Here is a 99669-nt window from a genome sequence, read left to right as displayed (position 1 = left end):
AGTGCTCCCGCTGCCACTCTTGAGCGGCAAGAGCGTCCGACTCATTCGATGCCTGGGTTCTACCGGAGCGCGGACGGAGCAACAGGCACATACACAGAGTGCTGCAAGCGCATGTCACATGCACACCACTACCCATATGAAGAGACGAGCCCACTGAAGCGGCCCGAAGATCCCCAACAGGCTTATACGGCCCCGCCCCGATAATCTTGCTCTTATGGCACTTATCACCTTACTGGACGCCCAACTCGCATTTGGGCATGTTGCATTGCTGGACCACGCTGGCTTTTCTCTGGAGACTGCGGAACGTGTCGGCCTGATCGGCCGCAATGGCGCAGGCAAATCCTCGCTTCTCAAAATTCTTGGCGGCCTGGCAAAACCAGACGACGGCTCGCTCCAGGTACAGCAAGGAGTGAGGATTGCATTTGTGGCCCAGGAACCTTCCCTGGACGCTGCCGCCACCATCTTCAAGGCGGCATCCGAAGGATTGCAGAGGGTCATCGCTATCCGCGACCAGTACCTGTCGGGGGCGGAAGGACTGGATCTGGATGCATTGCAGTCGGAGATTGAAGCGTACGACGCCTGGAACTGGGAGCAGCGGGTGGAGGAAACCCTGCAGCGGCTGCACCTCGATCCTGACGCGGTGGTCGGCACGCTGTCGGGCGGAACCAAAAAACGCGTGGCCTTGGCACAGGCGTTGGTGGCACGCCCAGACGTACTGTTACTGGATGAGCCGACCAACCATCTGGATCTTGATTCGATTGAATGGCTGGAGGACCTTCTGCTCGACTTTCCCGGCAGCGTTATCACCATCACCCATGATCGATCGTTCCTGGACCGGGTCGCCACGCGCATTGTGGAACTCGACCGAGGCCAGCTCCGGTCTTACCCCGGAAACTTCGCGCAGTACCAGATACAGAAAGAAGAACAGCTGGCGCAGGAGGCTGTCATCTCGGCCAAGGCCGACAAGCTTTTGGCACAGGAAGAGGTCTGGATACGCCGTGGCGTCGAAGCACGCCGTACCCGCAGCCAGAGCCGCATCAGCCGCCTGGAGCATTTGCGTGCGCGCCGCGAAGCACGTCGTGAGGTGGTCGGCAGCGTTCGCATGGATGTGGCAACAGGTGGTTCCAATGGCTACCAGGGCAAGATCGTCGCTGAACTGACCGGGGTGGGCAAATCGTTCGGCGACAAGACCATTGTTCGCAACTTCACGGGGACCATCCTGCGCGGCGACAAGGTGGGACTGATTGGCCCCAACGGTGCAGGCAAGACCACGCTCCTCAAGATGATCCTTGGCGAGCTCGCGCCTGACGAGGGCTCCATCCGCCAGGGAGCCAACCTGCAAGTTGCGTATTTCGACCAGATGCGCCACGCGGTCAATCTGGATGCCACGCTGGAAGACTTCATCAGCCCGGGCAGCGAATGGATCGAGATTGGCAACCAGCGCAAACACGTGAAAAGCTATCTGAGCGATTTCCTGTTCTCTCCGGCCCGCGCGCACTCTCCGGTTCGCTCGCTATCGGGTGGGGAACGTAACCGCTTGCTGTTGGCGCGGCTGTTCGCGCGTCCTGCCAACGTCCTGGTGCTGGATGAGCCCACCAACGATCTGGACATCGACACGCTGGATCTCTTGGAAGAGTTGCTGGAGAACTATGAAGGTACGGTCTTCCTCGTCAGCCACGACCGAACCTTTCTCGACAACGTCGTCACCAGCACCATCGCGTTTGAAGGCGATGGACTGTGGCGAGAGTACGAAGGCGGCGTGCAGGACTGGCTGCTGCAATCCAAGCGCAGTAGGGCTCTCAACGCTTCAGCACCCGCCACCAAAAAGGTTGATGCGGAAAGTTTGAGCCAAAATGCCGATCAGCGCTTATCCAACAAGCCCGAACAGCTATCAAAAAAGAAGCTTAGCTACAAAGAGCAGCGCGAACTGGATCAGCTCCCGGCGCAGATCGCCAGCCTGGAATCCGAACAGCAGGCGCTCCAAGAGGCGCTGGCAGATGGGACCCTCTACAGCACCGATCCGGCGCGGGCAGCAGTCATGACCGCGAGGGCGGGCACGATCGAAGACGAGTTGATGGCGGCACTGGAGCGCTGGACAGCCCTGTCCGCATAGCGTTAACCGGCCGGGGAACATAGCGCGGCCCGCAGGAAACCATCCAGCCTGCAGCGCTCAAGGGCCGCGTTATTCCATCAGATGCGGTGGTGCAGCCGATCAGTAGCGCCGCGCAGACGGGTGATTAGCGCAGGCGCGATCTGCCCCAGCGGCAGAACCTCATCAGCAGCGCCATGGGCGATGGCCTCACGCGGCATGCCAAAGACAATACAGGTCGCCTCATCCTGCACATAGTTGTAGCTGCCGGCGTCCTTCATTTCGCGCATCGCAGCCGCTCCATCGTTACCCATTCCAGTGAGCATGATGCCGAAGGCATTGCGTCCAACCACTGCGGCGGCAGATTTGAACAGCACTTCCACCGAGGGCTTGTGACGATTCACGGGCGGACCATCATCCACCACCGCCACATAGTTGGCACCACTGCGTGCTACATGGAACTGGGTGCCACCCGGCGCGATGTAGGCATGGCCAGGCAAGATGCGCTCGCCATTGACCGCTTCTTTGACCGTAATCTGGCACAAACCATTCAAGCGGGCAGCAAAGCTGGTGGTGAACCCTGGAGGCATGTGCTGGGTAATGACAATCGCGGGCGAATCCGCCGGCATTTGCACCAGCACCTCCTTGATAGCCTCCGTGCCCCCTGTGGAAGCACCAATACAGATCAGCTTTTCGGTGGAGAGACGACCGAGGAGAGCCGAGGCTGGGGGCGCAACAGCAGCCCCGACGCCGCCCCCTGCTGGCGCAGCGTCACGCACGGGTGCACGGCGGACCTGGGCGACCGCAGCCACACGGATCTTGTCCACGATCTGCGCAGCGAGATCATTGAGGCCACTGGCCAGCCCCACCCGGGGCTTGGCCACAAAATCGACGGCACCCAGTTCGAGCGCCTTCATAGTCACCTCGGCGCCCCGCTCCGTCAGCGTGGAAATCATCACCACTGGCATCGGGCGCAAGCGCATCAGACGCCCCAGAAAATCGATGCCATCCATCCGGGGCATCTCAACATCCAGTGTGATGACATCAGGATTGAGCTCACGGATCATCTCGCGTGCCACCAAGGGATCATTGGCCGTGCCAATGCACTCCATGTCCCGCTGCCGGTTGATGATCTCGGACAGCAGACTACGGACCAGCGCCGAATCGTCCACCACGATCACCCGGATTTTCCTGCTCATTAACTCACGCCTTCCTCAAAACAGATCGACAGAACCGCCCGAGGTAGTCTTTGCCACAGTAGCTGCATTGCCACGCACTTCCTGGGCCACCAGGGTTTCGGGATGTGCGTGTGCCAATCGCTTGACCATGGCCTTCCCCGTGATGGGGAAGAAAACCACCTTGCGCGGATAAATATCCAATACATCCTCGGAGACGATGGGAATCCGCTCCGTGTGCAGGTAGTTCAAAACAAAATTGGTGTTGCGCTCACCGACGTTCATGGTCGTGAAGTTGTGCATGACCTGCGCCCCGCCAAATATCTTGGCCTGCATGGTCTCGCGCCGGGCGCCCAGCTTGAGCATCTCGTTGATCAGCAATTCCATCGCGTATGAACCATAGCGGCCCGACGCATCCGCCACGTCACCATCGGGCAGCATGAAATGGTTCATCCCTCCCACATGCGCGCGGCTGTCCCACAAGCAGGCGGCAATACACGACCCCAACACGGTCATGATGATCATGTTCTCGTCGCCGACGAAATACTCACCAGGAAGCACCTTCACAGCGTTGTGCTGGAAATGATGGTCCAGGTAGAAAAAGGATGCCTCCCCAGGCTTGCGGCTGCGCGCTTTGAGATCTTGCAGCGATGATTCCCTTGCAGGACCTGCCCCCGCAGAGTAGATGTCCGCACTCAACGGCGCAATGCGAGGGGCACGGCGCCGCTCGGACGCACCAGAAGAGGCGGCGGCCGGAGAAAGAGAGGATCCTGATGGAATATTGGTCATGGGCTAGGTGCGAGGCAACATGGCAGGTCAGCGACGCTCGTACACGGTCTTGCCACGCAGCGTAAACAGGTCTCTGGACTCGCTAAAGTTTTCGGCATGCCCCACGAACAGCATGCCCCCGGGTTTCAGGACCCGGTGAATCCTTTCCAGCACGCGTCGCTGCGTGGCGGCGTCAAAGTAGATCATCACATTGCGGCAAAAGACCACATCGAAGGGCTCTTTGAACGGCCAGTCGTCCCGGATGAGGTTCACGCTCATAAAGTCAATCGCGCGGCGCAACTCCGGCTTGGCCCGCACCATCCCCAGGTTGCCACCCTTTCCCCGCAGAAAAAACTTTTGCAGGCGCTCCGGGCTCAGCCCCTTGAGACTGTCAAGGCGGTACACCCCTTGCGCCGCCGTCGCCAGCACGCGGGAATCAATGTCACTGGCAGTCAGCTTGAAAGAAGCGTTGGCTCCCAGCGCCTCGAATGCGGTCATGACAATGGAATAAGGCTCTTCTCCGGTGGATGCCGCGTTGCACCAAACCTTCCAGCTGGCAGACGGCTTGCTCCGCAGGTGCGAAGCAAAAATCTCAAAGTGGTGCTGCTCGCGGAAGAACGCAGTGAGGTTGGTGGTCAGGGCATTGATGAACTCCTGCCACTCCGGCCCGTCGTGCGTCTCCAGCCATCCCAGATAGTCGTGAAAGCTGCTGTGGCCCGTGTCCCGCAAGCGGCGTGAAAGGCGGCTATACACCATGGCGTGCTTGCCATCGTGCAAGCTGATCCCGGCCCGTTGATAGATCAAGGCCTGCACCCGCGCAAAATCTGCATTGGTCCAGACGAATTCACGCCCTTGAGCCAGCGGCCCCGACGGCGCTGCAGCAGCGGCAAACGCTGGATCCGCCCTGCCAACGGGAGGCCGGGCTGTTGAAGAGGCACTGGTGGGTTGGGCCATATTGATCATCCGACGGGAAATCCTGTTCGCTCCTAGAGATCTGCAAGCCACACCTGAAATCTGGCAGGTGCCAGGTCCACCACGTTGGTGACGGAGGAGTCCTACTCGTTGGCCGTCACCAGCCCCATGTCTACGCCGGACATGAGTTTCTCGATGTCCAGCAAAATCAGCATCCGCTCCCCCACCGACCCCAGCCCCAGGATGCAGCTGTTGTCGATGGCGCTTTCGATATCAGGCGCCGAACGGATGCTCTCAGGTGTCAACTCCATCACATCGCTGACGGAGTCCACCACGATTCCGACCACCCGGTTGCGAAGGTTCAGAATGATGACCACCGTGAAGCTGTTGTAGTCGGCCTGCGCGCAGTTGAACTTGAGCCGCATGTCAACGATGGGCACGATGGTGCCGCGCAAATTGACGACACCCTTGATGAAGTTAGGGGCGTTCGCAATCCGTGTAGGTGGCTCATAGCCACGTATCTCCTGCACCTTCAGGATGTCGATACCGTACTCTTCCTGGTCGAGACGGAAAGTCAGATATTCACGGGTGCCCGTTGGCACCGCCTCTGCTGTTTTACCCATCACACTCATGGTGCTTCTCCTTTCGTGACAGCGCCGTGCCCCTGGGAACGGCCGCTTGAATCTAGTGGCGCGCCCTGCGCACCAAGCCGCCTGTGTCCAGAATGAGTGCGACCGTGCCGTCACCCAAGATGGTGGCCCCCGATACGTTTGGAACCTTGCGGTAGTTCGACTCCAGGTTCTTGACCACCACCTGGTGTTGGCCCAGCAACTCATCGACCAACAGCGCCACACGGCTGCCATCCGCCTCGACCACCACCATGATGTTGCTGGATTTGTTGGGATCGAAACGTGGCACCTGGAAAATTTTCTCCAGCGCAATCACCGGCATGTATTCATCGCGCACTTTCACCAGTTGCGAACCCTGGGCCACGGTGCTTACATCGTCTGCATTGACCTGGAAGGACTCCACCACCGAAGACAGCGGAAGAATGTAGACCTCATCACTCACCCCCACGGACATGCCATCCATGATGGCCAGCGTCAGCGGCAGGCGTACAGAAACCTTCATCCCGTAGCCTTCAGCGGAATCTATTTCGACCGAACCATTGAGTGCAGCGATGTTGCGCTTGACCACATCCATTCCCACTCCACGCCCGGACACATCCGTCACCTCGTCAGCCGTGGAGAAGCCGGGCGCGAAGATCAATTGCCAGACCTCCGCGTCGCTCATCTGCTCGGACACTTCAATGCCACGCTCTTGGGCCTTGCTGAGAATCTTTTCGCGCGAGAGCCCACGGCCATCGTCGCGTACCTCAATCACGATCGAGCCGCCTTGGTGAGAGGCAGACAACGTGATGGTCCCATGCTCGGATTTGCCTTTGGCCAATCGGTCTGCGGGCATCTCAATACCGTGGTCGCAACTGTTGCGCACCAAGTGAGTCAGCGGATCGGTGATCTTTTCCACCAGCCCCTTGTCCAGTTCGGTGGCTTCGCCCAGCGTCACCAGTTCCACCTTCTTGCCCAGCTTGTTGGCCAGGTCCCGGAGCATGCGGGGGAAACGGCTGAAGACAATGGACATCGGAATCATGCGGATCGACATGACCGACTCCTGAAGATCGCGGGTATTGCGATCCAGGTCAGCCAGCCCTGCCAGCAACTGCTGGTACGCACCAGCATCCAGGCCCCGGCTGTTTTGCGCCAGCATCGCCTGGGTGATCACCAGCTCGCCCACCAGATTGATGAGCTGGTCGACCTTTTTCACATCGACCCGAATGGTCGTGGACTCCATCTGCGCCTGCATGGCAACCTTGGGCTCGCTGGCCTTGGGGGCTGCAGCAACCTTCACAGCTTGGGCTGGGGCCTGCGCTGCGTGAGGTGCATCCGCACGTGGGGCACCAGGCGCTTCGCTGAAGAAACCGTAGGCCTCACCCCCAGCGGCGCCAGCAGCAAGGACCGTTTCTTCATCCTCGTCAGCGGCAACGCCCGACGCTGGCGCCGCAGCGTCACGGATCAGCACCTGTTGCTTGGCCACATGAAAGGCAAACAGGTCGAGCAGATCGTCGTTGGTGGAGGTGGTTTCCACCGCGAAACTCCGCGTATTGGCCTGTGGACTTTCTATGTCACGGATCGCCCCGAGGCCCGGGATATCCCGAAAAAGCTCCTTGATGGCATCCGCCTGCTCCAGTCGATCCAAGGGACCAATCTGAATCTCCAGGGTCCGAGCCTGTCCGACCACCGCCGGTGTCACTACCTTCGGTGCTGGCGCTGGTGCTGCAGCCTGTGGAGCTGGAGTTGGAGCAGGTGCGGCTGGCGGCGGGGGCGGAGCGACAGCAGGGGCATCCCCGGGGACCAGCCCTGCAGCAAGTTCACTAATGCGACGCACCAGTGAGGTGGTGGAAACAGCTTCGCCCTGCCCACCTGCTTGGTGGCGGGCCAGCAGGCTCCGTGAGGCGTCGGCAGATTCGAGGAGCACATCCACCATCTGCGGAATCGGCTGGAGCTCGTGGCGGCGCAAGCGGTCCAGGAGAGACTCCATCTGGTGGGTCAACTCCGCAACATCCGAGAATCCAAAAGTGGCTGAACCACCCTTGATGGAATGGGCGCACCGGAAGATGCCATTGAGTTCTTCGTCATTGGCGCTACTCAAATCCAGATCCAGAAGCATCTGCTCCATCTGGTCCAGGTTTTCGCCTGCTTCCTCGAAAAAGATCTGATAGAACTGGCTCAGGTCGAAGTCAGCACCTGCACCCGATCCTTCTTGGTAAGTTTCCGCCATCATGGGCTCCTGTGTACTTGGTGATCCCGGACAACCCGACTCAGCGGATCACTTTCTGGATAACTTCAATCAGGCGATTGGGATCGAAGGGCTTGACCAACCAGCCGGTCGCGCCAGCTGTACGTCCCGCCTGCTTCATCTGATCACTGGACTCGGTGGTGAGGATCAGAATGGGAATGGTCTTGAACTTAGGGTTCTCACGCAGTTTCCGAGTGAGCCCGATCCCGTCAAGCCGGGGCATGTTCTGGTCAGCGAGCACAAGATCAATATTGTGGCTCTCGGCCTTTTCCAGGGCATCCTGCCCATCCACCGCCTCCACGACGTGATAGCCGGCACCCGTCAGAGTGAACGACACCATTTTCCGCATGGACGGTGAATCATCTACGGCAAGGATCGATTGCATGTAAGGCTCCAACTGACTTAAATATATAGGTTAACCAGTGATGTAAAGATCAGAACAGGTCCACCGAACCGGCATCCATCTCGCTCTGCGTGACAGGGTTAGGCCGGTCGGGCGCCATCTCCGCAAAGGGCGCCGCTTCTTCGCCATCTTCATTGCCCATGGCTTCGGAAGCCAAACGAAACGCGCATCCTTGAAGCACCTTGGTCGTGTGCCATATCAGCTGGGACGCCATATCCTGGAACTGCAACTCAGTCACTGCACTGCGCAGCGCAGCGCGGGCAGCTACCAGCTCCGGGGAATCTGCAACGGCAGCATCCGTCAGCACCGCGTTTGCCTCCCCAAAGCGTTCCAGCAGGTTATCGGTAGCATGGTTGAGCAGTCCTTCCAGGCGATGCAGGTCATGCATAACGACCAGCAACGAATCCTGCAGTTCTGCCGCCACCATGACGGGAACCTGGACAGCAGGTCCTCCAGACGTTGTTAGCGTAGATTGCATCGTTTCTCCATCGCGGCACGCAGCAGCAAAGCACGCAAAAACACAGAACTACGACACCCGCACAGTGGCCCCAAGCCCGTGTGCACCGTGGTGTCAGCGCCCATTGGACGCTGACGCTGAAACCATCCCAATCGGACAAACACCCTTGCTTGTTCCAATTTGTATCCTATGATAGCGCTCCTATGGTCACCATAGCATCAGACCAGACCCTCAACATCCTGCATCTTGAAGATTCACTGGCAGATCATGAGTTGACCGCATTGACCCTGCGGCGCTCCGGTCTCCACTGCCACCTCCATCGGGTGGATTCGCTCTCCGAATTCCAGCGGCTCACAGATATCCAGCCGTTCGACATCATCTTGGCAGATTACCGGCTGCCCGGCTTCACGGCATTGGACGCGTGGGCACATGTGGTGCAAAAGCCGCAACACCCCCCCTTTATCCTTCTGTCGGGAGCCATCGGCGAGGCAGCAGCTGTAGATGCGATCCGCCTGGGCATTGCCGATTACCTGCTTAAAGACGACCTTCAGCGGCTGCCGCATGTCATTGCACGCGCCCTGGAGGTTCATGAAGCCCGTCAGGCACGCGAACTGGCTGTCTCGCAACTGGAAGCCTCGGAGCGCCGACTGGCTGACCTGACGGAACATCTGCAAACCTCGATCGAGCAGGAACGTGCGTCCATTGCCCGCGAGATCCATGACGATATCGGCGGCGCACTGACCGCCGTCAGGTTCGATGTGGCATGGATCGGACGCCATAGCACCAATACGGAGATGCAAGAGCATGCAGCCTCAGCGGCAGAGATGCTGCAGCATGCCATTGGAGCAAGCCAACGCATCATGATGAACCTGCGCCCCCCGATTCTTGAACAGGGACTGGTGGCAGCGGTGCAATGGCTTGCCGCCGGATTTGAGCGTCGCTCGGGCATTCCCGCCCGGGTTATCAGCAGCAGCGAATCTATCCGGGCCACCGCAGATATTCAGCTGGTTGCCTATCGCACAGCGCAGGAGGCGCTGACCAACATCTCCAAACACGCACATCCCCGCACAGTGCACATTGACCTCTCCGACAAAGAGGATGTCCTGACATTGGAAGTGACTGACGATGGGCAAGGCATTGACCCCTGCATGCTCGAAAAACCAAAAGCCTTTGGGCTCAAAGGCCTGCATGAGCGTGCCCGTACCGTGGGGGGATGGCTGGACATCAGCAGTCGGCCCGGCCAGGGCACGTCGGTGATCCTGTCCATACCGCTAACATCGCACCCAACACCACCAGCTCCAGGAGATGCGCAGTGATTCATGTGGTCCTGTGCGATGACCACGCCGTCTTGCGGCGTGGAATACGCGACACGCTGGCCGACGCGCCCGACATCCAGGTAACTGGCGAGGCCGGAGGATATTCCGAGTTGCGCGAGGTCTTGCGCTCCGCCGCCTGCGACGTATTGCTGCTGGACTTGAATATGCCGGGCCGCAGCGGCTTGGAGGTGCTCACCAGCTTGCGCGAAACCCATTCCGCCATCAAGGTGCTGGTGGTCTCGATGTATCCAGAAGATCAGTACGCCCTGCGCTGCCTGAAAGCTGGCGCGCAAGGATATGCCAACAAGGCAGGGGACCCGGTCGAGCTGATTGCGGCCGTGCGGACCGTCATGCAGGGACGCAAGTACCTCACGGCAGAAGTGGCGCAGATGCTCGCGGACAGCCTGGCACAGCCTACGCCGGAAGCGCCACACACGGCCTTGTCGGAGCGGGAGCTGCAAACGCTGGTCAAAATCGCGTCCGGACGCAGGCTGTCGGACATTGCAGAAGAGCTGATGCTGAGTCCAAAGACAGTGAGTGTCTACCGTTCACGGGTGCTGGAAAAGCTCAAGCTGTCCAACAATGCGGAGCTTACCGTCTACGCCATCCGAAACCAGCTGGTCTGAACCTGTCCCCAGCGCCACTTATGTCTACCGCTGAGCAGCAAACAGATCGACTGCCTGCTGCATGAGCGCGAGCACGGGTTGCTCCAGTAGCGGCAGTGTGGCCACAATACCCAGCATGCCTACAGTCAACGTCACGGGGAAGCCGACCGCATAGATATTCATTTGCGGTGCCACGCGGGAAATGATGCCAAGCGTCAAATTGACAAACAGCAACAGCGCAATCATCGGCAGAGCAATCCAGAGCGCGCTGGCGAACAGCGACGAGCCCAGTTCATAAAGGCGCATCTGCCCGAGCGCCTGCAAAAAATTTCCATCGACAGGAAAGCGGTCAAAGCTTTTCACCACGGCCATCAGGATCAGCAAGTGGCCATTGATGACCACAAACAGCAGCATGGCCATATGCCCAAAAAACCGCGCAACGGCGCTGATCTGCGCATTGGACGACGGGTCAAAGAACGACGCGAAATTCAAGCCCATCTGCAAACCGATGATTTCACCCGCCAGTTCCACGGCCGCAAACACCAGCCTGACAGAGAAACCGATCGCAAGACCCACGGCCACCTGCTGAGCAACAGCACCAAACGCCTCACGACCATTGACGCTGATGACCGGCTGATCACCCAGCACACCCTGCGCGCACAGTGCCACCAGAAACGCCAGTCCAATTTTGATGCGCATGGGGACTGTGCGCATGGAGAACACCGGCGCGACCGAGAACACGGCCAGCACGCGCAAAAAGGGCCACAGAATGGGCGAAAGCCAAGCCATCAGCTGAGCCTCGGTGAAAGTGATCACACGATCCTCAACGGGCTTCGAAGCGGGCGTCTGGAGGACCCGGCTTCAGGAAAAAACCCATAGCTCGCCCTCTCACCGGGCTAGCCAATCATCGAAGGAATCGATTCGATGGTCCGGCGGATAAAGTCCGCCAGGGTGCTGAGCATCCAGGGGCCTGCAATGGCAAAAACCACCATCGCGGCAATCAGCTTGGGAACAAACGCAAGCGTCGCTTCGTGGATCTGGGTTACGGCCTGAAAGATGCTCACGAGCAATCCTACCGCCATGACGACCCCGAGCACGGGCATCGAAATCATCAGAAGCAATGTCAGCGCGTCACGCCCGATGGTCAGCACCATTTGTGAAGTCATTGGCAGCTCCTTCAGGGTACAAAACTGGCAGCCAGCGAGCCGATTAGCAGGTTCCAGCCGTCCGCAAGCACAAACAGCATGAGCTTGAACGGCAGTGCCACCAGCACCGGAGACAACATCATCATGCCCAAAGACATGAGGATGCTCGACACCACCATGTCGATCACCAGAAACGGAATGAAGATCATGAACCCGATCTGAAACGCCGATTTCAGCTCACTGGTGACAAATGCAGGCACAAGCACCCTGAGGGGTGCAGTTTCTGCGGTCACACTGGAATCCAGTCGCGCCAAGCGGGAAAACAGGGCAAAGTCAGACTGCCGGGTCTGCTTGAGCATGAAACTGCGCATTGGCGCTTCGGCCTTTTCCAGAGCCTGTTCAAAACTGATGGTGTTATTGGTGTAAGGCACATATGCATCCTGGTACACACGGTCCAGGGTAGGCCCCATGACAAAAAAAGTGAGAAACAGCGACAGCCCGATGATGACCTGGTTGGGCGGCGCGGACTGGGTGCCCAGCGCCTGGCGCAACAGCGACAAAACAATCACGATCCGGGTAAAGCCCGTCATCATGAGCAGCACCGCTGGCAAGAAGGACAGCGCCGTGAAGAACAACAGCGTCTGAATAGGCACCGAGTAGCTGTTGCCAGACGGACCGCTCCCCACCACCAGCGGCAGGGACCCGGCAGACGCCTGCGCGAAGGCCAGATCATGCCCCATGAGCCCCACAGAAGCGACCGCTCCCAGCAGCGCCACGCGACGGGTGAGCGATACATCAGCCATTGGCGGTGCTTCCTGGGGCATTCACGGCGGACGCGACTGCCTGCGCGAAAGAAGGCTCCGCTCTGGGTGCCGAATGGGGGGCGGCTGACGGACCAGCAGGGAACACATGCAGACAGCTCACTTGCTGAGCGGTAACGCCCAGCACCAGCCAGGTTCGCGCATGCTCGGGCCCGACCTCCACCGTCACCACGCGCTGATGGGGGCCGACAGCCACTGCAGACAGTACCCGCGACGCGGCTCCCACACCAGCGCTACCCGCCGCCTGCCGCTGCTGCAACCGGCGGACAAGCCAGGGCAGTAAGGCCATGGCGCCCACAAAAAGGACGACCACGAGCAGCGTCTGGGTCATGCTGCCACTATCCACGACTGACCCGCCGCAAGCGCTCGGAAGGCGTCACCACGTCCGTGAGGCGAATACCAAACTTGTCATTCACAACCACCACCTCGCCCTGGGCAATGAGATAGCCATTGACCAGAACGTCCATCGGCTCACCCGCGAGGGCATCGAGCTCCACGACCGAGCCTTGCGCGAGCTGAAGGATGTACTTGATGGGTACCTTGGTGCGCCCAAGCTCCACCGATAACTGGACGGGTATGTCCAGCACCATGTTGATGTCGTTGACCGTGCCATCGCCACCACCGGAGAAAGGGCGTACAGGCTCACCAGACAACGGGCCACCTTGCTCCCCGTCGCCAGGCTTGTCGTCGGTGCGCTTTTGCTCTTCAAGCGCCTCGGCCCAACCCGCAAACGGGTCGTCCGCGCCAGCATCCTTGTTATCTTCTTCAGTTGACATCTTTTTCTCCCAGCCAGCTCATGTCGGCATTGCGCAGGCATTCTTCGATACGAATGGCGTACTTGGAATTGTGCGTTCCGTACTGGCACTCAAAAATGGGGACCCCACCAATCGATGCGCGAATGCGGGGTTCTCGGTCCAGCTCGATGAAATCGCCAGGCTTCATGGCCAGCAACTGCTCCACGGTGGCGTCGGCGCGTGCCAATTCGGCCACCAGGGTCACTTCGGCTGCCTGGATTTCCCGGGTCAGCACGCGGACCCAGCGGCGATCCACTTCAATGGAGTCGCCCTGGGTGGACGAATACAACACGTCACGGATCGGCTCCAGCGTCGCGTAGGGCATGCAGATGTGGATGGCGCCCGAAAGGTCCCCGATTTCCAGCTGAAACGCCGTGGATACGACGATTTCGCTGGGGGTGGCAATGTTGGCAAACTGCGGCTGCATCTCAGACCGCTGGTACTCCAGCTCCAGCGGGTAAATGCCCTGCCAGGCCTTTTTGTATTCAGCACAGATCACGTCCACCAGGCGGTTGATGACCCGTTGCTCCGTGGGCGAAAAATCCCGACCTTCAATCCGTGTCTGGAACTTGCCCACGCCGCCGTACAGCGTGTCGATGATGCCGAAAACCAGCGAGGGCTCGCACACGATCAGTCCGCTGCCGCGCAGCGGACGGATGGCCACAATGTTGAAGTTCGTGGGTACCGCCAGCTCGCGCAGAAAGGCGCTGTAACGCTGCACGGATACCGTGCCCACCGAAATTTCAGGACTGCGGCGGATGAAATTGAAGAGCCCGATGCGGAAGTTGCGTGCAAACCGCTCGTTGACGATTTCCATCGTCGGCATACGCCCGCGGACGATGCGCTCCTGGCTGGAAATGTCGTAGTTGCGTACGGAGCCCGCCTCCGCGACCTCCTCGACCGACTTCTGGCTCTCACCAGTAACCCCTTCAAGAAGGGCATCAACTTCTTCCTGGGAAAGAAATGAATCACTCATGACTGGTCCTCGCCCGGGTCATTGGATGATGAAGCTGGAAAAAAGCACACGGTGCACCGGGTTGCGCTCTGTGCGCCGACGCGAAGGCCGGTCCTCCGCATCCTCTTCCTTGTCGGCCGCCGCAGCGCGTGCACGCTCCGTAGGAACCGTGTAACCCAGGGGGCGGGAGACTTCCCGCAGGATGTCTGCAGCCAGCTTTTCCTTGCCTTCCCGCTGCAGCAGTTCAGTGGAAGTCCGCTGGGAAACCAGCATCAGGATGCCGCTGCGTATGGAGGGCAAATACAGCTTCACCTGCTCTGCTGTCTTGGCATCTTCCAACTCCAGGGTGATACCAATCTGGGCAAACCGGTCACCGCCAGGGTCTGCCAGGTTCACCACCATGTTCTCCATGGGCAGGAACGTGGGGGCCACCTTGGGGGCCTCCTTGCGGACTGGTGCAGCCCCATCTTCTTCGTCGGCATGGGAGCGGCTGGAAATGAACCAAGCCGCCGCGCCGCCACCAATCACCAGCACCGCCACCACAACGCCGATGATGATGATGATGAGCATCTTCTTGCTTTTGGCCGGGGCCGCTGCGGGAGTATTGGCTGACACGTTGCGGATTCCTTGCGGTGGGAGACGGGCCGGGCCCGCGCAATCCATGGGCGAGCAAAACCGGATGGCCCATTATTGGGCGGGGCTGCAACCAATAATAGCCAGAATAAAAGCCCAAAACCATGGCATTCACTGCGCTATGGACTCTGCACGCAAGCACCGGAACGGCGTTCGGTCGCGCTGCAGCGGCAAGACCTGATGGAATGCAGGAGTAGCCACCGCTGCAAAGCAACCTATCAGAAATGCTCTGGGGTAGGGAGTAACACGGTACTCGCGTACCGCCAGCAGCAGCGTAAAGACGCCGCGCGAGCGAGTTCCTGACCGGGGGGGTGACGCGGGCGGCAGGCGGGTAGCCCCGTCTGCCCGCCGGGCTCACACAAAGACGTCTACTGCGCGATCCGGGGCGCCACCGCGCAGCAGTGAAGCCGTGCCAGTGGGCGCTGCAGCGACCACCTTCGCCTGGCGAGCGCCATCGCGCTGGCCCTGCCGCTCAGCCCCACCCGCATCGTCACGCTGCCCCGCCGAGGTGCCAACCGACATACCCGACAGCACGAGGCCCTCACTGCGCAACAGCTCACTCAATTGCGCCATGCTGCGGTCCAGCAGCTCACGGGTCTGCGGCTGGTCGCTGCGGAACGTCACGTGGGCCTCATTGCCCGACAGTGACACCGACACCTCTACCGGCTGCCCGTCGCGGTTGAGCGTCAGTTCCGCATTCTGTGTTTTCTGGTTGACCCAATAAGCCACCTGCTCGGCGACCTGCTCCTCAACACCTGCCTGTGCGGGGTCGGCAAACACCGTTGCCCCATCCAGGGAGCCCGGCTCCACCGGCGCAGAACCGCTGCCGCTATCCAACCAAGCCCCGGCGCTGGAACGCCCCTCGCCAGAGCGGCCTCCAGCGTCCGCACCCTCCCCACCTCGCGCGGACGCTACCGGAGACAGCAACCCCTCTGCAACGGAGGCGACCACAGCGCCACCCGCCGGGTCCACCATGCCCCCAGGACTGCGATCCGATGCGCCAGCAACTGGCATCCCCACCATTCGCTCGCTGGCCATCTGCACCGCAGCCAGGGCCACGCCTTGATGGCCCGGCAACTGCTGCGCAGCGCCTCCTCCGAGGGAGCGACCTGTAGACATTTCCACTGCATCTGCCTTCTGGGCCAAGGCACTTTGCATGCGGGAGAAAATCCGACCCTGCGCCATCCCGCCGACCGGCGGGAGCCCTTCCTGCAAGTCTGCCGAAGTGTCGAGCCTGGCTGTTTCAGCCACGATGCCTTGCGAAAGACCGTCCGTTCCAGGAAGGATTCCCGCCAGGGACGCCAGCCCCCCTTGGGCGCTACCACCCTGCGCTTCCAGCCCCAATACCGCTCCGGTCTGCGCTCCGGCACTCAAAATGCTGCCGCCCTGCCCGCGCTCTGCCGCAGCAGCATCAACCCGCCCATTGGCGCCGGGCACCAGCAAACCCTGCCAGGCAGCCATGGCGGAGGCCTCCATGGCTGCCTTTGCAGCGTCCGACAAAGCCACATCGGAAGGAGCGGCACCCGAGGCCGCCAGATCCAGCGGAGCGCCATCGCCTCCGCCCATCGCCCCATCGCCCAAAGCTGCCAGCAGCGCCAGAAAGCCGCCAGCGCCCGGTTCGTTAGCGTCCGGGGTCTGCGCTGTGGAGCGGTGCCGAGCGGCATGGGCGGACTGGGTGCCCTGGGGAGAAGAAATTTTGGTGGGTTCCATGGTCAATACTCCCGGCCCTCAGAGCCCTGAATCGCACTGCGGTACTGCAACGCAGCCCGCTCATCGGTTTGTTTCTGATCTCTTCGCATTTCGGCCAACTCCAGGTCGTGGCGCCGCTTTTCCATGACCTTGCGCAGGCTTGCCAGACGCAATTCCGCCTCCAGCAAGGCGCGCCTGGCGGCCTCCACCCGATGGGCGTGATCTCCCACCACACCATTCTGGACACCCGCCGCGTGGCCCAGGCGGTCCATGAACTGGTAGTGGTGGTACATCACCTCGGGCTTCATCGTGGTATCGGCCTTCATGCCCCAACGCGCCTGGGTCTCTCGGGCGTAATCTTCCAGCTGGTCGAGCTGGGCACGCGCCGCCTGCTGCGCAGCCAACATGTCCTGCAGCGCCTGGCGCGCGTCGTCCCGCTTGCGGGAGGCGACTTCCACAGCGACGGCGAGCGAGTTCAGGCTGGACATGGCTGACTACCCCAGGTGTTCAATGGTCCAACACCGCTGCCATGCCCGCCACGCTCTGGTCCATCGAGGCGGCCTCGAACATGTCCTGCTGCAAGAAGGCGGCCATCTGCGGCTGCAGGCGAATGGCTTCGTCCAGGGCGGGGTCGGAGCCGCTCATGTACGCACCGACCTGCACCAGATCCCGGCTCTTCTGGTAGCGCGAATACACCGCCCGAAAGCGTCGCGCCAGATCAAAATGCCCGCGCGACACCACGTTGTGCATCACGCGGGATGCAGACTGCTCAATGTCGATGGCGGGGAAATGCCCCGTCTCGGCCAAAGCCCGCGACAGCACGATGTGCCCATCCAGAATCGCACGCGCCGCGTCAGCGATCGGGTCTTGCTGGTCATCGCCCTCAGACAGCACCGTGTAGAAAGCCGTGATCGAGCCAACCCCGTGCAGCCCATTGCCACTGCGCTCCACCAGTTGCGGTAGCTTGGCAAAGCAGGAGGGCGGATAGCCCTTGGTGGCGGGAGGCTCACCGATGGCCAGCGCAATTTCGCGCTGCGCCATGGCATAGCGGGTGAGCGAATCCATGAGCAGCAGCACATGCTTTCCCTTGTCCCGAAAGTGCTCGGCAACCGCCGTGGCATATGCAGCCCCCTGCATGCGCAAGAGCGGCGGCGCATCAGCAGGCGCCGCCACCACCACCGATCGCGCACGGCCATCCTCACCCAAAATGTCTTCCACGAATTCCTTGACCTCGCGCCCCCGCTCGCCAATAAGCCCCACCACGATCACATCTGCCTGTGTGTAGCGGGCCATCATGCCCAGCAAGACGCTTTTGCCCACCCCTGAACCGGCAAACAAACCCAGGCGCTGCCCACGCCCCACGGTAAGCAGGGCATTGATGGCGCGCACGCCCGTGTCCAGCGATTCGCGCACAGGGTCCCGGTCCATGGCATTGATCTGGCGGCGCCCCATGGGCTCAGACACGACGTCCTGCACGGGCCCGCCATGGTCCAGCGGCAGTCCCTGCGCATCCACCACCCGGCCCAGCAGGCCTTCGCCCATCGGCAAGCGCAGTACACCCGCACGCTGGATGGCCCGCGCGGGCTCGCCGAGACGGGGGATGGGGATGTAGGGCGCAGCGGGCACCACACTGGCACCACTGGAGAGTCCGTGGATATCTCCCGCAGGCATCAGAAAAGCGCGGTCCGCAGAAAAACCCACCACTTCTGCCAGCACGGGGGCATGCCCCGGCATCTGGACCATGCACTGCGAGCCCACGGGCACGCGGATGCCCACAGCCTCCAGCACCAGGCCCGTCAGCCGGGTCAGCGTGCCGCGCGTCTCCAGCGGCGCGCCTTCAGCGACGCGCGCACGCGCGTCGTCCATCAGGCGTGTCCAGGCAGAAGGAGATTCAACGGCCATCACTGCCCTCTTCTTCCTCTTGCCATGGCGACTGGAGCCCCAGTGCGGCAATGGCCCGCTGCCAGCGTTTGTCAAGGCTGCCGTCCACCGCCGTACCGGCTGATTCCACCAGGCAGCCGCCCGGCGGCACCGCAGCATCCGCCATCCACTGCACACCGGGGGCATCGATTTCTTCGCGCAGAGGCTGGGCCATCGCCTCCATATCTGCAGGGTTCAGGCGGACCATGGCAGGTCGCCCCTCGGTCACCAGCATGCCTACCGCCTCCCTCACCACGGGCTGCAAGGCGTTGGGGTTGACGGACAGTTCCTGGCGCACCACCTGGCGCGCAATGTCACAGGCCAGCTCCAGCAGTTGCTGGGCCATCTGCTGCTGCATGTCGATCAGGCTTGCATCGAGGGTCTGCACCACGCTCTGCAGCCGCTGCGCCGTTTCATGCCCTTGCTGGGCAATGTATTCGTCCATGCGCCGCTGCCATTCCAGCGCCGTTTGGGCCTGCCCCTGGGCAAAGCCCTCAGCGTAGGCGTCATCACATGCCTGCTGAATCATTGCCTGCTGCGCAGCCTCATCAATTTCAGCCGGAATCTCCGCCACAGGCTCGGGCTCCACTGGTTCAACCAAGTCGGAGCCGTCCACCGCTCCAAACTTCCACTGCGTGAAATCGCCCACTTCCTCGCTGGGAATGAAGCGCGAATAAGAGCGCTGGCTAGACGAAGGCATCATCACCGCCAGATCCAATCACGATTTGACCCTCGTCGGACAAACGACGCACGGTCTTCAGGATTTCCTTCTGCTGAGCCTCGACCTCGGACAACCGCATCGGGCCGCGCGATTCAAGGTCTTCGCGCAATGCCTCGGAGGCACGCGAGGACATGTTCGACAAGAACTTCTCGCGCAGCTCGGGCACTGCTCCTTTGAGTGCCACGATGAGCGTTTCGGACGCCACCTCCTTGAGCACAGTCTGGATCGCCTTGTCGTCGAGCTTGAGCACGTCTTCGAACACGAACATCTTGTCCATGATCTTCTGGGCCAGATCGGGGTCGTAACCCCGGATGGATTCGAGCACCACGGCATCCATGTTGCCGCCCAGCAGGTTGATGATCTCGGCCGCAGCCTTGACGCCGCCCAGCGAGCTCTTTCGGATCTTGTCGCCACCCGCCAGCACCTTGAACAGCACCTCGTTCAGGTCCTTGAGCGCCGTCGGCTGGATACCTTCCAGCGTGGCCACGCGCAGCAAAATTTCACTTCGCTGACGGTCAGTGAGGTGCATCAGGATGCCCGACGCCTGGTCGCTGTCCAGGTGCACCAGGATGGCTGCAACGATTTGGGGATGTTCGTTGCGCAGCAGTTCAGCCACCGACAGTGGGTCCATCCACTTGAGGCTCTCGATGCCCGACACGTCGCCACCCTGCAGGATGCGGTCGATGAGCAGGCCCGCCTTGTCGTCGCCCAGCGCGCGGCGCAGCACGGCGCGCACGTAATTACCGGTGTCGGACACCAGCAGGCTCTGCGCAGCAGCGGCGCCGGAGAACTTGTTGATGACCTCGTCCACTTTCTCGCGCGATACCGAGCGCATGCGCGCAATGGTTTCGCCAAGTTTTTGCACTTCCTTGGGCGAGAAGTGCTTGAACACTTCGGCAGCCTCTTCCTCGCCGAGGGACATCAGCATGATGGCGGCGTCGTTGAGTCCTTGGTCGTCCATGGTCGTCGTCCGTGGTATCGGTAATTAGACCGGCTCGCCGTTCAGCCAGGTCTTCAGGATATTGGCCACAGCCACCGGGTTCTCCTTGGCCAACACGCGCGCCTCTTCCAGACGCAATTGCTCCGGCGTGGCAGGAAGCACCTCGTTTTTCTTGGCGGGCGCAGGCAGCGCCGGGCGTTCGGGCGTTTCCGACTCCACGGCATCCAGCTGGCCACCGGCCACCGGGATGGCACGGGGCTTGGCCGCCGCGCCAGTACCCTTGAGGGCCGGACGCACCAGGCCCATCAGCACCAGGGCCGCAAACAGCACCGCACCCACCGGCCAGGCAAACGATTTGGCCAGATCGATCACTTCAGGCTGCTTCCACAGCGGAATGTCGCTGGTTGGCGTCGCAGTCACCTGGAATGGTGTGTTCATGAGATTGACGGAGTCGCCGCGATCCCGGTTGAAGCCAATGGTCTCGCGCACCAGCGCCGTCATCTGCTCCAGTTGCTCGGGTGTGAGCGCCTTCGACACGGTCTTGCCCTTGTCTTCCGTGGACTGGTAGTTGACCACCACCGCTGCGCTCACCCGCTTGAGGGCACCACTGCCGCCGCGCGTGACGCGCACCGTTTTGTCAACCTCGTAATTGGTGATGGATTCGCGCTTGCTGCCGACAGCTTGGGCGCCCTGAGCCTGCTGGCCGGCGGCGGTGGGCGGCGGGTTGGCGCCATTGATGGGCGCGGCAGACGGTGCAGGGGGCTGGTTGGTCGTGGCGCCCGGCACGCCCGTGGGCAGCGGATTGCCTTGGGGGCCTGTGCTTTCCACCACCTGCTGGCTGCGGATGGCGCTGGCATCGGTGGCCAGGTTGGGCCGGTGCTGCTCGGAGGTGGATTCGGTCTGGGTGAAATCCACCTCGGCAGTCACCTGCGCCTTGACGTTGTCGCGGCCCACCACGGGCTCCAGGATGTCCAGGATGCGGCGGGTGTACTGCTGTTCGATCTGCTGCACATACAGCAGTTGCTGCGCATCCACACCGTTTCCAGCGGCGGTATCGGGCGACTGGGACAGCAGTTTGCCTGTATCGTCCAGCACGCTCACGGCGGACGGAGACAGCTCTGGCACGCTGGAAGCCACCAGGTGCACGATGCCCGCCAACTGCGCACGGTCCAGAATACGGCCCGGGTGCAGGCTCACCAGCACCGACGCCGAAGGCTTTTGCTGCTCCCTGAAAAATCCGTTCTGGTTGGGAAGCGCCAGATGCACCCGCGCACCTTGCACCGACGACAGCGCCTGGATGGAGCGCGTGAGTTCGCCCTCCAGGCCCCGCTGAAAGTTCAGGCGCTCCTGGAACTGGGTCATCCCAAATTTGCTGGATTCCATCAGTTCGAAACCCGCCACCGAACCCTTGGGCAGGCCCTGGGTGGCCAGGCGCAGGCGCACGTCGTGCACGCGGTCTGCAGGGATCAAGATGGCACCACCGCCATCGGCGTGCTTGTATGGCACATTCATCTGCGACAACTGGGCCACGATGGCACCGCCATCTTTGTCGTTCAGATTGGCAAACAGCACGCGGTAGTCAGGCTGGCGCCCCAGCACGATGGCCGCAATGGCCACCGCCACCAGCAGCGCCGCACCCGCACCCAGCCGCATGCGCTGCGCCCTGTCGAGGGCAGACAGCCGCTGCAGCCAGTTCGGGCTGGCAGGGGGGGTGAGAGGAATTTCAGCAACTGCAGACATCTTGCTTTCCAGTAGGGTGGCCCGGCAAGGACCAAAGCGTGGGGTCGATTATTCGGTCACGCCTCCAAAATGTTCGCTGGATAAGCCGCGCGTTTGGCCATCAATTCAGAGCGATGGGTCCCGGCGCGATGGCTAGGATACGCAGCATACCGCCATTCCCACGGATACAGCCATGGACCTTCGCATCTCAAGCTCTACCGCCCCGCTCACGGGCGCTGGCGTGGCGCGCCGTGCTGCAGCGCCGCAAAACGACGCCAATGACGTGGGTTTCTCGGGGGCGCTCAAAGGCGCACTGCAGTCGGTCAGCGCCGCACAAAACCGCTCTTCGAACCTGCAGACCGAGGTGCAGATGGAAAACCCTTCTGTCAGCCTCGAAGAAACCATGGTGGCGATCCAGAAGGCCCAGATCGGCTTTCAAGCCACGCTGCATGTGCGCAACCGGATGGTGCAAGCCTATACCGACATCATGAACATGCAGGTGTGATAGAGACGCCCCCCTGAGGCGCTGCGCGCCTTCCCCCAGCTCTCGCAACGCTGGGCGTTTCGGGCAGGGAGACGATGCCCTCGCTGCGGGGCGGCCCTTGCAGGGCATCCCTCGCGTGGGGCGCGCCGGTATCGGGCGGTAGGGGCCCTTCTTTCACTCCTATTTTTGTAGCATTTTGCGCTTTGTAGGCAAGCGCTATGGGCACTTTTTATCCCCAAAGACACGCCACGCTCTTGGTACCGGGGGCTGAGTGACGCATCGCTGGCCGTGGCGAGCTGGGTGCCAAGCGCCAGGAACCAGATGCTCTCAATTTAATAGCTGTTTGCGCTTGATAGACAAGCGGCATAGCCCTATTCGCCCATGAAAAAGCCGACCTCGTGGGGTCGGCTTTGTCCTGAAGTTCGGCGCACGCCTCAGTGCATCATCTGCGGCTGGCCTTCGAACAGGTGTTCAAACTGCGCCAGCCAGGGCTCAGCGAGGCAGCGAATCTGGGCATCGTTGCGCAGGATGCGCTGCATGATGCGGGTCTTCTCACGTTTGTGCTCAGGCAGCAGTTCGTGCTCTTGCGACTTGAAGCGCAACTGCTCGATCAGCACGGCGCAGGCGCCTTCATAGCGCACCACCCCATCCCAGTCCTTGAGCTTGGCGGCCTCCAGCATCTTGGCGCTGCTGTCTTCAATCGCCTTGTAATAGTCAATCAACATGTGTGACATGGTTATGCCTCCACCAGCACAGGCTGGCCAGTGGCGGCGGGCGCATCGGACGAAGCCGCGGTGCCGGTTTTCTTGATTTCGTTCCAGCCTTGGGCCACGGGCTCGATCAGGCGCATGACTTCTTGCATGATGGCGTCGTCGTTGCGGGCGTTGGCCAAGATCAGGCGGCGCATGCAGTAGTCGTACAGCGCACCCAGGTTTTCGGCCAGTTCGCCCCCATCGACCTTGTCGAGCGAGGTGCTCAGGCCCTCCTCCAGTATGCGCACGGCCTTGGAGATGGCATTGACTTTGGCCAGCACATCACCACGTGCCAGGGCGCCACGTGCCGTGGCGATGGCATTGAGGACACCTTCATACAGCAGGCTGACCAGCTGGTGCTGGTCCATCGTGTGCATGCTGGTTTCCACATTGATACGCTGGTAAGCGTTGGCTGCACGGGGGCTGTAGGCGCTGAACATGCTGACAATCCTTCCGAGGTATTACTTAAGTTATCGGCATGTGCCAGAAAAACTGAAGCCCCTGATTAACCAGTCGATTTGTTCCAGGCAGTGACCTGCTGTGAGATATACGCATTCAGGCCATTGAGGCTGCTCAGCTGGGTATCGAGTGCGTTATACCGCTGTGTGATGCGCTTTTCAAATGCCTCGACCTTCTCATTCACCCGCGTCTGGTCCTGGCTGTTGCGCTTGAGGCTCAGCTGCAAGGTGGCATCCTTGGATTTGAAGAAACCATCGTTGGAGAGCAGGTTGGTGGTCAACGCCTTCAGCTGGACGGCAATGCCATCGGCGGAGCCGCCACCGGTATTGCGGAACAGGTTTTTCACGTCGTCCGGGTTCTCGGACAGCGCCTTGGTGAGCTTGGAGGAATCAACCGCCAGGTCTCCGCCCAGCTGCTGGGTAATGCCAATGTCCGCCAACCGCTGGAAAGCACCACCCCCAGTAGTGACCGACTGGATGGCATTGCGCAGGGAGTTTTGCAGCGCTACGGCCGTCGAGTCGCCTTGCAGCAACCCTGCCGACTTGGTAGCGGCGTCGTACTTGGTGGCGTCCTGCAGCAACTGGTTGATGGCGTTGTAGGCCTTCACGAATCCATCAATGTTGGACTGGATCGCGGAGTTGTCCTTGCTCACGGTGATATCAATGGGAGCCGTCGTCACTTGCTCGGCCTTGAAGGTCACGCCCGAAATCGTAGAGGCAAACGTATTGGTGGCTGAAGACACCGCGATCCCGTTGACCGTGGCCTTGGCATCGGCGGCCGCCTGCGTGACCGTGGCACCGTTGACGAGGCGGGACAAGCCTGTGGCGTCGGTGTTGCCCGCGCTCTGGGGGTCGGTGTCGCCGTCCTCCATCACACTCAGGCGAAACCCGAACTCCTCGCCGGTGCTCTTGCTGCGCAGCAGCAAGCGCTCGCCCGACGCATCACTGAGTACCGACGCCGTTACCCCTGCATTGGCACCATTGATCTTGCTGGCCACGTCCGACAGCTTGTCGCTCGCACTGATAGTAATGTCTACGGGCTGACCGCTGCCAGGTGTGAACGACGCGGGCGCAACACTCCACTTACCCAATTCGAGGCGCAGCGTACCGGATCCGAGCGCTCCGCCCACGGGCAGCAAAGCGGCGGACGCAGTGGCCTGCGCCTTGGCAAGGCTCTGGACCTCGACACTGAACGTGGTGGGAAGCGTGCCCCCTACGGCGGTGGCGGAAACAAATTTGGAGTCGGACGACGTGGTAGCCACTCCATTCCAACCAGTCACGCTGGTGAGCTTGCCCGCTGCATCCTGCAGCGTGGACACCAGCGACTTGATCTGTCCAAAGGCAGAAATCTTGGTATTGACCGTGGCCGCTTGTAATTTCAGCGTGTCCAGGGGCCTCTTTTCCAGGGTGACCAGCTGGGAAATGATGCTCTTGACATCAAGTCCGTTCGTGCCGACGCCTGGGGATGAAATGGTTGCCATACAAACCTCCTGAACTGGTCCAACGGAAATTATGGCGCCGAACGGCGATCAAGAACGTCCGTAAACACGCCAGGAAACCCGTCTTATCCAGCGGTCCTGGCACCCGCCTTCCAAAAAGCCAAAGGGCGGCGACAGAAATCTGCCGCCGCCTGGGGTCCACCAGGGCGCTGCAACGCCCTGGCTGCCATGCCCGCCGCTTAACGCAGCAGGGCCAACACACCTTGGGGCAGCTGGTTGGCCTGGGCCACCATCGCCGTACCGGCCTGTTGCAGGATCTGGGCACGCGACAGGTTGGCCGTTTCTGCGGCGAAGTCGGCATCCAGAATACGCGAACGCGAGGAAGAAAGGTTTTCCGACGTCACTTGCAGGTTGCTGATCGACGTTTCAAAGCGCGATTGCAGAGCACCGAGCTTGGCACGCTCACCGTTGATGAAGGCCAGTGCAGAGTCCACCGTCTTCAGGGCGTTGGTGGCGTTGCTGAACGTGGTCACATCCAGGTTGGCCACGGTTTGCAGGGCAGAGCCACCGTTATCCAGCTGGTTGCTGGCCGAGGTCACAGCGAAGGACTTTTCCGAGTCCAGTGTGATGTAGCCGCCCGTGTTCACGTTCTCCACGTTGGCATCGGCAGCCAAGGTGCGAGCAGTGCCGTTGCTGGCACCTGCGGCGTCGTAGCCGGTCACCGTCACTGCAGCAGCATTGGCGTTGGTCGTATCGCCCACCACAATGTTGTTGCCAGTGGCATTGGTCAAAACGATCTGGCTACCATCAGAGCTCAGCGAGGCGTTGATGCCAGTCTTGGCGGCTTGGTCGTTGATGGCGGACACAGCTGCCGACAGGCGATCGGTACCTGTGGCCGAGGTCAGCGTGAACGACACGGTGCGTGGCGCGCCCACATTGTCGCCTTCCAGCGTCAGCGAATAGGAACCCGCTGCAGCCATGCCGCCCAGACGCACTTCCGTGCGGGCCGTGGCCGTCACACCGGTGTCGGCTTTCAGTGCGTTGATCTGGTCGGCCGTGGCCTTGGCGGTGGCGCTCACAGCCACCGTCAGCGTGCCGGTGCCCAGGTAGCCGCTGATGGCCACGGAACCGGTGGTCACACCGTTGGTGCCTGCGGTGGCCTGGGTGGCCGAGGCGCCGATACCCGAGCCATTGGAAGCCACGTTCTGGTTGTTGCCATACACGCTGGTGCGCAGGTTGCCCGTGGCAGCCACGATGGTCTGGTTGGCGTTGGCACCCACTTGGAACTGTTGCGTACCGAAGCTGCCGTCCAGCAGCTTGGAGCCGTTGAATTCCGTAGTTTGCGAGATACGGTCCAGCTCCGACACCAGCTGGCCGACTTCCTGTTGCAGGGCCTGGCGGTCGCCAGCGCTGTTGGAAGCGTTGGCCGACTGCACAGCCAGCTCACGCACACGTTGCAGGATGTCGCCCGAAGCCTTCAGCGCGCCTTCAGCGGTCTGCGCCAGGGAAATACCGTCGTTCGCATTGCGAACTGCTTGGTTCAGACCCCGGATCTGGCTGGTGAAGCGCTCGGAAATCGCCAGGCCGGCGGCGTCGTCCTTGGCGCTATTGATACGCAAGCCGGACGAGAGGCGCTGGATGGACGTGTTCAGCGAAGTCTGGCTCATGCCCAGATTGCGCTGAGCGGTCAGCGAGCTGATGTTGGTATTGATGGTGGAAGCCATTGCAAATCTCCAGAAAAGAACTGACTGAATATGGCGTTGCCGCCAGCCGGGGCGCCAGCACCGCGCTGGCCTCCTGGGTTCCCAGCGCTGCAGGCCATCTGGTGAACGGCGGGCCGCTTACGGACCGTTGCAATTGTTTTCGGGTCGCCGCCGGAAAACTTGAGGGGCAAACGCACAAGTTGTACGACTTTTTTGCCGCTTATCTCCTAAACGCCCAAAAGCAGCGTCTCCACAATTCATCCATCGTTCCCCCATTGACAGCCGGACGGGTGCGCTTGAACCGGCAAACAGATCCGTCTAGCGACGTTAAGGAGTTTCGCCATGGCAGCAACCATCAATACCAACATCAGCTCGCTGACCGCCCAGCGCAACCTGGGCACCAGCCAGATGTCGCTGAATACAGCCATCCAGCGCCTGTCGTCCGGCTTGCGTATCAACAGCGCCAAGGACGACGCCGCCGGCCTAGCGATTTCCGAGCGCTTCACCAGCCAGATCCGCGGCCTGAACCAGGCTGTTCGCAATGCGAACGACGGGATTTCTCTGGCGCAGGTGGCTGAAGGTGCAATGGGGTCGGCTGGCAACATTTTGCAGCGGGTCCGTGAACTGGCGGTGCAGTCGGCCAACGCCTCCAACAGCGCTGGCGACCGCCAGGCCCTGCAGCAGGAAGTCGGCCAATTGGTAGCTGAACTGGACCGGATTTCGCAAACCACCGAATTCAACGGCCAGAAGTTGCTGGACGGCACCTTTGGTACGCAGCAATTCCAAGTGGGTGCAAACGCCAACCAGACCATCGTGGCGGCCACAGCCAACCTGCGTACCAGCGTGTACGGCAACAACCAGAACGTCGCCTCCAACGGCTCGGGCATTGGCGCATCGGCCACCCAAGCCACCGCAGGCACCAACGGTGTGACCACCGGCTCGGTAGCCGTCAGCGGCTACCTGGGCACCGGCACCCTGACGGTGGCTGCAAGTGCTACCGCCAAAGCCACCGCCGACCAGATCAATGCCCTACAGGCCACCACTGGCGTGACCGCCACAGCCCGCACCGAAGTGCACCTGGGTGGCATGGCGGCGGCCGGGTCCTATTCGTTGACGCTGGAAGGTGACAACATCGGCAGTCCCCGCACCATTTCATTCACGCTGGTTGCAGGCACGGGGACCGACCGCCTCTCCCCTGCCGTGTCGGCCATCAATGAACAAGCGGCCAAGACCGGCATCAATGCCTCGCTCAACTCCGACGGCACGCAGATCATTCTGACCAACGCCACCGGCAACAACATCGTGATCGGCGACACGGTGAACGCCAACGCGGGTGCGGTGACCGTCACCGGCTATGACGCGGCAGGTGCCAGCAACGGCGCGACCCGGACGCTGGCCGCCGACGCGAACGTGGAATTCATCAACACCGGCGGTTACATCACGCTGGACTCCGAAAAGTCCTTCGCAGTGACCTCGGCCAGCAACCAGCTGGACAACGGGGGCTCCTCGCTGCACACCGTGGCCAACCTGGACGTGACCACCTTCACCAACGCCACCGACGCGCTCAAGACCGTAGATTCGGCCCTGGCCTTCATCAACGGTGAACGTGCCAAGCTCGGCGCCCTGCAATCGCGCTTCGAAACCAGCATCTCCAGCTTGCAGATCACGTCTGAGAACCTGTCCGCATCGCGTTCGCGCATCCAGGACGCAGACTTCGCGGCCGAAACAGCCAACCTGTCGCGTGCCCAGATCCTGCAACAGGCCGGTACGGCGATGGTGGCCCAGGCCAACCAGATCCCGCAGGGCGTGCTGTCTCTGCTCAAGTAACCTGACCAAACCACACGCTGCGCAGTGAAACAGCAACACCAAAGGGGCCCATCGGGCCCCTTTGTACATGGCACACTGCCTGCACATCCCGCTCCTTTGCTCGTAGATCGGCGCCACCGTGCACACCAAACACACCGACCAGGACGCGTCCCGCCTGCAGGCCGCACTTGCTGCCTCCGACTGGCCCCTTCTCACCCGCTTGTGCCGCCAGGTCCTGCGCAAGAACAGTCGCCACCTCAGCGCGCATCGGCTGCTGGGCTTCTCACTGAACAAGCAGCGCGAGTTCGATGCCGCCCTCAAGGCTTACCGACAGGCCTATGTGTACTGGCCTGAAGACGCCGAGCTACTCGTCAACTATGCCAACGTGCTCATTGAGCAAGCACGCAATATCGACGCCCTGCCCCTGCTGGAAAAAGTGTGCGAACTGCGCCCCCAGCAGGCCATTGGCTGGATCAAGCTGGCCGAATGCTGCTACCTGCTGACGCAACACGACAAAGGTTTTGACGCCAGCCAGAGGGCCGCCGCCCTGGCCGAGACACTGCACGACCGCGTCGCCGCACTCATGCAAAGCGCCATCCACCGGCGCGAGCTGGGCCAGGTGCGCGAGGCTGTCAAGGACTGCGAGACAGCCATCGCCCTGCGCTACAACGACCCTGGCAACTACACCAACAAGCTGTTGTTCATGCTGGCCGATCCCCAGGTGGACGCCGCGCAGCTGTCGGCGGCCGCACGGCAGTACGGCGCTGTGTTCGAGCCGCCGCTGCGCCCAGAGTGGCCCGATTTCCAGGAGCATCGGGGCTCGCCATGGCGACGCCTGAAGATCGGCTTCCTCTCCCCCGACTTCCGGGTGCACTCGGTGATGTACTTTGTGGAGGGTCTGCTGGCGCAACTGGATCGACGGCAGTTTGAGGTTTTCGCTTTCTATCTGTTCCCGCGGGACGATCACGTCACCGAGCGCGTCCAGCGCCATGCCGACCATTTTGTGCCCTTGGCCGGTTTCAGCCCGCAGCAGCAGGCCGAGGCCATTCGCGCGCAGGGCATCGACATCCTGATCGACCTGGCGGGCCACACCGGCAACAACGGCCTGCTGACGCTGGCCCATAAGGCGGCCCCGGTGCAAGTGTCATGGCTGGGGTTCCCGGCCACCACCGGGCTTACGGCCGTGGACTACAAGTTCACCGACGAGATCACCGACCCGCCCGGTGCAGAGGCGCAGTACACCGAGCAGCTCTACCGCTTGCCCACGCTGTTTGCCTGCTACCGCCCCATGAGCCGCAACCCGCTGTGGCGCTACCAGCCGCGCTACCAGGTGCGCCCGGCGCCCGCGCTCGCCAACGGCTTCATCACCTTTGGCTCGTGCAACAACTTGGGCAAGCTCACCGACGACGTGCTGGCCCTGTGGGGCCAGGTACTGGCTGCGGTGCCGGGTTCGCGCCTGCTCATAGAGGGCAAGAACCTGGACCGGCCGGACTTTGCCAACGCCTACCGCCAACGCTGCGAGCGCCTGGGCCTGCCGCCGGCGCAGGTAGACCTGGTGGCGCAGCGCACCGACAACCAGTACCTCACCTACCACCGCATCGACATTGCGCTCGACCCCTTCCCGCTCACGGGCGGCACCACCACCTTCGACGTGTTGTGGATGGGCCTGCCCATCGTGTCGATGGTGGGCGAAAGCTTCAAGAGCCGCATGGGCGTGGGCCTGCTGGCCTACCTGGGCCGCACCGAATGGCTGGCCGAGACGCCCGAGGACTATGTGCGCATCGCCGCCGGCCTGGCGGCCGACGCGCAGGCGCTGAACACCCTGCGGCAAGGGCTGCGCGCCGAGGTGGAGGCCTCCGCCCTGATGCGCGAGGACATCTTCAACCACCACTTTGCCGAGGGCCTGCGTGTGATGTGGCTGCAGTGGCTGGCCCGCGCTGAACACCCGGAAGACCCCGACGCCCAGGCCCAGGCGATCCAGGACTGGCTGCCCCAGCTGCCCGAGGCCTGGACCCAGCCACCCGTTCCCGGCGTGGGCCTGAAGCCCGGCCAGCGCGTGAGTCTGCACGAGGCCCATCAGCGCCTGCAGGACCTGGTGGACAAGGCCAAGGCCGCCCCGCCCCCCACACCCGCCACCGGCACCGACGCCAGCGAGGGCCCGGCCCTCAAGGACCGCCACTGGATCGTCGTGACCGAGCTGGCCGAAACCGTGCTCAGCGCCGTTCCCAACGACCCTGTGGCCCTGGCCTGCCTGGCCGAGGTAGAACATGCCCATGGCCACACCGAATTTGCCGTGACCTATTTGCGGCATGCCACGCAGGCAATGGGCCTGGGTTCCGGTTCCGCAGCCTGAAGCGCTCGGAGCCTGGACACAGGGATTGCCCCGTTCAGGCAAATGCTTCAAATTTCATAGCTACTAGCGCTTATCCCAAAAGCGCTAGCCGGTGTTTTTAATCAGATTTTCATTCCAAGGGGCGCGCCATCACCCCTTGCGGCGCAGAAACCCGTGCGGCGCCACCGTAACCTGCAGGCGCTGCTCCATCTCGGCGTCGATCTCGAACTCGGCGTGCCCGGCCAGCCACTGGTGCACCGCCGTCTTGGGGTTGTTGCCCACGTCCCAGGGGCGGTCGGTAAAAAACTTGGGCGGCATGTCTTCCACAAAGGTGTCGAACACCACGCAGTAGCTGCCGGGGGTGACCAGCGGCGCGTAGGCGTTGAGTTCACCCAGCACATGGTCGTGCGTGTGCATGGAGTCGAGGCACACCAGAACGCGCTGGTAGCCCTGGGCAAACTCGTGCACCTGCTGCACCACCTCGGGCGCAACGGCAGATCCCTGGATCATCGCGATGCGGCTGGCCATGGGGTGGGATTCGATGGCGGCACGGTTGTGGGCGCGGATGTCGATGTCCACGCCCAGCACCTTGCGGCGCGAGGCGCGCGGGTCCATCGTGGTGCCCGCCTCGATGGCGTCGCTCATGTCCAGCAGCGCCAGCAGCGAGGCGCTGAGCACCAGTGAGCCACCGTGCGCGATGCCGGTCTCGATGATGAGGTCCGGCCGCACGCGCCACACCAGCTCCTGCATCGCCACCATGTCCTGCGGGTACTGGATGATGGGCCGGCCCATCCAGTCGAAGTTGTAGACGTACTGCCGCTGCATCGAAGCCTGCAGCCAGTCGCGTGACAGGGTCTGGAACGCGGTGTCCTGGGCATAGCGGGCGAGGCGGTCGCGGCGCTCCTGGGCAAATTGGTCAACGGGGTTCATGGCGGGGTTACTCCAACAGGATCGGTCACAACGGAAGCGTCGTTCAGCAAAAGGTCATCGGCCAGCACGGCGCGGGGTGCCACACCCCATTCACCCCGCAGGCGTTGCACGTTGATAGGGGGAAACGCCTGCAGCGGGGCCTGGGCATCCACCTCCACGGTGCAGCCCGTGCGCGCCTGCAACCAGGCCAGCCACTGGGCGTGCAGGGTCTGTCGGCCGCTGGCCACGTTGTAGGTGGCAGCGCGGCCCGCCAGCGCAATGCGCGGCAGCCATTCCAGCAGGTCGTCCACATGCACATAGTCCTTGGCGGACTGCGGATCGGAGCGCAGCACGATGTGGCCCGCCCGCGCCTGGCCCACCAGGTCGGCCACCAGGTTGCCGGAGGCCGCGTCCATGCCCGGCCCGACCACGTTGGACAGGCGCGCCACGCGCACCCCGGGGCGCCCGCAGGCATGGCACAGCGATTCGCCGGTGAGCTTGGTCAGGTTGTACAGGTATGACGGGTCACCCGGCAGCACGGACAGCGGGGCGTCCTCGTGCGTGGAGGCCGCCCCCATGTAGACGCGGGTGGATGACAGGTAAAGCAGCGAATCGAACTGCGCGCGCCGCAGCACCTCGGCCAGCAGGCCCACATGGGCGTCCACCGTGTCGAACGGGCGCGCGCGAAAGTCGGCGGTGAGCCCCACGCAATAGATCAGATGGCCCAGCGGCCGGGTGAACACCTCGGCATCGCCGCGCAAAGGCGCCCACACCGTGTGGCCCTGGGCCTGCAGATGCGCCACCAGGCGGCTGCCGATGTAGCCCGTGGCGCCCAGCACGGTGAAGGCGGAAGGGGGCAGGCCCGTCACCGGCGCTCCCCCACGGCCGCCAGCGGCTGGCCCGCATACACGGTGTACGCCAGCAGCTCACCGCGCACGATGGAGCCCGCGCCCACCACGCAGCCGCGCCGCAGCACGGCGCCGTCGAGCAGCACGCAGTTGGCGCCGATCCATACGTCGTCCTCGATCACGATGCCGCCCTTGCTGGGCAGAAAACCCTGCTCGCGGATCAAGCGGCTGCGGTCGGCATAGGCATGGTTGACCGGCGCAAAGGTGCAGTTGGCGGCAATCGCCACGTAATTTCCAATGTGGATGCCGTTGCCGGTGTAGAGCACGCAGCCCGCGTTGATGACCACATGTTCGCCCACCACCAGGTCGCCGCTGCCGCCCGCAGGCTTGACCTTGACGAAGCTGTCGATCACCGAATGTGCGCCCACCACGATGCGCGTGCCGCGCACCGAGTCTTCGATGTCGGCCAAGTGCGAAACCTTGGCGGTGGGGTGCAGCTCGATCACCTAGAACACCTCCAGGCGCGGCACGGCCACCACCATCTGCGCGCCCCAGCTGCGCGTGTAGTCCAGCTGGTCGGCCACCTCGCTGCGCAGGTTCCAGGGCAGGATCAGGATGCGCTGCGGCTTGTGGGCGCGCAGGTGCGCCTCGCTAACCACGGGGATGTGGCTGCCCGGCAGGTACTGGCCCTGCTTGGCGGGGTTCTTGTCCACGGCATAAGGCAGCAGATCGGGCCGCACACCCGCAAAATTGAGCAGGGTGTTGCCCTTGGCGGCCGCGCCGTAGGCGCCCACGGTGATGCCGTCGGCCTGGCATTGCAGCAAAAACGTGAGCAGCTCGCGCTTAACCCTTATGGCCTGGGCCTGGAAGTCGCTGTAAAAACCGGCACCCAGCATGCCCGCCGCTGTCTCGTTGGCCAGCAGTTGCTGCACGCGGGCGGCGCCTTCGGTCGTGGCCTGAGGGTGGCCGGGAGCGTCGGCGCGGGCGGCAAACACCCGCAGGCTGCCGCCGTGCGTGGGCAGCTCTTGCACGTCGATCACCACCAGGCCGTTGGCCGCAAAAATGCGCTGCACCGCCGTGAGCGACAAATACGAGTAATGCTCGTGGTACGCCGTGTCAAACTGGCACCCCTCCACCATGCGCAGCAGGTGCGGAAACTCGAAGGTGGCCACGCCATGGGGCTTGAGCAGGCGCGTGAAGCCGCCCACAAAGTCGTTGATGTCGGGCACATGGGCCAGCACGTTGTTGGCGGCGATCAGGTCGGCCTGGCGGCCGGCGGCAGCCAGCTCATCGGCCAGCGCCACGCCGAAGAAGCGCTCGACCACCTCGATGCCCTTGGCACGTGCTGCGGCTGCGGTGCTGGCCGTGGGCTCCACGCCGTAGCAGGGGATGCCGGCCGCCTGCACGTACTGCAGCAGGTAGCCGTCGTTGGAAGCGACCTCGACCACGCGGCTGGCGGCGGTGAGGCCCAGGCGCTCACGCATCGCCTCGACATAGGCCTGGGCATGGGCCAGCCACGACGAGGAGAACGAACTGAAATACGCGTAGTCGTCGGTGAACAGCGCCTCGCGCCCGGCGTGGTCTTCGGTCTGCACCAGCCAGCAGGTTTCGCACACCAAGAGGCGCAGGGGGAACCAGGTTTCGGGCGCGCGCAACGCGGCCTCGCTCAGGTAGGCATTGGACGGGGGCGCGCTGCCCAGGTCCAGGAACGGCAGTCGCAGCGGGTTGCCGCAGTGTCGGCACTTCACAGGCGCACTCCTTCGAATTCTTCGGTCATCCAGGGCTGGCCTGCGTCGCGGGGCGACATTTGCCCCACCGGCAGGGGCCAAGCCACGGCCAGGCGCGGGTCCAGCGGGTGCAGCCCCGCTTCGGCGGCAGGCGCATAGGCCGCAGAGTGGCAATACAGCAGCTCGGCATGGTCGGTCAGCGCCTGGAAGCCGTGGGCAAAACCGGGCGGCATCAGCAGCGCGTTGCCGTTGTCTGCGGATAAATGCTCGGCATGCCACTGCAAAAAGGTGGGCGAGCCCTGGCGCAGGTCCACGGCCACATCCCAGACCTCGCCACGCAGGCAGGTCACCAATTTCATCTCGGCGTGCGGCGGCTTTTGGTAGTGCATGCCACGCACGGAGCCTTGGAGGGCTGTGTAGCTCTGGTTGATCTGGGCGATGGGCGCCGTCCAGCCCGCGCCCGCTAATTCCTCGGCGCAGAACAGGCGCGCAAAAAAGCCGCGCTCGTCCACCAGCGGCTGGCGCTGAACACGGAAAAGCCCAGCCAGCGGCAGTGGCGCCAGGGCCAGTCGGCTCATGGGCGCGCCTCCCAGGCGTCGATGTCGGCCAGGCACAGCGCGCGAGCGTCGGCGCCACCGTGTTGCTGGCGGTACCAGTTCATGGTGCGGGCCACAGCGGTATTCAGCGACCAGTGCGGGGCCACGCCCAGCACCTGGCGGGCATGGGCGGTTTCGAGCGCGAGCCAGCCGGCTTCGTGCGGACCTTCGCTCTCGTTTTCATAGCTAGTAGCGCTTGCTGGATAGGCGGTGGAGGCCAATTCAATGACATTTTTGACCGTGGCCGCCTCGTGGGGCAGCGGGCCAAAGTTGTAGGCACCGGCCAAGGCGGGAGATTCCCACAGGCGCTGGGCCAGACGCAGGTAGGCGGCCAGCGGCTCCAGCACATGCTGCCAGGGGCGCGTGGCCTGGGGGCGGCGGATGTGCAAGGTTGCGCCCTTTTCCCAGGCGCGCACGGCGTCGGGCAGCAGGCGGTCTTGGGCCCAGTCGCCGCCGCCAATCACGTTGCCCGCGCGCGCGGTGGCCACGGCGATGCCCTGTGCGGCCAGGAAAGAATCGCGGTAGCTGGCGGTGACCAGCTCGGTGGCGGCCTTGCTGGCGCTATAGGGGTCGTGCCCGCCCAGGGGGTCGTCCTCGCGGTAGGGGTAGGCCCATTCGCGGTTGCGGTAGACCTTGTCGGTGGTGACCACCACGGCCACGCGCACGCCAGCCAGGCCGCGCAGGGCATCGAGCAGATGTGCCGTGCCCATGACGTTGGTGGAAAAGGTGTCGAGCGGCGCCGCGTAGCCGGGCCGCACCAGCGCCTGCGCAGCCAGGTGCAGCACGACCTCGGGCCGGGCGGCGCGCACGCGCATGGCCAGGGCCTGGGGGCTGCGGATGTCGCAGAAATGGCTCTCCATGGCCTGGCTCGTCTGCCCCAGCTGGGCCAGGGTGAAGAGATTGGGCTCAGTGGCGGGCGGCAGCGCCACGCCGGTCACCTGCGCGCCCAGGCGCTGCAGCCACAGGGCCAGCCAGGCACCTTTGAAGCCGGTGTGGCCGGTGATCAACACGCGTTTGCCGCGCCAGAAGTCGGGATCAGGGCGCATCGGGGTTACCAGCACTTCCAGGGTGCGCGGCCCGATTGCCACAGGTCTTCGAGCAGGTTCTTCTCGCGCAGCGTGTCCATCGGCTGCCAAAAGCCCGTGTGTTCAAAGGCGCGCAGCTGGCCGCTGGTGGCCAGGCGGGCCATGGGTTCCAGCTCCCAGCTGGTGGCGTCGCCGTCGATGTAGTCGATGACCTCGGGCTGCAGCACAAAAAAGCCGCCGTTGATCCAGCCGCCGTCGCCACGCGGTTTTTCCTCGAACCCGGCCACGGTCTCGCCGTCACGCACCAGCGCGCCGTAGCGCCCCGGGGGCTGCACGGCCGTCACCGTGGCTTGGCGGCCATGGGCGCGGTGGAAGGCAAACTGCGCGGTCATGTCCAGGTCGGCCACGCCGTCGCCATAGGTAAAGCAGAAGGGCTCGCCTTCGGGCAGGTATTCCTGCACCCTGCGCAGGCGCCCGCCCGTCATGGTGCTTTCGCCGGTGTCCACCAGCGTCACGCGCCAAGGCTCGGCGTGGCGGTGGTGAACTTCCATGCGGTTGTTGGCCATGTCAAAGGTCACGTCCGACATGTGCAGGAAGTAGTTGGCGAAATACTCTTTGATCACGTAGCCCCGGTAACCCAGGCAGATGATGAAATCGTTGACGCCATGGGCGGCGTACATCTTCATGATGTGCCAAAGGATGGGCCGCCCACCGATCTCGATCATGGGCTTGGGACGCAGGTGCGACTCTTCCGAGATGCGGGTTCCCAGCCCCCCCGCGAGCAGTACGGCTTTCATGCCCGCAGCATAGTGCAGCCCCTGCGCCGCCAAAAGGCCCTGTCACTGTGGAAATACGGGCCAAATGCAGGGATTGACACCGCGCGCAGATGGAGATGGGTGCAAACAATTGGAATATCGCTATATTTTATATAGCAACAAACCTTCTACCACCAAGCGACATAGGCATTTTTTCACATAATCCGCGCCCCAGGACAACCGTCAAAACTCCGGCAAAAGAGGCAAAGGTGTGGCGCTGGCGCCATTTCCCGAAGAAGGCCTGTGTTGATGGCGCTCTTGAGTGCATTCCACACTCATCAATCCGATACATTTACAGTAACCTTCGGTAAGCCGCGTTGCCAGCGGCTCCGCCCGCCCACTTGTTTAGCCCCGGCTGCCGCCCAACACGTCTACAGCATGTTCGTCATCATTGGTTACGTTGTCTGCCTAGGCTGCATCTTCGGCGTGTACATCGTGCACGGGGGGAACATCAGTGTGATCCTGAAGGCCCTCCCCTTCGAGATCGTCACCATTCTGGGCGGCGCACTGGGCGCCTTCGTGGTGAACAACCAACCCAAGGTGATCAAGGCCACCCTGGCGGCCATTCCGATGGCACTCAAGGGCTCCAAGTACACCAAGGCCCGTTACATGGAGCTGATGGCCATGCTCTATGACATCCTGCAAAAGGCCCGCAAGGAAGGGCTGATGGCCATCGAAAAGGATGTGGAAGCGCCCCACGAGTCCGAGATCTTCAAGAAGTACCCCACCGTGGGCAGCGACCACCATGTGATCGAGTTCACCACCGACTACCTGCGCATGATGGTGTCGGGCAACCTCAACTCCCACGAGATCGAAGCGCTGATGGACAGCGAGATCGACACCCACCACCAGGAAGCCCACGCCCCCGTGGCCGCGCTGGCCCGCCTGGCCGGTGCCCTGCCTGCCTTCGGGATCGTGGCCGCCGTGCTGGGCGTGGTGAACACCATGGGCTCGGTGGGCCAGCCGCCCTCGGTGCTGGGCGGCATGATCGGCTCGGCGCTGGTGGGCACGTTCCTCGGGATCTTGCTGGCTTATGGCGTGGTGGAGCCCCTGGGCGGCCTCGTCGAGCAAAAGACGGAGGATGCTGCCAAGGAATTGCAGTGCATCAAGTCCACCCTGCTGGCCAGCATGCAGGGCTACAACCCCGCCACGGCCATCGAATTTGGTCGCAAGGTGCTTTTCTCCAGCGTCCGCCCCAGCTTTACCGAGCTGGAGGGGCATGTGAAAGGCAAGAAGTAGCGACGTCCGCGCCGCGAAACCCCAAACGCCATGGCAGAAAAAAAACTCCAGCCCATCATCATCAAGCGCATCAAGAAAGGCGGCCATGCGGTGCATGGTGGCGCCTGGAAGATCGCTTATGCCGACTTCGTGACGGCGATGATGGCGTTCTTCCTGCTGATGTGGCTGCTGGGCTCCACGGCCAAGGGCGAACTGCAGGGGATCGCCGCGTATTTCGCGTCGCCGCTCAAGGTGGCAATGACTGGCGGCGACGGCGCGGGCAACAGCTCCAGTGTGATTCCGGGCGGGGGCAACGATCTCTCGAAGGTGCACGGACAAGTGCGTCGCTCTGACGTGGAAGAGGCCAAGCAGCGCCGCATGAGCATTGATGCCGCCCGCGCCGAGCGCGCCAAGCAGGACCTGGACCGCATCAAGGCCCTGGAGGCCAAGATCGACGCGCTCATCACTGAAAACCCGCGCCTGAACGAATACAAGTCGCAGATCCGCATCGACATCACCCCCGACGGCCTGCAGATCCAGATCATTGACGACCAGAACCGCCCCATGTTCGACAGCGGCAGCGCGTTGGTGAAACCCTACATGCGCGACATCCTGCGCGAGATCGGGGCGGCGCTGGGCGGGGTGGAAAACCGCATCAGCCTGGCCGGGCACACCGACGCCGTGCCTTACGGAAACAGCGACCGGGGCTACAGCAACTGGGAGCTGTCGGCCGACCGCGCCAATGCCTCACGCCGCGAGCTTGTGTCGGCCGGCATGCCAGACGCTAAACTGGGACGTGTGGTGGGCTTGGCGGCCAGCGATCTGCTGGAGCCAAACAACCCGCGCGCACCCGCCAACCGGCGCATCACCATCACGGTGCTGACCCGCGAGGCCGAAGAACGACTCATGGGCAAAGGGATTCCCGAAATCACTTCCACAGAACTGCTGAATGAAAAGCGGGAAAATCCCCCCCCAAGCAGGTAACAGTTACGACTTGTCACCAAACCTGCCACCCATGACAATGCCCACAGTAATTCTCGACCGAAAGGGTCCCAAGTGACCACAGCCCTTCGTTTTTTGATCGTTGACGACTTCTCCACCATGCGGCGCATCGTGCGCAATCTGCTCAAGGAAAGCGGCTTTGCCGATGCCGACGAGGCCGAAGATGGCGTGGCCGCCCTGAACAAGCTGCGCAACAGCAAGTTCGACTTCGTGGTGACGGACATCAACATGCCCAACATGAACGGCTTTCAGCTGCTGGCTGAAATCAAGAAGGACGACAAGCTCAAGCACTTGCCCGTCCTCATGGTCACAGCCGAAGCCCGCAAGGAAGACATCGTGGCAGCCGCCCAGGGTGGCGCAGCGGGTTACATCGTCAAACCCTTCACCAAGGCCACGCTGGAAGAAAAAGTGACCTTGATCCTGAAAAAGATGGGGCTATGACACCATGGACGACACACCGGACAACAGCCAGCCGCCTGCCGATGTACACCACAAGATTGGCCAGCTGACGCGCCAGCTGCACGATTCGCTCAACGAACTGGGCTATGCCGACAAGCTGCGCGGCTCCATGGGCGAACTGCCCGACGCGCAAAGCCGCCTGTCCTACATCGCGCGGTTGACGGGTGAAGCGGCCGAGAAGGTGCTCAACCGCGTCGAACAGGCCAAAGCCCAGCATGACTACATCGCGGCCGAGACGCGCCGGGTCGTCAACTCGCTGGTGGCCGACCCGGTGGCGGCCGTGGCCAAGGGCGAGATCTTCAACTTCCTGACCGATGTGGAGCGCGTGACCAAGGAAGCCGACACGCACCTCACCGAAATCATGATGGCGCAGGACTTTCACGACCTCACGGGGCAGGTGATTGCCCGCGTGGTGAACCTGGCGGCCACCATTGAAGACCAGCTGGTCCAGCTGTTGATTCAAACAGCCCCACCCAACGCGCAGGTGCCCGCCGAACCGCCCCGCACTCAGCACCTGCAGGGCCCCGTGGTGGACCCCGAGCACACCCCCGACGTGGTCACCGACCAGTCCCAGGTGGACGACCTGCTGGCCAGCCTCGGGTTCTGAGCCCGTCCGGGGCTTTTTGCGGTCAAAATGGCTGCTAGCGCTTATCCACAAAGCGCTAGCAGCTATCTTTTTTAGCATTCCATCCCGGCCTCACCCACCCTTTTTCGGGTGAGGCCACGCAGGCAAGGCCCCTTCGGCCCGCATGGAAAAGAGGGGGCTGCAGCCCCCTTATCCAGCTTTAGATTTCCGGGCTGCTCACGACAATGGCATGACACCAGCCGTCATGCCACCATGGAATCCAGCCAAGAAAAAAGCCTACCCGCGTCAGAGCGCAAGCTGCAGAAAACGCGCGAAGACGGCCAGGGAGCACGCTCGCGCGATCTCTCCCACCTGGCGATTCTGGGTGCCGGGGCCGCCTGCCTGCTGGTGCTGGCGCCCCAGCTGATGGACCACATGCAGCTGGCCATGAGCCAGCAACTGGCGTTTGACGCCGCCACCGTCATGGCGCCAGGCACCATGCTCAAGCGCCTGCAGGACATGGTGGTGGTGGGCCTGGTGGCCAGTGCAGTGTTTGCCATCCTCACCAGCGCCGCCGCCCTGATCAGCGCCATTGGCGCTGGCGGCTGGATCCTGAGCCTCAAGCCCATCACGCCCCAGTTCAACCGGCTCAACCCGATCTCGGGCCTGGCCAACCTGTTCTCCAAGCAGCAGATGGCCAACGTGGCCAAGATGGTGCTGATGACCGCGATCCTGAGCTATGTGGCCTGGAAGTTCATGGGCAACAGCATCGACACCGTGGCCATGCTGGTGCTGCAGCCCTCCCCCATGGCCATTCGCCAGCTGGCTGATTGGCTGACTTCGGGCATGAGCCTGCTGCTGCTGGTCGTATTCCTGGCCGCGCTAGTGGACGTGCCGCTGCAGGCCTACTTCTTCAAGTCGCGCCTGAAGATGTCGCACGAGGAAGTCAAGCAAGAGCACAAGGAATCCGACGGCAACCCCCACACCAAGGGCCGCATCCGCCAGAAGCAGCGCGAGATTGCCGACCGCGCCAGCGTGGGCGCAGTTCCCAAGGCCGACTTCGTGGTGATGAACCCCACCCACTATGCGGTGGCACTCAAGTACGACGAAAAGACCATGAGTGCCCCCCAAGTGATATCGCGCGGCACCGACCTCATCGCGCTCAAGATCCGCGACGTGGCCAAGGCGCACGACGTGCCCGTGCTGCAGTCGCCCATGCTGGCCCGGGCGTTGTATGCGCATGCCGAACTGGACCAGGCCATTCCCGCCACGCTCTACACCGCCGTGGCCCAGGTGCTGGCCTATGTCTACCGCCTCAAGGCCGCCCTGCGTGGCGAAGGCCGCATGCCCGACAGCCTGGTGGAGCCCTTCGTTCCGCCTGAACTTGATCCGCTGAACCGCACTCCCGTGCAAGGCGCCGCCGTATGAACACCTCCGTAACGTCTCTTCGACAATGGGCGGGCACCAATGCAAGCGCCCTGCAGGGCCTGTCGGCACCACTGCTGGTGGTGGCGATCCTGGCGCTCATGGTGTTGCCCATCCCGCCCTGGCTGCTCGACGCGTTTTTCACGCTCAACATCGCCGTGGCCCTGATGGTGATGATGGTGGCGGCCTACATGCTGCGGCCGCTCGATTTCGCAGCCTTTCCCTCGGTGCTGCTGCTGACCACCCTGATGCGCCTGTCGCTGAACGTGGCCTCCACGCGCGTGGTGCTGCTCGAAGGCCACACCGGCCCCGGCGCCGCCGGTGCGGTGATCGAGGCCTTCGGCCACTTCTTGATCGGCGGCAACTTCGCCGTCGGCCTGATCGTGTTCGCCATCCTGGTGGTGATCAACTTTGTGGTGATCACCAAGGGCGCCGAGCGCATTGCCGAAGTGTCGGCACGCTTTACCCTGGACGCCATGCCCGGCAAGCAGATGGCCGTGGACGCCGACCTGAATGCCGGACTGATCGACGAAAAGGAAGCCAAGCGCCGCCGCGCCGAAGTGGCGGAAGAAGCCAACTTCTTTGGCTCCATGGACGGTGCCTCCAAGTTCGTGCGCGGCGATGCGGTCGCCGGCATCCTGATTTTGCTCATCAACATCATCGGTGGCTTTGCCATCGGGGTTTTGCAGCACGACCTCTCGGCCAAGCAGGCGGCTGATAGCTACATCCTGCTGGCCATTGGTGATGCGCTGGTGGCACAGATTCCCGGGCTGCTGATCTCGGTGGCTGCGGCCATGGTGATCTCGCGCGTGGGCAAGGACCACGACATGGGCCGCCAGATCGTGCAGCAGCTCTTCATGTCGCCCCGCGTGCTGGGCGTGACCGCCGGCATCCTGCTGCTGCTGGGCGTGATCCCCGGCATGCCCCACATGGTGTTCCTGACCATGGGCGGCCTCTTGGGCTACGCCGCCTGGGTGCTGTACGAACGCCAGAAAGTGCCGCCCGAAGTCGAAGCACCGCCCGCCCCGGTCAGCGATGGCGAAGCCACCTGGGACGACCTGCAACCCATAGACCTGCTGGGCCTGGAGCTGGGCTACCGCCTGATCAGCCTGGTGGACAAGAGCCGCCAGGGCGACCTGCTCACCCGCATCAAGGGCGTGCGCCGCAAGTTTGCGCAAGAAGTGGGCTTCTTGCCGCCCGCCGTGCATGTGCGCGACAACCTCGAACTCAAGCCCAGCGGCTACCGCATCACGCTGCGTGGCGTGGTGGTGGGCGAAGGCGAAGCCTTCCCCGGCATGTTCCTGGCCATCAACCCCGGCGGTATCACCACGCCCCTGATCGGCACGCCCACCACCGACCCCGCTTTTGGCCTGCCAGCCCACTGGATCGACGAACGGCAGAAGGAAGCCGCACAAATGGCGGGTTTTACCGTCGTTGATTCCGAAACCGTGATGGCCACCCATTTGTCACACTTGATGCAAGTGCAAGCCGCCAAGCTTCTGAGTCGCACAGAAACCCAGCAACTGGTGGAGCACGTGGCCAAGCTGGCCCCCAAGCTCATCGAAGAAGTGGTCCCCAAAATGGTCTCCATCGCAACGTTCCAGAAGGTCCTCCAGCTGCTGCTGGAAGAGTCTGTGCACATCCGCGATATCCGGACCATCATCGAAACGCTGGCCGAGCACGCTGGTGGCATCACAGACCCGGTCGAGCTGGCCCGCCGCGTGCGCATTGCGCTGTCGCCCGCCATCGTCCAGCAGATCTACGGCCCCACCCGCGAACTCAACGTGATTGCGATCGAGCCTGGCCTGGAACGCCTGCTGGTGCAAGCCCTGGGCAACGCAGCAGGACCGGCTCTGGACCCCGGCGTGGCCGACATCCTCACGCAAAAGGCCGCCGAGGTGGCCCTCAAGCAGGAAGAGATGGGCCTGCCCGCCTGCCTGCTGGTTCCCGACCAGATCCGCAACGCCATCTCCCGCCTGGTGCGCCGTGTGGCGCCCCGGCTGCAGGTGCTTGCGCACAGTGAAATCCCAGAGACCCACACCATCCGCATTGGGCCGATCCTTAGAGGTGCATCAGCATGAACATCAAACGCTTTACCGCCCCCACCTCCCGCGAGGCATTGGCCAAGGCGCGCATGGCCTTTGGAGAGGGCACCCTCATCCTGTCCAACCGCCCCACGGCCAACGGCGTCGAGGTTGTGGCCACGGCCGAAGACACGCTGTCGGCCCTGGATGGAAGTGCAGGCGCGTCCAGCAACCCGCCCTTGCTGGCCCCCACACCGGCGCGCAGCGCCCCCCAGCGCGCCAGCCAGACAGCCGCAGCTGGCACCCTGGGCCGCAACGCAGTCGAGGAAGACACCGAGCAGCTGGCGATGAGCACGCTGTCGTTCCAGGACTACGTGCGCGAGCGCATGCTGCGCCGCCGCCACGAGGCGCTCAACGGCCCGGCCGAACCACAAACGTTGTCGGAGCGCAGCCGCGACCAGGAGCCCGAGCGTGAACGCATGCCAGCACCCGCCGTCGTGCGCCACAACCCGCTGCGCAGCATCCCCATGGACATTCCACCGGAGCCTCCACGCCGCCGGCAGGAAGCCGCCAGCGCCCACCTGGCCCAGTCGAACAACAACCAGCAAAGCGTGATGAATGAACTCCATGCCATGAGGGAGTTGATCGAAGACCGCTTTAACACCATGGCCTGGCTGGGCCAGGCGCGCCAGAACCCGATCCAGTCCAACCTCATGCTCAAGATGATCCGTGCAGGCTACTCCCCATCTTTGGCCCGCGCCGTGCTCGAGCGCATGCCGGAAGACCTGTCGGCCGCCGAGTCGGTGCGCTGGCTGATGGAAGTGCTGGAGCGCAACCTCAAGACCGACCTGGCCGAGCCTCCGCTGTATGAGCAAGGCGGCATCTTCGCGATGGTGGGATCCACCGGCGTGGGCAAGACCACGACCACGGCCAAGCTGGCCGCGCTGTGTGCGCGCATCCATGGCCCGGGCAGCGTGGGCCTGATCACTCTGGACACCTACCGCGTGGGCGCGCACGAGCAGCTGCGCAGCTACGGCCGCATGCTGGGCATCGTGGCCCATCTGGCGCACGACCGCGCAGCTCTGCAGGACCTGCTGGGCCTGCTCAGCGGCAAGAAAATGGTGCTGATCGACACCACCGGCGTGGCCCCCCGCGACCCGCGCAAGCGCGACATGCTGGACGTGCTGGATCTGCCCCACGTCAACCGCCTGCTGGTGCTCAACGCGGGCTGCCATGGCGACACGCTCGATGACGTGCTCACTGCATTCAAGACCGAAGGTTCCCAGCAAGCCATCTTATCCAAGGTGGACGAGGCCGTGAAGCTTGGCCCCGCCATCGACGCACTGATCCGCCACCAGATGGTGCTGCGCGGCGTGACCAACGGCCAGCGTGTGCCGGAAGACTGGGAACGTGCCGATGCGCACAAGCTCATCAGCACCTCCATGCGCGCGCCTGCCAAGTCGGCCTTCGACCCCAAGGCGACCGACCTGAATTTCTTCTTCTCGCATTCGCCCGACACCATGAACGAACGGGGGCTGGTCGATGCTTGATATCGCCTTTCATCAGGCAGCCGGCCTGCACAGCTTCACTCCGCAGTCAGAGCTGCGCGTGGTGGCTGTTGCCAGCCAGGACAACGCGGGCACCGGGCTGGAGACGCTCTGGCAGATCTGCGCCAGCCTGCAGCGCCTGGGCTACCCGGTCGTGGTGCTCGACGGCACAGCGCAGGAGACGGATGAGTACCCGGGTTTGCTGCACCTGCTGCAACAAGCGCCGTGGAACGAGGGCGTCAGCCTCAACATGGGGGCCATGGCCTCATCGCTGGCAGTGATTCCCGCAGCCAAAGGCCTGCAGCGCATCAGCCGCGAGGCCAGCCGCAACGAGACCGCACCCCTGCCCTGTCTGCTGCCCTATTTCCGAACCTACGGGCTGATCGTGCTGCACGCGCCTGCGGCCACGCTGGGGCCGCTGCTGACGCACACCGCCACCGTACCGCTGGTGGTGATGGGCGACGGCTCGGCTGGTGTGCTGACCAGTTACAAGAGCCTCAAACAGATCGCGGTGCACACAGGACTGCCCTGTATGGTGGCGGCTTTGCTGCGCGGCACCACGCCCGCAGAACGGCGCAAGACCCAGCATGCACTGATGACCTTGCAGGACTGCGCGGAACGCCACCTTGGCGGCCCCGTCCGCACGACCACCATCGCCACACAGAACCCTCAGGACCTCCAGCGCCTGGCCTTGCAACTGCTGGAAAATGCGGGCACTATCAGTGAGTCGCTGACAGCGCTGCCACCCAGCAACTTGGCAGCCATGCCTGCGCATTTTGTCCGGAGCCATTGATCTGATTTGTCCGGAGCCGTTGACTAGAGCGTGTTATGCACTTTTACGTACCCACGTTGACCCCAGAGGCTGGTGATCGCAAGGCGCAGTGCGCAGCCAAGGCCGGGGCCTTGACAAGTGCTGAAACGCGGCGAGTGCCTGCCTCTGGGGTCAACCCGGAGGGAAAGCCGGGGCAAGGCCCGGCCACGTCGTTGCAGGCCGCTGGCAGTATTGATACTGCGGCGCGTCCTGCGTCTCGTTGCCGGGCCTTGCCCCGGCTTTCGTGGGCACGTAAAAGTGCATAACACGCTCTCTATGTACACCGCCAAAGGCCAGCTCGATCGTGATGCGATGATCCGCCAGCACGTCCCGCTGGTGCGAAGAATCGCGCACCACATGATCGCCAAGCTGCCTCCCAACGTGGAGCTGGACGACCTGATCCAGGTTGGCATGATGGGCTTGGCGGAAGCCCTGTCGCGCTACGAAGTGGCCCAGGGTGTGCAGTTCGAGACCTTTGCCACCCAGCGCATCCGCGGCGCCATGCTCGACGAGCTGCGCGAGGGCGACTGGATGAGCCGCAGCTCCCGCAAGAGCCAGAAAGACATCGAACACGCCGTGCACCGGCTGGAGCAGAAGCTGGGCCGCAGCCCGCTGGAGTCTGAAATTGCCAGCGAGATGGGCATGAGCTTGGTCGAATACCAAAGCCTGCTCGGCAAGGTTCGGGGTACACAACTGGTGTATCTGGAGGACATGACGCATGGCAACGAGGACGATGACGGCTTTCTGGACCGCCATGTGGCAGACGCCGACGCAGACCCTCTGGAATTGCTGCGCGACCAACGGCTCAAGATGTCGCTGGTGAATGCCATCAAGACCCTGCCCGAACGCGAGCAGCACATCATGGGCATGTACTACGAGCACGACATGAATCTCAAGGAGATCGCGGCCGTGCTGGGGGTGACCGAATCTCGGGTATGCCAGCTGCACAGCCAGTCCATCGCACGCCTGCGGGCCAAGATGCGGGCGCATTGACTACCCCCTGAGTCGCCTTCGGCGCCTTCCCCCTGAAGGGGGACGCCACCAGTGGCCTGGCGGAGCCAGTTCCACGGTGGCACTGGTCGGGGGCTGCGACCGTTTCAGGGGTAACCGCGCCGAGCAGACATCGAAGTTCAATCCTCCGGCCTTCACTGGTAACGGTCAAAACAATAGCTGCTTGCACTTGTAATCCGTGGCTTTGAGAGGTTTTTCCTCTCAAAGCCAACAGGGACAAGCGCCAGCAGCTATCTTTTTTTGGCTCAACCAGCCGATTTGTAGATACGGGCCACGCCGGGCTTGCCGGCCTGTGCGCCCCGACCGTCGCCGTAGGTGGAGGGTGTGCCCGCCTGCGGCACCAAACCTGCCACCTGGCGATCGGCATTCACGGCCAGGCGCGCCAGGCTTTCGCGGTGCACGGCAAGCATGTCGTCAATGGCCCGGGCTCGTTTTTGCAGCTGTGCAGGCACGGGCAGACCCCTGGCTGCAGTCTGCTCAAGAACACGCGCGAACTGGGCCGCTGCATCCCGCAGGGCCACACTGTTCTTTTCCAGGGATTGGGGGTCTGCCGCGAGAAGGGCGGCGGAGACTTTTTCGATCAGCTGTTCAACAGCCGAGAGGGATTCTTCCAGGGACATGGCGCATTGTGGGGTGGATAGCGCCTGCCTGCCAAGTCTGTCAATAAAGGTGCGTGCGGGACGCTGAGGAATCAACCGCGCGAGCGGGCCAGGATTTCCTGGGCGTTGGAGAGCATCTTGTCGGCAATGGCTTCGGCGTCCACCGAGAAAGTGCCTTTTTCGATGGCAGCCCGCACCGCCTTGACCTTGCTCGCATCAAAATCACCTGTGGAACGGGATGTCTGGTCCAGCGCACGGGCAGCGGTGGAGACGGTGACGGGCACACCGGCGGTTGACACAGCCGCAGCGTCTTTGGCGGCTCCTTCAGCAGCGCTGGCAGGACTTTTGGCTTGCTTGGCAAGCCCCGTCTGCGCCAAGGCGCCCGGGAGTTCCGGTTTTTGACCAATCTTCATCGCTCTCTCCACCACCCCGTTTGATGTGGGGCACAGTAGCAATGTTTTCGACCCATTTGGCCCGGACTTTAGCCATTTATCACCGCCCCGTCATCAAAGAGCGACGACCACCGTCCCAACCTCATTCACAGTTCCACTGACTATCCTGCCATTATCCATACGTATGCGAACAATCTGCCCCGCAGCGCCTGCCGACATGGCCTGCCCTGCGGAGGTGACTGCATAGCCAGGGCCCTGGGCAATCACCTTGACCTGGGCGCCTGCGCGAAAGAGCTGGGGGGGCCGCACCATGGTCTGGCGCAATGCCTGGCCGGCCACCAGCTGGCGCGCGGCGACCTGCCCGACCCACATTTCCGGGTTGGCCATCACGGCTGCCGACTCTTCGGCCCAGTCCACTTCCGCCTCGGTGGCGTCATTGGCGGTCAGCACCGTCCCCGGAGCCACCGGGCCGGTCAGCACCCAAGCCGGGCCAAATGCCTTGACGGTCACCGGCAGGTAAACGTTCCATGCGGTTTGCCCCTCGACACAGCGCAGCCCCAGGCGGGTGCGGCCCCACAGCCGGGCGCCGACCGGCAGGTAGGGTTCGACCCGCGCGCACGGCGCCAGCCGCAGCCGCGAGTCGAGTGAGCCAACGCTCACTTCCATGCGCAGCGGCAAGCCGGAGGCCTGGTTGCGCGACATCGCGTCATCCAGCCAGCGTTGGGTCAGCGGGCCCAGGTCGGCACTGGGGTCGGCTGCCGCCTGGGCCAGCGCGGCCCCGCTGCTGCCAGCCACTGCAGTCAACCCCAGCACCACCGCCAGAGCGTGCCGAGCCACAGCACGCCGCCCGGCGATCGCCAGAGCGCCAGCGCGAACCAAAGGGGACACGAAGGGGAAAACGAAGATCGATGGCATGGGGCCTCCTGGGCATCGCAGGTCAACAGGTCTGACCGCGCGGGGCGGCAAAGACTCTTTCACGACTGGAACTATAGGCAGGCGAGCCCTGCGCAAAACCCGAAACTGCGCACCCATTTCCGCGTTCTTCGCGCTTTAGAAAAAAGCGGCGGCTTTCACAATCGAACCACGCCGGAAACCCCCAACCGGCTCCTATTGCAACCCAGGGTGTGAGGCAACCATGCTTGACAAGATGACCAACCGGCTGGACTTTCTCGGCAACGCACTCGTGGTGCGTGCCGAGCGCCAGCGCGCCATCGCCAGCAACATCGCCAACGCTGACACCCCGGGCTACGTGGCACGCGATTTCAGCTTTGGCGATGCGATGCGCGAAGCCACGGGCTTGGGCTCGGGCGTGACCCGCCTGGCCACGGGTGGCTCGGTGGGCACCACGGGCAACCTGGGGGCCAAGGGCGCCACAGACCCCCGCCACATTCCGCTGCCAGCGGCCAGCACGGGCACCGGCGCACCCGGCACGCTGGGTTATTCCGTGCAGACCCAGCCCAGCCTGGACAACAACACGGTGGACCTGGACCGCGAGCGCGCCAACTTTGTCGACAACGCCGTGCGCTACGAAGCCACGCTGCGTTTCATCAACGGCAACGCCAAAACCATGCTCAGCGCGATCCAGGGCCAATAAGCCATCCGCAGTGCAGCGCAGAAAGCGAATCTCCCCATGTCCATGTTCTCCATCTTCAGCGTCTCGGGCAGCGCCGTCAGCGCGCAGTCGCAGCGGCTCAATGTGGTGGCCAGCAACCTGGCCAATGTCGATGCCGTGGCAGGCCCCGACGGCCAGGCCTACAAGGCGCGCCAGGTGGTATTCCAGACCGCCCCCATGGGCGCGGACAGCTCGGCCGGTGTGCGCGTGAGCTCCATCAACGAAAGCAACGTTCCCGGCCGCCGTGTGCACGACCCCAGCCACCCGTCGGCAGACGCGGAAGGCTATGTGACGCACTCCAACGTCAACGCCGTGGAGGAAATGGTCAACATGATCTCCGCCTCCCGCTCTTACCAGAACAACGTCGAGGTCATGAACACGGCCAAGTCGCTGCTCCTCAAGACCCTGCAGATGGGCCAGTAACTCTAGGACGCCACCATGATCCTCAACTCCGCCACCAGCGCGCCCACGGTCACCGATGCGACCGGCACCAAGGCCAACGCCGCCACCGACCCTGCAGCCGCGCAGGACCGCTTCCTGAAACTGCTGGTTGCACAGCTGAACAACCAGGACCCGATGAACCCGCTGGACAACGCCCAGATGACCTCGCAGATTGCGCAGATCAACACGGTGACCGGCATCCAGCAGCTCAACCAGACGATGGAGAGCATGTCGGCGCAGTTCAACTCGCTGCAGGTGATGCAGGGCACGGCCCTGATTGGCCGCAACGTGATGACCGAAGGCTCGACGCTGGCCGTGGCCGACAAGGCCGGCAAGGGTGGCTTTGAGCTGGCCTCGGCCGCCACCAAGGTGAAGGTCGAGGTGATGACCGCTGGCGGCCAGGTGATCGAGACCATGGATCTGGGTGCCAAGGCTGCAGGGCGCCACACCTTCGAGTGGGATGCCAGCAAGTACACCGGCTCCAGCGAGGGACTGCAGTTCCGCGTCAGTGCCGTCAATGGTTCGACCAAGATCGACAGCACGTCGCTGGCCCTGTCCAAGGTCACGGCCGCAGGTGCCGAGGACGGCCAGCTGGTGCTGACCCTGGCCAACGGAAAAACCATCAACTACAGCCAGATCAAGGCCCTGGTCTAACCCGGCCGATTCAGTGATAGCCCCCATCAGGAGAACACCATGAGCTTTCAGCAAGGCCTCTCTGGCTTGAACGCCGCCAGCAAGAACCTCGACGTCATCGGGCACAACATCGCCAACTCCAACACCGTCGGGTTCAAGGCCTCGCGGGCCGAGTTTGCCGAAATGGTGGCGTCCGCCATCGGCTCGTCCGGCGGCACCAATGCGGGCATCGGCGTCGAAGTGGGCGCGGTCTCCCAGCAGTTCACACAGGGCAATCTCACGATCACGGGCAACAGCCTGGATGTCGCCATCAACGGCAACGGCTTTTTCACGCTCACGCTGCCCGATGGCACACCCGCCTACACCCGCTCCGGCAACTTCAAGCTGGACAAGGAGGGCAACATGATCACCAACGACAACGCCAACGTGATGGGTTACCCCGTGGACCCGGTCACCGGCCTGCGTTCGGGCACCGACCCCATCCCGATGGTGTTCCCCACCTCCGAGCCCATCCCTGCCAAGCAGACCACCACGATCACGGCAGCATTCAACCTGCCGGCCACGGCCACCGATGCGGCCGGCGACCCTGCCGCCACGCCGCCCATCCCGGCCACACCCCGCGCCACCTACGGCACGTCGATCAACGTGTTCGACAGCCAGGGCGTGGCCAAGCCAGTGAGCCTGTACTTCCAGAAGACCGCTACCGACAACACCTGGGACGTGTACGACCAGCTGGACGACCCCACGGCAGTGCCTCCAGTGGTGGCAACTCCTATAGGCCAGATCACGTTTGACAACAATGGCGCCATCACGGCCCCCGTGGCCACGCCCCCCGCCACGGGCTTCGCGCTCACGCTGAACGTGAACCCGACCCCGCCCAACCCCAACAACCTGCCCGCGTTTGATGTGGCGGTGAGCCTGGACAAAGTCTCACAGAGCGGCAACAAGTTCTCGGTCTCCAACCTGAGCCAGGACGGCTACACCACGGGCGAGCTCACCGGCATCAACATCGAGAACAACGGGATGATCATGACCCGTTACTCGAACGGCGTGACCCGTGCAGAAGGCCAGCTGGCGCTGTCGAGCTTCCGCAATACGCAGGGCCTGGCTTCGGTAGGCGGCAACAACTGGGTCGCCACCTTTGAATCCGGCCAGCCGGTGGCTGGCACGGCCACCGACGGCAACTTCGGGTCGCTGCGCTCGGGCGCGCTGGAAGACTCCAACGTGGACCTGACCGCCGAGCTGGTGAACATGATGACCGCACAGCGCGCCTACCAGGCCAATGCCCAGACCATCAAGACGCAAGACCAGGTGATGTCCACCCTGGTGAACTTGCGTTGATCGGGAACGGTTCGTAAGAACTCTGCACTGAAACAGCCCTGGACAACGGAGAGCCCCCATGGACCGCATCATTTACACCGCGATGACGGGCGCCAACGCGGCCGCCCACCGGCAGGCCGTGTTGTCCAACAACCTCGCCAACGCCTCCACCCAGGGGTTTCGTGCGGAGATGTCCACCTTCCGCTCGGTCCCGATCCAGGGAGATGGCTCCAAAACCCGTGTGTTTGCGCTGGAGGCCACCTCGGGCCACGTGAGCACGCCCGGCCCCGTGCAGCGTACCGGCCGCAACCTCGACGCCATGGCCGTGGGCAATGCCTGGTTTGCCGTGCAGGGACTTGACGGTACCGAGGCCTACACCCGCGCAGGCACCTTTGAGGTGTCGGCCACGGGCCAGCTGCTCACCCCCACCGGACTGCCCGTGCTGTCCGATGGCGGCGCGCCCATTGATGTCCCGCCGGGGGCCGAAGTCACGCTGGGCTCGGATGGAACGGTCACTGCCAAGGCAGCGGGCCAGCCCGCGCAGGCCATTGGCCGCCTCAAGCTGGCCACTCCCACCCCGGAAGACCCGCTCAAGCGCGGCGACGACGGGCTGTTTCGCACCACGTCCGGCGACCCGATTGCCAATGACGCCAACGCCCGCATGCTGGCAGGCGCAGTGGAAGGCTCGAACGTGAATCCGGTCGAAAGCATGGTCGGGATGATTGCCGCATCGCGCCAGTTCGAACAGCAGATGCGCCTGCTGCAGTCCGCCGAAACCAACGACAAAACCGCCAGCCAGTTGCTGAGCATGAACGGCTGAGGTCGCGCCCCGCGCCGCCACGCCAAAAGGAAGCACCATGATCAACTCCCTCTGGATCGCCAAGACCGGCATGTCTGCCCAGCAGACCCAGCTCGACGTCATCTCGCACAACCTGGCCAACGTCTCCACCACCGGCTACAAGCGCAACAACGCGGTGTTCGAGGATCTGATCTACCAGAACCTGCGCCAGGTGGGCGCCAACACCACCGAGCAGAACCAGCTGCCCACCGGCCTGCACCTGGGCCTGGGCGTGCGCACGGTGGCCACCAGCCGCAACTTCGTGCAGGGCAGCCTGCAGGAGTCCAAGAACAACCTGGACGTGGCCATCAACGGCAATGGTTTTCTGGAAGTGACCATGCCCGACGGGACCATCGGCTACACGCGCGACGGCTCGTTCCAGGTCGATTCGCAAGGCCGCCTCGTCAACTCCAGCGGCCTGCCCGTGGCCAACGGCATCACGGTGCCCGCCAACGCCACGAGCGTGACCATCAGCGCTGACGGCGTGGTGTCGGCCACCGTACAGGGCAACACCCAGCCCCAGCCCTTGGGCAACCTGGCGATGTCGGCCTTCATCAACCCGGCCGGCCTCGAGCCCATTGGCCAGAACCTGTTCAAGGAATCGGCCGCCTCGGGCCAGCCGCAGCAGGGAACGCCCGGCACCAACGGGCTGGGTATTCTCAAGCAGGGGTTTCTGGAAGCCTCCAACGTCAACGTGGTGGAAGAGCTGGTCACCATGATCCAGGCACAGCGTGCCTATGAGATGAATTCCAAGGCCATCCAGACTTCGGACCAGATGCTGGCCAAGCTCAGCCAGCTGTGATCCCGATGCCGACACCAGGAGCGTTCGCCATGCTGCCGTTCACACGCCTTTTTGCCCTGCCCGCCGCCGTGGGCGCGCTGCTGCTCACGGGCTGCGCCGCCACCCTGTCGCCGCCGCCGCCGGTGGACATCCTGCCGACCACCCCACCACCACTGGCCGCAGCGCACCGTGCACCACCGCCCGTGACCGGAGGCCTGTTCCACAACGCCAGTTACCGCCCCGCGTTCGAAGACCGCCGCGCACGTCTGGTGGGCGACAACGTCACGATCATGATCGTCGAGAACGTGACGGCCAGCCAGAAATCCTCGTCCACCGTGGACCGTACCTCGGAGGCCTCGGCCGGCATCACCAACCTGCCTTTCGTGAAAAAGTCGCTGGCCGACCGCACCACGCTCGGCGCCGGTTCGGAAAGCACCTTCTCGGGCAAGGGCGGCACCGAAAGCGCCAACACCTTCACCGGCTCGATCACCGCCACCGTGGTGGACGTGCTGCCCAACGGCCACCTGGTCGTGACGGGCGAGAAGCAGATCGGCGTGAACCAGAACGTGGATGTGCTGCGCTTCTCGGGCACCATCGATCCGCGCGCGCTGCAGCCGGGCAGCATTGTCAACTCGACCCAGGTGGCCAATGTGCGGGTGGAATCCCGTGGCCGTGGCGCACAGAACGAAGCCCAGGCCTTGGGCTGGATGAACCGGGTCTTCAACACGATCACGCCGTTCTAGACTCCCCCCTGAGTCGCTGCGCGCCTTCCCCCTGAGGGGGACGCCGCCAGCGCGGCGGGGCGGCCCTTGCGCGGCGGCCCGCGCTTTGGCCGCGCCAGTTTTGACGAGCGATGGGCTCTGCGATATCCCCTGGCCAATAGCAGCCAACCCAAGAAAGCTATCATATTTATAGCTATTAGCGCTTATCCATAAAGCGCTAGCAGGCATTTTTATTCATATTTCACCTTGCAGCCTGCCCCGGACCAACCGCCCGGGCGCACGGTACGCCACCGCCGTTTCCACCCGCTCGGGAACCCATGCAATAGGCCGGTGAACCCGCTTCTTTTTGGGTTTTAGTTCCTGGCGGGGCCGCCCACAATCGGTGTCATGAAAGCCTTGTCCCACTCCCTCTTGTCACGCCCCGTGCGCGCGCTGTGGCTGTTGCTGGCCCTCGTGGCTGCTGGTGTGGCGGTGCCTGCCCATGCCTTGCGCATCAAGGAAGTGGCGGCGGTGCAGGGCGTGCGCAGCAACCAGCTGACGGGCTATGGCCTGGTGGTGGGGCTGGACGGCACGGGCGACCAGACCACGCAGATGCCTTACACCACGCAGGCCATGTCCAACTACCTGCAGCAGATGGGCATCAGCCTGCCGCCTGGCACGGCGAACCAGTTGCAGCTCAAGAACGTGGCGGCGGTGATCGTCACGGCACAGCTACCGGCCTTTGCCCAGCCCGGGCAGATGATCGACATCAACGTGTCCTCCATGGGCAACGCCAAGTCGCTCAAGGGCGGAACGCTCATCGTCACGCCCCTGCGCGGCGCCGACGGCGAGATCTACGCCCTGGCCCAAGGCAATGTGGTGGTGGGAGGCGCGGGCGCCTCGGCGGGCGGCAGCAAGGTGCAGATCAACCACCTGAGTGCAGGCCGGGTTCCGCAAGGCGCACAGGTCGAACGCGCCGTGCCCACACCCCTCAACGAGGGCGACACCATCAACCTGGGGCTCAATGCCTCGGACTTCCAGACCGCACGCCGCGTGGCGCAGGCCATCAACACCAAACTGGGTAGCGGCCTGGCCACGGCGCTCGACGGCCGCACCGTGCAAGTGCGCGCACCGCTGGACCCCGGCGCCCGCGTGGGCTTCATCGCCGATCTGGAAGAACTGCCCCTGGAGGCGTCCACTCCCTCGGCCAAGGTCGTCATCAATGCACGCACCGGCTCGGTGGTGCTGAACCAGGCCGTGACGCTGGGCCCCTGCGCCATTGCACACGGCAACCTGTCGATCACCATCAGCTCCACGCCCGTCATCAGCCAGCCCGCTCCACTCTCGCAAGGGCAGACCGTGGTGGCGCAGCAAAGCGACATCCGCATCAACCAGGAACCGGGCAACATCATCCAGATGCCGGCTTCACCCCAGCTGGCAGACGTGGTCAAGGCGCTCAACACGCTGGGGGCTACGCCGGGCGACCTGCTGGCCATCCTGCAGGCCATCAAGGCCGCCGGTGCCCTCAACGCCGAGCTGGAAGTGATCTGACCCCGGGGAGCAACCATGGCCCTCACCCTGCCCTCGTCCAGCACCACCAGCAGCACGTCCAATGCGCTGGCGGTGGACATCCGCTCGCTCAATTCGCTCAAGTACGACGCGGGCACGGCCAACAACGCCCAGACCACGCGCGAGGTCGCCAAGCAGTTCGAGTCGCTGTTCATGCGCGAGCTGATCAAGAGCATGCGTGACGCCACGATGAAATCCGGCCTCATGGAAGGCGAGCAGGCCAACCTGGGCCAGGACATGCTGGACCAGCAGCTGTCGGTCAGCATGTCGGGCCAGCAGGGCGGGCTGTCTGAAGCGATTGCACGCCAGCTCTCGCGCCAGATGGGCGGGGCCGACGCGAATTTCTCCGTGCCCTCCACACTGAGCCTGCCGCAGGCGCTGCCCCGCGCAGCGTCCTCGGCCACCGGCACACCGGCCGAGGCCACTGGACCCGCGCCCAAGGGCCGCGATGGTTTTGTGCAGCACCTCTCGGGCACCGCCGAGCGCGTGGCCCAGGAGAGTGGCATTCCCGCCAGCTTCATGCTGGGCCAGGCTGGCCACGAAACCGGCTGGGGCAAGAGCGAGATCAAGCACAAGGACGGCTCCAACTCGTTCAACCTGTTCGGCATCAAGGCCGGCAAGGGCTGGACAGGCAAGGTAGCCGAGATCACCACCACCGAATACATCAACGGCAAGGCCCAGAAGGTGACGGCGAAGTTCCGCGCCTACGACTCGTACGAGGATTCGTTCCGGGACTACGCAAAGCTCATCAAGGACAGCCCGCGCTACGAGAAGGCCGAATCCGTCGCCCAGTCCGGCTCGGCCATGGCCTATGCCTCGGCGCTGCAAAAGGCGGGCTACGCCACCGACCCCGAGTACGCCAAAAAGCTCGGTGGTGCCATCAATAGCGTGCTGCGCACGCTGCGCGCGCAGGCTTGACCATGCAAACACCCCCTGAGTCGCTTCGCGCCTTCCCCCTCTCTCGCTTCGCGGGAGGGGGACGCCCCCAGCGCGGCGGGGCGGCCCTTGCGCGGGGGCGCTGGCCAGGGCCGCGCCAGTCTCACGCGCTGGGGGTGCAGGCAGCGCTGGGGATCACTGAAATGCGAGGTGAGTCATGAGCTTGCTCAACGTCGGCGCCCGCGCCCTGTTGGCCAACCAGGTGGCGCTGCAGACGGCGGGCCACAACATTGCCAACGTCAACACGCCCGGCTATTCGCGCCAGACCGTGGTGCTGCAGACCGTGCAGGGCCAGTTCACAGGCGGCGGCTACATCGGCCAGGGCGTGGATGTGCAGACCATCCTGCGCAACCAGAGCGAGCTGCTCACGCGCCAGTCGGCCACGGCGGGTTCGGTGCAGTCGTCCGACATCGTGCGGGCCGAGCGCCTGCGCCAGCTGCAGGAGGTCTTCAGCGGCGGCACGGCGGGCCTGGGTGCAGCCATCAATGACATGATGAATGCGTTCTCGGACGTGGTGAGCGCCCCCACGGACATCACTGCGCGCACCGTGGTGCTCACGCGCATGGACGAAACCGCCTCGCGCATGCGTGCGGCCGCCGACCGCATCAACGAAATCCAGTACACCGTGACCGAACAGCTGCAAAGCAGCATCACCGCCGTCAACAGCCTGGCCGGGCAGATGGCCAGCGTGAACGAGCAGATCGCGCGCGCCAAGGGCAATGGCCAGACTCCGAACGACCTGCTGGACCAGCGCGACCAGATCATCCGCGACATCAACCAGTACGTGCAGACCACGCAGATCCCAGCTGACGATGGCACCGTGGGCCTGTTTGTGGCGGGCAGCCAGCCGCTGGTGCTGGGCACCACGGCCACCAGCCTGTCCATCGATGACGCGACGGCGTTCCCCGGCAGCGGTCAGATCAAGCTGTTCTTCAACCGGCCCGGTGCGCCAGCCGTGGAGATGGACGAGAACGTGCTCGGCGGGGGCTCGATGTCGGGCCTGCTGCGCTTCAACAACAACGATCTGGCCGAAGGGCGCAACCTGCTGGGCCGCATGGCCATGGCCATCGGCATGACGATGAACGACCAGCACAACCTGGGCCTGACGCTGGACGGTGCGCTGGGCAAGGACCTGTTCGCGCTGCCCGCCAGCATGCCGGGCCACACCAACGGCGCGGGCGTGGGCACGGTGTCCTTCACCGGCCCCACGGAGTTCGCGGCGTCGGACTACGAAATCCGCTTTACCACCGGCACGGCCGGGCAGGTGGTGCGCTTGTCGGACGGCACGTCCACCCCGTTCACCGACGCGGCCAACCTGGCCACGCTGCAGATCGACGGCCTGAACTTCAACCTGACCACGCCCGGCAACCCCGGCGAGCGCATGTTGTTCAAGCCGTTCAGCACGGCGGCGGCCAACATCCAGTCGCTGGTGTACTCACCGCGTGATCTGGCAGCGGCCAACCCCATCAACGCGGCCATGGGCACCTCCAACGGCGGCACGCTGCAGCTGGCGGGCCTCAAAGCCACGGGCCTGCCCAACCCGCCGGGGCTGGTGCTGCCGCCCAACGCCAACCCGGCGGCGTTGCCCCCCATCCTGGGCGGTATCCAGCTGCAGTTCACGGCCGGCCCGCCCACCACATACGACGTGCTGGACCGGGGCACTGCGCCACCCACCACCATTGCCGCCGCGCAGCCCTACACGCCGGGTGCACCCATCTCGATCAACGGTTGGGAGATCAAGCTGCAGGGCAGCCCCAACACGGGCGACACCGTCGTGATCGGCAATGCATCGGACCCGCAGTACGGCGACATCTTCACGCGCAACGCGGGCAACGCGAGTGCACTCATGGGCCTGCGGGACGTGAAGATGTTCGACGAGTCCACACTATCCGACGGCTACGCTGGGGCCATGGCCCAGGTGGGCACCCGCACCCAGAGCGCGCTGTTCGCGGCCGAGCTGTCCACCACCATCGCGGCCAACCTGGAACGGGACCGTACGGCGATTTCGGGCGTGAACCTGGACGAAGAGGCTGCAAGGCTGATCCAATACCAGCAGGCGTACCAGGCATCGTCCAAAATGATCCAGATTGCGCAAAACATCTTTGACTCGCTGCTGCAGGGCCTGGGCCGCTGACGGCGGGACAGGAGTTAGGAGTTCGACATGAGTAACAGCATCTACCGCCTTGGCACGGCCAACATGTATGACAACGCGCTGCGCAACCTGGGCACGCGCCAGACCAACCTGTCGAACCTGCAGGAGAACCTGACCTCGGGCAAACGCGTGGTGCGGGCCAGCGATGACCCCGTGTCGGCCGCGCAGGCCGAACGCGCCATCAACCGGCTGGCGCGCATCCAGACCGAGCAGCGCGCCCTGGAAACGCAGCGCAACGCCATCGCGCAGGCCGAGTCCGCCCTGGGCGACGCAGTGGACCTGGTGCAGAACTTCCGCGAACTGGTGGTGAACGCCGGCAGTGCGGCCCTGACCCCCAACGACCGCAACACCATCGCCAACCAGCTGCAAGGCCTGCGCGAGCAGCTGCTGGAAGTGGCCAACCGCAAGGACACCAACGGCGTTCCCCTGCTCAGCGCCCTGGGCAGCGCGCTCGCGCCGTTCCTCGGCCCCCTGAGCACCAGCCCCGACTACAGCTTTGAAGGACTGCCTGGCCAGACAGCCAGCAGTGGCGTGTCGATTCCCAACACCCTGGATGGCGAAGCCGCCTTCATGTTCGACCCGCAGCGCGATGGGGTCTACACCGCAGGTGTCAGCGCCATTCCCTCCAGCCGCTCCCTCAACACCACGGCGGTCACCCCCGTGGACCCGAGCCTGGTAACGGGCGACAACTACACCATCACCTTCAGCGCGGTCGGCCCAGGCGCCACACCCGGCACCACCACCGCCACCTACACGCTCACCAACACCACCACAGGCGCTGTGTCACCGGCCGTGGTGGTGCCCGACTATCCCACCGACAAGCCAGTGACCATCGCCATCACCAGCATCCCGGGCCTGAGCTTCGACATCAAGGGCAACCCTGCCACCGGGGACACCATTACCCTGCAGCCCAGCCCGAGCATGTTCAGCACCCTGGACAACGCGATCCGCGACATCCGCAGCGCCCCCGACAGCAATGCAGCGGCGCAGGCAGTGGGGCAGGCCCTGGGCAACATGGACATTGGCCTGGAACGCCTGCACAACATGCGCGGCTATGCGGGCGAGCTGCTCAACCGAGCGGACCGCATCACGGGCGACCAGGAAAAGCGCTCCATCCAGCTCGAAGGCGACCGCTCGCGGGCCGAGGATCTCGATATGATCCAGGGAATTTCAGACTTCCAGAACCAGCAGGTGGGCTACGAGGCAGCACTCAAGTCTTATGCGCAGGTTCAGAAGCTGTCCCTGTTCAATTTCATCAGTTAAAGCGGGCCTGCCCACGCTGCACAGCCCCGGGCGGGGACAGGCCCCAACGACGAGACAACCGCCTAAGAGCACATGGTCCAATCTGTCCTTGGCAGCCTGATTCTGGGTTACCGCCCTTTGTGGAACCGCGCCCGCAAGCTCGCGGCCATACAGCTTTATGTGCACAGCGAGGCCTCGGCCCTGGTCGATACCGCCCACCTGCTGCGCACGCTGCAGGAGTTGTGGTCTGCCAGTTCTCCCCCGATTCTGCTGTCCCCCCAAAGCCACCAGCTGTTGTCCAACATGCTGGAGCACGCGCCACGTGGCGCGCCCTGGATCGAGGTGCGCGGCAACTGGCTGTCCGACTCCACCATCTATGCGCTGGTCAAGGCCGCCCACCAGCGGGGCCTGAAGCTCGTGTGGCGCGGTGAGCTGGGTCGGCTGCCCGAGCCCGACATTGCCCAGTGCTTTGACAACAGCCTGCTCACCCTGCGCCCCGAAGACGCCGTGGCGGCCCTGAAGGCGGCCCCCGCCGCACGCCCTGGCGGCACCCCCACGCAGCCCGCGCGCACCACCAGCCCGGTGCTGGCCGGGCAGATGTACGAGAACATTGCCAGCCGCGCGCTCATGGAGCATTGCCTGGATCAGCACAACGCCCTGGCACTGGCCGGCTGGCCTACGGAAGACGTGCTCTACAGCCTGCGCCACCATCCCCAGCAGCCATCGCACGCGGTGATCTTCAAGCTCATGAAGGCCATCGACGCAGAGCAGTCGCTGGAAACCTTTGAAGACATCATGGGCCAGGACCCGATCCTGGCGTACCGCTTCATGGTGTACACCAACTCTGCGGCCCTGGGCCTGCGCACCGGCATCGATTCGCTGCGCCGGGGCCTGGTGATGATGGGCTACGGCTCCATCAAGCGCTGGCTGTCCGACCAGCTGCCCCATGCCAGCACCGACCCCAACATGCAGCCGGTGCGCGAGGCCATGGTGATGCGTGCCCAACTCACCGCACAGCTGCTCGACGCGGGCGTGGAGAACGATCTGCGCCGCGAGATCTACCTGTGTGGTCTGCTGTCGCAGATCGACGACCTGCTGGGGGAGCCGCTTGGCACCATCCTGCGCCGTCTGCCCTTGTCTGAGCGCATCTATGACGCCACGGTGCTGCGCACCGGCCCCTACACCGGTGGCCTGCAGATGGCCTGCGCGCTGGAGACGGACGACGCCAGTGCCATTCGCAACCTCTGCGAGACGTTCGAGCTGGACCTGGAAGAGGTCAACCGCGCGCTGCTGCGGGTGCTGGCCGACCTGGAAGTAGAGAGAAGATAACCCCCCTGAGCCGCTGCGCGTCTTCCCCCAAGGGGGACGCCACCGGTGGCCCGGCAAAGCCGGTTCCACGGTGGCACTGGCTGGGGCCGCGCCAGTATTTGCCGACAGCGCCAGTCTGGGACATGGGCTCAAAGGCAGTGGGTCGGCTCACCGTGCCAGCTCATCGCGCACCCGCGCAAAAGTCTTCCAGAACTCCGCCTCCTGCGTGGTCGCAAAGTTGATGCGCATGAGGGTACTGGGTTGGCGCTCTGCGTGGAACAGCGCGCCCGGCGCCAGCAGGTAGCCCTCGTCGAGCATGCGCTGCGACAGCGCGTCGGTGTCCACCCCCGTCTCCACCCAGCCAAACAGGCCCACGGGCTCGGCCGCAAAGGTGCAGCCCGCGCCCAGCGCCAGCTTCACGCTGCGCGCACGCGCAGCGTCGAGCCGCGTGCGGATGCGCTCGGCGTGGCGGCGCAGTTGGCCCTGTTCGATGCACAGGGCCAGGGCTTTTTCCAGCAGCGCGGGCGTGGTCAGCGTGGCCAGCAGTTTGGTGTCCAGCAATTGCTCCACCAGCGCGGGCGGTGCGGCCATGAAACCGATGCGCCAGTTGGGCGCGAGGATCTTGGCAAAGCCGCTCACGTAGATGGTGCGCGAGAGGCCATCGAGCGCCGTGAGGCGCGTGGCGTGCTCGGGCGCGATGTGGCTGTAGGTATCGTCCTCCACCACATGGAAGTTGTACTGGTTGGCCAGCTGCAGGATGCGATGCGCGCTGCCCGGAGACAGGCAGTAGCCCGTGGGGTTGTGGAACACGCTCACGCTCACGTAAAGCTTGGGCTGGTGCACCTCGCAGTACTTCGCCATGACCTCCAGGTCTGGCCCGTCGGCACGGCGCGGCACCGGCAGGATGTGCATGCCCAAAGCAGACAAGCGCGCAAACTCCACCGCCCAGCCGGGTTCCTCCACCATCACCGGGTCGCCCGGGCGCAGCAGCGTGCGGCTCACGATGTCGAGCGCGTGCGTGGCACCCACGGTGGTGATGATGTTTTCGGGGGCGGCATGCACATTCAGCGTGGCCAGCTTCTTGGACAGCACCCGGCGCAGCCCCGTGTCGCCCAGAGGCTCGCCGTACTGCAGCGAAAAATCATTCAACGCGCGTGTGCTGGTCACCTTGCGCACAGCGGCGGGCATGAAGGTGGACTCCAGCCAGGCAGGCGGAAACACGCCCATGCCGGGCTGCGGCTTGTCGCTGATCTTGTGGAACATGCCCCGGATCAGCGCCGTGGCGTTGACGGGCGGCGCACCCCGCGCAGCACCGCGCCCGGCGCCCCGCGCGGCAAACCAGTGCGCGGTGCTCCAGTTGCCCATGGCACGCTCGACTTCCTGGGCACCCGCGTCGTCGTCCTCAGCGCCCCTGTCCAGCAACCCGTTGGCCATCTCGCGCACAAAGAAGCCCCGATTTTTGCGTGCCTCCACCAGCCCCTGCGCCAGCAATTGGTCGTACGCCGCCACCACAGTGGAAGGGCTGACGCCATGCTGCTGCGCGCACTGCCGCACCGAAGGCAGGCGCGCGCCGGGCGCCAGCAGCCGGTTGCGGATGCGCTCGCCAAAACGCGCCGACAGCTGCTCGGTCAGCGACTGGGTGGTGGTTTTCATCAGCATGGCGGTGTCCTTGTGTACTGTTATCGCAGCCAATACAGATCACGAACTGCCCTGCTTAACTGTACTGGTTGTGTACTGACATCGAAGATTACATTGAAGCCCAGGCGCTGACAAGCCACCCGCCATAAAGCCCGGACCCACCTGCCCATGACCGCCCCCGAACTGACTGCCCTGCTGCTGTTCTGCACCGCGATGAGTTTTTCGCCGGGGCCCAACACCACCTTGTCCACTGCGCTGGCCGCGAACCTGGGCCTCAAGCGCGCCCTGCGCTTTTGCTTTGCAGTGCCCACAGGCTGGACGCTGCTCATGCTGGGCAGCGGCCTGGGCCTGGGCGCCCTGATCACCGGAGTGCCCGCGCTGCGCTGGGCCGTAACGCTGCTGGGCGTGGCCTACATGCTCTGGCTGGCCTGGAAGCTCAGCCGGGCAGGCAAGATGACCGAGATCGACACCACGCGCCTGAACGTGACCTTCTGGCAGGGCGTGGGCCTGCAGTTCGTGAACATCAAGGCCTGGATGCTGGCGCTCACGCTCAGCGCAGGCTGGGTGGTCAACGCCGCAGGCCAGCCCTCGACCAATCCGGGCGAGCGCCTGGCCATCATCTGCGGGGTGATGATGGTGTTTGCGTTCACCAGCAACTTTGCCTACGCGCTCATCGGCTCGCTGCTGCGCCAGTGGCTGGCGCAGGGCCAGCGCCTGCTCTGGTTCAACCGCGCACTGGCCCTGGTGCTCGTTGCCACTGCCCTTTGGATGCTCGCGCTATGAACAACGCACAAGAACGCGAGGCGCTGGTCTGGGGGCTGGTGGGCGTCACCCTGTTTGCGGCCACGCTGCCGATGACCCGCCTCGCCGTGGGGCCCACCGACGCGCCGCAGCTGTCGCCCTGGTTCGTCACATTCGGCCGCGCTGCCGTGGCAGGGCTGCTGTCCATCGCCTACCTGTGGCTGCAGCATGCGCGCGGGCGCCTCAACCTGCCGCAGAAAGCAGAATGGCCGCTGCTGGCCATCACGGCCTTTGGCGTGATCGTGGGGTTTCCGCTGTTTCTGGCTCTGGCGCTGCGCCATGTGCCCAGCACGCATGGGGCCGTGGTCACCGCCTTGCTGCCACTGTCCACCGCCTTGCTCGGCGCGCTGTGGTATCGGCAAAGGCCCTCCGCCGGATTCTGGGCCTGCGCGGTGCTGGGCAGCAGCCTGGTGCTGGGCTTCATGGTGTGGCGTGCCGGCGGCATCTACCTGGGTGCAGCCAACATCTATCTGCTCATAGCCATGACCACGGGCGCGTTCGGCTACATCGGCGGCGCCCGCCTCACGCCAAGGCTCGGCGCCGAGCAGGTCATCTGCTGGGTACTGGTGTGCTCCCTGCCGCTGACCATTCCCATCGCCTGGTGGTTTGCACCGGCCATGCCCTCGGCCATCGGCGGCATGAGCTGGCTGGGCTTTGTCTACGTGGCGCTGTTCTCGATGTGGATCGGCTTCTTTGCCTGGTACCGGGCGCTGGCACTGGGTGCCGTGCGCGTGAGCCAGATCCAGCTGATCCAGCCGTTCCTGAGCCTGCTCTTCGCCGTGCCGCTGCTTGGAGAGCGGCTGGATACCGTCACGGTGGTGTTTGCACTGGCCGTGATCGCCACCGTATTTGTGGGCAAGAAGATGCCCGTTCACCAAGGAGCTGCCGCATGACCCCCATCACCCCAGAAGAACGCCTGCAGCAGCTGGGCCTGGTGTTGCCTGCCGTGACCGCACCCCGTGGCAACTTCGACGCCTATGTCCTCGACGGCAACACGCTGTACCTGTCGGGCAAGGGCGCTCCCGCCCGCGAAGACATGGCCACCGTGCCCAAGGTAGGGCGCGAAATCAGCGCCGCAGAAGCCAGGGACCATGCCCGCGAGGTGGGACTGCACCTGATCGCGACGATGAAGGCTGCACTGGGCGACCTCTCGCGGGTGCGCCGCGTGGTCAAGGTGCTGGGCATGGTCAACGCCACCCCCGACTTCATGCAGCACACCGAGGTCATCAACGGCTGCTCGGACCTGCTGGTCGAGGTGTTCGGCGACGCGGGGCGGCATGCGCGCTCTGCCGTGGGCGTAGGCTCCCTGCCGCGTGGCTTCGCGGTGGAGATTGAAGCGGTGGTTTCCGTGAAAGACTGACAGCCATGCAGATACACAACATCCCGTTTGCCACAACCGACTGGTCCAGCATTCCCCGCGAAGAAAAAAGCGCACAGGCAGGCCAGGCCTTCTGGCGCACGCAGCAGTTCGGCGACATGCGCGTGCGCATGGTGGAGTACACGGCCGGATACGTTTCGGACCACTGGTGTGTCAAGGGCCATGTGCTGCTGTGCCTCCGTGGAGAATTGCACACCGAACTGGCCGACGGCCGCCGTTTCACGCTGACGCCGGGCTTGAGCTACCAGGTGGCGGACAACGCCGAGCCCCACCGTTCCAGCTCACCCCAAGGGGCAACCTTGTTCATCGTGGACTGACCAGGAAGAGGGGAACGCCTGTGAAATACTCCGTGGAACACGCATTGCAGCAGCTACCTGGCCCGGGCGGTGAGCGGTTCGTGGAACTCTTGCGCCACGGCAGCATGCGCACGGAGCTGTATGCGCCACGCGGCCACGACCCGCAGCAGCCGCACGCGCAGGACGAGTTGTATTTCGTCCAGCGTGGGAGCGGAGAATTCGTGCAAGGTGAAGCCCGCCACCACTTCGCGGCCGGAGATGCCTTTTTTGTACCTGCGGGACAGCATCACCGCTTTGAGAATTTTTCTGACGACTTTGCAACATGGGTAGTCTTTTGGGGACCGCCCGGAGGAGAACGAGAGTGAAACTGAACGACCTTCCACAGACCAGCACCTGGACCCTGGCGCGCCGCGCCGAGCGCATGAACCCTTCGGTCATCCGCGAAATCCTCAAGGTCACGGAAAAGCCCGGCATCATCAGCCTGGCGGGCGGCCTGCCCTCGCCCAAAACTTTCCCGGTGTCGGCCTTCGCCGAAGCCTCGGCCGCCGTGCTGGCCAATGACGGCCCCGCTGCCCTGCAATACGCCGCCAGCGAAGGGTATGCCCCGCTGCGCCAGGCCATCGCGGACTTCCTGCCCTGGGATGTGGATGCCGACCAGGTGCTCATCACCACTGGCTCGCAGCAGGCGCTGGACCTGATCGCCAAGGTGCTGATCGACACCGACAGCCGCGTGCTGGTGGAAACGCCCACCTACCTGGGCGCGCTGCAGGCCTTCACGCCCATGGAGCCTGCCGTGGTGTCCGTGGCCAGCGATGACGAAGGTGTGCTCATCGACGACCTGAAGGCCAAGGTGGGCACGGGTGCCAACAAGGCGCGCTTTTTGTACGTGCTGCCCAACTTCCAGAACCCCACGGGCCGCACCATGAGCGAAGCCCGCCGCGCCGCCCTGGTGCAGGCTGCCGCTGAACTGAACCTGCCGCTGGTGGAAGACAACCCCTACGGCGACCTGTGGTTTGACAACCCGCCACCCGCGCCGCTGACGGCCCGCAACCCTGAAGGCTGCATCTACATGGGCTCGTTCTCCAAGGTGCTGGCACCCGGCCTGCGCCTGGGTTTTGTGGTGGCGCCCAAGGCGGTTTACCCCAAGCTGCTGCAGGCCAAGCAGGCGGCCGACCTGCACACGCCCGGCTACAACCAGCGCCTGGTGGCCGAGGTGATGAAGGGCAATTTCCTGGACCGCCATGTGCCCACCATCCGCGCGCTGTACAAGCAGCAGTGCGAGGCCATGCTGGCCGCGCTCGACAAGGAAATGCAGGGCCTCGGTGTGCAGTGGAACCGCCCCGATGGCGGCATGTTCCTGTGGGTACGCTTGCCCGAAGGCATGAGTGCCGTCGAACTGCTGCCCAAGGCGGTGGAGCGCAACGTGGCCTTCGTGCCCGGCGCGGCGTTTTATGCCGACAACGCCGACCCGCGCACCCTGCGCCTGTCGTTCGTCACCTCGACGGTAGAGCAGATTGCCACCGGCATTGCTGCGCTGGCAGCGGCCATCCGCGATAACAAGTGAACAACCCCCTGTGGCGCTGCGCGCCTTCCCCCTTCTCTGACATCGCTGTGCGATGCGGAAGGGGGACGCCGCCAGCGCGGCGGGGCGGCCCTTGCGCGGCGGCCGCTGGCCGGGCCACGCCCGCTTCATACATCACAGTTCGTTCAACGCACATGAAAGTTGATTCAACATGCTGAGGCTCTGGGGGCGCCTGTCGTCCATCAACGTGCGCAAGGTGGTGTGGGCTGCGCAAGAACTCGGCATCACGGTGCAGCGCACCGACGCGGGCGGCCAGTTCGGGCTGGTGCGCGAGGCCGACTATCTGCAGCGCAATCCCAATGGCCTGGTGCCGCTGATGGAAGACGATGAGACCAGCACCGTGTTGTGGGAATCCAACCCCATCGTGCGCTACTTGTGCGCGCGGCACTCTCCAGGCGAGCTGTACCCTGAAGCCTTGCGTGAGCGCTTTGTGGCCGAGCAGTGGATGGACTGGCAGCAGACCACATTGAACCCGGCCGGGCGCGATGCCTTTGTGCAGTGGATACGCACCCCAGCGGCCCAGCGGGACGACGGGCTGATTGCAGCATCCGTGGCGGCCACGGAGCCTCTGATAGGACTGCTGGATGCGCATCTGGCGCGCCAGCCCTTCATGGCGGGCGACCGGTTCACCATGGCGGACATCCCTGTGGCCTGCGAGATCCACCGCTGGTGGGGCCTGCCGCAAGAACGTGTGGGGCGCCCTCACCTGGAGCGGTGGTACAACACGGTCAGCACCCGGCCCGGCGCGCGGGGCGTGCTAGACCAGCCACTCGCCTGACCCGGAGTCCGCCATGCACCAGCGTCCCTTCAAGCAAATCGATGTGTTCAGCGATCGCCCGGGTTTTGGCAACCCGGTCGCCGTGGTGCTGGATGCCGAGGGCCTGAGCGACAGCGACATGCGCCGCTTTGCGGCGTGGACCAACCTGTCGGAAACCACCTTTCTGCTGCCCGCCACCGAGGCCGGGCGCGCCGCGGGTGCCGACTACCGCCTGCGCATCTTCAGCCCCAATGGCGAACTTCCCTTTGCGGGGCACCCCACGCTGGGCACCTGCCATGCGTGGCTGCAGGCGGGCAACACGCCACGCCAGCAGGGCATGGTGATCCAGGAGTGCGCGCTGGGTTTGGTGCGTATCGCGCAGGCCGATGGCACCCTGGCCTTTGCCGCCCCGCCCCTGAAGCGCAGCGCGCCCAGCCCGGCCCTGGTGCCGCTGATTGCGAGCGCGCTGGGCCTGCGCCCCCCGCAGATCCTGGGGGCACAACTGCTGGACAACGGCCCAGTGTGGCTGGGCCTGCTGCTCGACAGCGCGGACACCGTGCTGGGCCTGCGGCCGGACCACGCGCGCCTGAAAGACCTGGGCCAGGACGTGGGCGTGATCCATGTCGGTCCCAACGCCAGCGACACCGCCCAGCCCGGCGTGGTGGTGCGCGCCTTTGCCGCCCCCATGGGCAACCCCGAAGACCCGGTCACCGGCACCTTGAACGCCAGCTTGGCCGAGTGGCTGATTGCCGATGGCCTGGCGCCACGCAGCTATCTGGTCGCCCAGGGTGAATGCCTGGGCCGCGCCGGCCGCGTGCACATCCGCCAGGACGACGATCACCAGATCTGGGTGGGCGGGCGCGCAGTCACCTGCATCGAGGGCACGGTGCTGCTATGAATTTGATGGCTTCCGTGCCGCGCCCCAGCGGCTGAATTTCACGCCTGCGGGCTCCTGACGGGGCCTACCGAATCCACACCAAAAACACCGGGCAACACACCCGGTAAGCCCCCGGCGTGCCTCCACCGTCACCTCACTGGCCGCATCACCGATTTTTCTACCAAGGACCACCATGCAACAGCGCCCCTTCCATCAAGTCGATGTTTTCACCGCCCAGGCCTACCGGGGCAACCCGCTGGCCGTGGTGCTCGATGGCACGGGCCTGTCCACTGAGACCATGCAGGAGTTCACGAACTGGACCAACCTGTCCGAAGCCACCTTCTTGTTGCCACCCACTCCCGAAGGCCGCGCCGCCGGTGCCGACTACCGCGTGCGCATCTTCTGCCCCGGGCGCGAACTGCCTTTTGCCGGCCACCCCACGCTGGGCAGCTGCCACGCCTGGCTGCAGGCCGGGGGCAAGCCCCAGGTAGCAGGCAAGGTGGTGCAGGAATGCGGCGTGGGCTTGGTCACGCTGCGCCAGGATGGCGACCGCCTGGCTTTTGCCGCGCCTGCGTTGATCAAAAGCGGCCCGCTGGCGGAAGACGACGTGGCCTTGATTGCCAGGGGCCTGGGGGTGGACCGCAGCGACATCCTGCACCACGCCTGGTGCGACAACGGCCCCAACTGGCGCGGGGTGATGCTGCGCTCGGCTGAGCAGGTGCTGGCGCTCAAGCCCGACGCCAGCATCCTCGGCCAACTCGATGTGGGCGTGGTGGGACCGCGCGGAAAAGTGGGTGTCATCGGCAGCACGGACGCAGAAGGCATCGCCTTCGAGGTGCGCGCTTTTTTCCCCGGCAACAACGGCCTGGCCGAAGACCCCGTCACCGGAAGCCTGAATGCCGCGCTGGCGCAGTGGCTCATCGGCGCCGGGCTGGCCCCCACGCAGTATGTGGCCGCCCAAGGCACCTGCCTGGGGCGCGCCGGGCGGGTGTACGTGCAGCAGGACGGCGACACCATCTGGGTGGGCGGGAGCTCGGTCACCTGCGTGTCGGGCGAGGTGCTGCTGTGACCACGGCCATCCCCCAGCACCCACCCTGCGTGGACCACCTGGTTGTGTTGGCTACGGACCTCGCCAGCGGCGTGGCGTGGTGCGAGCGCACGCTGGGTATCTCCCCCACTGCGGGCGGTGAACACCCGCTGATGGGCACACACAACCGCATCATCAACGTCTCCAGCCCGGCGCATTCGCGCATCTATCTGGAGATCATTGCTATCAACACAGGAGCAACTCCCACAATACCAGCGGGCGCAAGGCGCTGGTTTGACATGGACGATGCGGCTCTGCAGCAGCAGGTGGCAGCGCACGGCCCGCAGCTCATCCACTGGGTGGCCTCCGTGCCCGACGTGGCCGAGCGGTGTGCCGCGCTGGGGGCGCTCGACATCGAGCGCGGCGCCATCGTCACCGCCAGCCGGCCCACGCCAAACGGCCTGCTGCAATGGCAGATCACCGTGCGCGACGATGGCCTGCGCCTCATGGACGGCTGCCTGCCCACCCTCATCCAGTGGGGCGGCGTGCACCCGTGCAGCAGCCTGCCCGCCAGCGGCGTGCAACTGCAGCGGCTAACGCTGCAGCATCCGCAGGCCGCCACGCTGCAGGCCGCGTGCGAAGCGGTGGGGGTAGCAAACTGCGTCGCCATCACACCCGGCGACACGCCCCGGCTCACCGCGCAGCTCAGCACGCCACGGGGTCCGGTCACCCTCTCGTCGTTCACCCCTCAGGAGTAACCGCCATGCTTTTCTCTGTACAGGAACTGCTGCTCTTCACACTCGCCGCGCTGGTACTGGTGCTCACGCCGGGCCCCAACATGGTGTATTGCGTTTCGCGCAGCCTCACCCAGGGGCCGCGCGCCGGGCTTGTCTCGCTGACCGGAGTGGTGCTGGGTTTTGTCGTGCACCTGCTGGCAGCGGCGCTGGGCCTCACTGCGCTGCTCGCCGCCGTGCCACTGGCGTTTGACGCCATCCGCTACGCCGGTGCCGCCTACCTGCTGTGGATGGCCTGGCAGGCCGTCAAACCCGGCGGCGCTGCTCCCTTCGAGGCGCGCAACCTGCCGCACGACAGCCCGCGCACGCTGTTCCTGATGGGCTTCATGACCAACCTCCTGAACCCCAAGGTGGCCATGTTCTACCTGTCGTTCTTCCCGCAGTTCCTGCACCCCGAGCGCGGCCAGCTGCTGCAACAAAGCCTGACGCTGGGCGCGGTGCAGATCAGCACCAGTGCCGCCGTGAACGCACTGCTGGTGCTGGGCGCAGCGCGCGTGGCGCTGCTCCTCAACCGCAATGCTGCATGGATGCGCGCCCAGCGCTATTTCATGGGCACCGTCCTGGGTCTGCTGGCCCTCAAACTGTTGACTGAAAAGAAAGCCGCCGCATGAACACCCGCCTCGACCCCACCGCCCTGCTGCCCACCCTGGCCGACATCGAAGCCGCTGCCGAGGTGGTGTACCGCGACTTCGCCGCCACGCCCCAGTACCGCTGGGGCCTGCTCAGCCAGCGCCTGGGCACCGACTGCTGGCTCAAGCACGAGAACCACACGCCGGTGGGCGCCTTCAAGATCCGCGGCGGGCTGACCTACTTTGACCAGCTCGCACAACGCGGCTCGCTGCCCATGGAAGTGATCAGCGCCACACGCGGCAACCACGGCCAGAGCATGGGCTGGGCCGCGCGCCGCCACGGCGTGGCCTGCACCATCGTCGTGCCACGCGGCAATTCGGTCGAGAAAAACGCTGCCATGCGCGCACTGGGCGTCACGCTCATCGAACACGGCGACGACTTCCAGGAAGCGCGCGAACACGCCATCCAGCTCGCGGCCCAGCGCGGCGCCCACATGGTGCCCAGCTTCCACCCCGACCTGCTGCGCGGCGTGAGCACGTATTGGTGGGAGTTCTTGCGCGCCGTGCCGCAGCTGGATGTGGTGTATGTGCCCATCGGCCAAGGCTCGGGTGCGTGCTCGGCCATCGCGGCCAAGCTGGCCCTGCAGCACTCGGTGCGCGTGGTCGGCGTTGTGAGCAGCCACGCCACCACCTATGCCGATTCGCTGGCCGCCGGCCGCGTGATCGAGGCGCCCGTCACCACCCAGCTCGCCGACGGCATGGCCTGCCGCGTGGCCGACGCCGAAGCCCTGGCCGTGATGGCCCCGCACATCGACCATATCGTGCAGGTAAGCGATACCGAAGTGGCCGCCGCCATGCGCGCCTTGTTCACTGACACGCACAACGTGGCCGAGGGTGCAGGCGCTGCGGCGCTGGCGGCAGCGCTGCAGGAACGCGACCAGCTCCAGGGCTTGCATGTGGGCCTGGCGTTGACAGGCGGCAACGTGGACGCGCCGATGTTCAGCAGCGTTCTGGCAGGCTGATCCCGTTGCACACACAAGCTACCACGCTATTCATTCAGTAGCATTGGTCGCTTGTGTGACAAGCGCCAGGGCCCTGTTCTGGCCACAATCCGCCGCATGGGAACCCTCTACCTCGTGCGCCACGGCCAGGCCTCGTTTGGCGCAGATGACTATGACGTGCTCAGCGCGCGCGGGCGCGAACAGGCCGTGCGCCTGGGCGAATACTGGCGAGCGCGGGGGATGGCGTTCGACGCCGTCATCACCGGCACGCTGCGCCGCCACACGCAAACGCTGGAAGGCATTGCCGAAGGCTTGCAGGCCATGCCCCAAGTGCTTCAATTGCCGGGCCTCAACGAATACGACAGCCACGCACTCATCGCGGCCATCCACCCCCAGCCGCTGGGCAAAGCCGATACGCCCGAGTTGTACCGCGCGCACTTTCGCATCCTGTGCGACGCGCTGGCGCAGTGGATGGCGGGCGTCATCAGCCCGCAGGGCATGCCGACGTGGAATGAATTTTCAGCTGGCGTGCGCGCTGCGCTCGACCATGTGCGCCACCACCACGCGGGCCACAACGTGCTGCTGGTAAGCAGTGGCGGCCCCATTTCCACGGCCGTGGGAGAGGTGCTGGGCACCGCACCCGAGGTGACCATTGCGCTGAACATGCGCATCCGCAACAGCGCGGTGACGGAGTTCTCGATCTCGCCCAAGCGGCTGATGCTGCAGACGTTCAACACGCTGCCGCACCTGAACGAGCTGGAGCATGCGGGATGGGTGACGCATGCTTGACGCCTGCGGTCGGAATTTTGGGTGTTTTTGGCTTATAGCGCCTATTGGACAAGCGCCAAAAGCTATGCAATTTATAGCAAATTGACATTCCTGGCCCCCACTGCGCCCGGCAGCAGCACCGCGACTCCAGGCCGCTCCCACACCGGAATCCGTGTTGGGGAACCTTACCGCCCCTCTACAAATCCAGCGCCAGAAACCGGGTTCCCGGCACCGGGTTGAAGCTCACGGGCTCAGCCGTGACAAAGCCCAAGGATTCATAGAGCCTTTGGGCCGCGACAAATTCGGGAAGCACGTCCAGGCACATGCGCCGGTAGCCGACCTCCCTCGCGACGCGCAGCATCTCCTCGACCAGCTTCCGCCCCAGATCCATCCCCCGGGCCACAGGCCGCACATACACGCGCTTCAACTCGCAGGTGCCGTCCTCCACACGGCGCAGGGCCGCACAGCCCACCACACGGCCCTCGACGACGGCCAGCAGAACACCGCCATCGGGCTCCGCGTACTTGCCGGGCAGCTCCGCGAACTCCTGCTCATAGTCCTGAAAATCGAGATTGGCGGTCGGACTCTGGACGTACTCGCGAAAGATCGCGGTGACTGCGGGGAGATCGTCGGGGAAGATGGCGCGCCGGATCGTGGTCATGCGGGGACGGACGGGAGGGGTTGCGCAAATGCGCTCATTCGGTCTCGGGGCGCACAGTCTGCAACGGCAGGTGCACCAGCTCCTGCAGCAGCGCCACCAATTGCCCTGCCGCAGCGTCCACCACCGCCTGCCCTTTATCGGCCGTGGCTCCAGCCGCATTGCCCACCGCACCGGCCGGGTGGTAGTCCTGCATCTGCCAGCCCAGCTTGGCACTTTTGCCGTTGCCCAGAATGGCGTAGCGCTCCGACCGGTCTTGCGACGTGGAGCGGAAATCCCGCGCATGCTCCATGTGCACCGTGCCGGGTGCCAAGTGCAGCATCATCGAGGTCTCGATCTCGCCCGCGTGGATGCCAAAGCGGTGCTCCTGGGCGCTGAACTGGCCTGCCACCGCCTCGGGCAGCGGCAGGCTGAACCAGCTGGCGCTGTAGACGATCAGGTCGCAGCGCGTGCGCAGCTCGCGCGCCACGATGTCCATCACGCTCACCTGGCCACCGTGCCCGTTGAACAGCAGCAGCTTCTTGACGCCTGCACGGGCCACACATTCCCCGATCTCGGTCCACAGTGCAATCACCGTGGCGGGCGAGAGGGTGAGCGTGCCCGGAAAGCGGATGTGCTCCGGGCTCAGGCCCACGTTCTGTGACGGTAAAAACAGCACGGGCAGGTCGGCGGGCAGTTGCGGCAATGCAGCGTCGATCACGCCCTGCAGTAGCGTGGCGTCCACCGACAGCGGCAGGTGCGGGCCATGCTGCTCGACGGCGGCCAGGGGCAACACCGCTACGACCTGATCGGCCTGGCCGCTGTGCTGCAGCGCGGCAAAGTCGCGGGTGGACAGGTCGGCCCAAAAGTGCGAGGGCAAGGAGAGTGGTGCAGATTGGGGCGCGGCGGCAGCGGTCATGCCGCGATGTTAGGGCCTGTTCCGGGCCGCGTCACTTCAGCGCCATCTTGCCCAGCCACACCAGCAGGTGTGCCACGCCCATCACCAGCAGAGCGGTGGATGCCAACCCACTGGCCCAGCTGCCCAGGCCACGGCGGCGCTGCCAGGCGCGTACCACCAGAGCCACCACCCAGCCCACCGCTGCCAGCCCGGCCCACAGCATCCACAACAGCCCCACGCCCAGGCAGCCAAAGCTCTCGCAGTACAGCGAGAAGGTGTAGTAGGACAGGCCCCCCAATGCCACGCACAGCCCCAGCAACAGCACGTCCAGCGTGCGCGAGACCCACACCGCCCTGCGCGAAAGCGGGGCCGAAGAAGACGACTGTGGCGATGAGGGCAAGGGCGTGTTCATGAAAAACCGAAGGTGAAGCGGCGCGGGATGATGCGTTGCAGAAACCCCTGCAGCCCAGCATAGCGCCCGCCTCACCGCCGCGCGCCGCCGCCCATCCCGCTACCATCACCGCATGACCCAAGACCTCTTCCGCCAAGACGCCTACCTGCGCGAATGCAGCGCCCACATCACCGCCGTCACCGATACCGGCATCGTGCTGGACCAGACCGTGTTCTACCCCCTGGGCGGCGGCCAGGCCGGTGACAGCGGCGTGCTGGTGCTGGCCGACGGCACAGAGATCGCCATCACCGACACCCGCAAGGGCAAGGACGCCGAAGGCAACCCCACCAGCGACATCGTGCACATCCCCGCCCCCGGGCAGGAAGACCGCGTGGCGCAGCTGGCCCAACAGGGACCAGGCACCGCCGTCACGGCCCGCATCGACTGGGAGCGCCGCCACCGCATGATGCGGCTGCACACCACCAGCCACCTGCTGTGCCATGTGGTGCCGCAGCTGGTCAACGGCTGCTCCATCACGCCCGACTATGCGCGGCTGGACTTTGCGATGACCGACCCGCTGGACAAGGAGCAGCTCACCGCCGCCATCGCCACCCTGGTGGCCGCTGCGCACCCGCTCACCGTGGCATCGATCAGCGACGAAGAACTGGACGCCAACCCCGCGCTGGTCAAAAGCATGAGCGTGCAGCCCCCGCGCGGCACCGGGCGCATCCGCACCATCCGCATCGGTGGCGAAGACAACGCGCCGCTGATCGACCTGCAGCCCTGCGGCGGCACGCATGTGGCCAACACGTCGGAGATCGGCGCCATCGTGGTGACCAAAATCGAGAAAAAGAGCGCAACGACTCGACGGGTGGTACTGGGCTTTGCTCAGTGAGCGCAGCGACGAGCACGCTCCTCAAATGTCAACAATCTTGAGCCGCCGCAGCCCCCGGTTGCAATGGCTTACCCCGCCAGACCCACAACGGGGACAATAGCGGCCCGCGCGCGCGGCCTTTTTTGGACTTCTTGCACCCGGCTTCCTGGGGCTGCGGCGCTCACTTTTGCCTGCCGCCATGCCGATCTCCCTGCGCTCCGTCTCGTCTGCCTCCCTGCGCCAGCACCGCTGGTTCCGCCCTGCCGTCCGCGCGCTGGCGGGTTTGATCGTCCTGTGGCTGGTCACCTGGCTGGCCATTCCGCCGCTGGTCAAGGGGCCGCTGGAGCGCATTGCGTCCGAACAACTGGGCCGCACCGTCACCGTGGGGGGCATCGACTTTGAGCCCTGGAGCCTGGAATTCGCGCTGCGCGACGTGGCCGTGGCAGGTGCCAACGGCGCGCCCCCACAGCTGACCATTGGCCGAGTCTATGCCGATGGCGAGTTGCAGTCGCTGCTGCGCCTGGCGCCCGTGGTGGACGCCTTCACCATCGAAAACCCGGTGCTGCGCATCACCCACCTGGGCGACGGCCGCTATGACGTGGACGACATCATCGCCAAAGTCACCGCGCCCACCACCGAACCCGAGCCCGACAAAGGCCCCGCACGGGTGGCGCTGTACAACCTGGCACTGACGGGTGGCAGCATCGACTTCTCGGACACCGCCGTGGATAAAACCCACGAGGTGCGCGACCTGGCCCTCAAGGTGCCTTTCATCAGCACCTTGCCGTCGCAACGCGAGGTGAAGGTCGAGCCCCACCTTGCGTTCACGCTCAATGGCAGCCGGTTTGACTCGTCCGCCCAGGGCACGCCGTTTGCGCAGACCGGCCAGGCTGACGCGCAGATTCGGCTGGACGGGCTGGACCTCGCGCCCTACTTGGGCTATTTGCCAGCCAACCTGCCCGTCAAGGTGTTGGGCGCCACGCTGGATGCGGATGTGAAGGTGGCCTTTGAACAGCACCCGCGCATGGCCGTGAAGCTGACCGGCACCGTGCAAGCCAGCGGCGTACGCATCGCAGACCGCCAGGGCGCCGACCTGCTGAGCTATGAGCGCCTGAAAGTCGACATGGCCGATGTGCGCCCGCTGGACCAGGTGGTGCGACTGCAGCATGTGGAGCTGACCGCGCCCGTGGTCACTGCCACACGCGATGCTGCAGGCCAGATCAACCTGGCGCAACTGGCACCGCCTGCACCGCCGCCATCGGCGGTCAAGGGCAAGACCCCCGCACCTGCGGCACCTGCATCTGCTGAACCGGCGTCTTCGCCACTGGCCAGCGCCAGCGCAGCATCGGCCTCTGCCTCGCCCGCTTCCTCCAGCAAAGCCAAGGCCAAGGCCGCACCCGCCTGGGTAGTAGAAGTCGCCACCGCCGCAGTGCGCGGCGGCACCCTGCGCTGGGCCGACCAGACCACGCGCCCCGCAGCGGCCCTGCAGGCCACAGAGGTCACGCTGGATGCGGCCGACGTCGCCGTCCCCTTCGCCAAACCCTTTACCTTCAAGGGCGGGCTCAACCTGCAGGGCAGCACACTCAGCTTCACCGGCGAAGCCACGGACCAGAAGGCCCAGGTCAACGCCACCCTGAACGCCCTGGCCCTGCAACTGGCCGCGCCCTACCTGGCCCAGACGCTGGAGCCCACGGTGACCGGCCAGCTCAGCGGCGATGTGGGTGTGCTGTGGCAAGCGCCCACGCCACAGGCCGCGCAGGCAGGCGCCACCGGCGTCACCCTCAAGGCAGGCCCCTTGGCGCTGGAGCAACTGGCCGTCAAGCAAGGCAAGACCACATTGGTCAGCCTGGGCAAGCTCGACATTGCCGGGGCCGAAGTGCCCCTGGACGCACGCGCCGCCACGCTGGAGCGCCTGGCCATCAGCCAGCCGCAACTGGCGGTGGAACGGGGCGCGGACGGGCGCTGGATGTTCGAGCGCTGGCTCAAGGCAGCGCCCTCCGTGCAAGGCAGCGCAACGACCGACCCAGCCCCCGCCAGCAACGCCGCGCCCTGGAAGCTGCGCGTGGCCGATTTCTCGGTGCAAGGCGGCACCGTCTCGCTGGCCGACAACGCCCAGCCGCGCCCCGTGGCGCTGGAGGTGACGGCCCTGGGCATCACCGCCCGCAACCTGGCCAGCGACGGCAGCAAGCCCGAAGCTTTCACGCTCACCGCCCGCGCCGCCGCACCGGGCAAGGGCAGCAAGGCCGCGCCGGGCAAGCTCGACTACCAGGGCACGCTGGCCCTGCAGCCGCTGGCCACCCAGGGCAAGCTCGACGCCACCCGCCTGCCGCTGCACGCACTGGACGGCTACCTGGCCAGCCAGCTGTCGGTAGAACTGCTGCGCGCCGATGTGGGCTACCGGGGCCAGGTGGCCCTGGCGCAGACCGACAAAGGAGTCAGCCTGCGTCTGAGCGGTGATGCCGTGGTGGAAGACCTGCAGGCCAACAGCACCGCCGCCTTCACCCCCAAGACCGAGGCCCAGGTGGGTGAGGAACTGCTGGCCTGGAAGAGCCTGAACCTGCGCGGCCTGGCCGTGGCCACCGCCCCCGGCACCGCGCCGCGCGTGGAGGTCAAGGAGACCAGCCTGGTGGACTTTTTTGCCCGGGTCACCATCAACGAGGCCGGCCGCATCAACCTGAGCGACATTGCCAAGACCCCGGCCGAGGCACGGGCGGCCAATGCGGCCAGCGCCGCTGCCAGCACGGCCGCCCCCACGGCATCGGCCCCCGCCACAGCCGCATCGGCAGCGCCCACAGCCCCTGCCCCTGCTGCGGTGGCCCAGGCCGACCCGCTGGCCCCTGTGGTGGTCTTTGGCCCCGTGAGCCTGGTCAACGGCAAGGTGCTGTTCTCGGACTTTTTCATCAAGCCCAACTACTCGGCCGACCTGTCGGAGCTGACCGGCAAGCTCAGCGCGTTCTCGTCCGAAGCCTCGGGTGGCGAGCCCGTGCTGGCCGACCTGGAGCTGCGCGGCCGCGCCGAGGGCTCGGCGTCGCTCGAAGTCACCGGCAAGCTCAACCCGCTGGCCAAACCGCTGGCCCTCGACATCGTGGGCAAGGTGCGCGACCTGGAGCTGCCCCCGCTCACGCCCTATTCCGTCAAATACGCGGGCCATGGCATCGAGCGCGGCAAGCTCAGCGTGGACGTGAACTACAAGGTGCTGCCCAATGGCCAGCTCACCGCCAGCAACCGGCTGGTGCTCAACCAGCTGACCTTTGGCGAGCCCGTGGAGGGCGCGCCCAACAGCCTGCCCGTGAAGCTGGCCGTGGCCCTGCTGGCCGACCGCCAGGGCGTGATCGACCTGGACCTGCCCATCAGCGGCTCGCTCAACGACCCGCAGTTCCGCATTGGCCCGGTGATCTTCAAGATCATCGTCAACCTCATCGGCAAGGCGCTGACCTCGCCCTTCAGCCTGCTGGCCAGCGCCTTCGGCGGTGGCGACGAGATGAGCCACGTGCCCTTTGCCCCCGGCAGCGCCACGCTCACGGCCGAGGCGCAGCAGAACCTGGACAAGGTGGCCAAGGCCCTGGCCGACCGCCCCGCGCTCAAGATCACTGTGACCGGCACGGCCAGCCTGCAGGACGAGCGCGAAGGCCTGCGGCGCGAGAGCCTGCAACAACGGGTGCTGGCCGAAAAACGCCGCGCCAACCCGGGCGATACCGCCCCCGTATCGGCCGCCGAATACCCCGTCCTGCTCAAGGAGGTGTACCGCCGCGCCGACATCCCCAAGCCGCGCAACCTGGTCGGCCTGGCCAAGGAGCTCACGGTGCCCGAGATGGAAGCCCTGCTGCTGGCCAACCAGCCCGCCACCGAGGCCATGGCCGCCGAACTGGCCACGCAGCGCGGCCAGGCGATCCGCGCCTATCTGGTGGCGCAGAAGCTGCCAGTAGAGCGGTTGTTCGTAGCGGCCCCCAAGGCTGGCAAACAGCCCGAAAAGTGGACCCCGCGTGCGGATTTGAGCCTGGCGACACAATAGGCGCCTGGCTGGCGGAAGGTTCCGGGGAATCCCCCTCCGCCAGTCTGATCGCCCCGCAGGCAGAGCACAGGGGCGCCGGAACCAAACCCGCCCTGCCAGCTCCCACACTGCACCATGCTTTCACGCCCGCTTTACCGCCTCGCAGTTACTCTGTTTTTGATAGCTGCAAGCGCTTTATGGACGGGCGCAAACGCCCAATTTAGCCCAAAAACCAGCGGACAGGGCACCAGCGTGGTCACCACGCCCTATGTTCGCGCCGAGTTGCTGGCCCATGCGCCCCAGGGCGTGGCGCCCGGCCAGCCGCTGTGGCTGGGCCTCTCGATCACCCACCAGCCCGAGTGGCACACCTACTGGAAGAACCCTGGCGATTCTGGCCTGCCCACCGACCTGGCCTGGACGCTGCCAGCCGGTCTGGACGCGGGCGAGATCGCCTGGCCCCTGCCCAAGAAGATCCCCATCGGCACGCTGGCCAACTATGGCTACGAAGGCACGGTGCTGCTGCCCGTGCCCGTCACCGTGGCCAGCAGTTTTGCCCCGAGCCCGTTGGCCAAGGACGCGACGATCAAGCTGCGCGCCTCCTGGCTGGTGTGCCGCAAGGAGTGCATTCCCGAAGAAGGCGAATTCACGCTGCAGCTGCCCATCCAGAGCACCACGGCGCTCAACAGTGCGGCCTTTGAGGCAGCCACCAAGGCCCATCCCCAGCCCGTGCTGGCGGGCACCAACGGCATCGTGCCCGACAGCCAGGCCCAGATCGCGGACGGCAACCTGCTGAACGTCAGCGTGCAGGGCCTGCCCGTGGCGCTGCGTGGCAAGACACTGGACCTGTTCCCCGAAACCGCCGAAGTCATCGACAACGCCGCGCAGTGGAAGCAGGCCTGGAACGGCAGCGTGTGGACCGCGCAGATTCCCCTGTCTGCCCAGCGCAGCGCCAGCCCCAGCCTGATGCCCGTGGTGCTGGCCGAGCAGTCGCCCGCACATGCCACTGGCCCCGACACGCGCACCGGCTACCGCGCAGAGCTGAAGGTGCTGGGCACCTGGCCGCAGGGCGCGTCGGTTGCCAGCGTGTCGCCCGCGCTGGAGGCCGCGCTCAAGGCCAATGCTGCGCAGGCAAGCGGCGCTGCCGCGCCAGCCATGGGCTCCGGCGCATCGTCCCTCACACTCACGGCCGCGCTGCTGGGCGCCTTGCTCGGGGGCCTCATCCTCAACCTCATGCCCTGCGTGTTCCCGGTGCTGGCGATCAAGGTGGTGGGCTTTACCCAGCATGCGCAAGACCGGCGCGCGCACCGCGTGAGCGGCATCGCCTACACAGCGGGTGTGGTGCTGTCGTTCATCGCCCTGGGCGCGCTCATGCTGGGCCTGCGCGCGGCGGGCGAGGCGGTGGGCTGGGGCTTTCAGCTGCAGTCGCCCGCCGTGGTGGCATCGCTGGCGGCGCTGTTCACGCTGATCGCACTCAACCTGGCCGGCGTGTTCGAGTTCGGGCATTTCCTGCCGTCCTCGGTGGCCAGCCTGCAGGCCCGCCACCCTGTGGCCGACAGCTTCCTCACCGGTGTGCTCGCCGTGGCCGTGGCATCGCCCTGCACTGCGCCGTTCATGGGCGCATCCCTGGGCCTGACCGCCACGCTGCCCGCGCCCCAGGCGCTGGCTGTGTTTGCGGCGCTGGGGCTGGGGCTGGCCCTGCCGTACCTGGCAGCCAGCTTTGTGCCCGCCGTGGCGCGCGCCCTGCCACGCCCCGGTGCGTGGATGGACACCTTCCGCAAGCTCATGGCCTTCCCCATGCTGGCCACTGTCGTCTGGCTGGTGTGGGTGCTGGGCCAGCAAAGCGGCATCGACGGCGCGGGGGCGCTGCTGATCCTGCTGGTGGGCCTGTCGCTGGTGGTGTGGGCCCTGTCGCTGGCCGGGCGTGCGCGCGTGTGGATGGCCACGGTGTCCATCGCGGCCATGTCCTTGCTGGTCTGGGCCTTTGCGCCCCACATCACGCACTTTCCTACCGCGCAGGCCGCCACACCGTCCACGCAGGCCTCGGCCACCGGCTGGCAACCCTGGGCACCCGGCGCGGCCGAGCAGATCGTGGCCACGGGCCGCCCGGTGTTTGTGGACTTCACCGCCGCCTGGTGCGTGACCTGCCAATACAACAAGAAGACCACGCTGGCCAACGCCGATGTGCTGGCCGACCTGCAAACCAAGAACGTCGCCCTGCTGCGTGCTGACTGGACGCGCCGCGACCCCGCCATTACTGCCGCCCTGGCGTCGCTGGGCCGCAGTGGTGTGCCCGTCTACGTGTTCTACCGCCCCGGCAAGCCGCCGGTGGTGCTGACCGAGGTGCTCAGCGTGGACGAGGTGCGCGCCACCATCGCCCAGCTATAGGGCAGGAACGTTGCAAGCGCAAGGCATGCGATGTATTTGAAAACCCCCAGCCCTAACGCCGCCCCATGCTGACCTACCCCGCCATCGACCCCGTAGCACTGCAGCTTGGACCGCTGGCCGTTCACTGGTACGGCCTGACCTACCTTGCGGCCTTCGGGCTGTTCCTGCTGCTGGGCCGTCTGCGCCTGCACCACGCACCGTTCGCCTCCATCAGCGGTCCTGGCGCCTGGTCACGCAAGGATGTGGAGGACATCCTCTTCCTTGGCGTGGTGGGCGTGGTGGTAGGTGGGCGCCTGGGCTACTGCCTGTTCTACAAGCCCGCCTACTACCTGAGCCATCCGCTGGAAATCCTGATGATCTGGACCCCGGGCATGTCGTTCCACGGTGGCCTGCTGGGCGTGGTGGCAGCCATGCTGTGGTTTGCGCATTCGCGCAAGCGCCCCTGGCTGCAGGTGGCCGACTTTGTGGCGCCCTGTGTGCCCACAGGCCTCGCTGCGGGGCGCGTGGGCAACTTCATCAACGGCGAACTGTGGGGCCGTTTTGCAAGCCCGGACCTGCCCTGGGGCATGGTGTTTGCGCACAGCGGCTCGCTGCAGCCACGCCATCCATCGATGGTCTACCAATTTCTGATGGAAGGGTTGCTGCTGTTCATCCTGCTGTGGGTGTACGCGCGCAAAGAACGCCGCCCGGGCCAGGTGGCCGCAGCCTTCCTGTTCGGCTACGGCTTGTTCCGCTTCATCGCCGAATATTTCCGCGAACCGGATGCTCACCTGGGCTTGCTGTCGCTGGGCATGAGCATGGGGCAGTGGCTGTGCCTGCCGATGATCGCGGCGGGCGTGGGGCTGTGGCTGTGGGCGCACAGAAAGGCTCGCCCAGGAGTCCCCCCTGGCGAGCCCCGACCCCGTCCAACTTGATTGCCTGAGGAGCAATCCGGTCATTGCGTGCCGAGCAGCCGACTTCACGCTGCCCTGTTGATTGCCAGAACATTTCGCCCCCTCGTCAACCGCTAGGAGACCCTGCCATGAAGCTGCTTCGCCGTACGTTGATCGCCACCGCCGCCCTGGTTGCCCTGGGCGCACAGGCCGCCGCCACCGTGGGCCAGCCCGCACCCGACTTCACGCTCAAGGACACGTCGGGCAAAACCGTGCGCCTGTCGGACTTCAAGGGCAAACACGTGGTGCTGGAATGGACCAACCCCGGCTGCCCCTTCGTGCGCAAGCACTACGACAGCGGCAACATGCCCGCCACGCAGAAAGACGCCATCGGCAAAGGCGTGGTGTGGCTGTCCATCAACTCCACCGAAAAAGCCAGCAGCGACTACCTGGAGCCCGCCAAGCTGATGGCCTGGAAGCAGGAGCGCAAGGCCGCCCCCACCGCCGTGCTGATGGACGAGGAAGGCACCGTGGGCAAAAGCTACGGCGCCCGCACCACGCCACACCTGTACATCGTCAACCCGCAGGGCGTGCTGGTGTATGCAGGCGGTATCGACAGCATCCCTTCGGCGCGCCCGGCTGACATCGAGAAGGCCACCAACTATGTGAAGGTGGGGCTGGCAGAAGCGCTGGCGGGCAAGCCGATTTCGGCGGCCACGACGCAGCCTTACGGCTGCAGCATCAAGTACAAATCGGCCAGCTGAAAAAGAACTTCAGCGCGCCACGCAGTTCACCCGCAGAGCGCGCGGACTGTGGAAGTACATGGTGTTGCCCTTGCCACGGATGTAGGTGCCGCCATCACCGTATCCAAAACCCGACGCCACGCGCTCGGGCTGCAGCGACACGGTGCGGCCATTCATTTCCAGCAACGCAGGGCCATCGGGCTGGGCGGGCCAGTGCACCACCATCATGGGGCCACGGTCACAGGCGTAGGTCGTGACGCGCTGGACCTTGGGCACATCGGGGGCACGGGGCGGGGTGCAGGCGCTCAGGGCAAAGGTGGACAAGACAACAGCCGTGGCGACAAGGCCAGTGGTGCGGCGGGCGCGTGGTGGGTTCTGCACGGGATCTCCTCGGATTCTGGGTCGGTGCCACCGTGTTGATGGCAGTGTGGGTGGACAACGCGGGGGTCTGGCGCCGCAGCGGTTCGCCCCCATACACTGCCATGTATGAAACGCACGCCCGACACCATCAGCACCCTGCGCGATATTCTGACGCACTGCCGCACCCTTGCGGTGGTGGGACTGTCGCCCCAATGGCACAGACCCAGCTATTTCGCGGCCAAGTACATGCAGGCACATGGCTACCGCATCGTGCCGGTGAATCCGCTCGTCGCACGGGATGGCGGGCAGATCCTGGGCGAAACCGCCTACGCCAGCGTGACCGAAGCCGCTGCCGCGCTGGCGGCGCAGGGGCAGAAGATCGACATGGTGGACTGCTTTCGCAAAAGTGAGGACATCCCGCCGCTGGCCGATGAAGCCATCGCCATCGGCGCAAAGTGCCTGTGGCTGCAACTGGGGGTGTTCAACGAGGCGGCCAGGCAACGCGCCGAGGCCGCCGGGCTGCAGGTGATCGAAAACCGCTGCGTGAAGATCGAGCACGCGCGGCTGTTTGGCGGCCTGGGCTGGATGGGCGTGAACACACGGGTCATCAGCGCCAAGCGCCTGCGGCAGCTGCCTTACTAGCCAATTCGCAGTCAAGCACAAAGCTATAAAATTCATAGCTATTAGCGCTTATCCATCAAGCGTTAGCAGCCAATTTCATTCAAAACCATGTCCTCCAACCATCCCTCCGGCGCCGACCGCGAGTTCGGCTTTGGCACCCGCGCCATCCACGCCGGCGCCCAGCCCGACCCCGTGACCGGCGCACGCGCCACGCCCATCCACCAGACGACGAGCTTTGTGTTCGACAACGCCGAGCACGCCAGCAGCCTGTTCAACCTGCAGACCTTTGGCAACGTCTACAGCCGCATCAGCAACCCCACGGTGGCGGTGTTCGAGGAGCGCATTGCGAGCCTCGAAAACGGACGCGCCGCCCTGGCCTGCGCCAGCGGCATGGCCGCGCAGATGGCGGCGCTGCTGGCCATCCTGAAAACCGGCGACCACATCGTGGCGGCCAGCACGCTCTACGGCGGCACGGTGGGCCAGCTGGGTGTGGGCTTCGGGCGCCTGGGCATCGAGACCACGTTTGTGGACCCGGCCGACCCAGAAAACTTTGCACGTGCCATGCGCCCCAACACCCGCGCCTTGTATGGCGAAACCATCGGCAACCCGCTGGTCAACGTGCTTGACATCGCCGCCGTGGCCGAGGTGGCGCATGCCCACGGCGTGCCGCTCATCATCGACAACACGGTGGCCAGCCCCTACCTGTGCAACCCGCTGGCGCTGGGCGCCGACATCGTGGTGCACAGCGCCACCAAGTACATCGGCGGCCACGGCACCACCATGGGCGGCGTGGTGGTGGAGGGTGGCAAGTTTCCGTGGGACAACGGCAAGTTCCCCGAGATGGTGGAGCCCAGCCGCGCCTACCACGGCGTGAAGTTCTACGAGACCTTTGGCGACTTTGGCTACACGATGAAGGCGCGCATGGAGGTCAACCGCACCTTCGGCGGCGTGCTCTCGCCCATGAACGCGTGGCAGCTGCTGCAGGGCGCCGAAACCCTGCACCTGCGCATGCGCGAACACTGCCGCAATGCGTTGGCGGTGGCGAAGTTTCTGCAAAGCCATCCGCAGGTGGCGTGGGTCAACTACCCGGGTCTGGCGGATTCGCCGTACTACGATCTGGCGCAAAAGCAGTTTCGTGCTGTGGACGGGGCGCCGGGCGCCTCGGGCATCCTCACGTTTGGCGTGAAGGGAGGCGCTGCGGCGGGCGAGAAGTTCATCGACGCCTGCGAGTTCCTGAGCCACCTCGCCAACATCGGCGACGCCAAGACGCTGGTGATCCACCCTGCGTCAACCACGCACCGCCAACTGAGCGAAGAAGAGCTGGCCCGCGCTGGCGTGAGCGCGGACATGGTTCGGCTGTCGGTGGGGATTGAAGACCTGGACGACATCCTGTGGGACGTTGACCAGGCACTGGCGCGCTCTCAAGGAGCCTAGATCCAGCGCCGCACATCCCGGCAGTAGTCCGCGTACTGGCGTCCAAAACGGGCCGCCAGCTTGCGCTCTTCGAGCGGGATGTACCAGCACTGCGCGAGCACAAAAAACTGCAACACCAGCAACCACGGCGACAAAGTGCCCAGCGCCAGCGCCACACCCGCGAGGGCCAGCAGCATGCCCAGGTACATGGGGTTGCGCGTGTGTGCAAACAGGCCTGCTGTGGTGAGCGTGCCGGGCTCGCCAAAGGTGTTGATGTTGGTGCCGATGCGCCTGAACAGGCGAGCATGCCACTGGGCCACGACCAGGCCCGCCAGCACCAGCACACCCCCCGCCCACCAGGCCAGCACACGCCCATCAGCGGGCAGCACGGCCACGGGCCAGATGCGCTGCAAAATCACCATCGCACCGACCGACGCAAACCAGACCACAGGGGGCAGCAGCAAACGTTGCATTCCGACCTCTCCTTGCACAATCAAGACATGGCCCGCAGTCTGCCGATGGCGTGCTGTGCTGGCGATAACCTGGGTTAACGGAGTCCTCTTTTGCCGACCTTTTCTCATTCCACCCACACGGTGCTGGAGCAACTGGCACAGGCCCCGCTGCCCGAGTGGGAGGCTCTGGACCGCGCCACCACGGTGCGGCAGCTGCGGCCGGGCGAGGTGCTGTTCCACGCGGGCGAGGCGCAGCCCCGGGTCTTTGTGGTGAACCAAGGGCTCATCAAGATGGTGTACGAGACGGCCGTAGGTGACGCCTGGGTCAAGGGGTTTGTGCCGGCCGGCATGTGTTTTGCCAGCCTCACGGCACTGCAGCCGGGCGGCGTTACCAGCTACACCGCCCTGGCGGAAGGCGGGCCCTGCACGGTGGAGCAGATCGACCATGCCGCGCTGGAAGCGCTGGCCGCGCGCCACATGGGGTGGCAGCGCGCGCTGAGCAATGCCTACCGCCTGTACGGCCAGCGCAAGGAGCAGCGCGAGATGGAGTTGCTCACGCTGTCGCCCGAAGAGCGCTACCGGCGCTTTCTGCAGCAGCACCCGCAGATCGCCGCCCAGGTGCGCCAGCGCGACATTGCCAGCTATGTGCGCGTGACGCCGGTGGCGCTCAGCCGCATCAAGGCGCGCATATTGCGCGGCGGCTGACGGCGGCTCAGGGTTTGGTGCCCTGCGCGGCGCCCAGGCGCTGCGACAGGCTGCGCGCGGTGTCGCGCAGATGGCCTGCGGCAGCACTGCCCGGCCCCGTCTGCAGCGTGGCGCTGGGCCCTATCACCGCCAGGCACAACACCAGCTGCCCAAACCCGTCAAACACCGGCGTTGCCAGCGCGCTGATGCCGGGCAGGAGCTGGTCGGTCACCTCGCTGATCTGGTGCTGGCGCACCGCCTCCAGTTCGGCCGCAAACGCGGGTTCATCCAGGGCCCCCGCAAACCCTTCGGCCGCCAGCGCAGCCGCAGCGCGCTCGCGCGGGCCGAAGGCTGCAAACACCTTGCCCGTGGCCGTGTGCCGCACCGAGGCCGTGGTGCCGTGGCGCATGGCCACATACACGGCGGTGGGGCCCTCCTCCACACGAATGATGGTGGGGCCACTGTCGCCCCAGACCGAGGCCGACACGGTGTAGCCGATGCGCTGGGCCAGCGCGGGCAACTCGGCAATGGCCAGGCGCACCGGGTCCACCTGCTGCAGGCTGATCAGGCCCAGCTGCATGGCCAAGGGGCCCAGGCCGTAGTGGCCGCTCACGGCGTCCTGCTCGATCAGGCCCAGCTTGCCGAAGCTCACCAGGTAGGGGTGGGCCTTGGCGGCCGTCATGTCCGCCGCGCGGGCCAGGTCCTTGAGCGCCATGCGCCGGCCGGTGCGCGCCAGCACCTTCAGCAGCTGGCCGCCCACCTCCACGCTCTGAATGCCGCGCGGGCTGCGAGGCGTGTCTTCGTCGTCGGCGGGGGGCAGGTCGGGGGTCGTGGTGGGCATGGGGCGATTGTCCACGCAGCGCAGCATCCACCACCCGTTCGGGTTTACACCTAAACAAATGCGTTAGACATGAACGAATTTCTTGCCTAACATCAACACATTCCGTTTAGATAAACGCATTCACCATTAACAAATCACCACCATGAGCACCGTCAAAACCTTTGCCTCTGCCGCCGACCTCGAAGTGAAGAAGGTGAGCTTCGACAAGCTCTCCGACCACGCCTATGCCTACACGGCCGAGGGCGACCCCAACACCGGCATCATCATTGGCGACGACGCAGTGATGGTCATCGACACCCAGGCCACGCCTGTGATGGCGCAGGACGTGATCCGCCGCATCCGCGAGGTGACGGACAAGCCCATCCAATACGTGCTGCTCTCCCACTACCACGCGGTGCGCGTGCTGGGCGCAAGCGCTTACGGCGCCGAGCACATCATTGCCAGCGAAGACACGCGCGACCTGATCGTGGAGCGCGGCCAGTTCGACAAGGACAGCGAGATCGGCCGCTTCCCGCGCCTGTTCCAGAACGTGGAGAGCGTGCCGGACGGCCTGACGTGGCCGACCATGACCTTCAACAAAAAGATGACCCTGTGGCTGGGCAAGCTGGAGGTGCAGATCCTGCAACTGGGCCGGGGCCACACCAAGGGCGACACGGTCGCCTGGCTGCCGCAGGAAAAGATCCTGTTCAGCGGCGACCTGGTGGAGTTCGACGCCACGCCGTATGCGGGCGACGCGTACTTCCAGGACTGGCCGCAGACCCTGGACAACATCGCTGCGCTGAAGCCCGAAAAGCTGGTGCCCGGCCGGGGCGCCGCGCTGCAGACGCCCGAGCAGGTGCAGGCGGGCCTAGCCGGCACACGCGCCTTCATCAGCGACCTGTACGAGAGCGTGAAGGCCAGTGCCGCCAAGGGCGAAGACCTGCGCAAGGTGTACGAGGCCACGTTTGCCAAGCTGCAGCCCAAGTACGGCCACTGGGTCATCTTCAACCACTGCATGCCGTTTGACGTGACCCGTGCGTACGACGAGGCCACGCAATACCCCGACCCACGCATCTGGACCGCTGAACGCGACATTCAGATGTGGAAATCGCTGGAAGGCTAGGCAGAGAACAACCCCCTGAGGCGCTGCGCGCCTTCCCCCTTCTCTCGAACCGCTGCGCGATTCGGGAAGGGGGACGACGCCCTCGCTGCGGGGCGGCCCTTGCTCGGCGTCCCTCGCTCAGGGCGCGCCAGTTGCAAAGGTCAGCTCTCTACATCAGGCAATCGATCAAACACGAAGGTCGTAGAACATGAATCCCAGAGACATTCCCCGCGAGGCTTTTCACGCCAGTGGCGCCGAGGTGCAGGCCATCGACTTCGGCTACGTGCGCTCGCCCGACCAGGACCGCACCACGCCCGCACAGCAACCCATCGTGGTCATCGGCGCGGGCCCCGTGGGCCTGTCGCTCGCCATTGACCTGGCCCAGCGCGGACAGCGTGTAGTGGTGCTGGACAACGACCACAAGCTCTCCATCGGCTCGCGCGCCATCTGCTTTGCCAAGCGCACGCTCGAAATCTGGGACCGCCTGGGCGTGGGCCAGCGCATGGTGGACAAGGGCGTGTCGTGGAACCTGGGCAAGGTGTTTTTGAAGGACGAGCAGCTGTACGAATTCAATCTGCTGCCCGAAGAAGGCCACGAGCGTCCCGCCTTCATCAACCTGCAGCAGTACTACGCCGAGGCCTACTTGGTGGAGCGTGCGCTGCAGTTGCCAGGCATCGACATCCGCTGGCACAACAAGGTCACGGCGGTGCAAAGCCGCGCGGACGGCGCGCTGCTCACCATCGACACACCCGAGGGCGCCTACCAGATGGATGCGCAATGGCTGGTAGCTTGCGACGGCGCACGCTCGCCCACGCGGCAGATGCTGGGGCTGGAGAGCAAGGGGCGCATTTTTCAGGACCGCTTCCTGATCGCAGACGTGAAGCTGGCGGGCGATGCGGACTTCCCGACCGAGCGCTGGTTCTGGTTCGACCCACCCTTTCATCCCAACCAGAGCGTGCTGCTGCACCGCCAGCCCGACAACGTCTGGCGCATCGACTTTCAGCTCGGTTGGGACGCCGACCCCGAAGAAGAGAAAAAGCCCGAAAACATCATCCCGCGCGTGAAGGCGCTGCTGGGTGCGGATGCACAGTTCGAGCTGGACTGGGCCAGCGTCTACACCTTTGCCTGCCTGCGCATGGACCAGTTCGTGCACGGCCGCGTCGTCTTCGCGGGCGACAGCGCCCACGGCGTTTCGCCCTTTGGCGCACGGGGCGCCAACAGCGGCGTGCAGGACGCGGAGAACCTGGCCTGGAAGCTCGATTGGGTGCTCCAGGGCCGCGCCAGCCCCGCGCTGGTGGGCACGTATGGCCCCGAGCGCGAATACGCGGCCGACGAAAACCTGTGCAACTCCACGCGAGCCACCGACTTCATCACGCCCAAGAGCGAGGTGAGCCGCCTGTTCCGCGACGCGGCGCTGCACCTGGCGCGCGAGCATGCGTTTGCACGGCGTATCGTGAACAGCGGGCGCCTCTCGGTGCCCGCCACGCTGCACCAGTCGCCCCTGAACACGCCGGATACCGATCACTTCGCAGGCACCCAGGTCCCTGGTGCCGTGCTGCTGGACGCACCGTTGACCCGGCAAGACCAGCCCACCTGGCTGCTGCGCGAGCTGGGGCCGGACTTCACGCTGCTGGTGTTTGGCCCAGCCCCTGCATGGGCCCATGGCCTGCCCGGTGTGAAGGTGCTGCAGATCGGCATCGACGTGATCGACCACCAGACGCTGGCCGCCCAGCGGCTGGATGCGCTGCCGCGCACCGTGTACCTGGTGCGGCCCGACCAGCATGTGTGCGCACGCTGGCGCACGCCCACCGAAGCGGCTGTGTGCAGCGCACTGGCCCGTGCCACGGCCTCAGCCGTCTGACCAGTAAGACGACAAGGAACATGCCCATGCTGAACACCCAACCGAACCTGCAGGCCTGCGACGACTTTTATGAAGCGCTGATTGCGGCGCACCAGGGCCTGTCCACGCCCGAGAGCCACGCCATGAACGCACGCCTGGTGCTGCTGCTGGCCAACCATATCGGTGACCAGGCCACGCTGCAGCACGCACTGCAACTGGCGCGCGGCAGCGCCGTGCCCACGGCCGACCGGCGCAGCACCCCGGCCATCACGCCCGTGGTGCCCACCCACGCGGTGGCGGCCTAACCACAGCCCCTTTTCATCCCCACCGCCCCAGCACCGCGCAGACGGTGCAGGGCCCGACTCGCCTTGAACCTCGACCACCACGGAGACAACACCACCATGCAGCGCAAACATTTCCTCGCCACCCTCGCGGGCCTGGCCCTTGCCACCACCCTGCCCCTGGCCCACGCCCAGGATTCCAAGCCACTCGAATGGGTGGTGGGCTACGCGGCGGGCGGCGGCTCGGACATCGTCGCGCGCACGATTGCCGAATCGATGTCGGCCACGCTGGGCCGCCCCATCGTCATTAACAACAAGCCCGGCGCGGGCACCAACATTGCCGCCGAATACAGCGCGCGCAACAGGGACTACGGCAACCTGATGTTCTCGGCCGACTTCGCCACGCTGGCGGCCAACCCGTTCTTGTTCAGCAAGCTCGCCTACAACGCCGAAAAGGACTTCCAACCCGTGGGCCTGCTGGTGCGCTTCCCGATGTTCCTGGTGGTGTCCAATAGCGTGCCCGCCAAGAACCTCAAGGAATTCATGGCCTGGGCCAAGGGGCAGGCCGATGGCGTGAACTGGGCATCCGCCGGACCGGGCAGCCCGCACCACCTGGTGGGCGAGCTGTTCCGCGAGCAAAGTGGGCTCAAGCTCACGCACGTGCCGTATCGCGGTGCGGCTCCGGCCATCCAGGATGTGATTGGTGGTCAGGTGCCCGCGATGTGGATCGACAGCGCCACGGTGTACCCGTTTCTCAACGGCGGCAAGGTCAAGGCCATTGGTGTGGCCAGCCCGCAGCGCGTGACGACCATGCCCGATGTGCCCACGATGTCCGAACAGGGCCTGCAAGGGTTTGAAGGTTTTGCATGGCAGGGCCTGGTGGTACCCACGGGCGCATCGGCCGATGTGGTGGCCAACTTCAGCAAGGCATTGCAGACAGCCCTGGCCGACACGCGCACCAAGGCCCGCCTGCAGGCCCTGGGCGTGGAGCCCATGCCCGGCACGGCCGCCCAGATGGGCAGCTTTGCGCGTGCCGAGCGGGAAAAGTGGGGCCGAGTCATTACGAAGGTGGGCGTGAAACTCGATTAACTCCCTGAACGGCTGCGCCGTTTTCCCCCGGAGGGGACGCCACCCGTGGCCTGGGGGCGCCAGTTCCACGGTGGCGCAGGCAAATGCCACGCTCCTGTCGCAGGGCACTCAGCGGCTGCGTGCCAGCCGCCGCTTGCGCTGCAGGGCGGGCGCCAGCCACAGCAATTGCACGGTGGCATAACCCAGCACCGCCATCACCAGGCCCAGCGTGGGCAGGCCCACCAGCAGCGGTGTGCCCAGGGCCTGCATCCAGGCGCCCAGCGCCTGCACCGAGAAGTCTCCGCCCGGCACCACGCTGCTCCACGCGGGCAAAGTCTGGGTGCCCGGCATCACCAACGCGCCCAGATAGAAGGCCAGCGCATACAGCGGCACGGTGGTGAGCGGATTGGTATAGAACGTGGCCACCCCGCCCGCCACGATGTTGCCGCGCAGCCAGGCGCAGACCAGCAGCGTGCCCGGAATCTGCAGCGGCCCGGGGATCAGCCCGCAGAACAGGCCCGCCGCCACCCCGCGCGCCAGGGGCTGGCGCTGAAAGCGAAACAGCTCGCGCCGCTCCAGCCAGGGGCGCAGGCGGATGAGCCAGTCCCGGTCCAGGTGTGCGCGGGCGCGTGGCTCCAGGGCGCGCAGCCAGCGGCGCAATGAACAAAGCATCTGGCTTACCACTGCACTCAGTCCTTGCGCGGCAGGGCCGGAGCGCCATGGGCGCTTTCGCCCGAGCTGCGCAGCGACAGGAAGATCGAGCCAGCAATCAGCGACGCCGTCACCAGCAGCGCATAGCCGATCGGGATCTTCACAAAGTCGATGAGCAGCATCTTGCCGCCAATGAACACCAGCACCAGCGCCAGGCCATAGGCCAGCAGGTGGAAGCGGTTGGCCAGGTCAGCCAAAAGGAAGTACAGCGCACGCAGGCCCAGAATGGCAAAGATGTTGGCCGTGAGCACGATGAACGGGTCGCTGGTGATCGCGAAGATGGCCGGGATGCTGTCCACCGCAAAGATGATGTCGGTGGTGCCGATGAGCACCAGCACCACAAACAGGGGCGTGAAGTGCTTGACGCCGTTGATCATGGTGGAGAGCTTCTCGCCATCGAACTGGTCGGTGATGCGAATGCGCTTCTTCAGGAACTTGAGCACCGGGTTGGTGGCGATGTCAGGCTCCTGCCCAGCGGCAAACCACATCTTCACGCCGGTGACGACCAGGAACGCACCGAACACATACAGCAGCCAGTGGAAGGTGGCCAGCAGCCAGGCACCTGCCAGGATGAGCAGCGTGCGCAGCACGATGGCACCGATGATGCCGATGATGAGCGCGCGCTTTTGGTACTGCGGCGGCACGGCAAAGTAGCTGAACAGCATCAGGAAGACAAAGATGTTGTCCACCGACAGGCTCTTTTCGACCAGATAGCCGGTGATGAACTGCATAGAGACGGTGTTGGCAATCTCACGGCCCTGGCTTCCGTCCAGGTACCACCACAGAATGGCCACAAACACAAACGCCAGCGAGAACCACAAAAGGCTCCAGCGCGCGGCCTCGCCCATGGTGACCTTGTGCGCGCCCTGGCGCTCCATGACCAGCAGGTCAACGCCAATGGCGATGACCACGAAGACGGCAAATCCCGCCCACATCCACCACGTTCCGATTGTTTCCATCGAGTTTCTCCAAAGATGCCCTCACACGCCCAGGCACGCCGGACGCCCAAGCCCCGGACTGTAGGGGCTGATGTACTTCTTTAAAACCTGTTATCACAGTAGTATTGGTTCGGTTTTTACGAACCAAACCCTTTTCCCTCGGAAGAACCCATGAGCCAGAGCTTCAACTACCGCCATCTTTTCTACTTCTGGGTGGTGGCCAAGGAGGGCGGTATCGCCCGCGCCGCCGAGCGGCTGGACATGGCCATGCAGACCATCAGCGCCCAGGTGCGGGAGCTTGAAAAGTCGCTGGGCGTGAGCCTGCTGCGCACCGAGGGCCGCAACCTGGTGCTCACCGATGCGGGCGTGGCCGCGCTGCACGAGGCCGACCACATCTTTGCGCTGGGCGAGCTGCTGCCCGTGCGCGTGCGCGAGGCCGCCAGCGGCCAGACGCTGCGGCTGAACCTGGGCATCTCCGACGGCATTGCCAAGCTGGCCGTGCACCGGCTGCTGACGCCCGTGCTGGACGAGCCGCACCTGCGCCTGCTGTGCCATGAGGGCGAGTTCCAGCCCCTCTTGGGCGAGCTGGCGCTGCACAAGCTCGACGCGGTGCTGGCCGACCGCGCCGCGCCGCCCAACCCGGCCCTGCGCACCACCAGCCAGCTGCTGGGCACGAGCGCCATCGCCTGGTACGCGCCGCCGCTGTGGGCCGAGGCGGCGGCCAACAACTTCCCCCACAGCCTGGCCGTGGTGCCCGTGCTGCTGCCCACCGACCACGCCGCGATGCGCGCCCGCATCGACCACTGGCTGGAACGCGAACGCATCCGCCCGCGCATTGCGGGAGAGTTTGAAGACAGCGCCCTGCTCAGCACCTTTGCTGCCACCGGCATGGGCGTGATGCCCGCACCGGTGTCGCTGGGCGAGCACCTGGCGCAGACCCACGGGCTGGTGCAGGTGGGCACCGCACCCGATGTGCAGGAGCAGTTCCACCTGATCTACAGCGCCCGCAAGGTGATGCACCCGCTGCTCGTGCGGCTGCTGGAGGCAGGGAAAAGCGAAACGCTTCTGAATTTATAGCTACCAGCGCTTACCCATCAATCGCTAGGAGCCAATAACACCAAAAATCAATCCAACCTAGAAGGCTCCCTTCAGTCGCGCCCTGCCCGCTCGATGTGCAAGGCAGCCGATGCCGGGTCGGAAAAACACAGCTCGTGGCTGCCCGGGCACTCCACCAGGCGGAACAGGCCCAGCCGCTCCGACAGGCGCGGGTGCCAGGGCAGGCTGTGCGGCAGTGCAGTGTCCTGCTGCGCGTTGAGGTAACTCTTGCCCACCTCCAGCGCGGCCAGCGGCACGGGCAGTTGCGCGGGTTCGGTGAAGGCGCGGTAGGGATGAGGGTTGAGCAGCGCGTAGGTGCTTTGCGCCAGGGCCTCGTCGGCATCGTTGATGAAGGCCTCGCGCCAGATGGGGTACGGCAGCATCACGGCATTGCCACTGCTGGCCGCCACCTGGTCGAACAGCGCGCGGTAATGCGGCGGCACCAGGTCGTTCAGGCATTCGCCTGGCTGCGGCACGAAGGCGTTCCAGTACACCAGACGGCGGATGCGCCCAGGCAGACGCGCGGGCATGTGGCTGATGACCATGCCGCCGTAGCTGTGGCCCACCAGGCGCACGTCGGTCAGGCCCTGACCTTCGATGAAGGCCGCCAGCGAATCCACCGCGTCGGCGAGACCCGTGGCCGCGCGGTTGTCGCCGGGGCGGTTGCCCGCGAGCGTGGGGCAGTGCACGGTGTGGCCGCGCGCGCGCAGGTGGGTGGCGGTGGCTTCCATTTCGGCACCGGTGTGCCAGGCGCCATGGACCAGGACATAGGTATCCGGCATGTGTGTCTCCTTGGGGTTGTGTTGCTGGACCGGGCGATCCGCCCTGCCGCTACCTTAGAAACACCTGGTGGCAAGGAATGGCCTGCGCGTGCCAGCCGGCTGTGCTGGGTGTGCCAAAAGCTTCACCGCCGTGTAGCGCGGCAAGGCGAAGCAACAACGACGCGGATGATTTGTAAACGGAATCAGCCGCCACGCCGCCACTGCGCGGGCGGCACGCCCATGGCGCGCTGGAAGGCGCGCGCGAAATGCGAAGGGTCCGCAAAGCCACAGCGCCGCCCGATCTCGGCCACGGCCACATGGGCCAACTGGGGGCGGCGCAGCAGCTCGCCTGCACGCGCCAGGCGCAGTTCGCGCAAGGTGCCCGCAAAGGTGTGGCCCTGTGCCGCAAAGGCCCGGTGCAGGGTGCGCAGCGACACACCCGCCTCCTGCGCCAGCGCCGGGGCCGAGAGCCCCGGCTGGTCGATGCGCGCCTGCAGCAGCGCACACAGATGGGCATGCAGGCTGCGCGCCGCCGTGGGTGCCGGTGAAAGAGGCGGCTCCAGCGCAGCGCACAACAACGCGCCCAGGTGGTCGGACAGCAACGCAGGCGGCAGGGCCTGCGCCGAGGACGGGTCACGCGCCAGCTGCACGGTCAGCGCCCCCAGGCTCTGGCCCCAGCCCTGGTCGCGCCAGGCCACACGCGGCCCGGGCGCCTCGGCCTGCTGCAGCCACTGCCCCACCCAGGCGCGCGGAAGCTGCAGCGACACACAGTGCACGCCTTCAGGAAAGTGCAGTTCATAGGGCCGGGCCGAATCCAGCAGCACCACATCGCCCGGGCGCAGGTGGGCCACATGGCCGTCCTGGCGCACATGCCACGCGGTCTCGGCCTGGCCGATCAGGTAGAAAGGCAGCTGGCGGCTGCGCGCAATGCCTGCGGGCGTGCGAAACACATCCTGGGTGGAGGCGCGGACGCGGTTGATGGACAGCGTCTCCACCGGCAGGCTTTGCAGCTCCCCGCCAAACAGCGGCGCCTCGCGGGAGCTGCAATCCATCTCCAGAAACGCCTCGCAGATCGCGCCCACCCAGTAGTCCAGGCGCGCGGGCGGCGCCACCACGTCGGTGGTCCACTGGCGCAGAGCAGCGGGGGACGAGGGCACAAGGGTGGCGGCGGGCATGGCGCCCAATCTACCGGCAAGGGGGCCGGGCGGGCAACAGGGCAAGCCCTGCCGTCCCGCCAGGCTCAGCGCTGCGGCATGTCCTTCACCGAGTAGCCCAGGCTCACCGTCGCATCGTCTGGAATGGCGGGCATGGACGCATTCCACGCCTCCCACGCGGCGCGCATGGTCTGCAGGCGTTCGGGCTCCACAGGCGCGCGGTTGGCGCGCTCGCGTTGATCGTCGGCCAGGTTGAACAGGTAGTCGTCGCCGTCCACGCGAAGGTACTTCCACACGCCCTGGCGCATGGCGCGCTGGCCCCGGTGGTTCATGCGCCAGAACAGCGGGGGCTCGTCCTGCAGGCTGGCATCGCGCAGCAGCGGCATCAGCGAGCGGCCGTCCAGCGGGTAGTCCGCATGTGCGGCGGCCCCTGCTGCGTCGAGCATGGTGGCCGACCAGTCCATGGTCATGCAGGTCTGCGCGCTCACACCGCCGGGTGCGATCACAGCAGGCCAGTGGGCGATCCAGGGCACGCGGATGCCGCCCTCGGTCAGGTCCATCTTGCCGCCCACCAGCGGCCAGTTGTCCGAGAAGCGCTCGCCACCGTTGTCGCTGGTGAACACCACCAGCGTGTCGCGCGCAAGGCCCTTTGCCTCCAGCAGCGCCATGATGCGGCCAATGCCCTCGTCCATGTGGTGGATCATGCGGCGGTAGGTCTCGATATTGCCGCCGTGCAGGTGGAACAGGTTCGTCTTCACCTCCTGCGCCAGCGCCTCGTCGTCGCGGGTCTCCCAGGGCCAGTGGGGCGCGGTGTAGTGCAGGCTCAGGAAGAACGGCGTGCCGGCCTGCGCGCCCGGCGCCATGCGCAGCACATAGTCGAGCGCGTGGTCGGTGATGAGGTCGGTGAGGTAGCCGTCCTGCTGCTTTTCTTCTTCGCCCAGGTACAGGTCGTGCGTGCCGGTGGAGCTGCAGTGGGTGAAGTAATCCACCCCGCCCGACATGGGACCGAAGAACTCTTCATAGCCCGAGCGCAGGGGCCCGAACGCGGGCGGGTAGCCCAGGTGCCACTTGCCCATCAGCGCCGCGCGGTAGCCCGCTGCACGCAGCAGCGACGGTAGCGTGGGGTGCTCGGGGGGCAGGCCCAGCGTGGTACTGCCCCGGCTCTTGCTGTTGATGGGCTCCTCGGCCGCGCCGCGCAGGCGGTACTGGTAGCGCGCCGTCATCAGCGCAAAACGCGTGGGCGAGCAGACGGGGGAGTTGGAGTAGCCCTGCGTGAGCTTGAGACCGTTGGCCGCTAGTTGATCGAGCACCGGCGACACCGGGCCAAACGCCGCGTCGCGGCCGCCATAGCAGCCCAGGTCGGCATAGCCGAGGTCGTCGGCGACGACGAAGATGATGTTAGGGCGGGTGGTCATGGTTTGAAGCCCGAGCGTTGGACCACCGGGGCCCATTGCGCGCGGTAGGCCTTGAGCATGGCTTCGGTCTGCGCCATGGTCGCCACCACGGGCTCCATCTTGGCGGTCTCGAACTTGCGCTGGGTGTCGGGGTCCTTCATCACTTCATGGATCAGACCAGCCAGGCGCTCGGCCTGCGCCTTGGGCATGCTCATGGGCGCAAAGAACGTGTTCCAGCCGGTGGCGGCCAGGTCCAGGCCGCTTTCCTTAAAGGTGGGGATCTTTCCATCCAGCGCACTGCGCTTGGCACCCGACACCGCCAGGATGCGGATCTTGCCCGCCTCGTGCTGCGGCAGCAGGGTGTCAAACGTGTCGAACGCCACAGGCACCTGGCCGCCCAGCAGGTCGTTGAGCAGAGGCGCCGAGCCCCGGTAGCCCACCACCTCGGCGCGCACCTTGGCGGCGTCGCCCACCATCAGGCCAAAAAAGTGCGGCAGGCTCCCGGTGGCGGGCACGCCGAAGTTGGCCTTGTCGGGGTTGGCGCGCAGCCAGGCCATGAGGTGTGGCAGTTCCTTGACGGGCACGGCGCTGCCCACGGCCACGCCGAATTCGTAGCTGTTGACATGGCTCACGGGGCGGAAGTCGCGCTCGGGGTCGTAGCCTGCGTCGGGGAACACCAGGGGCGCCACCAGCATGACGGCGGGGTTGGCCAGCAGCAGCGTGGGCTGGTTGGCGGGCGCGGCTTTGACGGCCTGGGCTGAGAGCCGGCCGCCCGCGCCGGTCTTGTTCTCCACGATCACGGGCGTGCCCAGTTTGCTGCCCAGCTTGTCCGCCACGATGCGGGCCACGCGGTCGGTGGAGCCGCCGGGGGCGTAGCCCACCACGATGCGCAACGGGGCTTCCTGCGCTTGCGTGATGGAGGCGGCCAGGGCCAGCGCTATGGCCAGTACAGAAGAAAGGGGTTTGCGCATCGTCGAAAAGTCTCCATGGACAATTGCAGGGCCCTGCACCATCGCGCAGGTTGATGGGCGCACTGTATTGGCCACACAATCGATTGATCTAATCAACTATTGCACGGAAATACCCTGATGTCCGCGCCCACCCCGGCACCCCCAGGCCCCGCCGAGCCGGGCCACCGCCTGACGCATCCGGAAGCGGCCAACGACCTGTTGATGTACCGCCTGAACCGACTGCTGGCCGTCGCGGGCAGCTTGGTGGTGCGGCTGTGCGAAGGGGGCTACGGCATCACGCGGCGCGAGTGGGGGCTGCTGATGATGCTGGCGCAGCACCCGGGCATG

101 protein-coding genes (1 of these 101 only partly in view) are annotated in these 99669 nt (G+C 64.9%); 54 read left to right on the top strand and 47 right to left on the bottom strand.

The features are described 5' to 3' along the window. The first annotated feature begins 214 nt into the window (after positions 1 to 214). Positions 215 to 2113, top strand: a complete 1899-nt coding sequence (locus ACQ4MJ_RS25310) for an ATP-binding cassette domain-containing protein (protein ID WP_431150840.1) — start codon at positions 215 to 217, stop codon at positions 2111 to 2113. Positions 2114 to 2190: 77 nt separating this feature from the next. Here ACQ4MJ_RS25310 and ACQ4MJ_RS25305 read toward each other — a convergent pair whose 3' ends face one another. The 7 genes from ACQ4MJ_RS25305 to ACQ4MJ_RS25275 all read right to left on the bottom strand — a co-directional run bounded on the left by ACQ4MJ_RS25305 (position 2191) and on the right by ACQ4MJ_RS25275 (position 8681). Continuing rightward, on the bottom strand, positions 2191 to 3288 hold the full coding sequence (locus ACQ4MJ_RS25305) for a protein-glutamate methylesterase/protein-glutamine glutaminase (protein ID WP_431150841.1): 1098 nt from the start codon (positions 3286 to 3288) through the stop codon (positions 2191 to 2193). A gap of 15 nt (positions 3289 to 3303) precedes the next feature. Continuing rightward, positions 3304 to 4053: a chemoreceptor glutamine deamidase CheD gene (gene cheD / locus ACQ4MJ_RS25300; RefSeq protein WP_055398273.1), complete on the bottom strand. Its 750-nt coding sequence runs from the start codon at positions 4051 to 4053 to the stop codon at positions 3304 to 3306. A gap of 27 nt (positions 4054 to 4080) precedes the next feature. Further along, positions 4081 to 4986, bottom strand: coding sequence for a CheR family methyltransferase (locus ACQ4MJ_RS25295; RefSeq protein WP_121421273.1), 906 nt, complete (start codon positions 4984 to 4986; stop codon positions 4081 to 4083). Between the two features lie 101 nt (positions 4987 to 5087). Next, positions 5088 to 5576 (bottom strand): chemotaxis protein CheW, encoded by a 489-nt coding sequence (locus ACQ4MJ_RS25290; RefSeq protein ID WP_010466005.1) that lies wholly within the window; start codon positions 5574 to 5576, stop codon positions 5088 to 5090. A 52-nt stretch (positions 5577 to 5628) separates the two neighbouring features. Next, positions 5629 to 7782: a chemotaxis protein CheW gene (locus tag ACQ4MJ_RS25285; RefSeq protein ID WP_431150842.1), complete on the bottom strand. Its 2154-nt coding sequence runs from the start codon at positions 7780 to 7782 to the stop codon at positions 5629 to 5631. Between the two features lie 40 nt (positions 7783 to 7822). Continuing rightward, positions 7823 to 8185: a response regulator gene (locus ACQ4MJ_RS25280; RefSeq protein ID WP_010466008.1), complete on the bottom strand. Its 363-nt coding sequence runs from the start codon at positions 8183 to 8185 to the stop codon at positions 7823 to 7825. A 49-nt stretch (positions 8186 to 8234) separates the two neighbouring features. Beyond that, the gene (locus tag ACQ4MJ_RS25275; protein WP_010466010.1) at positions 8235 to 8681 is read right to left on the bottom strand and encodes a hypothetical protein; all 447 of its coding nucleotides are present in this window, start codon (positions 8679 to 8681) and stop codon (positions 8235 to 8237) included. Between the two features lie 182 nt (positions 8682 to 8863). Between ACQ4MJ_RS25275 and ACQ4MJ_RS25270 the strand changes: the two genes are divergently transcribed. Beyond that, positions 8864 to 9976: a hybrid sensor histidine kinase/response regulator gene (locus ACQ4MJ_RS25270; RefSeq protein ID WP_055398275.1), complete on the top strand. Its 1113-nt coding sequence runs from the start codon at positions 8864 to 8866 to the stop codon at positions 9974 to 9976. Further along, positions 9973 to 10602 (top strand): response regulator, encoded by a 630-nt coding sequence (locus ACQ4MJ_RS25265; RefSeq protein ID WP_121421275.1) that lies wholly within the window; start codon positions 9973 to 9975, stop codon positions 10600 to 10602. Before ACQ4MJ_RS25270 ends, ACQ4MJ_RS25265 begins: the two co-directional genes overlap by 4 nt. Before the next feature lie 24 nt (positions 10603 to 10626). Here the strand turns inward: ACQ4MJ_RS25265 and fliR are convergent, their stop codons facing one another. The 13 genes from fliR to fliF all read right to left on the bottom strand — a co-directional run bounded on the left by fliR (position 10627) and on the right by fliF (position 21939). Continuing rightward, positions 10627 to 11397 carry a flagellar biosynthetic protein FliR gene (gene fliR / locus ACQ4MJ_RS25260; RefSeq protein ID WP_431150844.1) on the bottom strand — a complete coding sequence of 257 codons (771 nt, stop codon included), beginning with the start codon at positions 11395 to 11397 and terminating at the stop codon, positions 10627 to 10629. Between the two features lie 80 nt (positions 11398 to 11477). Beyond that, a complete protein-coding gene (gene fliQ / locus ACQ4MJ_RS25255; RefSeq protein WP_431150845.1) occupies positions 11478 to 11747 on the bottom strand; it encodes a flagellar biosynthesis protein FliQ in 270 nt (89 codons plus the stop codon). An 11-nt stretch (positions 11748 to 11758) separates the two neighbouring features. Then, entirely contained in the window at positions 11759 to 12466 is a 708-nt protein-coding gene (gene fliP / locus ACQ4MJ_RS25250; protein ID WP_121422887.1) for a flagellar type III secretion system pore protein FliP, read from the bottom strand. A 55-nt stretch (positions 12467 to 12521) separates the two neighbouring features. Next, on the bottom strand, positions 12522 to 12878 hold the full coding sequence (locus ACQ4MJ_RS25245) for a FliO/MopB family protein (RefSeq protein WP_055398280.1): 357 nt from the start codon (positions 12876 to 12878) through the stop codon (positions 12522 to 12524). A 7-nt stretch (positions 12879 to 12885) separates the two neighbouring features. Beyond that, complete coding sequence (fliN, locus tag ACQ4MJ_RS25240; protein ID WP_055398281.1) at positions 12886 to 13323, bottom strand: flagellar motor switch protein FliN; 438 nt, start codon at positions 13321 to 13323, stop codon at positions 12886 to 12888. Beyond that, a complete protein-coding gene (fliM, locus tag ACQ4MJ_RS25235) occupies positions 13313 to 14317 on the bottom strand; it encodes a flagellar motor switch protein FliM (RefSeq protein WP_010466026.1) in 1005 nt (334 codons plus the stop codon). Before fliM ends, fliN begins: the two co-directional genes overlap by 11 nt. A gap of 18 nt (positions 14318 to 14335) precedes the next feature. Then, positions 14336 to 14911, bottom strand: a complete 576-nt coding sequence (locus ACQ4MJ_RS25230) for a flagellar basal body-associated FliL family protein (protein WP_431150846.1) — start codon at positions 14909 to 14911, stop codon at positions 14336 to 14338. A gap of 372 nt (positions 14912 to 15283) precedes the next feature. Further along, positions 15284 to 16639: a flagellar hook-length control protein FliK gene (locus tag ACQ4MJ_RS25225; RefSeq protein ID WP_431150847.1), complete on the bottom strand. Its 1356-nt coding sequence runs from the start codon at positions 16637 to 16639 to the stop codon at positions 15284 to 15286. A 2-nt stretch (positions 16640 to 16641) separates the two neighbouring features. Next, positions 16642 to 17106: a flagellar export protein FliJ gene (gene fliJ, locus ACQ4MJ_RS25220; protein ID WP_055398283.1), complete on the bottom strand. Its 465-nt coding sequence runs from the start codon at positions 17104 to 17106 to the stop codon at positions 16642 to 16644. A 19-nt stretch (positions 17107 to 17125) separates the two neighbouring features. Beyond that, positions 17126 to 18520 (bottom strand): flagellar protein export ATPase FliI, encoded by a 1395-nt coding sequence (gene fliI, locus ACQ4MJ_RS25215; protein ID WP_121508460.1) that lies wholly within the window; start codon positions 18518 to 18520, stop codon positions 17126 to 17128. Then, positions 18510 to 19241 carry a FliH/SctL family protein gene (locus tag ACQ4MJ_RS25210; protein ID WP_431150848.1) on the bottom strand — a complete coding sequence of 244 codons (732 nt, stop codon included), beginning with the start codon at positions 19239 to 19241 and terminating at the stop codon, positions 18510 to 18512. Before ACQ4MJ_RS25210 ends, fliI begins: the two co-directional genes overlap by 11 nt. Next, a complete protein-coding gene (gene fliG, locus ACQ4MJ_RS25205) occupies positions 19225 to 20220 on the bottom strand; it encodes a flagellar motor switch protein FliG (protein WP_055398286.1) in 996 nt (331 codons plus the stop codon). Before fliG ends, ACQ4MJ_RS25210 begins: the two co-directional genes overlap by 17 nt. Before the next feature lie 24 nt (positions 20221 to 20244). Continuing rightward, on the bottom strand, positions 20245 to 21939 hold the full coding sequence (gene fliF, locus ACQ4MJ_RS25200; RefSeq protein ID WP_431150850.1) for a flagellar basal-body MS-ring/collar protein FliF: 1695 nt from the start codon (positions 21937 to 21939) through the stop codon (positions 20245 to 20247). Positions 21940 to 22111: 172 nt separating this feature from the next. Here fliF and fliE point away from each other — a divergent pair, with 172 nt between their 5' ends. After that, positions 22112 to 22423 (top strand): flagellar hook-basal body complex protein FliE, encoded by a 312-nt coding sequence (fliE, locus tag ACQ4MJ_RS25195; RefSeq protein ID WP_055398288.1) that lies wholly within the window; start codon positions 22112 to 22114, stop codon positions 22421 to 22423. Positions 22424 to 22836: 413 nt separating this feature from the next. Here fliE and ACQ4MJ_RS25190 read toward each other — a convergent pair whose 3' ends face one another. The 4 genes from ACQ4MJ_RS25190 to ACQ4MJ_RS25175 all read right to left on the bottom strand — a co-directional run bounded on the left by ACQ4MJ_RS25190 (position 22837) and on the right by ACQ4MJ_RS25175 (position 26775). Continuing rightward, on the bottom strand, positions 22837 to 23136 hold the full coding sequence (locus ACQ4MJ_RS25190) for a flagellar protein FliT (protein WP_010466046.1): 300 nt from the start codon (positions 23134 to 23136) through the stop codon (positions 22837 to 22839). A 2-nt stretch (positions 23137 to 23138) separates the two neighbouring features. Next, on the bottom strand, positions 23139 to 23594 hold the full coding sequence (gene fliS / locus ACQ4MJ_RS25185) for a flagellar export chaperone FliS (protein ID WP_055398289.1): 456 nt from the start codon (positions 23592 to 23594) through the stop codon (positions 23139 to 23141). Between the two features lie 65 nt (positions 23595 to 23659). Further along, the gene (fliD, locus tag ACQ4MJ_RS25180) at positions 23660 to 25093 is read right to left on the bottom strand and encodes a flagellar filament capping protein FliD (protein ID WP_431150851.1); all 1434 of its coding nucleotides are present in this window, start codon (positions 25091 to 25093) and stop codon (positions 23660 to 23662) included. A gap of 197 nt (positions 25094 to 25290) precedes the next feature. Then, a complete protein-coding gene (locus ACQ4MJ_RS25175) occupies positions 25291 to 26775 on the bottom strand; it encodes a flagellin (RefSeq protein ID WP_431150852.1) in 1485 nt (494 codons plus the stop codon). A 321-nt stretch (positions 26776 to 27096) separates the two neighbouring features. Between ACQ4MJ_RS25175 and ACQ4MJ_RS25170 the strand changes: the two genes are divergently transcribed. Beyond that, the gene (locus tag ACQ4MJ_RS25170; protein WP_431150853.1) at positions 27097 to 28581 is read left to right on the top strand and encodes a flagellin; all 1485 of its coding nucleotides are present in this window, start codon (positions 27097 to 27099) and stop codon (positions 28579 to 28581) included. Between the two features lie 118 nt (positions 28582 to 28699). Continuing rightward, positions 28700 to 30913, top strand: coding sequence for an acetylglucosamine transferase (locus ACQ4MJ_RS25165; RefSeq protein WP_431150854.1), 2214 nt, complete (start codon positions 28700 to 28702; stop codon positions 30911 to 30913). 129 nt (positions 30914 to 31042) lie between these two features. Here the strand turns inward: ACQ4MJ_RS25165 and ACQ4MJ_RS25160 are convergent, their stop codons facing one another. From ACQ4MJ_RS25160 to rfbF, 7 genes are read right to left on the bottom strand one after another with little or no spacing between them, the layout of a single operon-like run. Next, the gene (locus ACQ4MJ_RS25160; RefSeq protein WP_431150855.1) at positions 31043 to 31822 is read right to left on the bottom strand and encodes a cephalosporin hydroxylase family protein; all 780 of its coding nucleotides are present in this window, start codon (positions 31820 to 31822) and stop codon (positions 31043 to 31045) included. Further along, positions 31819 to 32670 (bottom strand): NAD-dependent epimerase/dehydratase family protein, encoded by an 852-nt coding sequence (locus ACQ4MJ_RS25155; protein ID WP_431150857.1) that lies wholly within the window; start codon positions 32668 to 32670, stop codon positions 31819 to 31821. Before ACQ4MJ_RS25155 ends, ACQ4MJ_RS25160 begins: the two co-directional genes overlap by 4 nt. Next, positions 32667 to 33155, bottom strand: a complete 489-nt coding sequence (locus tag ACQ4MJ_RS25150) for an acyltransferase (RefSeq protein WP_063461651.1) — start codon at positions 33153 to 33155, stop codon at positions 32667 to 32669. The genes ACQ4MJ_RS25155 and ACQ4MJ_RS25150 overlap by 4 nt, the downstream gene beginning before the upstream one ends. After that, a complete protein-coding gene (locus tag ACQ4MJ_RS25145; protein ID WP_431150858.1) occupies positions 33156 to 34397 on the bottom strand; it encodes a methyltransferase domain-containing protein in 1242 nt (413 codons plus the stop codon). After that, entirely contained in the window at positions 34394 to 34954 is a 561-nt protein-coding gene (locus ACQ4MJ_RS25140) for a dTDP-4-dehydrorhamnose 3,5-epimerase family protein (protein ID WP_431150860.1), read from the bottom strand. Before ACQ4MJ_RS25140 ends, ACQ4MJ_RS25145 begins: the two co-directional genes overlap by 4 nt. Continuing rightward, positions 34951 to 36018, bottom strand: a complete 1068-nt coding sequence (rfbG, locus tag ACQ4MJ_RS25135) for a CDP-glucose 4,6-dehydratase (RefSeq protein ID WP_431150861.1) — start codon at positions 36016 to 36018, stop codon at positions 34951 to 34953. Before rfbG ends, ACQ4MJ_RS25140 begins: the two co-directional genes overlap by 4 nt. Before the next feature lie 5 nt (positions 36019 to 36023). Beyond that, on the bottom strand, positions 36024 to 36794 hold the full coding sequence (rfbF, locus tag ACQ4MJ_RS25130) for a glucose-1-phosphate cytidylyltransferase (RefSeq protein WP_218301575.1): 771 nt from the start codon (positions 36792 to 36794) through the stop codon (positions 36024 to 36026). A 396-nt stretch (positions 36795 to 37190) separates the two neighbouring features. On the opposite strand from rfbF, the gene motA reads away from it, so the two are divergent. From motA to ACQ4MJ_RS25085, 9 genes are all read left to right on the top strand, one after another. Beyond that, the gene (gene motA, locus ACQ4MJ_RS25125) at positions 37191 to 38051 is read left to right on the top strand and encodes a flagellar motor stator protein MotA (protein WP_055398297.1); all 861 of its coding nucleotides are present in this window, start codon (positions 37191 to 37193) and stop codon (positions 38049 to 38051) included. 30 nt (positions 38052 to 38081) lie between these two features. Next, positions 38082 to 39014 carry a flagellar motor protein MotB gene (motB, locus tag ACQ4MJ_RS25120; protein WP_055398298.1) on the top strand — a complete coding sequence of 311 codons (933 nt, stop codon included), beginning with the start codon at positions 38082 to 38084 and terminating at the stop codon, positions 39012 to 39014. 72 nt (positions 39015 to 39086) lie between these two features. Next, positions 39087 to 39473 carry a chemotaxis response regulator CheY gene (gene cheY / locus ACQ4MJ_RS25115; RefSeq protein WP_010466076.1) on the top strand — a complete coding sequence of 129 codons (387 nt, stop codon included), beginning with the start codon at positions 39087 to 39089 and terminating at the stop codon, positions 39471 to 39473. A gap of 4 nt (positions 39474 to 39477) precedes the next feature. After that, positions 39478 to 40098 carry a protein phosphatase CheZ gene (locus ACQ4MJ_RS25110; protein ID WP_121421289.1) on the top strand — a complete coding sequence of 207 codons (621 nt, stop codon included), beginning with the start codon at positions 39478 to 39480 and terminating at the stop codon, positions 40096 to 40098. A gap of 231 nt (positions 40099 to 40329) precedes the next feature. Continuing rightward, positions 40330 to 41484, top strand: a complete 1155-nt coding sequence (locus ACQ4MJ_RS25105) for an EscU/YscU/HrcU family type III secretion system export apparatus switch protein (RefSeq protein ID WP_055398300.1) — start codon at positions 40330 to 40332, stop codon at positions 41482 to 41484. After that, entirely contained in the window at positions 41481 to 43562 is a 2082-nt protein-coding gene (flhA, locus tag ACQ4MJ_RS25100) for a flagellar biosynthesis protein FlhA (protein WP_431150864.1), read from the top strand. The genes ACQ4MJ_RS25105 and flhA overlap by 4 nt, the downstream gene beginning before the upstream one ends. Next, complete coding sequence (flhF, locus tag ACQ4MJ_RS25095; RefSeq protein WP_431150865.1) at positions 43559 to 45055, top strand: flagellar biosynthesis protein FlhF; 1497 nt, start codon at positions 43559 to 43561, stop codon at positions 45053 to 45055. The genes flhA and flhF overlap by 4 nt, the downstream gene beginning before the upstream one ends. Beyond that, complete coding sequence (locus ACQ4MJ_RS25090) at positions 45048 to 45845, top strand: hypothetical protein (RefSeq protein WP_121421292.1); 798 nt, start codon at positions 45048 to 45050, stop codon at positions 45843 to 45845. Before flhF ends, ACQ4MJ_RS25090 begins: the two co-directional genes overlap by 8 nt. A gap of 294 nt (positions 45846 to 46139) precedes the next feature. Further along, the gene (locus tag ACQ4MJ_RS25085; protein ID WP_121421293.1) at positions 46140 to 46856 is read left to right on the top strand and encodes an RNA polymerase sigma factor FliA; all 717 of its coding nucleotides are present in this window, start codon (positions 46140 to 46142) and stop codon (positions 46854 to 46856) included. Between the two features lie 263 nt (positions 46857 to 47119). Here the strand turns inward: ACQ4MJ_RS25085 and ACQ4MJ_RS25080 are convergent, their stop codons facing one another. The 3 genes from ACQ4MJ_RS25080 to flgA all read right to left on the bottom strand — a co-directional run bounded on the left by ACQ4MJ_RS25080 (position 47120) and on the right by flgA (position 48780). After that, positions 47120 to 47494 (bottom strand): hypothetical protein, encoded by a 375-nt coding sequence (locus ACQ4MJ_RS25080; protein WP_121508443.1) that lies wholly within the window; start codon positions 47492 to 47494, stop codon positions 47120 to 47122. Positions 47495 to 47565: 71 nt separating this feature from the next. Next, positions 47566 to 47886, bottom strand: a complete 321-nt coding sequence (flgM, locus tag ACQ4MJ_RS25075) for a flagellar biosynthesis anti-sigma factor FlgM (protein WP_121508442.1) — start codon at positions 47884 to 47886, stop codon at positions 47566 to 47568. Between the two features lie 93 nt (positions 47887 to 47979). Next, complete coding sequence (gene flgA, locus ACQ4MJ_RS25070) at positions 47980 to 48780, bottom strand: flagellar basal body P-ring formation chaperone FlgA (protein WP_228898966.1); 801 nt, start codon at positions 48778 to 48780, stop codon at positions 47980 to 47982. Positions 48781 to 49000: 220 nt separating this feature from the next. Here flgA and flgB point away from each other — a divergent pair, with 220 nt between their 5' ends. The 12 genes from flgB to ACQ4MJ_RS25010 all read left to right on the top strand — a co-directional run bounded on the left by flgB (position 49001) and on the right by ACQ4MJ_RS25010 (position 61419). Continuing rightward, positions 49001 to 49459 carry a flagellar basal body rod protein FlgB gene (flgB, locus tag ACQ4MJ_RS25065; RefSeq protein WP_431150866.1) on the top strand — a complete coding sequence of 153 codons (459 nt, stop codon included), beginning with the start codon at positions 49001 to 49003 and terminating at the stop codon, positions 49457 to 49459. A gap of 36 nt (positions 49460 to 49495) precedes the next feature. After that, positions 49496 to 49900 carry a flagellar basal body rod protein FlgC gene (flgC, locus tag ACQ4MJ_RS25060; protein ID WP_121421298.1) on the top strand — a complete coding sequence of 135 codons (405 nt, stop codon included), beginning with the start codon at positions 49496 to 49498 and terminating at the stop codon, positions 49898 to 49900. Positions 49901 to 49915: 15 nt separating this feature from the next. Then, positions 49916 to 50572, top strand: coding sequence for a flagellar hook assembly protein FlgD (locus ACQ4MJ_RS25055; protein WP_431150867.1), 657 nt, complete (start codon positions 49916 to 49918; stop codon positions 50570 to 50572). Between the two features lie 39 nt (positions 50573 to 50611). After that, entirely contained in the window at positions 50612 to 51892 is a 1281-nt protein-coding gene (flgE, locus tag ACQ4MJ_RS25050; RefSeq protein WP_121421300.1) for a flagellar hook protein FlgE, read from the top strand. Between the two features lie 58 nt (positions 51893 to 51950). After that, positions 51951 to 52691 (top strand): flagellar basal-body rod protein FlgF, encoded by a 741-nt coding sequence (gene flgF / locus ACQ4MJ_RS25045; protein WP_121421301.1) that lies wholly within the window; start codon positions 51951 to 51953, stop codon positions 52689 to 52691. Between the two features lie 37 nt (positions 52692 to 52728). After that, positions 52729 to 53511: a flagellar basal-body rod protein FlgG gene (flgG, locus tag ACQ4MJ_RS25040; protein ID WP_121421302.1), complete on the top strand. Its 783-nt coding sequence runs from the start codon at positions 52729 to 52731 to the stop codon at positions 53509 to 53511. Positions 53512 to 53540: 29 nt separating this feature from the next. Next, positions 53541 to 54233, top strand: coding sequence for a flagellar basal body L-ring protein FlgH (locus tag ACQ4MJ_RS25035; protein ID WP_431150868.1), 693 nt, complete (start codon positions 53541 to 53543; stop codon positions 54231 to 54233). A gap of 357 nt (positions 54234 to 54590) precedes the next feature. Next, on the top strand, positions 54591 to 55742 hold the full coding sequence (locus ACQ4MJ_RS25030; protein ID WP_121421304.1) for a flagellar basal body P-ring protein FlgI: 1152 nt from the start codon (positions 54591 to 54593) through the stop codon (positions 55740 to 55742). A 15-nt stretch (positions 55743 to 55757) separates the two neighbouring features. After that, a complete protein-coding gene (gene flgJ / locus ACQ4MJ_RS25025) occupies positions 55758 to 56678 on the top strand; it encodes a flagellar assembly peptidoglycan hydrolase FlgJ (protein WP_176887176.1) in 921 nt (306 codons plus the stop codon). A 175-nt stretch (positions 56679 to 56853) separates the two neighbouring features. Continuing rightward, on the top strand, positions 56854 to 58830 hold the full coding sequence (flgK, locus tag ACQ4MJ_RS25020) for a flagellar hook-associated protein FlgK (protein ID WP_055398315.1): 1977 nt from the start codon (positions 56854 to 56856) through the stop codon (positions 58828 to 58830). A 27-nt stretch (positions 58831 to 58857) separates the two neighbouring features. Further along, positions 58858 to 60111: a flagellar hook-associated protein FlgL gene (flgL, locus tag ACQ4MJ_RS25015; RefSeq protein ID WP_228898970.1), complete on the top strand. Its 1254-nt coding sequence runs from the start codon at positions 58858 to 58860 to the stop codon at positions 60109 to 60111. 72 nt (positions 60112 to 60183) lie between these two features. Further along, positions 60184 to 61419, top strand: a complete 1236-nt coding sequence (locus tag ACQ4MJ_RS25010; protein ID WP_121508438.1) for an HDOD domain-containing protein — start codon at positions 60184 to 60186, stop codon at positions 61417 to 61419. Between the two features lie 147 nt (positions 61420 to 61566). On the opposite strand, the gene ACQ4MJ_RS25005 is transcribed toward ACQ4MJ_RS25010, so the two are convergent. Further along, positions 61567 to 63057, bottom strand: coding sequence for a PLP-dependent aminotransferase family protein (locus tag ACQ4MJ_RS25005; protein ID WP_431150870.1), 1491 nt, complete (start codon positions 63055 to 63057; stop codon positions 61567 to 61569). Between the two features lie 147 nt (positions 63058 to 63204). Between ACQ4MJ_RS25005 and ACQ4MJ_RS25000 the strand changes: the two genes are divergently transcribed. The 13 genes from ACQ4MJ_RS25000 to ACQ4MJ_RS24940 all read left to right on the top strand — a co-directional run bounded on the left by ACQ4MJ_RS25000 (position 63205) and on the right by ACQ4MJ_RS24940 (position 72907). Further along, positions 63205 to 63819, top strand: coding sequence for a LysE family translocator (locus ACQ4MJ_RS25000; protein ID WP_121421310.1), 615 nt, complete (start codon positions 63205 to 63207; stop codon positions 63817 to 63819). Further along, complete coding sequence (locus tag ACQ4MJ_RS24995) at positions 63816 to 64730, top strand: DMT family transporter (RefSeq protein WP_431150872.1); 915 nt, start codon at positions 63816 to 63818, stop codon at positions 64728 to 64730. Before ACQ4MJ_RS25000 ends, ACQ4MJ_RS24995 begins: the two co-directional genes overlap by 4 nt. After that, complete coding sequence (locus ACQ4MJ_RS24990; RefSeq protein ID WP_431150873.1) at positions 64727 to 65197, top strand: RidA family protein; 471 nt, start codon at positions 64727 to 64729, stop codon at positions 65195 to 65197. The genes ACQ4MJ_RS24995 and ACQ4MJ_RS24990 overlap by 4 nt, the downstream gene beginning before the upstream one ends. Positions 65198 to 65202: 5 nt before the next feature. Continuing rightward, positions 65203 to 65532, top strand: a complete 330-nt coding sequence (locus ACQ4MJ_RS24985) for a DHCW motif cupin fold protein (RefSeq protein ID WP_431150875.1) — start codon at positions 65203 to 65205, stop codon at positions 65530 to 65532. A 20-nt stretch (positions 65533 to 65552) separates the two neighbouring features. Then, the gene (locus ACQ4MJ_RS24980) at positions 65553 to 65876 is read left to right on the top strand and encodes a cupin domain-containing protein (RefSeq protein WP_199731268.1); all 324 of its coding nucleotides are present in this window, start codon (positions 65553 to 65555) and stop codon (positions 65874 to 65876) included. Continuing rightward, a complete protein-coding gene (locus ACQ4MJ_RS24975; RefSeq protein ID WP_176887189.1) occupies positions 65873 to 67075 on the top strand; it encodes a PLP-dependent aminotransferase family protein in 1203 nt (400 codons plus the stop codon). Before ACQ4MJ_RS24980 ends, ACQ4MJ_RS24975 begins: the two co-directional genes overlap by 4 nt. Positions 67076 to 67244: 169 nt before the next feature. After that, positions 67245 to 67871, top strand: coding sequence for a glutathione S-transferase (locus tag ACQ4MJ_RS24970; protein ID WP_431150876.1), 627 nt, complete (start codon positions 67245 to 67247; stop codon positions 67869 to 67871). Between the two features lie 13 nt (positions 67872 to 67884). After that, entirely contained in the window at positions 67885 to 68748 is an 864-nt protein-coding gene (locus tag ACQ4MJ_RS24965; RefSeq protein WP_176887193.1) for a PhzF family phenazine biosynthesis protein, read from the top strand. Between the two features lie 172 nt (positions 68749 to 68920). Then, complete coding sequence (locus ACQ4MJ_RS24960) at positions 68921 to 69796, top strand: PhzF family phenazine biosynthesis protein (protein ID WP_431150877.1); 876 nt, start codon at positions 68921 to 68923, stop codon at positions 69794 to 69796. 29 nt (positions 69797 to 69825) lie between these two features. After that, on the top strand, positions 69826 to 70512 hold the full coding sequence (locus ACQ4MJ_RS24955; protein WP_431173685.1) for a VOC family protein: 687 nt from the start codon (positions 69826 to 69828) through the stop codon (positions 70510 to 70512). A 5-nt stretch (positions 70513 to 70517) separates the two neighbouring features. Next, positions 70518 to 71159, top strand: coding sequence for a LysE family translocator (locus ACQ4MJ_RS24950; protein ID WP_228898986.1), 642 nt, complete (start codon positions 70518 to 70520; stop codon positions 71157 to 71159). Further along, positions 71156 to 72139 (top strand): threonine dehydratase, encoded by a 984-nt coding sequence (locus tag ACQ4MJ_RS24945; protein WP_431150879.1) that lies wholly within the window; start codon positions 71156 to 71158, stop codon positions 72137 to 72139. The genes ACQ4MJ_RS24950 and ACQ4MJ_RS24945 overlap by 4 nt, the downstream gene beginning before the upstream one ends. A 96-nt stretch (positions 72140 to 72235) precedes the next feature. Next, positions 72236 to 72907, top strand: a complete 672-nt coding sequence (locus ACQ4MJ_RS24940; RefSeq protein ID WP_055398330.1) for a histidine phosphatase family protein — start codon at positions 72236 to 72238, stop codon at positions 72905 to 72907. Between the two features lie 175 nt (positions 72908 to 73082). Here the strand turns inward: ACQ4MJ_RS24940 and ACQ4MJ_RS24935 are convergent, their stop codons facing one another. The 3 genes from ACQ4MJ_RS24935 to ACQ4MJ_RS24925 are packed head-to-tail and all read right to left on the bottom strand — an operon-like array spanning position 73083 to position 74833. After that, positions 73083 to 73547: a GNAT family N-acetyltransferase gene (locus tag ACQ4MJ_RS24935; protein WP_431150880.1), complete on the bottom strand. Its 465-nt coding sequence runs from the start codon at positions 73545 to 73547 to the stop codon at positions 73083 to 73085. A gap of 34 nt (positions 73548 to 73581) precedes the next feature. Beyond that, on the bottom strand, positions 73582 to 74442 hold the full coding sequence (locus ACQ4MJ_RS24930; protein WP_055398332.1) for a creatininase family protein: 861 nt from the start codon (positions 74440 to 74442) through the stop codon (positions 73582 to 73584). A 31-nt stretch (positions 74443 to 74473) separates the two neighbouring features. Then, positions 74474 to 74833 (bottom strand): hypothetical protein, encoded by a 360-nt coding sequence (locus ACQ4MJ_RS24925; protein WP_055398333.1) that lies wholly within the window; start codon positions 74831 to 74833, stop codon positions 74474 to 74476. Between the two features lie 112 nt (positions 74834 to 74945). On the opposite strand from ACQ4MJ_RS24925, the gene ACQ4MJ_RS24920 reads away from it, so the two are divergent. From ACQ4MJ_RS24920 to ACQ4MJ_RS24900, 5 genes are all read left to right on the top strand, one after another. Then, complete coding sequence (locus tag ACQ4MJ_RS24920; protein WP_055398334.1) at positions 74946 to 75707, top strand: alanyl-tRNA editing protein; 762 nt, start codon at positions 74946 to 74948, stop codon at positions 75705 to 75707. Positions 75708 to 75885: 178 nt separating this feature from the next. After that, complete coding sequence (locus ACQ4MJ_RS24915; RefSeq protein ID WP_431150881.1) at positions 75886 to 79698, top strand: DUF748 domain-containing protein; 3813 nt, start codon at positions 75886 to 75888, stop codon at positions 79696 to 79698. A gap of 114 nt (positions 79699 to 79812) precedes the next feature. Further along, complete coding sequence (locus ACQ4MJ_RS24910) at positions 79813 to 82062, top strand: protein-disulfide reductase DsbD family protein (RefSeq protein WP_431150882.1); 2250 nt, start codon at positions 79813 to 79815, stop codon at positions 82060 to 82062. A gap of 65 nt (positions 82063 to 82127) precedes the next feature. Then, positions 82128 to 82976: a prolipoprotein diacylglyceryl transferase gene (gene lgt / locus ACQ4MJ_RS24905; protein WP_228899005.1), complete on the top strand. Its 849-nt coding sequence runs from the start codon at positions 82128 to 82130 to the stop codon at positions 82974 to 82976. A 107-nt stretch (positions 82977 to 83083) separates the two neighbouring features. After that, complete coding sequence (locus ACQ4MJ_RS24900; RefSeq protein WP_121421326.1) at positions 83084 to 83698, top strand: thioredoxin family protein; 615 nt, start codon at positions 83084 to 83086, stop codon at positions 83696 to 83698. 9 nt (positions 83699 to 83707) lie between these two features. On the opposite strand, the gene ACQ4MJ_RS24895 is transcribed toward ACQ4MJ_RS24900, so the two are convergent. Next, on the bottom strand, positions 83708 to 84058 hold the full coding sequence (locus tag ACQ4MJ_RS24895; protein ID WP_431150883.1) for an MliC family protein: 351 nt from the start codon (positions 84056 to 84058) through the stop codon (positions 83708 to 83710). A 105-nt stretch (positions 84059 to 84163) separates the two neighbouring features. Here ACQ4MJ_RS24895 and ACQ4MJ_RS24890 point away from each other — a divergent pair, with 105 nt between their 5' ends. Together ACQ4MJ_RS24890 and ACQ4MJ_RS24885 are read left to right on the top strand one after the other, a co-directional pair. After that, positions 84164 to 84679, top strand: a complete 516-nt coding sequence (locus tag ACQ4MJ_RS24890; protein WP_228899007.1) for a CoA-binding protein — start codon at positions 84164 to 84166, stop codon at positions 84677 to 84679. 87 nt (positions 84680 to 84766) lie between these two features. After that, the gene (locus ACQ4MJ_RS24885) at positions 84767 to 86092 is read left to right on the top strand and encodes an O-acetylhomoserine aminocarboxypropyltransferase/cysteine synthase family protein (RefSeq protein ID WP_431150884.1); all 1326 of its coding nucleotides are present in this window, start codon (positions 84767 to 84769) and stop codon (positions 86090 to 86092) included. Here the strand turns inward: ACQ4MJ_RS24885 and ACQ4MJ_RS24880 are convergent. Continuing rightward, complete coding sequence (locus ACQ4MJ_RS24880) at positions 86089 to 86544, bottom strand: methyltransferase family protein (protein ID WP_055398341.1); 456 nt, start codon at positions 86542 to 86544, stop codon at positions 86089 to 86091. The genes ACQ4MJ_RS24885 and ACQ4MJ_RS24880 overlap by 4 nt on opposite strands. Positions 86545 to 86634: 90 nt before the next feature. Between ACQ4MJ_RS24880 and ACQ4MJ_RS24875 the strand changes: the two genes are divergently transcribed. Continuing rightward, positions 86635 to 87228, top strand: coding sequence for a Crp/Fnr family transcriptional regulator (locus tag ACQ4MJ_RS24875; RefSeq protein WP_055398342.1), 594 nt, complete (start codon positions 86635 to 86637; stop codon positions 87226 to 87228). Between the two features lie 7 nt (positions 87229 to 87235). Here ACQ4MJ_RS24875 and ACQ4MJ_RS24870 read toward each other — a convergent pair whose 3' ends face one another. Continuing rightward, positions 87236 to 88048 carry an IclR family transcriptional regulator gene (locus tag ACQ4MJ_RS24870; RefSeq protein ID WP_055398343.1) on the bottom strand — a complete coding sequence of 271 codons (813 nt, stop codon included), beginning with the start codon at positions 88046 to 88048 and terminating at the stop codon, positions 87236 to 87238. Positions 88049 to 88190: 142 nt separating this feature from the next. Between ACQ4MJ_RS24870 and ACQ4MJ_RS24865 the strand changes: the two genes are divergently transcribed. The 4 genes from ACQ4MJ_RS24865 (at position 88191) to ACQ4MJ_RS24850 (ending at position 92339) form a co-directional block, all read left to right on the top strand. Further along, positions 88191 to 89150, top strand: coding sequence for an MBL fold metallo-hydrolase (locus ACQ4MJ_RS24865; RefSeq protein WP_055398344.1), 960 nt, complete (start codon positions 88191 to 88193; stop codon positions 89148 to 89150). A 187-nt stretch (positions 89151 to 89337) separates the two neighbouring features. Then, entirely contained in the window at positions 89338 to 90990 is a 1653-nt protein-coding gene (locus tag ACQ4MJ_RS24860) for an FAD-dependent oxidoreductase (RefSeq protein ID WP_055398345.1), read from the top strand. A 26-nt stretch (positions 90991 to 91016) separates the two neighbouring features. Then, positions 91017 to 91274, top strand: coding sequence for a DUF2783 domain-containing protein (locus ACQ4MJ_RS24855; RefSeq protein WP_055398346.1), 258 nt, complete (start codon positions 91017 to 91019; stop codon positions 91272 to 91274). 96 nt (positions 91275 to 91370) lie between these two features. After that, positions 91371 to 92339, top strand: coding sequence for a Bug family tripartite tricarboxylate transporter substrate binding protein (locus ACQ4MJ_RS24850; protein ID WP_431150886.1), 969 nt, complete (start codon positions 91371 to 91373; stop codon positions 92337 to 92339). Between the two features lie 108 nt (positions 92340 to 92447). Here the strand turns inward: ACQ4MJ_RS24850 and ACQ4MJ_RS24845 are convergent, their stop codons facing one another. Both ACQ4MJ_RS24845 and ACQ4MJ_RS24840 read right to left on the bottom strand, forming a co-directional pair. Next, positions 92448 to 92990, bottom strand: a complete 543-nt coding sequence (locus tag ACQ4MJ_RS24845; protein WP_431150888.1) for a DUF2062 domain-containing protein — start codon at positions 92988 to 92990, stop codon at positions 92448 to 92450. 17 nt (positions 92991 to 93007) lie between these two features. Beyond that, a complete protein-coding gene (locus ACQ4MJ_RS24840) occupies positions 93008 to 93988 on the bottom strand; it encodes a TerC family protein (protein ID WP_121421335.1) in 981 nt (326 codons plus the stop codon). 150 nt (positions 93989 to 94138) lie between these two features. On the opposite strand from ACQ4MJ_RS24840, the gene ACQ4MJ_RS24835 reads away from it, so the two are divergent. Next, on the top strand, positions 94139 to 95044 hold the full coding sequence (locus tag ACQ4MJ_RS24835) for a LysR family transcriptional regulator (RefSeq protein WP_431150889.1): 906 nt from the start codon (positions 94139 to 94141) through the stop codon (positions 95042 to 95044). 71 nt (positions 95045 to 95115) lie between these two features. Here ACQ4MJ_RS24835 and ACQ4MJ_RS24830 read toward each other — a convergent pair whose 3' ends face one another. From ACQ4MJ_RS24830 to ACQ4MJ_RS24815, 4 genes are all read right to left on the bottom strand, one after another. Further along, on the bottom strand, positions 95116 to 95844 hold the full coding sequence (locus ACQ4MJ_RS24830) for an alpha/beta fold hydrolase (RefSeq protein WP_431150891.1): 729 nt from the start codon (positions 95842 to 95844) through the stop codon (positions 95116 to 95118). 182 nt (positions 95845 to 96026) lie between these two features. After that, positions 96027 to 96998 (bottom strand): helix-turn-helix domain-containing protein, encoded by a 972-nt coding sequence (locus ACQ4MJ_RS24825; RefSeq protein WP_431150892.1) that lies wholly within the window; start codon positions 96996 to 96998, stop codon positions 96027 to 96029. 65 nt (positions 96999 to 97063) lie between these two features. After that, positions 97064 to 98392 carry a sulfatase family protein gene (locus ACQ4MJ_RS24820; RefSeq protein ID WP_431150893.1) on the bottom strand — a complete coding sequence of 443 codons (1329 nt, stop codon included), beginning with the start codon at positions 98390 to 98392 and terminating at the stop codon, positions 97064 to 97066. Then, entirely contained in the window at positions 98389 to 99342 is a 954-nt protein-coding gene (locus ACQ4MJ_RS24815; protein WP_431150894.1) for a Bug family tripartite tricarboxylate transporter substrate binding protein, read from the bottom strand. The genes ACQ4MJ_RS24820 and ACQ4MJ_RS24815 overlap by 4 nt, the downstream gene beginning before the upstream one ends. A 117-nt stretch (positions 99343 to 99459) precedes the next feature. Here ACQ4MJ_RS24815 and ACQ4MJ_RS24810 point away from each other — a divergent pair, with 117 nt between their 5' ends. Further along, positions 99460 to 99669, top strand: the 5' end (the start) of a protein-coding gene (locus ACQ4MJ_RS24810) for a MarR family winged helix-turn-helix transcriptional regulator (protein WP_218301538.1). It continues 360 nt past the right edge of the window; 210 of the gene's 570 nt are visible here — the first part of the coding sequence; its start codon is at positions 99460 to 99462; its stop codon lies beyond the right edge, outside the window.

It is taken from the genome of Acidovorax facilis (assembly GCF_050626955.1).
Lineage (GTDB): Bacteria > Pseudomonadota > Gammaproteobacteria > Burkholderiales > Burkholderiaceae_C > Acidovorax > Acidovorax facilis.
Note: the sequence above shows the minus strand (reverse complement) of the source record. Positions and strands in the feature narration are given on the sequence as shown.

Bases quoted from the DNA above. Each gene is read 5' to 3' on its own strand.
- ACQ4MJ_RS25295 (WP_121421273.1), bottom strand. From the start codon at position 4,986: ATGGCCCAACCCACCAGTGCCTCTTCAACAGCCCGGCCTCCCGTTGGC.
- fliD (WP_431150851.1), bottom strand. From the start codon at position 25,093: ATGGCAACCATTTCATCCCCAGGCGTCGGCACGAACGGACTTGATGTC.
- ACQ4MJ_RS25290 (WP_010466005.1), bottom strand. From the start codon at position 5,576: ATGAGTGTGATGGGTAAAACAGCAGAGGCGGTGCCAACGGGCACCCGT.
- flgF (WP_121421301.1), top strand. From the start codon at position 51,951: ATGGACCGCATCATTTACACCGCGATGACGGGCGCCAACGCGGCCGCC.
- ACQ4MJ_RS24885 (WP_431150884.1), top strand. From the start codon at position 84,767: ATGTCCTCCAACCATCCCTCCGGCGCCGACCGCGAGTTCGGCTTTGGC.
- ACQ4MJ_RS24890 (WP_228899007.1), top strand. From the start codon at position 84,164: ATGAAACGCACGCCCGACACCATCAGCACCCTGCGCGATATTCTGACG.
- rfbF (WP_218301575.1), bottom strand. From the start codon at position 36,794: ATGAAAGCCGTACTGCTCGCGGGGGGGCTGGGAACCCGCATCTCGGAA.
- ACQ4MJ_RS25110 (WP_121421289.1), top strand. From the start codon at position 39,478: ATGGACGACACACCGGACAACAGCCAGCCGCCTGCCGATGTACACCAC.
- ACQ4MJ_RS25010 (WP_121508438.1), top strand. From the start codon at position 60,184: ATGGTCCAATCTGTCCTTGGCAGCCTGATTCTGGGTTACCGCCCTTTG.
- ACQ4MJ_RS24915 (WP_431150881.1), top strand. From the start codon at position 75,886: ATGCCGATCTCCCTGCGCTCCGTCTCGTCTGCCTCCCTGCGCCAGCAC.
- ACQ4MJ_RS24815 (WP_431150894.1), bottom strand. From the start codon at position 99,342: ATGCGCAAACCCCTTTCTTCTGTACTGGCCATAGCGCTGGCCCTGGCC.
- ACQ4MJ_RS24960 (WP_431150877.1), top strand. From the start codon at position 68,921: ATGCAACAGCGCCCCTTCCATCAAGTCGATGTTTTCACCGCCCAGGCC.
- flgE (WP_121421300.1), top strand. From the start codon at position 50,612: ATGAGCTTTCAGCAAGGCCTCTCTGGCTTGAACGCCGCCAGCAAGAAC.
- ACQ4MJ_RS25275 (WP_010466010.1), bottom strand. From the start codon at position 8,681: ATGCAATCTACGCTAACAACGTCTGGAGGACCTGCTGTCCAGGTTCCC.
- ACQ4MJ_RS24930 (WP_055398332.1), bottom strand. From the start codon at position 74,442: ATGACCGCTGCCGCCGCGCCCCAATCTGCACCACTCTCCTTGCCCTCG.
- ACQ4MJ_RS24945 (WP_431150879.1), top strand. From the start codon at position 71,156: ATGAACACCCGCCTCGACCCCACCGCCCTGCTGCCCACCCTGGCCGAC.
- ACQ4MJ_RS25170 (WP_431150853.1), top strand. From the start codon at position 27,097: ATGGCAGCAACCATCAATACCAACATCAGCTCGCTGACCGCCCAGCGC.
- ACQ4MJ_RS25225 (WP_431150847.1), bottom strand. From the start codon at position 16,639: ATGGAACCCACCAAAATTTCTTCTCCCCAGGGCACCCAGTCCGCCCAT.
- fliG (WP_055398286.1), bottom strand. From the start codon at position 20,220: ATGGACGACCAAGGACTCAACGACGCCGCCATCATGCTGATGTCCCTC.
- flgC (WP_121421298.1), top strand. From the start codon at position 49,496: ATGTCCATGTTCTCCATCTTCAGCGTCTCGGGCAGCGCCGTCAGCGCG.
- fliI (WP_121508460.1), bottom strand. From the start codon at position 18,520: ATGGCCGTTGAATCTCCTTCTGCCTGGACACGCCTGATGGACGACGCG.
- ACQ4MJ_RS24820 (WP_431150893.1), bottom strand. From the start codon at position 98,392: ATGACCACCCGCCCTAACATCATCTTCGTCGTCGCCGACGACCTCGGC.
- ACQ4MJ_RS25190 (WP_010466046.1), bottom strand. From the start codon at position 23,136: ATGTCACACATGTTGATTGACTATTACAAGGCGATTGAAGACAGCAGC.
- ACQ4MJ_RS24845 (WP_431150888.1), bottom strand. From the start codon at position 92,990: ATGCTTTGTTCATTGCGCCGCTGGCTGCGCGCCCTGGAGCCACGCGCC.
- ACQ4MJ_RS25280 (WP_010466008.1), bottom strand. From the start codon at position 8,185: ATGCAATCGATCCTTGCCGTAGATGATTCACCGTCCATGCGGAAAATG.
- ACQ4MJ_RS24865 (WP_055398344.1), top strand. From the start codon at position 88,191: ATGAGCACCGTCAAAACCTTTGCCTCTGCCGCCGACCTCGAAGTGAAG.
- ACQ4MJ_RS25270 (WP_055398275.1), top strand. From the start codon at position 8,864: ATGGTCACCATAGCATCAGACCAGACCCTCAACATCCTGCATCTTGAA.
- flgL (WP_228898970.1), top strand. From the start codon at position 58,858: ATGAGTAACAGCATCTACCGCCTTGGCACGGCCAACATGTATGACAAC.
- ACQ4MJ_RS24965 (WP_176887193.1), top strand. From the start codon at position 67,885: ATGCACCAGCGTCCCTTCAAGCAAATCGATGTGTTCAGCGATCGCCCG.
- ACQ4MJ_RS25035 (WP_431150868.1), top strand. From the start codon at position 53,541: ATGCTGCCGTTCACACGCCTTTTTGCCCTGCCCGCCGCCGTGGGCGCG.
- ACQ4MJ_RS24900 (WP_121421326.1), top strand. From the start codon at position 83,084: ATGAAGCTGCTTCGCCGTACGTTGATCGCCACCGCCGCCCTGGTTGCC.
- ACQ4MJ_RS24925 (WP_055398333.1), bottom strand. From the start codon at position 74,833: ATGAACACGCCCTTGCCCTCATCGCCACAGTCGTCTTCTTCGGCCCCG.
- fliP (WP_121422887.1), bottom strand. From the start codon at position 12,466: ATGGGGCATGATCTGGCCTTCGCGCAGGCGTCTGCCGGGTCCCTGCCG.
- ACQ4MJ_RS24880 (WP_055398341.1), bottom strand. From the start codon at position 86,544: ATGCAACGTTTGCTGCTGCCCCCTGTGGTCTGGTTTGCGTCGGTCGGT.
- ACQ4MJ_RS24950 (WP_228898986.1), top strand. From the start codon at position 70,518: ATGCTTTTCTCTGTACAGGAACTGCTGCTCTTCACACTCGCCGCGCTG.
- motB (WP_055398298.1), top strand. From the start codon at position 38,082: ATGGCAGAAAAAAAACTCCAGCCCATCATCATCAAGCGCATCAAGAAA.
- ACQ4MJ_RS24855 (WP_055398346.1), top strand. From the start codon at position 91,017: ATGCTGAACACCCAACCGAACCTGCAGGCCTGCGACGACTTTTATGAA.
- ACQ4MJ_RS24920 (WP_055398334.1), top strand. From the start codon at position 74,946: ATGACCCAAGACCTCTTCCGCCAAGACGCCTACCTGCGCGAATGCAGC.
- ACQ4MJ_RS25310 (WP_431150840.1), top strand. From the start codon at position 215: ATGGCACTTATCACCTTACTGGACGCCCAACTCGCATTTGGGCATGTT.
- ACQ4MJ_RS24985 (WP_431150875.1), top strand. From the start codon at position 65,203: ATGCAGATACACAACATCCCGTTTGCCACAACCGACTGGTCCAGCATT.
- ACQ4MJ_RS24840 (WP_121421335.1), bottom strand. From the start codon at position 93,988: ATGGAAACAATCGGAACGTGGTGGATGTGGGCGGGATTTGCCGTCTTC.
- ACQ4MJ_RS25285 (WP_431150842.1), bottom strand. From the start codon at position 7,782: ATGGCGGAAACTTACCAAGAAGGATCGGGTGCAGGTGCTGACTTCGAC.
- ACQ4MJ_RS25000 (WP_121421310.1), top strand. From the start codon at position 63,205: ATGACCGCCCCCGAACTGACTGCCCTGCTGCTGTTCTGCACCGCGATG.
- ACQ4MJ_RS24935 (WP_431150880.1), bottom strand. From the start codon at position 73,547: ATGACCACGATCCGGCGCGCCATCTTCCCCGACGATCTCCCCGCAGTC.
- ACQ4MJ_RS24860 (WP_055398345.1), top strand. From the start codon at position 89,338: ATGAATCCCAGAGACATTCCCCGCGAGGCTTTTCACGCCAGTGGCGCC.
- ACQ4MJ_RS24940 (WP_055398330.1), top strand. From the start codon at position 72,236: ATGGGAACCCTCTACCTCGTGCGCCACGGCCAGGCCTCGTTTGGCGCA.
- ACQ4MJ_RS25245 (WP_055398280.1), bottom strand. From the start codon at position 12,878: ATGACCCAGACGCTGCTCGTGGTCGTCCTTTTTGTGGGCGCCATGGCC.
- ACQ4MJ_RS25105 (WP_055398300.1), top strand. From the start codon at position 40,330: ATGGAATCCAGCCAAGAAAAAAGCCTACCCGCGTCAGAGCGCAAGCTG.
- ACQ4MJ_RS25210 (WP_431150848.1), bottom strand. From the start codon at position 19,241: ATGATGCCTTCGTCTAGCCAGCGCTCTTATTCGCGCTTCATTCCCAGC.
- flgM (WP_121508442.1), bottom strand. From the start codon at position 47,886: ATGAAGATTGGTCAAAAACCGGAACTCCCGGGCGCCTTGGCGCAGACG.
- fliS (WP_055398289.1), bottom strand. From the start codon at position 23,594: ATGTTCAGCGCCTACAGCCCCCGTGCAGCCAACGCTTACCAGCGTATC.
- ACQ4MJ_RS24970 (WP_431150876.1), top strand. From the start codon at position 67,245: ATGCTGAGGCTCTGGGGGCGCCTGTCGTCCATCAACGTGCGCAAGGTG.
- flhF (WP_431150865.1), top strand. From the start codon at position 43,559: ATGAACATCAAACGCTTTACCGCCCCCACCTCCCGCGAGGCATTGGCC.
- fliM (WP_010466026.1), bottom strand. From the start codon at position 14,317: ATGAGTGATTCATTTCTTTCCCAGGAAGAAGTTGATGCCCTTCTTGAA.
- flgB (WP_431150866.1), top strand. From the start codon at position 49,001: ATGCTTGACAAGATGACCAACCGGCTGGACTTTCTCGGCAACGCACTC.
- ACQ4MJ_RS25055 (WP_431150867.1), top strand. From the start codon at position 49,916: ATGATCCTCAACTCCGCCACCAGCGCGCCCACGGTCACCGATGCGACC.
- flgA (WP_228898966.1), bottom strand. From the start codon at position 48,780: ATGCCATCGATCTTCGTTTTCCCCTTCGTGTCCCCTTTGGTTCGCGCT.
- flgG (WP_121421302.1), top strand. From the start codon at position 52,729: ATGATCAACTCCCTCTGGATCGCCAAGACCGGCATGTCTGCCCAGCAG.
- ACQ4MJ_RS25140 (WP_431150860.1), bottom strand. From the start codon at position 34,954: ATGAGCCGACTGGCCCTGGCGCCACTGCCGCTGGCTGGGCTTTTCCGT.
- motA (WP_055398297.1), top strand. From the start codon at position 37,191: ATGTTCGTCATCATTGGTTACGTTGTCTGCCTAGGCTGCATCTTCGGC.
- ACQ4MJ_RS25160 (WP_431150855.1), bottom strand. From the start codon at position 31,822: ATGAACCCCGTTGACCAATTTGCCCAGGAGCGCCGCGACCGCCTCGCC.
- ACQ4MJ_RS25085 (WP_121421293.1), top strand. From the start codon at position 46,140: ATGTACACCGCCAAAGGCCAGCTCGATCGTGATGCGATGATCCGCCAG.
- ACQ4MJ_RS25080 (WP_121508443.1), bottom strand. From the start codon at position 47,494: ATGTCCCTGGAAGAATCCCTCTCGGCTGTTGAACAGCTGATCGAAAAA.
- fliF (WP_431150850.1), bottom strand. From the start codon at position 21,939: ATGTCTGCAGTTGCTGAAATTCCTCTCACCCCCCCTGCCAGCCCGAAC.
- ACQ4MJ_RS25175 (WP_431150852.1), bottom strand. From the start codon at position 26,775: ATGGCTTCCACCATCAATACCAACATCAGCTCGCTGACCGCTCAGCGC.
- ACQ4MJ_RS24850 (WP_431150886.1), top strand. From the start codon at position 91,371: ATGCAGCGCAAACATTTCCTCGCCACCCTCGCGGGCCTGGCCCTTGCC.
- fliN (WP_055398281.1), bottom strand. From the start codon at position 13,323: ATGTCAACTGAAGAAGATAACAAGGATGCTGGCGCGGACGACCCGTTT.
- flgJ (WP_176887176.1), top strand. From the start codon at position 55,758: ATGGCCCTCACCCTGCCCTCGTCCAGCACCACCAGCAGCACGTCCAAT.
- rfbG (WP_431150861.1), bottom strand. From the start codon at position 36,018: ATGCGCCCTGATCCCGACTTCTGGCGCGGCAAACGCGTGTTGATCACC.
- flgK (WP_055398315.1), top strand. From the start codon at position 56,854: ATGAGCTTGCTCAACGTCGGCGCCCGCGCCCTGTTGGCCAACCAGGTG.
- ACQ4MJ_RS25305 (WP_431150841.1), bottom strand. From the start codon at position 3,288: ATGAGCAGGAAAATCCGGGTGATCGTGGTGGACGATTCGGCGCTGGTC.
- ACQ4MJ_RS24835 (WP_431150889.1), top strand. From the start codon at position 94,139: ATGAGCCAGAGCTTCAACTACCGCCATCTTTTCTACTTCTGGGTGGTG.
- ACQ4MJ_RS24990 (WP_431150873.1), top strand. From the start codon at position 64,727: ATGACCCCCATCACCCCAGAAGAACGCCTGCAGCAGCTGGGCCTGGTG.
- cheD (WP_055398273.1), bottom strand. From the start codon at position 4,053: ATGACCAATATTCCATCAGGATCCTCTCTTTCTCCGGCCGCCGCCTCT.
- ACQ4MJ_RS24825 (WP_431150892.1), bottom strand. From the start codon at position 96,998: ATGCCCGCCGCCACCCTTGTGCCCTCGTCCCCCGCTGCTCTGCGCCAG.
- flhA (WP_431150864.1), top strand. From the start codon at position 41,481: ATGAACACCTCCGTAACGTCTCTTCGACAATGGGCGGGCACCAATGCA.
- ACQ4MJ_RS24870 (WP_055398343.1), bottom strand. From the start codon at position 88,048: ATGCCCACCACGACCCCCGACCTGCCCCCCGCCGACGACGAAGACACG.
- ACQ4MJ_RS24995 (WP_431150872.1), top strand. From the start codon at position 63,816: ATGAACAACGCACAAGAACGCGAGGCGCTGGTCTGGGGGCTGGTGGGC.
- ACQ4MJ_RS25005 (WP_431150870.1), bottom strand. From the start codon at position 63,057: ATGCTGATGAAAACCACCACCCAGTCGCTGACCGAGCAGCTGTCGGCG.
- fliJ (WP_055398283.1), bottom strand. From the start codon at position 17,106: ATGTCCAGCCTGAACTCGCTCGCCGTCGCTGTGGAAGTCGCCTCCCGC.
- lgt (WP_228899005.1), top strand. From the start codon at position 82,128: ATGCTGACCTACCCCGCCATCGACCCCGTAGCACTGCAGCTTGGACCG.
- fliE (WP_055398288.1), top strand. From the start codon at position 22,112: ATGGACCTTCGCATCTCAAGCTCTACCGCCCCGCTCACGGGCGCTGGC.
- ACQ4MJ_RS25090 (WP_121421292.1), top strand. From the start codon at position 45,048: ATGCTTGATATCGCCTTTCATCAGGCAGCCGGCCTGCACAGCTTCACT.
- ACQ4MJ_RS24830 (WP_431150891.1), bottom strand. From the start codon at position 95,844: ATGCCGGATACCTATGTCCTGGTCCATGGCGCCTGGCACACCGGTGCC.
- ACQ4MJ_RS24910 (WP_431150882.1), top strand. From the start codon at position 79,813: ATGCTTTCACGCCCGCTTTACCGCCTCGCAGTTACTCTGTTTTTGATA.
- fliQ (WP_431150845.1), bottom strand. From the start codon at position 11,747: ATGACTTCACAAATGGTGCTGACCATCGGGCGTGACGCGCTGACATTG.